The following is a 109,513-nucleotide window of genomic DNA, read 5'->3' as shown; positions in this document are numbered from 1 at the left end:
GCCCACGCGCATGCGCGGGATCACGTCGCGCCAGCCCGGGATCACCCGGTCCACGGCGAAGCTCACCGGCGCGCCGTGCGCCCAGGTGCTGTCGAACTCGGTGCCGTCCACCAGCATGCCGCGGTAGTTCACCACCACCGTGCTGGTGACCGTGGGATGGACCGCGCCATCGCCCTTCTTCATCACCGAATACTGGATGCCGGAAGGCAACTGGGTCACGCCGGGCTGCTTGGCGTTGCGCGCCATGAACGCGGCGCTCTTGCTCGCGTTCGCTTCCGCGAGCTGCTCGAACTCGGCTTGCGCGTCGGTGCGCAGTTGCTGGTTGAACGCGCTCAACTGCTGGTGCATCGCCTGCATCGACACCGTCGGCGGGCGCTTGTTGTAGGCATCCTGGATCGCCTTCTGCAGGGTGGCGATGTCGATCTCCGGAATGCCGGCCTGGTTGCGGCCGTCGACGAACTGGCTGCCGATCTGGTAGCCGATCGCGTAGGAGAGCTTGGCCTTGTCCAGCTTCACCGGAGCCGGCGGCGGACGGGTCTGCGCATGGGCCGCGCCGACCAGCAACACGCAGGGCAGCAGCCAACGCAGTCGTGTCATGCCGTTCTCCATCTCGCCTCGCCGCACGCCGCGGCCGCTCCGGGACGCCCCATCGTAAGCGTTTCGCGTACCGCGTGCAGCGTCCGTGGCATGAGAAACCCGGGGGCGGCAAAGGTTCCCGCTGCTACCATGCGCGTTTCGAGACAGTCGGAGTTTCCAGCATGGCCTATCGCAACCTCGAGATCGGCAACCGCGGCGCGGTGCGCACCATCACGGTGAACCGTCCCGACAAGCTCAACGCGCTGAACCGCGACACGCTCAACGAACTCACCATCGCGTTCGCTCAGGCCGCGCAGGACGACGCGGTGCGCGTGGTGGTGCTCACCGGCGCGGGCGAGAAGGCCTTCGTGGCCGGCGCCGACATCGCCGAGATGAACGGCTACACGCCGGTGCAGGCGCAGGGCTTCTCGCGCGCCGGCCAGCGCCTGATGACGAGCATCGAACGGCTGGGCAAGCCGGTGATCGCGCGCATCCCGGGCTTCGCGCTGGGCGGCGGCATGGAACTGGCGATGGCCTGCCACCTGCGCGTGGCCAGCGAGAAGGCGAAGTTCGGCCAGCCCGAGATCAACCTCGGCCTGATCCCCGGCTTCGGCGGCACCCAGCGCCTGCTGCGCCTCGCCGGCCGCAGCGCGGCGCTGGAACTGTGCCTCACCGGCGCGACCATCAACGCGCAGCGCGCGTATGAACTCGGTGTGGTCAACCGCGTGGTGGCGCCCGAGGCGCTGGACGAAACGGTCAACGCGCTGGCCGACCAGCTCGCCGCCGCCGCGCCACTGGCCGCCGCCGGCATCCTCGATGCGGTGCTGCAAGGTGGCGAGACTGCGCTCGACCAAGGGCTGGAATTCGAGACGCAAGGCTTTGCGCTGATGTTCTCCACCGAAGACATGCGCGAAGGCACCGGCGCGTTTCTCGAAAAGCGCAAGGCGCAGTTCAAGGGAAGTTGAAACCTCGCCTCACCGTCATTCCGGCGAAAGCCGGAGGCGCTTTTCAACAGCTGCAGGCTGGTCATCCAGTCAAAGCAAGCCGTGCAAAGCACGCGAAGCATGCTCCGTGTCGTGTGCTTCGCACGAGCACTTCACTGGATTCCGGCCTGCGCCGGAATGACGAGCTTGCGGGAACGCCGCACCCCTCAGTGGTGACCGCCGGCGTACTTCTTCTCGCCCGCGGTCACCGCGATATCCAGCCGGTTTTCCGGCGGCGCCAGCGGGCAGGTGGCGAACGGCGTGAAGGCGCAGGGCGGGTTGTAGGCCTGGTTGAAATCCAACACCAGCTTGCCCGGCTTGGCCAGGCCGCCGGCTGGCAGCGCCGCATAGAGGAAACGCGCGGCGCCGTAGGTCTGCTTGCCCGAGGTCTGGTCGGCCAGCACGAAGAACAGTTCGCCGCCCGGCTCCTCCTGGTAGGGCAGCAGCTCGAACGTGTGGCCGTCGCGCTGGAACACCGCCTTGCCGGGCACGCTCACCTTGTCGATGGTGCCGATGGCCGTGCCTATTTCGAGGTCATGCGCGGGCACGAACGGCACCCAGTCGGCCTCGATGCGCCAGGATGGATCGATGGCGAAGTAGTCGATGCCGGTGAAATCGCGGCGTGCCTCGGCATCGGCATCCTTCACGCGCAGCGCCTTGCGGTGATCGCGGTCGATCACGTAGAAGTTCGCGTGGCCGAAACGCACGGTGGTTGGCTGCGCGTCGGCACCGGCATGCATGTCGTCGACCAGCGCGGCCTCGGCGACGGGCTTGCCGTCGACGGTGGCGCCGCTGTCCTTGGCCAGCGCGATGCGCAGCGCGCCATCCGACGCCAGCGTCACCGTGCCCAGGTGCGCGGGACCGGCCTTCAGCACGATGTCGTTGTCCGCCGCGCTGCCCACCCGGTTGGCGCCTTCGTGCAGCCACTCCAGCCCGATCAGGCTGAGCCAGCCATCCGGCGCGGTGAGCTTTGCCACGCGGGCAGCGCGCCATTGCTCGATCTCGTGGGTGTAGGTCGATGGGGCTTCGGCGGCGGACACGGCGGCGACTCCGGTAATCAGGGCGAACAGGAAAGCGGCGACTCGCGACATGGGGACGATCCGCGGCGATGGAAGGTTCGAGTATGGACGGCCAAATGCGGGGTGGGCAAGCGCCTCAACGGCCACGCATGAACAGCTTGTCCAGTTCGGACAAGGACAACTGCGTCCACGTGGGCCGCCCATGATTGCACTGGCCGGAACGCTCGGTGGCTTCCATCTCGCGCAACAGCGCGTTCATCTCGGGGATCGTCAGACGGCGTCCCGCGCGCACCGAGCCATGGCAGGCCATGGTGGAGAGCAGCTCGTTCTCCAGCTCCTGCAACCGGCGCGAGCTGCCGTGCTGGGCGAGTTCCGCCAGCACGTCGCGGGTGAGCTGGGCCACGTCGGCGCCTTCGAGCAGGGCGGGAATGCGCCGCACCACCACGCCGGACGGGCCGCTGCGCGACAGCTCCAGGCCCCAGTCGGCCAGCGCCTCGGCGTGTTCCTCGGCGGCGGCGGCTTCCTTCGCGCTCACCGCGAGGTTCAGCGGCACCAGCAGCAGCTGCGAGCGCAGGTTGCTCAAGGTGCGTCCGGATTTCAGCTTCTCGTAGGTAATGCGCTCGTGCGCGGCGTGCATGTCCACGAGCACCAGGCCCTGCGCATTCTCGGCGAGGATGTAGATGCTCTTGAGCTGGGCGATCGCATAACCCAGCGGCGGCGCCTCGCCTTCTTCGGCGGCCGGCATCGGCGCGGCGACGGCGGCCATGCGCGGTGCTTCGCCCAGCAGCGCGGCGTAGTCCGCCAGCGGCTCGTCGCGCACACCCAGCGCGAGCCGGCTCTGGTCGGCACGGGCGGGCCACGCGGCGGTGCGCGCGACCGCCGGCAGGCCCGGTGCGGATGCATGCGCGACGCCCGCGGTGCCCATGTGCAGGCGGCCGCCATCGGCTTGCGCATGCGACTCCACCTGCCCCGCGCGGGTCTGCGCCAGCGCCTCGTGCAAGGTGCGGAACAGGAAGTCGTGCACCAGCCGCTGCTCGCGAAAGCGCACCTCGTGCTTGGCCGGGTGCACGTTGACGTCCACGCCGGCCGGGTCGAGTTCGAGGTACAGCGCGAAGACGGGATGGCGACCGTGGAACAGCACGTCGGCATAGGCCTGGCGCACCGCATGCGCCACTACGCGATCGCGCACCAGCCGACCGTTGACGTAGAAATATTGCTGGTCGGCCTGGCTGCGCGAGGCGGTGGGCAAGCCCACCCAGCCGGACAGCCGCATGCCCGCGGCGGCATGATCCACGCGCAGGCTCTGCGCGGGGAAATCCTCGCCGAGCACCTCGGCCACGCGCTGCAATTGTGCCTGCGCGTCGCGCGCGGCCTTCCAGATGCGCACCGGCTTGCCGTTGTGGCTGAGGCGGAATTCCACCGAGCCGCGCGCCAGCGCCAGCGATTTCAACAAGTCGTCGATGTGCGCGAACTCGGTGCGTTCGGCACGCATGAACTTCTTGCGCGCGGGCACGTTGTAGAACAGGTCGCGCACTTCCACGCTGGTGCCCGGCGGATGCTGCGCGGGGCGCGCGGCCTGCAGCTTGCCGCCGTCCACCTCGATGCGGAATGCGGCCTCGGCATCGCGCTGGCGCGAGGTGAGCGCGAAGCGCGCCACCGAGGACACCGAGGCCAGCGCCTCGCCGCGGAAGCCCATGCTGGCAACGTGTTCGAGGTCGTCGAAGCTGCCGATCTTGCTGGTGGCGTGCGAGGCCACCGCCAGCGGCAACTCGTCGGGCGCGATGCCGCCGCCGTCGTCGCGCACGCGGATCAGCCGCGCACCGCCCGCCTCGATGTCCACCTCGATGCGCGAGGCACCGGCGTCGAGGCTGTTCTCGACCAGTTCCTTGACCACGGACGAAGGGCGCTCGATCACCTCGCCGGCGGCGATCTGGTTGATGAGCTCGGGGGGCAGCGGGCGGATGACGGGCATCCGCGCACTTTAGCATTCGCGCGGGATCAGCCGGCCGGAATGGCAAGCACGGTGCCGGTGCGCACCACGTTGCCGTCGATGTGGTTGGCGCTCTTCAGCGCACCGATGCTGATGCCGTACTGGCGCGCGATGCTGCGCAGGCTCTCGCCCTCGCCGACGCGGTGCAGATCGCGCACGTTGGCGTCGGCCGTCGCCGAATCGTCGTCGGTCGGCGACTTGGTCGAGGCCAGCTCGGTGCCGTTGCGGCGCGCGGCCTGCGCCGCGAACCAGGTGCCCGGCGGCGGCGTGGATTCGAAGTAGCTCTTGACGCCGCTCATCACTGCTTCGGCCAGCGCCTTCTGGTGGCCGGGGTCACGCAGCTTGCGCTCTTCGGACGGATTGCTGATGAAGGCGGTCTCGACCAGGATCGAGGGCACGTCGGGCGAACGCAGCACCACGAAGTTCGCGCGCTCCACGTAGCCGCGGTGGGTGGGACCGAGCTGACCCAGCGCCTTCAGCACGTTGCCGGCCACGGTGTCGCTGGCTTGCACGGCCCAGCCCTGCTGCATGTCCAGCAGCACCTTGGCGAGGCCATCGCTCTTGTCGTCCAGCGACACGCCGCCGATCAGGTCGGAACTGTTTTCGCGGTCGGCCAGCATGCGCGCCGCCACCGAGCTCTTGCCGCGCGAGGACAGCACCCACACCGAGGAGCCGCGCGCGTCGCCGCTGGTGAAGGCGTCGGCGTGGATGGAGACGAACAGGTCGGCGTCGTGCTCGCGCGCGATCTGGTAGCGGCGCGCCAGCGGGATGAAGTAGTCGCCGTCGCGGGTGAGGATGGCCTGCATGCCCGGCTGCCTGTTGATCTGCGCGGCGAGGTCGCGCGCCACCGCGAGGGTGACGTTCTTCTCCAGCGTGCCGTCCGGGCCGTGCGAGCCGGGATCCTTGCCGCCGTGGCCGGCATCGATGCACACCACCACCTTGCGCTGACCGTCCAGCAGCGCGGCGGCCTGCTGGGTGATCTGGCGGCTCATGCCCACGGTCTTGCCGCCGTGGCGCCCGCTCACCGTCGCGACGGCGGGCGGCGGCGCGGCGACAATCGCGCTTGCCGGCTTCGCGACGGCGATCGGCGCCGCAACGGCCTTGTCCGCGCCGTTGCCCGGCAGCAGGTCCAGCACCAGCCGGTAGTGGTCGCCCTGGCTCGGCGGGAGCACGAAGCTGCGCACCTGGCTGCCGACGGTCATCTTCGCGGTGAGCTGCAGGCGCTCGCCCTGCTGGCCCTGGCTCATGCCGCGATACAGGCCTTGCGCGGCGGGATCGGTGTAGCCCGGCGCGAGCTTGCCGCGCGCGAAGTCCACCACCACCTGGTCGTTCTGGCGATCGACGCGGTAATCCGGCTTGCCGTCAAGGTCGAACACCAGCCGGGTATGGCTGGCATCGGCCCAGACGCGCGCCGCCGTCACGTCGGCCGCGTGCACGCCGCTTGGCGCCAGCGCAGACGCCAGCGCGACGACAAGCACCACACCCAAGCTGTTCAGGTATCCCCGCATGAGGCGCATTGAATCGCAGGCATCCGCGGATTGCAAGAAGTTTTCCCTTGAATATCCATAACCTGCAGATCATTCGTCAGCCTGCATCTAGCTATGGATCGCAAGTGGCGGTTGCTGCGCACACACGAGAGCATCGGGCCTTCGCCAGGCCACCGGCATTTTTCCAAGGGAAACCGCGACTTGCAGCGAAGGCTCAGCGCAGGCGCTGCTGCAGATCCCGCCCCCGCGCGGTATGCGCCTGCAGCCGCGCCTGCCGGCCACCGTCCGCATAAGCGAGGTGCAGGGTGAGATCGGGTGCGGGCAAGGCACCGCGACCGCGCTCGGGCCATTCCACCAGCACCAGCGCCGCCGGATCGGCCAGCGCATCCAGGCCCAGCCATTCCAGTTCGCCGGGATCGGCGATGCGGTACAGGTCCAGGTGCCAGGCCGGCCGACCTTGCGCCTCGTAGCCCTCGATCAGGCTGTAGGTGGGGCTCTTGATGCGCTCGCCCACGTCCAGCGCGCCCAGCAGCGCGCGGGCAAAGGTGGTCTTGCCCGCGCCCAGTTCGCCATGCAGGTAGACCACCATGCCGCCACCGTCCAGCGCCGTGGCGAAGCGGCGGCCCAGCGCGAGGGTGGCGGCCTCGTCGGCCAGTCGCCAAACGTGTTCAGTCATCGTCGAGCCCGTTGCCCAGTGCGCGCAGCGGCGCCAGCAGATCGCTGGCGAGCAGGCCGCGCTCACCCTGCCGCGCGGCACGATCGCCGGCACGTGCGTGCAATCCTGTGCCGAGGTAGGCCGCCTGCCACGCGTCGCAGCCCTGCGCCAGCAGCGCCGCGATGACGCCGGTGAGCAGGTCGCCCATGCCGCCCGTGGCCATGCCCGGGTTGCCCCACGGACAGACGTCCAGACGTCCATCCGGATCGGCGATCAGGCTGCCGCTCCCCTTCAGCACCACCACCGCGTCGTAGCGCCCCGCCAGCAGGCGCGCCGCCGCGCAACGGTCGGCCTCGACGTCGGCCACGGTGCCGCCGAGCAGGCGCGCCGCCTCGCCGGGATGCGGCGTCAGCACGGCCGGCTGCGTGAAGCGGCGCGGCTCGCGCGCCAGCAGGTTCAAACCGTCGGCATCGAGCACCAGCGGCTTGCCGCTGTCCAGCGCGGTGAGCCATAGCGCGTGGCTCCACGCGCTTTGCCCGAGGCCGGGACCGAGTGCGAGCACGCTGGCGCGCGCCAGCAGCGGCTCCAGCGCCTGCGGGCCGTCCACCCCGTGCGCCATCAATTCCGGCCGCGCCGCGTTCATGGCGAAGATGTGTTCGGTGCGCGTGGCCACGCTGACCAGACCCGCACCCGCACGCAACGCGGCCTCGCCGCACAGGCGGATCGCGCCGCCCATGCCATGCTCGCCGCCGATCGCCAGCACATGGCCGTTGGTGCCCTTGTGCGCGTCGCGCGCACGCGGCGGCAGCTGTGTGGCGGTCAACAACTGCGCGTCCGGCGGCTCGCCCTGCCACAACGACTCGGGCAGGCCCAGCGCGTCCAGTTCCAGCGCGCCGACGAAGGCCGCGGCGCGACCGGTGTGCAGGCCGCGCTTGGCGGCGATGAAACTCGCCGTGACAGCGGCACGGATCGCCGCACCCGGCACGTGGCCGGTGTCGGCATCCAGCCCGGAGGGCACGTCCAGCGCCAGCACCGGCACGCCGCTGGCGTTGATCGCCTCGATCAGCGCCGCCACCGGCGGCTCCGGCGCCCGGCGCAGGCCGGTGCCGTACAGCGCGTCGACATGCACGTCGGCCTCGGGCAGGGCGTCGCCGATCTGCCACAACCTCACGCTGCCGCCGGCATCCCTCCACGCTTGCCGCGCCGCGCCGGCATCGCCGGAAGACGCCTCGCCCAGCGCCAGCACGTCCACGTGCAAGCCGGCTTCGCGCGCCAGCGTCGCCAGCAGGAAACCGTCGCCGCCGTTGTTGCCCGGTCCGCAATGCACCGCGATGCGCCGCGCCTGCGGCCAGTGCCGACGCAGGCTGGACAACGCCGCCCACGCCGCACGGCGCATCAATTCGAACCCGAGCACGCCCAGCACCTCGATCGCGCGACGATCCAGCGCGCGCACCTGGGCGACGGTGTAGAGCTCGTGGCGGTGGGAGGGTGGCGGCATGCGGCGATTATAGGCAGCTGCGTCAACCCTCCGAAGGCCGCGAAGGCGCGGCCACCTTGCCGCCACGCACCGCTCAATGCCGCGGGGCATCCAGCAACGGCGTGACGACCTGGTCGAGCCGTTCGCGCGTCAAGGCCGGCTGCCGGTCTTTCCAGCCATCGTGCACGAGCAACCCGTGGCGATCCACCACGAAACTCACGGGCAGCCGCCAGATGCGCCCATAGCCGTCGACATGGGGATCGCCAAGCAGCCCTGTCGGAAAATCCAGCGTGGCCGCGACCTGGCGCACCTGTGCCAGCGTGTCCGGCGTATCGAGGCTGAACCCGAGCACGACGAGGCCGTCGCGCGCATGCTCCCGCGCGTATCGCGACAACATCGGCAGCTCTTCGCGGCAAGGGCCGCACCAGGTCGCCCAGAACGTGAGGATGACCGTCTTGCCGCGGAGGGCGTGCAGGGAGACGTGCTGGCCGTCCAGCGTGTCCAGCGTGATGTCCGGCGCAGGCTGGCCCACACGGAGTCCGTTCGCGAAGGCGGCCGGCGACATGCCGCCGGCGCACAGCAGGCATGCGAGGGCGAGGCGGCGCAGGAATGACGTGGAAAACATGAGGCGGCTACAGCTGCATGCTCAGGCCGACCGTGCCGGTCCAGCGCGGAAACAGCTGGTATCCCTGCAGATGGCTGTACACGGGCAGCTGCACGAAGGCGTAGACCTGCAGGTTCCTGCCCAGGCTGGCGCTGATGCCGGGGCTGAGATAAGCCACCGTGCCGGCCGTATCGGGCCTATCGGCGAAGGCCCCCTGGTCGGCGCTGCGGTGGAACACGTTGACTTGCAGCTGCGGCACCCAGTCCGCATGGGCTTCATAGCGCAGGCCGAAGCTGGCGGAAGCCAGGTTGCCCGGGCGGAAGTCGGCACCGGGCCGGTCCAGTCGCTCGCGCACCGCCGCCTGGAATTGCCCGCTCACGAACATGTCGAAATCCTGGCTCACGGGCTGGAAGTAGTAGGCGCCGACGATGAGGTCGGTGCTGCCGGTACCCGCCTGCAGGCTGCTGTCCAGCGACTGGCCAAGGCCCGGCCCCGAATGGAAGGTGGTGGGCCGACCGACGAGCATGCCGTCGTCGGTCTGGCCGCCGTAGTGCCCCGTCGGCAGCTTGATGCCGAACTGGACGCCGAAATTGTGCGTGGGCAGGAAGCCCTGGTAGCTGCCGATCAGCTTGACGTCACCGAGGCCGGCCACGTGGGCGCCGCTGACCTGGTCGGGCGCGGTCTCGCCCGGCGTGTACGGCGCCAGCTGCGTGCCATAGGTGTCGTGGTCGCGGATGACGTACGGCACCACGAACGACACACCCCAATCGGCGTTGAAGCGGTAGGTCGCGCCGAGGTTGATGTAGCGGTTGGTGGTTCCCTTCTCGATCTCCCCGCCGCCCAGCGGCGGATCGGACGGCTGGTCGACCACCTGCCCGGGCGAGGCCTTGCCGCTGCCGTGGCGCAGCTGGTTCTGGTCGATATACGTGTAGTCGAGATTGATCCGCCAGCCGCTGGCGGTCGAATAGCCGGTGGCGGCATCCGTGCTCAGCGTGCATCCGCACGTGGCGCAGGCGTGGGCAAGCTGCGGCATGCAGGCCGCTGCCAGCAGGAGTGCCCCGCCACGGGCCGCGATGCGCGGGGGCGAGCGGCGGGGTGCCGGCATGGAAAGCGACGATGCTGTGGGTTTCATGGCTGCGTGATCTGGCAAGAGCGGCGAACGCCAACGTGGTTCGCCTGGCAAGGATGTGATCGCGTGTCCCGACGCCGCAGCCGCATGCGATGGCATGCGAGGGCCGGTGCGCGACTCGCGGATGGGAATGAAAGCATCGGCCCGGCGCCGGGTCGGCGCAGGCGTTGGCCGGGGCTCAGGCCCGGTATGGAGGCCCGCGCGGGCGAGCCCAGAGGCGACCCCGGTGTTCGGGCGATGGAACCCGGTAGGCGACCGCCACCGCTTCGCGCGGCGCCGCGGGCAGCAGATGAGGGAGGAGACTCGCAGCCAGCAGCGACTGCTGTCCGAGCAACACGCAGTAGCCGCAGCAATCCGTCGGATCCTGCGTGCCTGCGTGCCTGCAGGGATGGCCGGCGTGCACCGTGCCATGCGCACAATCCCCGCCCACCATGGTGTGCGTCATCGGTGCTTGCGCGGGCAGGACACGCGATACCAGTGGCGCCACGACCAGAAGCGCCATGGCCAGCCATGCCAGCCACGCGATGGGTTGCCGCCTGGTCTTGTGTCGCAACACGCAATCGACCGTCGGGAAGGTGCGATACGGCAATGTAGCACGCACCACGCACCCCTCGATGGTCAATATCGTCGCATCCCGGCGGCGCGATGCCTCGCGGCGCACATCCGCGACGCGGGCGCGCGCCGCCTACAATGCCCGCATGTCCGCCAGCACCACCATCGACTACGCCGCCCTCGCCCGCGACATCAAGCAGTGGGCCCGTGAGCTGGGCTTCGCCGATGCCGGCATCAGCGGTGTGGCGCTGGGCGAGGACGAACGGCACCTGGAAGCCTACCTCGCGGCTGGCTACCACGGCGAGATGGACTACATGGCGCGCCATGGCGCCAAGCGCGCGCGCCCGGCCGAACTGGAACCGGGCACGCAACGGGTGATCTCGGTGCGCATGGACTATGTGCCGCCCGGCACACGCAACGCCTGGGAGGTGATCCGCGACGGCGAGGCCGGCTACGTATCGCGCTACGCGCTGGGCCGCGACTACCACAAGCTGATGCGCAACCGCCTGCAGAAGCTGGCCGAGCGCATCCACGGCGTGGTGGGCGATTTCGGCTACCGCGCCTACGTGGATTCCGCACCGGTGCTGGAAAAGGCGCTGGCGCGCAACGCCGGACTGGGCTGGATCGGCAAGCACACCGTGCTGATCAACCGCCACGCCGGCTCGTACTTCTTCCTCGGCGAGCTGTACACCGACCTGCCGCTGCCGGTGGACGAATCCGCCAGCGCGCACTGCGGCTCCTGCCGCCGCTGCATCGACATCTGCCCCACCCAGGCGATCCTGGCGCCGTACAAGCTCGATGCCCGCCGCTGCATCTCCTACCTCACGATCGAGCTGCGCGGATCGATTCCCGAGGAACTGCGCGCGCCGATGGGCAACCGCATCTTCGGCTGCGACGACTGCCAGCTGGTCTGTCCGTGGAACAAGTTCGCGCAGGAAGCGGAGGAACCGGATTTCGCGCCGCGCCACCGCCTCGACGGCGCGAAGCTGGTGGAACTGTTCGCGTGGAGCGAAGACGAGTTCCTCAAGCGCACCGAAGGCATGGCGATACGCCGCACCGGCTACGAAGGCTGGCTGCGCAACATCGCGGTGGCGCTGGGCAACGCGCCGAAGTCGGCGGCGGTATGCGCGGCGCTGCATGCCCGCGCCGACCACCCTTCGCCCGTGGTGCGCGAGCACGTGGCCTGGGCGCTCGCGCGGCAGGCCGGCTGAACGATCGTCAGCCCTGCGTGGCGGGGATCTGGAACACCTGCCGCAGGTAGGTCACATAGGCCGCGTCCTCGCACATGTTCTTGCCCGGCGAATCGCTGAGCTTGGCCACCGGCTGGCCGTTGCAGCGGATCATCTTGATCACGATGTTGAGCGGCTCGGGGCCGGTGTCGTTACTGAGGTTGGTGCCCACGCCGAAGGCCAGCAGGCAGCGGCCGCGGAAGTGTTCGTACAGCTGCATCACCTTGGGGATATCCAGCCCGTCGCTGAACACCAGCACCTTGCTGCGCGGATCGACGCGGTTGGCACGGTAGTGCGCCAGCATGCGCTCGCCCCAGTCGAACGGGTCGCCGGAATCGTGGCGCGCGCCGTCGAACAGCTTGCAGAAGTACATGTCGAAGTCGCGCAGGAAGGCCTCCAGGCCGTACACGTCGGAGAGCGCGATGCCGAGGTCGCCGCGGTACTCCTTGGCCCAGGCCTCCAGCGCCGCCACCTGCGAGTCGCGCAGGCGCGGCCCCAGCGCCTGGTGCGCCTGCAGGTATTCGTGCGCCAGCGTGCCCAGCGGGGTGAGGCCCAGCTTCCACGCGTACCAGACGTTGCTGGTGCCGGCGAGCTGCTTGCCGAGGCCGTCGCGCAGTGCGATCAGCACCTCCTCGTGCCAGGTGCGTGAGAAACGCCGGCGCGTGCCGTAGTCGGCGATGCGGCACTGCTCGTAGTCCGGCGTGTCGCGCAGCAGCGCGATCTTCGCCTGCAGCCGCCGCCGCCCTTCGGCGAGGTCGTGATCGGGCCGCGTGTTGCGGAAATACACCTCGTTGACGATCGCGAGCAGCGGCACCTCGAACAGGATGGTGTGCAGCCACGGCCCCTGGATGAGTATCTCGATCTCGCCGTTGCCCGCCTCCGTCGGCGCGATCGTCACGTACTTCGCGTTGAGCTGGAACAGCCCGAGGAAGTCCACGAAGTCGCTCTTGATGAAGCGCATCCGGCGGACGTAGTCCAGCTCGTCCTCGGTGAAGCGCAACGTGCACAACGCCTCCAGCTCGGCCCGGATCTCCTCGATGTGCGGCGCCAGGTCGATGCCGGGATTGCGGCACTTGAAGCGGTACTCGACCTGCGCGGCCGGGTAGTGATGCAGCACCACCTGCATCATCGAGAACTTGTAGAGGTCGGTGTCCAGCAGCGATTCGATGATCATCCGTCGTCCTGCACGGCAGCGGCGCACGCGGCGCCAAGTGGACGATTATCCATGCCGACGGCGAGTCGCGGGCATAAAAAATCCCGGTAGCCAGGGGAGTAGCTACCGGGATTCGTCAGGTCGGCGCGTCAAGAGGGGAGAGAGGGGCCGACCCCCCGACGGTGCGATGTGCTGCCCCGTCTCCTGTCGCCTCACGGCGATACGTGATGCTTAGTGTAGCCGCTGCGGCGAAAGTTCAAGGAACCCGCACGAAATGATTCAGTTTCCAGCCAGCCACGCGCCACGGATTTTCAACATATGGGGACGGCAGTGCGCGATTACAATGCCGCGTCACCGGGGGACCGTCATGAAAATCCTGCTGCGCTGCTGCCTGCTCTGCCTGTGCCTGCCGCTGCTCGCCCATGCGGCCGAATTGCGCATCGACCTCGGCCAGGGCGCGAGGGTCTGGACCACCGCGCAACTGCTCGCCCGCGCCGATGCCACCGCGGTGACGATCCCGGACGACGTGGCGTTCCGCCGCCCCATGCATTACCGCGCCGTGCCTCTGCGCGCGCTGCTGCCCGGCCTGCGCCCGGACCAGCATCTGCAGTTCGTGGCCACCGACGGCTTCGCCGCCGAGATTCCAGCCGCGGTGATCCTCAACCGCCAAGGCGCCGAGGCCTGGCTGGCGGTGGAGGATTCCGCGCATCCGTGGCCCGCGTCCGCCGACAACGGCAAGCATGCCGGCCCGTTCTACCTGGTGTGGACCGACCCGCAGGCCGCGCACGTCAGCACGGAGGAATGGCCCTACCAATTGGCCACGATCCGCGCGATCCCGGACGTCGACGCGCGCTTCCCGGCCATCGTGCCGGAGGCCCGCGCCGATGCGCAGGTGCTGCGCGGCTACGCGGTGTTCAAGCGCACCTGTTTCGCCTGCCACACCATGAATGGCGCGGGCGACGCCCGGCTGGGGCCGGATCTCAACCTCCCCTGGAACCCCACCGAATACCTGCGCCCCGACCTGCTGCGCGGCTTCATCCGCAACCCGCAGACGTTGCACCGCTGGCCCGAGGCCAAGATGCAGGGCTTCCCCACGACGAAGGAAATGTCCGACGCCGACCTCGACGCGGTGCTGGCCTACCTGCGCTACATGGCGAAGCGCAAGACATCGCCGCCGTAGGAACGGCGTAGGAGCGGCTTCAGCCGCGATTCCCCAGCCGGTCGCGGCTGAAGCCGCTCCTACGGTGGCGGCGATAAAACCTGCAACGTGGCATCGCGCCTCGCCTTGGGCTCGCGCGCCAGTGCTCGCACTCGTGCGTAGAACGCCGGCCATTGCGCGCCGCTTTCGCGGAAGATGGCGGCGAACGCCGGCGTCCACTGGTCGTACAGGCCGAACGGCAGCAGGCGCGCGTTGTTGATGGGCTTCTCCACCCAGGCGTCGTAGCGGTGATCGCCTGGCCAGTGTGCATCGCGCCACGCGGTGTAACGCGCACGGAACGCGGCGATTTCGCGCTGCTTGCCCGCCGCCATCACCTCCGCGTCCACGCCGCTGGTGTACAGCGTCTTCAGACGCTCGCGCAGGTCCAGCACCAGCTTCGTGAAACCGTCGGCCATCGCCTGCGCGTGGCCGTCGTCCGCCGGCAGCTCGCGCGCGGCGCGCCATTCGCGCAAACCCTCGGTCTGCACGAACGTGGCGAAGGACTCGTTGAACGCGGTGTCGCCCTTGGCGTAGATCAGCTGGTGCGCCAGCTCGTGGAAGATCGTGCCGGCCAGCTCGTCGTCGTCCCAGCGCAACATGCTGCTGAGGATGGGATCGGCGAACCAGCCCAGCGTGGAATACGCCGGCACGCCACCCACCCACACGTCGTCGCCGCGACGCCGCATGCGAGCCGCATCGGCCTCGGCGGCGGCCTCGCCGAACCAGCCGCGGTAGGCCACGCAGCCGGCAATCGGGAAGCAGTGCCGGATCGCCTCCACCGAGTAGCGCGGCGTGGCGAACACGTTCCACACCACGTAAGGCCGGTGCAGGTCCACGTAGCTGGTGTAGCTGCGGTTGTCGGGCAGGTCGAGGTGGCGGCTGGCGAACTCGCGCGCGGCCAGCGCCAGCGACAGCCGCGCGGCGAGTTTCGGGTCGGTGGCCGGGTCCTTGAGCAGCTTGCGCACGGGTTGCCGCTTGAACACCAGTTCGCCCTGCCCGTGCGCTGCCTGCGCGTAGTAGCGGATGCTGCCGCAGGCGCACAGAACCCAGCTCATCGCCGCGAACGCGATGAGCCTGGGCAAGTCGCGATGAAGCGTCGCCGGCAGCCGGATCATGCCGCCATGATGCCGCAGCGGCCGGCGGGACGGGACTCAGTGATGATGGTCGCCGCCACTGCCATGGCCGCTCCAGCGGCCATGGTTGCCGCCGCCACCGTGCCAATGGCCACCGCCGCTGCCATGCCAGTTGCCGCCGCGATAGTGGCGATACCCCCGGCCGCCGTACCACACGCCGCCGATCGTCACGCCCGGTGCATAGCAGCAGCCGTACCAGCCGTCATACCCGTACCCATACCACCCCGGCGCCACGTAGTAGCCGTCTCCGTAGACCACGCCGTTGCCGTAATAGGCCGGACCGGCATACGGGCTGGCCCGCACGTAGCTGTAGCCCGGATCGTAGTAGCAACCCGACAGCAGCGCGGCGAGCGCGACGAGGACGAAACCGCTGAGCAGGCGTTTCATGGCACAGCCTCCATCGGAGACGATGGCGCCAGCTTGCGCCCGCCCGCTTGAACCGGCGCTGATGCCGCCGCCGGCGCGCAGTCAGAATCGCGGCTGCAGCAGCGCATCCAGGAAATGCGGCAGCACCCGCGGGTTCACCAGCACGGTGAACAGCACGCCGTAGGCCGCGCCCCACAGGTGTGCGCTGTGGTTGATATTGTCCTGCCCGCGCCGGTCCATGTAGATCGAGTAACCGGTGTACAGCACGGCGTAGACGATCGCCGGCATCGGTATCACGAACACGATGATGCGCGACCACGGCGCCAGCAGGATGTAGCCGAACAGCACCGCCGACACCGCACCCGAGGCGCCCAGGCTGCGGTAGTTCGGGTTGCTGCGGTTCTTGAGATAGGTGGGCAGGATCGAGACCACCAGCGCGCCGAGGTAGAACAGCGCGAAGCCGAACGTACCCAGCTGGCTGGCGTAGAAGCCCTCCATCACGCGCCCGAAGAAGAACAGCGTGATCATGTTGAACAGCAGGTGGCCGAAATCCGCGTGCACCAGGCCGTAGGTCACCAGCCGGTGGTACTCGCGATGGCGGCTGATCGCCGGCGGCCACAGGATCAGGTCGTTCATCAGCCGGCTGTTGCTGAACGCGATGAACGAGACGATGCAGGTGACCGCGAGGATGATGAGGGTGATCGGCATGAACGTTTCCGCGCCCGGGCGATGAGGTGGCGGCATCTTGGCGGCAGCATGGCCGCTTGTCGAATCCGCGCCACCCCGGGCCAACGCGGCTATCATGCGCGCTCCCCCACGAATCCCGCCGTCATGCCCGCTTTGCGCTACCTGCATTTGGACGTCTTTGCCGCCACTCACGGCGGCGGCAACCACCTCGGCGTGGTGATCGGCGCGGAGCACTGGAGCGGCGAGGCGATGCAGCGTTTCGCACGCTGGACCGACCTGGTCGAAACCACGTTCCTGCTGCCGCCCGCCACCAGCGACGCCAGCTACCGCGTGCGCATCTTCACCCCGCACAAGGAAATCCCGTTCGCCGGCCATCCCAGCGTGGGCAGCGCGCACGCCGCGCTGGCATGCGGACTGGCGCAGCACGTCGACGGCTTGCTGTGGCAGGAATGCGGCGCCGGCGTCTTGCCGATCCGGGTGGAGGGTACGGGCCCGCAGCGCCGTCTGCTGCTGAAATCGCCCGGCGAACGCGTGCTGCGCACCGGCCGCGACGCGCACCCGCTGCTCGCCGCCGCGCTGGCCGGCATCGGCGCCGGCACGCTGCCGCCCGCCCTGGTCGACGGCGGGCGCCGCTGGTGGCTGGCCGAGGTGGAGAGCGAAGCCGCGCTGCGCGCCTGGCAACCCGACCACAGCGCGATCGGCGCACTGGCCCACGCCAGCGACAGCATGGGTCTGTGCGCGTTCGCACGCAGCGCACACCCCGACTACCAGTTGGTGGTGCGCGCCTTCCCTGCCGGCGTGGGCATCATCGAGGACCCAGCCTCCGGCGCCGCCAACGGCCTGATCGCCGCGTACGTCGCGCAGGCTGAACCGCACGGCCCACTGGCCGGCGGCTACGTGGTGAGCCAGGGCCGCGAGATCGGCCACGACGCCCAGCTCGTCGCCCACATTGTGGATGGCACGGTGTGGATCGGCGGCCGCAGCCACACCATCATCGACGGCGCGCTGGACTGGAACGCGGCGTGAGCGCGCAGATCCTGGTCGACGCCGACGCCTGTCCGGTGGCGATCAAGGAGATCCTGTTCCGCGCCGCCGAACGCGAGCAGGTCAGCGTGACCTTGGTCGCGAACCAGTACCTGCGCACCCCGCCCTCGCGCCATGTGCGCGCCGTGCAGGTGCCCGGCGGCTTCGACGTGGCCGACCACGAGATCGTGCGCCGCGTCGCCGTCGGCGACCTGGTGGTGACCCAGGACATTCCGCTGGCTGCGCTGGTCATCGAGAAGGGCGCGCTGGCGCTGGATCCGCGCGGTGAACTGCACACCCCCGACACCATCGCCCAGCGCCTCTCCATGCGCAATTTCATGGACGAGCTGCGCGGCGCCGGCGTCGACACCGGCGGCCACGCCGCGTTCCATGCGCGCGACAAACAAGCCTTTGCGAACCAGCTTGACCGGTGGCTGGCGCAGCGGAAACGCTGACGCGCTATTCCCGCCTGCAAGGCCCATGTGTAGGAGCGCACCCTGTGCGCGATTGCTTTTGCCTTGATCGAAACACAAAGCAATCGCGCACAGGGTGCGCCTACGGGCTCAGGCTACCTCGCCCGCCGCGTGGCCCGACGCCCAGGCCCACTGGAAGTTGTAGCCGCCCAGCCAGCCGGTGACGTCGACCACCTCGCCGATGAAGTACAGGCCGGGCACGAGTTTCGATTGCATCGTGCTGGACGAGAGCCCGTCGGTGTCCACACCGCCCAGGGTCACCTCGGCGGTGCGGTAACCCTCGGTGCCGCTGGCGATGATCGGCCAGTCGTGCAGTTGCCGACCGATCTCATGCAACTCGGCGTCGCGGTACTGGCGCATGGGGCGACTTTCAAACCACAACTCGCACAGGCGCTGTGCGAGACGCTTCGGCAGCGCGTCGGCCAGCACGTTCTTCAGCTCGGCCGCCGGACGCGCGGCGCGTTGCGCCAGCAGCCAGTCGCCCAGTTCCGCGTCCGGTGCGAGATCGAGGCGCAGCTCGTCGCCCGGCTGCCAGTACGAGGAAATCTGCAGGATCGCCGGGCCGCTCAGGCCGCGATGGGTGAACAAGAGGCCCGCGCGGAATGCGCGCTTGCCCACCCGCGCCTCGGCCAGCGGCAGGGCCACGCCGGCGAGGTCGGCGTAATGCTCCTGGTGCTTGCCGCTCAGGGTCAGCGGCACCAGCGCGGCGCGCACAGGCAGCACCGCATGGCCGAACTGGCGCGCCAGCTCGTAGCCGAAACCGCTGGCGCCCATGCTGGGGATCGACAAGCCGCCGCTGGCCACCACCAGCGACTCGGCGTGCACCTCGCCGTGCGCAGTGAGCACGCTGAAACCCTCGTCCGTCTTGCGCACGCGCTCGACGCCGCAACCGGTCTCGACGCGCACGCCCACCGCGGCGCATTCGTCCAGCAGCAGGCGCACGATCTGCTTCGAGGACTCGTCGCAGAACAGCTGGCCCAGTTCCTTCTCGTGGTACGCGATGCCGTGCTTTTCCACCAATGCGATGAAATCCCACGGCGTGTAGCGCGCCAGTGCGGACTTGGCGAAGTGCGGATTCGCGCTGAGGTAATTTGCCGGCGTAACGCCGAGATTGGTGAAATTGCAGCGCCCGCCGCCGGACATCAGGATCTTCTTGCCCGGCTTGTTCGCGTGGTCGACCACCAGCACGCGACGCCCGCGCCGGCCCGCGGCGATCGCGCACATCAGGCCCGCGGCGCCGGCGCCGACGATCAGTACATCCGTTTTCACGCCATCACCTGCCTGCCGAGCACCGCATCATTCGTCATCCCGGCGCAGGCTAATCCAGCGGCCAATGGCAAGCCAAGGCACTGGATGACTCGCTGCGCTCGCCCCTGCGGGGCCGCCCTTCGGGCGTTCTGCGCGCTTCGCGCTTGTCCGGCCTGCGCCGGAATGACGGGCTTGAGAACGCGGCATTATCGCCCAGCCGCATCGCTTACACTTTCCGCCTCATTCACCCGCGAGCCGCCGCCATGCCCTCCTTCGACGTAGTCTCCGAAGTCGACAAGCACGAACTGACCAATGCCGTGGACCAGGCCAACCGCGAGCTGGCGAACCGCTTCGACTTCAAGGGTCAGGACGCGAAATACGTGCTGGACGACTTCGTCATCACCCAGAGCGCACCCAGCGATTTCCAGCTGCAGCAGATGCTGGACATCCTGCGCGGGCGGCTGATCTCGCGGAAGATCGACGTGCGCGCGCTGGACATCGGCGAGGTGGAAACCAACCTCGCCGGCGCGCGGCAGAAGATCACCGTGAAGCAGGGCATCGAGCAGCCGGTGGCGAAGAAGCTGGTGGCCACGCTGAAGGAGGCCAAGCTCAAGGTCGAGGCGCAGATCAACGGCGACAAGCTGCGCGTGACCGGCAAGAAGCGCGACGACCTGCAGGCCGCGATGGCGGTGCTGCGCAAGGCCGAGGTGGAGCTGCCGCTGCAGTTCGACAACTTCCGCGATTGAGGGAGCTTCGGCTTCGCTCATCCCAGCCGTGGCAGCGACAGACAGGAGCATTCGAGCCGAAGCCTTGTCGAATGTCGGGAAAGTGCTTCCTGCACTTTCCCGACTCGCCGAGTCCGGCGCAGCCGGACTCGGCTCCGCCAGCCAAGCGCATGCGCTTGGCTGGCGCACGGGCCATCCGTGGCCCTACCCCATCCCCGCCACGATGTTCACCGTGATCGCGATGATGAACACGTTGAAGAAGAACGCGATCACGCTGTGCAGCAGCGCCACGCGGCGCAGGTAGCGGCTGCTGATCTGCACGTCGGAGACCTGGAAGGTCATGCCGATCACGATGGCGAAGTAGGCGAAGTCCCAGTAGTCGGGCTTCGGCGTGTCGGGAAACTCCAGCCCGGAGTGCTTCTCGCCGAAGTCGCCGTAGAAGCCGTGCGCGTAGTGCAGCGCGAACATGATGTTGAGGAACAGCCAGCTCAGCACCACGCTGAGCGCGCCCACGCCCAATGCGGGCAGGCCGCCGCCCTTGGCCGCGTGCAGTTCGGTGCCCAGCGCCACCAGCACCACGCCGGAGAGCACCACCGCGCTCCACAGCACGCCCCAGCGCCCGGTGTCCTGCGCCTTCGCCTGCCGGCGCATGTGCAAGGGCGTGGACCGGTTGAACAGCCGCGCCAGTGCCAGCAGGTAGATCACCGCGGCCAGGTCGAAGCCCAGCAGGATCGCGGTGGCCACGCGCAGGCCCAGCGCGATCAGCACGGCGCCGGCGATCACGAAGATCACGAACGAGGCGCTGAGCCGCGGCCGCGCCGTCACGTAGCGGAACGGCCGCCAGCGCGGCGGCTTCGACGCGCCGTTGGTGCCGGATGCCTCGCCGCTCATGCGCGCAGATCCGCGTAGTCGGGATGCCGCTTCATCCAGGCCTCGGCATACGAGCAGAGCGGCACCACCTTCCAGCCTTTCGCGCGGGCGAAATCCAGCGCCGTGCGCACCAGTTCGCCAGCCACGCCGCGACCGCCGGCCGGTGGCGGCACCTCGGTATGGGTAATCGCCATGCCGCCTTCCGCGAGCGTGTAGTCGAGCACGCAGTGTGCGCCTTCCACCTCCACCTCGAAACGCTGCGCAGCGCGGTTGTGCTGGATGTCGAGCTGCATGGCGATCTCCGTGGACGATGCCGCCAAGCATACCGCCGCCGTCAGGCCGCCATCTCGTCCTCCGCCAGCTCGCGGCGCCGACGCACCGCGGCAGCCAGCCGCTCCAGCACGCGCACCGAGTCGTCCCAGCCGATGCAGCCATCCGTGACGCTCTGGCCGTAGGTCAGCGGACGGCCATCCACCAGGTCCTGGCGGCCAGCGACGAGGTGGCTTTCCACCATCGCGCCCACGATGCGCGACTCGCCCGCCTCGAGCTGGGCGGCAATGTCGGCGATCACGCGCGGCTGGTTGTCCGGGTTCTTGCCGCTGTTGGCATGGCTGGCGTCGATCATCACCCGCGCCGGCAGGCCGGCCTTGGCGATCGCGCTGCAAGCGGCCTCGACGCTGGCGGCGTCGTAGTTCGGCACCTTGCCACCGCGCAGGATCACGTGGCAGTCGCGGTTGCCGCTGGTGGCGGCGATCGCGGCCTGGCCCTGCTTGGTCACCGCGAGGAAGTGGTGCGGATGCGCGGCCGCCTGCACCGCGTCCACCGCCAGCTTCACGTTGCCGTCGGTGCCGTTCTTGAAGCCCACCGGGCAAGATAACCCCGAGGCCAGCTCGCGATGCACCTGGCTTTCGGTGGTGCGCGCGCCGATCGCGCCCCAGGCCACCAGGTCGGCGAGGTATTGCGGCGAGATGATGTCGAGGAACTCGCTGCCGGCCGGCACGCCCAGCGCGTTGATGTCGCACAGCAGCTGGCGCGCCACGCGCAGACCCTTGCGGATGTGGAAGCTGCCGTCCAGGTCCGGGTCGTTGATCAGCCCCTTCCAACCCACCGTGGTGCGCGGCTTCTCGAAGTACACCCGCATCACGATCTCCAGCTCGCCGCCGAGGCGCTCGCGCTGCGCCGCCAACCGCTGCGCGTACTCCAGCGCGGCGCGCGGGTCGTGGATGGAGCACGGGCCGATCACCACCGCGAGGCGGTCGTCGCTGCCGGCGAGGATGCGGTGCAGAGCCGTGCGCGCGTTGCCCACGGTGGCGAGCGCGGCGGGCGTGGCGGGGCATTCGTCCATCACCTCGGCGGGCGTGGCGAGCGGGGTGATCGTGCGGATGCGCAGATCGTCGGTGGCGGACTGGGGCATGGCGGCGGCTTTCCTCGGGTGGGGTGCCAGCGGCGGCCATGAAAAAAGCCGCCTGGGTTGCTGGCGGCTTTCGGGATGGGATTTCAGGACTTCAGACCAAACGCACCCATGCCTCCGCCAGCGGCTTCGGATAGCCATAAAACCAAAAATACTGGCGGGCGGTGTGGGTCATGGGAAGTCAGTGATAGCACAGGCTTTCGGCGCGTGCAAAGTCCTTTTGCGCATATCCACCGGTTCCGCTAACTTCCCGCGAACCGACCAGGGGACGCCATTGGCCACGCTCATACCCACCCGCAACAGCTGCCTGCCACGGATGACCGGCGGCGAGAAGCGCGTGTCCGAACGGCTGGAACAGAAGCTCGAAGACGACTACCTGCTCTGGTACGACGTGCCGATCGGCCTCAAGCAGCGCCGCCCCGACTTCGTGGTGTTCCACCCGTGCCGCGGCCTGCTGGTGTTGGAAGTGAAGGATTGGAAGGCCGACACCATCCGCCATGCCGACACGACCCAGTTCACCCTGGTCACCGAACGCGGCTTGGCGAAGGAAACGAACCCGCTGCTGCAGGCGCGCGCCTATGCGCTGGAGATCGGCGTGGTGCTGGAACGCGATCCGGCGCTGCGCTACCCCGAAGGCCATCGCCATGCCGGCAAGCTGGTGATGCCGTGGGCCTGGGGTGCTGTGCTGGCCAACCTCACGCGCAAGCAGTTCGAGGAAGGCGGGCTGGAGGCGGTGATTCCGGCGCACCTGGCGATCTGCCGCGACGAGCTGTACGAGACGGTGGACAGCGAGGCCTTCCAGGAACGGCTGTGGGCGATGTTCCCGCAGGTGTTCCCGGTGGCGCTCACTCTGCCGCAGATCGACCGCGTGCGCTGGCACCTGTTCCCCGAGATCCGCGTGGAGCCGGGCAGCGGCCAGTTCGGCCTGTTCGCCGCCGAAGGCCATGACGCACGCGCGCTGGAGATCCCCGACCTGGTGAAGGTGATGGACGCCCAGCAGGAGCAGCTGGCGCGTTCGCTGGGCGACGAGCATCGCGTCATCCACGGCGTGGCCGGCTCGGGCAAGACCATGATCCTGGGCTTCCGCGCGATGCAGCTGGCGCAGTCGCTGAGCCGGCCGATCCTGGTGCTCTGCTACAACAAGACGCTGGCGGCGCGGCTGGAGCAGCTGATCGGCGAGCGCGGCCTGGCCGACAAGGTGCAGGTCTACAACTTCCATCGCTGGTGCCACCGCATGCTCACCAGCTACCACGTGGCGCTGCCGCCCAAGGGCGAGCACTTCTTCGAGGCGATGGTGGAGCGGGTGATGGAAGGCGTGGACAAGGAGCAGATCCCGCGCTTCCAGTACGGCGCCGTGCTGGTCGACGAGGGCCACGACTTCGAACCGGACTGGTACAAGCTGATCGTGCAGATGATCGACCCGGCCACCAACTCGCTGCTGGTGCTGTACGACGACGCGCAGAACATCTACGGCAAGGCCGGCCGCCGCAAGCTGAGCTGGAAGAGCCTGGGCGTGCAGGCGCAGGGCCGCACCACCATCCTCAAGCTCAACTACCGCAACACGCTGGAGATCCTCGCGGTGGCGCGCAACTTCGCCGGCGAACTGCTCGCCGCGCGCAGCGACGACGACGACGGCGTGCCGCTGATCGCCCCCGAAAGCGCCGGCCGGCGCGGCCCGTTGCCCGAGCTGATCCGCACCGATACCGCCGCCGCCCAGCTCGATGCGCTGATTGCCCAGCTGCGCGACGAGCACGCCCACGGCCGCCCCTGGGGCGAGATGGCAGTGATCTACCGCGCCGGCTGGGAGGGCGAGAAACTGCACGATGCGCTGGAGCGCCTCGCCATTCCCTCCAGCCTCGCCGACGAAAACGGCAAGCAGGCGCTGTTCGTGGTCAAGGACAGCGTGAAGCTGCTCACCATGCACTCCTGCAAGGGCCTGGAATTTCCGTTCGTGATCATCCCAGGCCTCGGCTCGCTGCCGCGCGAAAACCAGCGCGAGGTCGACGAGGCGCGCCTGCTCTACGTGGCAATGACCCGCGCCACCGAGCGGCTGGTGCTGATCCACCACCTCGACTCGATGTTCTCCAAGAGCATCCGCGACTCGATCAACGAGGTGCAGGCGCAGCTGGCGCGGTAAGCCCCCTCCCCGGCTCGCCTGTGGAGAGGGCTGGGGTGAACAGGAGCTTCCCCACTAGACTGCGCGCACCATTCTCGGGGAATCCATCGCATGCGCCGCCTGCTGCTCGTCGCCACGCTCGCCCTCGCCGCCTGCATCCTGCCCGCGTTCGCCGCGGACGACGTCACCCAGCTGCAGAAGATCGATCAGGTCGTCGGCAGCGGCGCGGTGGCGAACGACGGCGACGTGGTGCAGGTGAACTACACCGGCTGGCTGTACGACGCGAGCGCGACGGACCACCACGGCAAGGAATTCGACAGCACGCAGGGTGGCGAACCGATCCGCTTCACGCTGGGCGCGGGCGAAGTCATCCAGGGCTGGGACCAGGGCATCCGCGGCATGCACGTGGGCGGCAAGCGCACCCTCATCATCCCTGCGCGGCTGGCCTACGGCGGCCGCGGCGCCGGCGACGCCGTGCCGCCGAACGCCACACTCGTGTTCGACGTGGAACTGGTGAGCGTGCATTGAGGCAGGAGCGCACCCTGTGCGCGAATGCGCTGGTGCTGATCGGAGCAAAAGCATTCGCGCACAGGGTGCGCTCCTACCGCAGCACGTCAAACCGCCGCAAGGCGGTCGGCATCGCCCTCATCATCAACCATCACGCAGTTGCGCCCGCTCCGCTTGGCGCGGTACAGCGCGGCATCCGCCTGTTTGCACAGGCGCTGCAAGTCGTAGCCGGAGGTATCGGTAAAGGCCAGGCCCACGCTGGTGGATATCCCGACGGCCACGCCGTCGCTCTCCACCTTGGCCATCTCGATGGCGAGCCGGATGCGTTCGGCAATCGCCACGCCCTGCCCGCGCGAGCACTCGACCAGCAGGATGCCGAACTCCTCGCCGCCGAGGCGACCGAACAGGTCGACGGCACGCAAGTGCTTCCGGCAGACGGCGACGATGTGCCGCAAGACCTCGTCGCCCATGGCATGGCCGTGGGTATCGTTGATGTGCTTGAAGTGGTCCAGGTCGATGAAGACCATGCAGGCTGCGCCCGCGCGCCGCTCCAGCAAACGCAGCATGCGATCCACTTCGCCCATGAAATGCTGGCGGTTGAACACCGCGGTCAGGCCATCGAGGTGGGACAGCTTCTTGAAACGCAGCTGCGAGCGCTTGAGCCGGAACATCCACAACGCGGCGAAAGCCAGCGCCATCAGCAGCAGCGCCAGGTACAAATGGTTGGCTTCCGCCTTTTTGGTGTCCAGCGTCTGCCGCATGCGCAACAGCGCGTTCTGCCGCCCCAGCTTTTCCGTCTCGAGCTTCTGCGCCAGCAGGTGTTGCTGCACCGTCTGATAGGCCATCGCACGCGCACTGACGTCGTCGAGGTAGGCCTTGTCCAGCGCGGCGTACTTCTTGTAGTAATCGAGCGCGGCGGCGGCGTGGCCCTGCCGATTCTCGATGCGGTAAAGCACCTTGTAGGCATCTTTCAGCCAGTCGTCGATATCGCCCGGCTTTCCCGCGGCGACCACGGCGAGGGCCGCCTTCCGGGCACCATCGTCGTCGCCAAGAGCAACCAGCGCCTGCGCCCTGCTTATCAGGGCCGACAGCTTGTTCGGGGCATAGTCGTTGGCTTCGACGCTGGGCGCGATCCGGTCGAGCAGTGCAAGCGCCCGGTGCGACTGGCCCTCATGCACGTACCGATCGGCGAGCGTGAGCATCAGGTTGGCGTTGTAAACCGGCTCCTTGGCCGCCGGGCACGCCGCCAGCGCCTGCTGCAACTCCGGACTGCCCGACTTGAGCCGATGGCCGGTCTCGAGTGCCACGACCAGACTGGCGGCGGGATAACACGGACCATCTCCGGCCGGGATGGCACCCATCGCGATGCGCGCATAGCGGATGGCCAAATCGGTCTGCCCAGCCAGGCCCAGCGACTGCGACAGGTTCAGCGTCACCATGAAGCGGACCTTGGCATCCGTGATCTGTGGCAACCGCGCCGCAAGGCGATTGGCCAGTTCGAATGCCTCCGTATAGTGCCGGGTGATTCCGTACTGGCTCACCAACATGGCTGCCGCACGGTCGGCCATGCGCGAATCACTGGAGTGCTGGATGATGTCGCGAAACTGCACCTCCGACTTGGCGTATTGGCCTTCGTACATGGCCTCCCACGCGTCCAGATAGCGCAGTTGCCATTGTTCGTCCGGCGCCAGCCGGGAAGCCACCTGATTGAGCTGGGCCAGCTGGCGGACGAACCGCGGATGATCCGTCACCGGCAACGGCCAGGTCTGCTTGAGCAGGGCGGAAGGATCGGCGACGGCGTCGACGGCAAGCCCCACCTGCCAGAACACGCAACCCGCCAGGCCCGCCCAAGCGAGCCATGACCGCAAGCTGCCCGATCGCGAGTACATGCCGTCCGGATTAACGCCGGAGCGCCGGGGCGCCCTGACCCGGAATCCGGGGATCGCCAACCGGCTTGGCGCCGCCGTCCACGAGTCGCTGCACGAAGCCGGGCGGCACCGACACGTCCGCCATCCCGCTACCCGGAGCGCTGCACCGCAGCGCAGTGGTGCCGATCGCTTCCGGCGATTCCATCGTTTCCATGATGCCCCCCGTTTTCGCGATCATAACGCCGGCGACAGGCAAGCGTGTACGCACCCGCCGCCCCGCGACCGCGCCGCTCAGATCGCGATGGGAATGCTGTCCTCGGCGCCAGCTTCCACCCGATTGCGCCCACCGCGCTTGGCGCGGTACAGCGCGGCGTCGGCCTCCCGGCACAGGCGCCGCAGGTCGTGGCCGCAGACGCCGGTGCAGGCCAGACCCACGCTGGTGGAGATCGCGATGACGGTGCCCTCGCACTCCACCTTCGTCGCCTCGACCGCGTGGCGGATGCGGTCGGCGATGGCCATGCCCTGCCCGTGCGAGCAGCCCACCAGCAGAATGCCGAACTCCTCGCCACCCAGCCGGCCGAACAGGTCGGCCGGGCGCAATTGCTGTTTGCCCACCACCACCACCTGGCGCAGCACCTCGTCGCCCATGGCGTGGCCGTGGGTGTCGTTGATGCGCTTGAAGTGGTCCAGGTCGATGAAGACCAGGCAAGCCGTGCCGGCGCGCTTCTCCAGCAGGCGCAGCGTGCGCTCCACCTCGCCCATGAAATGCTGGCGGTTGAACACCGTGGTCAGGCCATCGAGGTGGGACAGTTTCTTGAAACGCAGCTGCGAGCGCTTGATCCGGAACATCCAGAGCGCGGCAAAGGCCAGCGCCATCAGCAGCAGGGCGAGGTACAGCCGGTTGGTCTCGGCCGTCTTGGCATCCAGCGTCTGCCGCATGCGCAGCAGCGCGTTCTGCCGGCTCAGGTTCTCCGTCTCCAGCTTCTGCGCCAGCACGTGCTGCTGTACCGTCTCGTAGGCCATCGCGCGCGCATTGACATCGTCGAGGTAGGCCTTGTCCAGCGCAGCGTATTTCTCGTAGTAGTCGAGTGCAGCGGCGGCATGACCTTGTTTCTTCTCTATACGATAAAGCACTTCGTAGGTGTCTTTCAGCCACGCATCGAAATCGCCCGATTTGTTCTGCGCAACCACGACCAAGGCCACTTTCTTGGCAACAGCATCGTCGCCCAGCGCGGCCAGCGCCTGCGCCCTGATCAACATGGCCGTCAACTTGTAGGACGCATCGCCCAGGATATCGAGGTTGGGCTCAACCCGGTCGAGCAGGGTTAGTGCCTTGCGGGGCCGCCTTTCCTGCACATACAGGTCAGCGAGCGTGAGTTGCAGGTTCGCGTTGTACACCGGCTCCTTGGCCGCGGGGCAGTCCGCCACGGCCTGCAGCAACTCCGGACTGTTGGACTTGAGCCGATGACCGTAATAGAGCGCCTCAGCCATCATGGATGCGGGATAGCACCGACTCCCACCAACAGGAACAGCGGACATCGCCATCTGGGCGTAACGGATGGCCAGATCGGTCTGGCCGGCCAGACCTAGCGATGCCGAAAGGTTCAGCAACAATTTGAGGTGAACTTTCGCATCCGTGATCTGCGGCAAGCGAGCTGCGAGGCGATTAGCCAGCTCGAATGCCTCGGTGTAATGCCGGGTAAGGCCAAACTGACTCATCAGCAACGCAGATGCGTAATCAGCCAAGTACGGATTGCCGGAATGCTGGATGACGTCCTGAAACAGCGCCCCCGATTTGGCGTAGTCACTTTCGTACATGGCCTCCCAAGCATTCATGAACCTCAGATGCCATTGCTGCTCTGGCGTCAGTTGCGAGGCTTTTCCGTTGAGTTGGGCCAGCTGCTGAAGGAATCGCGGGTGATCCGTGAGTTGCAGCGCCTCGGTTTGCGTGAGGAAGGCATCTGGGACAGCCATAGAGGTTGTGGCAAGGCTAGCCCTGCCACACAGGCAACTGATAAGGGCCGTGCATGCGGCCCATCGATACAGGTTGCTCGATCCCCGCGACATGTCGCTACGTCGGTCACTATTCTGCGCGACGAGCCCGCTTGACGCGAGAAGGTGACGGGGAAGGGGCGGGCTGCGGCTCCGGTTGCGGAACGTCAGTTTCTTCTTCGTCTTCCTGGCCCGGCACCTGTGTCTGGGGGAAGTGGGGCATACCCTGGACAGTCAGTTCCACACGCAGCGTCGCACAGTCGCCTGTCGTCACCGCCATCGTGAGCTCGACACTCGCCTGCGCGTGCTTCAGCACCCCGTTCAGCTCGTCGGCCGACGCGTAACGCAGCGACGCATCGCTGCCGATGGTCTCCAGCAACTTGATCGTATCGCTCATGTTGTTCCCCTTGTCCCCTTGTTCGGGCGGCACCAATGTACCGCACCGTCCCGCTTCAGGCCGCCGTAGCTTCCCGCCTCTTCGCATCCAGCGCTTGCAGCCGATCAAGCATGGCACGGTTCGGTTGCAAGGTCACAGCCGGCGGCAGCACCACGGTTTCCTCGGCGGTCAACGGCACATCGACCAGCTCGCGCAAGGTGATGCGCTGGATGCACGGGTGCTCGATGGGCAGGGTGGCGCCGCGATAGATGATGACCTCGTGATCCGGCGGGTAGTCCTGGCCCAGTCGCTCCACCAGCAAGGCGCGGTAGGCTGGCCCGATGTCGAAGCGTCCCACGGAACGGTTGCCGATGATCCCTACCTGCCACAGCACCAAGTAGCCCGCGGGGTCGATGCGCCGCTCCCAGTACATCAATTGGCTGGCCTCGAAGTGCTGGCAGCCGTAAGTGCCGGGATCGATGCCGAGATCGGCATACAGACAGTCCTCGGCGGAGATGCCCGGTTCCATATGCGCCTCGTAGCCTTCCGCGCGCGCCTGTTCGATCACCTTGTGCGGCGACCAGGCGAAGATGCCGGGGTGACCGTAGAACACGCCGCAGACGCGCTTGCCGGCACGCAGTTCGGCCATCATCAGTGCCACCCATTCGCGGTAGGTCTTGATGCGTGGCTTGCCCTCGGCGTAATTGGGCTGCAGGCTGCGCACGTCCGGGTGCATGCGCTTCAGCCACTCCTCCGCGATGGCGTCGGAAAGCGCGGCGAACACTACATCCGCCTGCTCGATATGGCTGCGCGCCAGCGGTGTGAGGTGGGAGCCCAGGGTCATGCCCAGGCCCACGCAGCTCAGGCTGCCGCGGCGGGTGTCGTGCAGGGATGGCAGGGCGGCTGATGGCATCGCGCGATGATAGGGCAAGTCCGGGCGGCGCCAGCGCCCGACGAACGAAATTCCCGCCCGCATCCGCAACCACCGGAAGCACGCCCCGTGCCAATCCATGCCTTCAGGCACGGTTGCGCGCTGCCCCGGCTCGCTAGGCTTGGGGCTTTGCCCCCGCGAGGAAAGACCCGTGCGCAAGCCGCTGCAGACGAGCTTGCTGGCAGCCCTGCTGCTGGCCGGATTCCACCACTCGGCGCTGGCCGCCGACAGCAAGCCGCCCGCCGCGGCGGAGGCACCGGGCGTCAGCGACGGCTTCCAACTGCCGCCCTTCCCCGCCGACGCGCATGTCTCACAGTCCACCACGGCGGACGGCCGCACCCTGAAGTACACCGCCACGGTGGGTTCGCTGCCGGTACGCGACGAGAAGGGCAAGGTGATCGCGCAGGTGATGTTCACCGCCTACACGATGCCGGGCAAGAACCGTCCGGTGACGTTCGCGCTGAACGGCGGCCCCGGCGCCTCGTCGGTGTATCTGAACCTCGGCGCGATCGGCCCGAAGAAGGTGAAGTTCGGCGTGGAAGGCGACAACCCGTCCGACCCGGCGACGCTGCACGACAACCCCGGCACCTGGCTGGGCTTCACCGACCTGGTGTTCATCGACCCGGTCGGCACCGGCTTCAGCCGCGCGCTGGTGGACGACAAGGAAGCGACCAAGCAGTTCTACAGCACCGACAGCGACATCCAGTACCTGTCGCGCATCGTCTACGACTGGCTGGTGAAGAACGGCCGCATGGAGTCGCGCAAGTACCTGGTGGGCGAGAGCTACGGCGGCTTCCGCGGCCCGCGCATCACCGACTACCTGCAGACCCGGCTCGGCGTGGCGATGAACGGCGTGGTGCTGCTGTCGCCCTACCTCGACCCGGCGGCCTCGGACGACGAGAACGTGTCGCCGCTGCCGTGGATGCTCACCCTGCCCTCGATCGCCGCCGCCCACCTGGAGCGCGAACACAAGCTCACGGCCGCGGCGATGCAGACTATCATCGACTACACCCGCTCCACCTACGCCACCACGCTGATGCAGGGTCGCGCCAACCCGGCCGCCACCGAGGCGATGATCCACAAGGTCGCCGAGCTCACCGGCCTCGACCCGCTGTTCGTGAAGCGCTCCGGCGGCCGAATCGAGACTCAGGCCTACCTGCGCGAGGTGTACCGCGCCGAGGGCAAGCTGGGCAGCCGCTACGACTCCAACGTCACCGCGTGGGACCCGTTCCCCTATGCGCCGCACCAGCGCTCGGGCGACCCCATCCTCAACGGCATCATCGCCCCCACCACCACGGCGATGGTGAACTTCGTGACCCGGACCGTGGGCTGGAAATACGACGGCCGCTACAACGCGCTGAGCTACGAGGTGGGCCGGCTGTGGCACGAGGACGACGACGCCCGGCTCGGTTCGACCAAGCAGCTGCGCGAGTCGGTGGCGAACGACCCTGGCCTGCGCGTGCTGATCGCCCACGGCTGGGACGACCTCTCCTGCCCGTTCATGGCCTCGGTGCTGATCGTCGACCAGATGCCGGCGATGGGCGACCCCACCCGTGTGCAGGTGAAGGAATACCCCGGCGGCCACATGTTCTACGCCCGCCCGGACAGCCAGGCCGACCTGCTGCGCGACGTGAAGAGCCTGTACGGCGTGCACTGAGCCTTTCTCCCCTCCCCCGCTCGCGGGGGAGAGGCCGGGGGAGAGGGCCGCTTTTCGTTCACATCCCGTGCCACCCAACCGGCCGATGATTGCGCACGGTGTCGCCATGGCGCACCACCGCGACCCGCCACATCCGCTGATGAGGTGTACCCATGAAACCCGCCTTGACCGGTCTTTTCGCGCTCTCGCTCGCGGTCGCCGCGAACGCCGCGTCCGCCCAGACGAAATCCAAAGCCCCCGCCTACACTCCGCTGCGCCCGGTCGCCGACTGCCTGCGCACCGACCGCATCAACGAATGGCACATCGTGGATCCGCGCACCGTCACCGTGCGCACCGGCCCCGACCGCTACCTGGTGAAGCTGCAGGTCGCCTGCCCGCGGCTGAGCTACGGGCCGCCCACCCTGCTGTTCCACTCCAATCCGGCGAACCAGGCGGTGATCCCGTTCAGCATTTGCGGCGAAGCCGGCGAATCGGTGCGCGCGCTGCAACAGCCGCCCTGCCCTATCCAGTCGGTGCGCAAGATCGACAAGGCCGAGTTCGACAAGCTCAGCGCGCACGCCAGCCGCAGCGGCAGCGGCGCCGACCAGCCGCTCAAGCCCTGAATCCGCTACGCCCGGTCAAACGAAAAGAGCCCGGCATTGCCGGGCTCTTTGGCTTGGGCGGTCGGCGACGATCAATCGCCGTCGTCGCCATCGTCACGCACATAGCGCGTGGGGTAGCCGTTGTCGTAGATCACGGTACGGGTCACCACGCGGCGCGTCACTACCGGCGCGTCTTCGTAAACCACCGTGGGGGGGCCGTAGACCACCGGGGCAGGGGCGTAATAAGCCGGCCGCGGCGCCAGTGCGTCGCTGACCACGCCAGCTACCACGCCGGTGACGATCGCGCCGGCGATCCAGCGGCCGCCGCTCCAGTAGCCACCGCCATGACGGTAGTAGCCGCCGTGATAGCCGCCGCGTCCCCAACCGCCGTCGTGCCAGCCGTGATGGCCCCAGCCGCCACCATGGCCCCAGCCATCGTGATCGTGCGCGGAGGCGCTCAGCGGCATCGCCACCGCGGCGGCCACGGCCAGACCGATCGCCATCCACTTGCCGACATTGCGCTTGGACATGAGATGCACCTCCGTTGATTGCGGTATGGATGCTGAGTCCGAGGCACTTAATGCCTACTGAAGCGATTCCTATAAGCAAAACCTCAGCGTTTGATCCGTGACGCATCCCATGGATTGGCCGCGGCCGGCGCCCGCTTCGGCCGCAACAGCCAGCAACCGTGGATGTCGGCGCGGCGGGCGAAATCGAACGGGATGCTGGCCGCGCTCCAGTCCTCGATATCGAAACGCTCCGCCAGCGCCGCCTCGTCCAGCTTGAAGCGCCGGAAGTTGTTGGAGAACACGATCACGCCGTCGTTCGCCAGCCGCTCGCCGCAGGCGTCCAGCAGCGCCGCGTGGTCGCGCTGCACGTCGAAATCCTCGGCGCGCTTGGAATTGGAGAAGGTCGGCGGGTCGACGTAGATCAGCCCGTAGTGCGCGCGATCCTGGCGCAGGAAAGCCATCGCGTCGGCCTGCATCAGCCGGTGCTTCGCGCCGGTGAAGCCGTTGAGTGCGAGATTGCGCGAGGCCCAGTCGAGATACGTCGCGGAGAGGTCGACGCTGGTGGTGTCCTTCGCGCCGCCCGCCGCCGCATACACGCTGGCGGTGGCCGTGTAGGCGAACAGGTTGAGGAAGCGCTTGTTCGCCGCCAGCTCGCGCAGCCTGGCGCGCACCAGGCGATGGTCGAGGAACAGGCCGGTGTCGAGGTAGTCGGTGAGGTTGACCAGGAACTTCAACCCGCCCTCGTCCACTTCGACGAACTCGCCGCGCTGGTCGAACTGGCCGTACTTGGAGCCACCCTTGCCGCGCTCGCGAGTCTTGATCGCGATGCGCTCGCGCGGCACCGCGAACACCTCGCCGGCCACGCGGGCGGTCTCGCGCAGGCGAATGCGCGCCGTCTCGGCAGGCACCTCGGCCGGCGCACGGTATTCCTGCACGTGCAGCCACGGCTCGCCACCGTCTTTCGCGTAGACGTCGATGGCGGCGGCGTACTCGGGCAGATCCTGGTCGTAGGCACGCCAGCAGGCGATGCCTTCGCGCACGAGCCGCTTGCGCAGGTGCTTGAGGTTTTTCTCCAGCCGGTTCTTCAGCATCTGCGCGCCGGCGGAGAGCGGCTTCGGCTCGCGCGGCGCTTCGTCGCGCGCGCGGATCTCGAACGTGAGCAGCTGGGTTTCCAGCGCGCCGTTGTAGAGCGCGTACTTCTTTTCCGCGTGCAGGCCCAGCGCACGGCCCAGTTCCGCGTCGCCCGCCAGCACGGCGGCGCGCCAGCCGGGGAACTGCGTGCGCAGGCGCTCGCCCAGCGCGTGGTACAGCGCGGGCATCTGCGCCCGCTCGCCCAGCCGCTCGCCGTAGGGCGGATTGGTGATGACCAGGCCGCGCTCCACACCGGCCGGCGGCTCGACATGCGCCACGTCGCGCTTCTCCAGCACGAGGAAGCCGGCCACGCCGGCCCCCTGCGCGTTGCGCTTGGCGGTCTGCACCATGCGCGGATCGGCGTCCGAACCGAAGAAGCAGGGGCGCAAGGCCTTCAGCCCCGTTTCGGCGCGCTGGCGCGCCTCGTCCAGCAGGCTGCGCCACAGCGCGAGGTCGTGCTGCTGCCAGCCGAGGAAGCCGTAATAGTCGCGGCGCCAGCCCGGCGCCACGTCGGCGGCCATCAGCGCGCCTTCGACCAGCAAGGTGCCGGAGCCGCACATCGGGTCGAGCAAGGCGCCACCTTGCACGTAGACCTCCGGCCAGCGCGCACGCAGCAGCATCGCCGCGGCGAGGTTCTCCTTCAGCGGCGCCTCGCCCTGCACCTCGCGCCAGCCGCGGCGGTGCAGCGGGCTGCCGGCGAGATCCAGCGACAGCGTGGCGCGATCGCGCTTCAGGCGCAGGTTGAGGCGCACGTCGGGTTCGTCGGTGTCCACGCCGGGACGGGTGCCGCCCTGCTGGCGGAACTGGTCGACTACGGCGTCCTTCACCCGCTGGGCGATGAACTGGCTGTGCGTGAGCTTGCTCAGCGCGGTGTGCGCATCCACCGCCAGGGTGGCATGCGCGGCGAGGTGCGTGGACCAGTCGATCGCCTGCACGCCGGCATACAGCGCCTCGTCCGTCGCCGCATCGAACTCGACCAGCGGCAGCAGGATGCGGCTGGCCAGTCGCGACCACAGGCAGGCGCGGTAGGCGGTTGCCAGCGGGCCCTCGAAATGCACGCCGGCCAGCGCCTCGCGCACCTCCGTCGCGCCGAGCTGCACGAGTTCGTCGCGCAACAGGTATTCCATGCCCTTCGGGCAGGTGGCAAACCAACGGCTCATGCCAGCGCCCCCAGCAGGATGCCGAACTGCGCGGCGATCGTGTCCATGCTGGCCAGCAGGCGATGGTCGTCGTCCAGCAGCAGCAGCGGCAGCCGGCGACGCGCGGCGAAGGCCTGCACGCCTTCCACCGGACACAGCTCGTCGCGCCAGCCGTGAACCAGCAGCGTGGGCACGTTGGCCCGAAGCTCCAGCGCCTGCGCGCAGCCGGGGATCGCCGGCGGCGTGGCGAGCAGGAACAGCGCCGCGACCGGCACTTCCAGCGAGGCCAGCGCGGAGGCGAACGCGCCCATGCTGGAACCCACCAGCACCGGCGGCGACTCGCAGGCGGCGATGACCTCGCACAGTTGCGCCACGCGCGGCGCGACCGCCGCGGCGTAACCGTGGCCGTCGTGCACGCGGAAATCCGGCCGCTGCGTGCGCCAGCCCATCGCCTCGGCCCAGTCGGCCAGCGCGCTGATCTTGGTGGCGCCCGGACCGGAATCCGAACCGTGCGAAAGAATGATCTGGCCGCGCATGGCGGTCTCCGGTACGGGCTGCAAGGCGCCCATGATAACCGGCCACCGTGCGAGACTTCGCGCATGCCGACCATCCATGACCAGCCCCTGCCCTACGCCGCGAAACTGCCCGAGCGCCCCGCTGCCGCGGTGACCCTGGTGGTGATCCACTGCACCGAGCTGCCCGACCTCGCGACGGCCCGCGAGTACGGCGAGAAGGTGCTGTACGACAGCGGCGCCGGCAACAGCGGCCACTACTACGTCGACCGCGACGGCACGACGTACCGCTACGTGCCCGGCACCCGCGTGGCGCACCACGTGCGCGGCTGGAACCCGCAGTCCATCGGCATCGAACTGGTGAACACCGGCCGCTACCCCGACTGGTTCGACTCGCGCCGTCAGACCATGACCGAGCCCTACCCTGCCGCGCAGATCGATGCCCTGCGCGCGCTGCTGGCGCAACTGCGCGAGGAATTCCCGGGCCTGCACGAGATCGCCGGCCACGAGGACCTGGACACCGCCCGGGTGGCGGCCAGTGACGACCCCGCGCGGACCGTGCCGCGCAAGCTCGATCCCGGCCCGCTGTTCCCGTGGGACGCCATCGTCCCCGCCTGCGGCCTGGAGCGGCTTCGCCAGACCGCACCGAACTCGCCCCGGCTCGCGCCGCATGCCTGAGTTCACCGTCCAGCCGCTGCTGCAGTCGGCCACTGTCTCGGCGCACGACGTGCATTGCCGTGGCGAGTGCCGCCATCGCAGTGCCGAGGAATGCGCAAGCGCCACCCAGCTCGTGTTTCCCTACCGCGGCCTGTTCCTGCGCCACGTGGGCAACACGCAGTCGGTGGCCGACGCCAACCATGTGCTGTTCTTCAATGCCGGCCAGGGCTATCAGGTCAGCCATCCCGCGACCGGCGGCGACGCCTGCCTGTCGCTGTCGATCTCGCAGCCGCTGCTGCGCGAACTGGCGCCGGCCGAGCTGCTGCAGCGGCGCGACATCCCCGTGTTCCACGGCCAGTCGCTGCGCATCGACGAGCGCGCCCAGGTGCTGGTGGCGCTGCTGCGCCACAGCCTGCACAACGGTGCCATCGAGCCACTGGAAGCCGAGAGCCTGGCCCTGACCCTGGTATGCCGCAGCCTCGGCCCACGCACCACCCGCGCGCCCGGCGCCACCCACGCACGGCAACGGCTGGTGGACCGGGCCAAGCTGCTGCTGGCCAGCGACCTCACCCGGCGCTGGACGCTGGCGGAGATCGCGGCGGAAGTCGGCGGCTCGCCGGTCTACCTCACCCAGGCCTTCCAGCAGGTCGAGGGCCTGCCGCTGTACCGCTACCACCTGCGCCTGCGCCTGGCACGCGCGCTGGACCTGGTGGCCGACTGCGAAGATGTCGCCGCGCTGGCGCTGGACCTGGGCTTCTCCAGCCACAGCCACTTCAGCGCCGCGTTCCGCCAGGCCTATGGGCGCACGCCCAGCGAGTTCCGCCAGGCGACGCTGCCCCCGGGTACCGCGAAGAGCTAAAGATCCTGACAGCCGCCGACAGCGGCCCATGGTCTCCTGTGCCTGCCCGATCACGGGCATCACCGGAGCACCACCATGCAAGCGAAAGAAGCCACCTGCGCCGCCTGCGACTACCCGCTCGACGGCAACGCCATCGAGGTAACCATCGGCGGCCGCACCGTCGAGGTCTGTTGCGAAGAATGCGCGCAGAAGCTGCGCGAGGCGGCAGCACAGTCGTGAGCGGCGAAATCCTTTCGTTCGCTGCACGGCCCGCGGCGCCGGATCCAGGCCGGCGCCGCTTCCTCGCCCTGGCCACGGCCGCCTGCGCGGCCGGCATCGCCGGCTGTGCCCGCTGGCCGCGCGCCACCGCCGCAAACGCCCCGGCGATGGATGCCGCGTCGTTCCACGCCGCACGCCGCTACACACACACCCCGTTCGGCGACATCGCCCACGTCGAGCGCGGCAGCGGGCCGGCGGCGCTGTTCCTGCACGGCTTCCCGCTCAACAGCTTCCAGTGGCGCGGTGCGCTGGGAAGGCTGGCACCGTACCGGCGTTGCATCGCGCCCGACTTCCTCGGCCTGGGCTACACCCGGGTGGCCGAGGGGCGGTCGTGTGCGCCCGCCGCGCAGGTGGCGATGCTGGTCGCCCTGCTCGACGCGCTGGGCATCGAGAGCGCCGACGTGGTCGCCAGCGACAGCGGCGGCGCGGTGGCGCAACTGCTGGTTGCCCAGCACCCGGAGCGCGTGCGCAGCCTGCTGCTGACCAACTGCGACACCGAACAGGATTGCCCGCCGCCGGCCATGCTGCCGGTGATCGAGCTGGCCAAACAGGGGCGCTTCGTCGACGACTGGCTGGGCCACTGGTATCGCGACCACGCCCTGGCGCGCTCGGCCGCCGGCATCGGCGGCATGTGCTATGCCGATCCCGCGCATCCCAGCGACGAGGCCATCGACACGTATTTCGCGCCGTTGCTGGCGTCGCAACACAGCCGCGATCTGGCGCACGCCTACGCCATCGCGCTGGAGCACAACGCGCTGGCCGGCATTGGTCCCGCGTTGGCGCGCACCCGCATGCCGGTGCGCATCGTCTGGGGCGACGCCGACACAATCTTTTCCCCCGGCGACGCCGGCTTCCTCGACCGTGCCTTCGGCCACTCGCAGGGCGTGCGCCGGCTGCCCGACAGCAAGCTGTTCTGGCCCGAGGAACGCCCGGACGTGATCGCCGAAGAAGCACTCGAACTCTGGAGGGAACACGCATGAACGCCGCCCGCCCCGATCGCATCGCGGTATACGGCGCCTACGGCCACACCGGCCGCTTCGTGCTAGCCGAACTGCGCCGCCGCGGCTTCGTGCCGGTGGCCTGCGGGCGAGACGCGGCGAAGCTGGCGGCGCTGGCCGCGGCCACCGGCGTCGAAACCCGCGTCGCCGACGTCGACGATCCCGCCGCGCTGGACGCCGCCTTCGCCGGCACCGCCGCCGTGCTGCTCTGCGCCGGACCTTCATGGACACCTCGGCACCCGTGCTCGACGCAGCGCTGCGCGCGCGCATCCACTACCTCGACGTGGCGGCCGAGCAGCGCGCGGTGGCCGACACCCTCGCGCGCGACGCCGAGGCGCGGGCCGCGGGCCTGACGGTGCTGCCCGCAATGGCCTTCTACGGCGGCCTTGCCGACCTGCTGGCCAGCGCCGCGCTCGATGGCGCCAGCGACGCGGATGCGGTGGACATCGCCGTCGCGCTCGACGGCTGGCACCCCACGCGCGGCACTCGCATCACCGGCGAGCGCAACCGGCATCCGCGCAGCTACATCGAGCACGGACGCACGCTCCACCTGCCCGACCCGGCGCCAGTACGCACCACGGACTTCCCGGTGCCGTTCGGACGGCAGGAAACCGTGCTGCTCACGCTGTCCGAGGCGGTGCTGGTGCCGCACCACATCGCCTGCCGCAACCTGCACGCATGGATGAACCTGGCCCCGTTGCGTGACCTGCACGATCCGGCCACGCCGGCGCCGGTCGCCACCGACGACAGCGGACGCTCCGCGCAGCGCTTCATGGTCGACGTGCGCGTGCGCCGTGGCGCACACCACGGCCGCGCCACGGCCAGCGGGCGCGACATCTATGCCGTCACCGCGCCGCTGCTGGCCGAGGCGCTGCAGCGCATCCTCGACGGCCGGGTCCGCGGCTGCGGGGCACTGGCCGCCGGGCAGGCGTTCGACGCGCGCGATTTCCTGGCTGCGTTGGCGCCTGCCGGCGTCGCGGTGGCGCTGGAGGCAGTGACTGTGGCGGAGGCGGCCGCGTCCGGCTCCTGACGCGGCCCCGGCGGGCGCCCCGGTATACTGGCGAATCCCCCGCCAAGGACCCGCCATGCGCGAAGCACACGTCAACGAACTGGTCGAGCTGCTGCAGCTCGAACGGCTGGAGGACAACCTGTTCCGCGGCCAGAGCCGCGACATCGGTACGCGCTTCGTGTTCGGCGGCCAGGTGCTGGGGCAGGCGCTGTCGGCGGCGCAGCGGACCGTCGACCCGTCGCGCGAGGCGCATTCGCTGCACGCCTATTTCCTGCGCGCGGGCGACATCGACGCGCCTATCGTCTACAGCGTGGAGCGCGCCCGCGACGGCGGCTCGTTCTCGTCGCGGCGGGTGCTGGCGATCCAGCACGGCCAACCCATCCTGAACGGCTCGATTTCGTTCCAGGTCCCGGAAAAGGGCTTCGAGCACCAGACCGCGATGCCGGAGGTGCCCGCGCCGGAAGACGTGGAACCGATGCGCCCGCTGCCGCCGGAGGAGCTGGCCAGGCTGCCGGTGAAGCTGCAGCGCTGGTTGGGCATCGACGGCCCGTTCGAGTTCCGCCTGGTGTGGCCGCGCGACGAGATGCACCCGGTGAAGCGGCCGCCGATCCAGCACATCTGGTTCCGGCTCACCGCGCCGGTCGCGGACTCGGCGATCCTGCATCGCGCCCTGCTCGCCTATGCCTCGGATTTCCACCTGATCGGCACCGCCACGCTGCCGCATGGAATTTCCTACATGACCCGCAACGTGCAGATGGCCAGCCTCGACCACGCGCTGTGGTTCCACCGCCCGTTCCGGGTGGACGAGTGGCTGCTGTACTCCTTCGACAGCCCCACCGCCCAGGGCGGCCGCGGCCTGGCGCGCGGGCAGATTTTCAGCCGCGACGGCCGGCTGGTCGCCTCCACCGCGCAGGAAGGCCTGATCCGCCTGCGCGGCGAATAGGAGCCAAGGAGCAGCCATGCGCCAGATCTACACCTCGCCCCGCCCCGAAAACATCGACCGCGTGGTCGCCCTGATGGCCGAACACGGCATCGAGGCCACGGTGGAGAACCGCTCCAGCTGGCGGAAACCCGGCCACCGCCGCTTCAGCTACCAGGAGCCGGATACCGACCGCAGCCACTGGGAGCAGGTGTGGATCGCCCGCGCCGACGACTACACCCGCGCCCGCGCGCTGCTGCGCGAGCTGGGCATCGAACCGGTGATCCGTCACGGCCAGGAGCTGGCCGAGGCGCGCAGCCCCACGCCCCAGGCCCGGCGCCGGCACGCGGTGGCGCGGGTGCGCCGCATCGTGCTGCTGGCCATCCTGGGCATCGTCGCGATGATGACGCTGCGCTATCTGCACGTGATCTGAGCGTTCGCAAGGGTTTGCGCCACGCGGCGTGCGCGCGCCGTGTCTTCCGGCCTAGAATCGGGCATGCGCTCCGAACACGTCCGCCTGTTCCAGACCCTGCCGCACGCCTGCGGCTACTACGCCGAGCGCACGGCGCAGAACCTGGTGATCGATCCGGCCGCGCCGCAGCTGGACCGGCTGTACGGCCCGGCGCTGGAACGCGGCTTCCGCCGCGCCGGCGGGCACCTGTACTTCCCGCACTGCCCGGAATGCCGCGCCTGCACGCCCTGCCGCATCGACGCGCTGCACTTCGAGGCCGACCGTTCGCAGCGACGCTGCCTGAAGCGCAACGCCGACCTGGCGGTGACCGAATGCCAGGCCGGCTACAACGCCGAGCGCCATGCGCTGTACGAGAACTACCTGCGCAGGCGCCACCCCGGCGGCGGCATGGACGAGGCCGACGCCAGCGACTTCCGTCGCTTCCTCACCGCGCCGTGGAGCCCCACCGTGTTCCTGGAATTCCGCCTGCGCGAGCGCCTGCTCGGCGTGGCGGTCACCGACGTCTGCCGCAGCGGCCTGTCGGCGGTCTACACCTTCTACGATCCCGACGAGGAAGCCCGCGGCCTCGGCACCTTCGCCATCCTCAAGCAGGTGGAACTGGCCCGCCACCGCAACCTGCCCTGGGTGTACCTGGGCTTCTGGATCGAAGGCCATCCGAAGATGGACTACAAGCGACGCTTCCGGCCGTTGCAGCTGCGCACGGCCGAGGGCTGGCAGGCGATGCCCTGAGCCTGCGGGTCTCTCCCCCGAGCCCACTCGAAAAAGAGCGGCTCACACTGCTGCCACGCCGACAACGTGCATTGCATCTGTCTCCGATGCTGCGTTCCACTCAGTGACCGGCATCGGGAAAAGGCGGCGCCTTATCCACGACGGCGCGAAAAACCAGCATATGCCAGCCGCCGCGCGCAGCCGGCTTGAATCGGTATGCTTCAAGCGCTCGCCGAGCTGCCACGATCATCAGGTAATCGCGAGACGATTCTTCTTCCGTGATGTTCTTGGCATGTCCGTCAGCGTCGATACTGAATGCGAATCTGACGCACGCGGGGCGACCTGATTTGGTCGGCATTTCACCCACCAGATCATCCTTCAAGGCAACTCGCTGCACTATCAATGCTTCCGTGTCGCGCAGCTTCTGCATGTACTTCGCAGCGCCACAGTCGTAAGGCGCAGCTTGAGTTGCAAGCGCCAAGGCCAGCATAAGCATCATGACCTTCCCTCATTTCAATCCGATTGCGGCACCACCGGATACGGAAACAGCTTCACCAGCGGCACCGAGATGCCGTCGTCGCCGACCACGCGGCAGTGCGTGCGGTCGAGCTGGCGCGGGTCGTCGACGCCGCAACTGTGGGCGATGATGCCCACCTCGTGCATCACGTTGCGCGCGTAGTTCGCCACCTTCTCGCTCTTGTCGGTCACCACCAGGCCGCGCTGCAGTTTCGGGTCCTGCGTGGTGATGCCGGTGGGGCAGGTGTTGCGGTTGCACTGCAGCGACTGGATGCAGCCCAGCGCCAGCATGAAGCCGCGCGCAGAGTTGACGAAGTCCGCGCCCACCGAGAGCGCCCAGGCTACGTCGTAGGCGGTGATGCGCTTGCCCGAGCAGATCACCTTGATGCGCTCGCGCAAGCCCTTGACGATCAGCGTGTCGAGCAGCGCGGGCAGCGCCTCGTGCAGCGGCAGGCCCACGCCTTCCATCAGGGTCTGCGGCGCGGCGCCGGTGCCGCCTTCGGAGCCGTCCACGATGATGAAGTCCGGCGCGCTCTCGATGCCGCGCTTGTGCACCTCGTCGCACAGCTCCTCGATCATGCGCATGTCGCCGAACACCGCCTTGAAGCCGGTGGGCTTGCCGGTGAGTTCGCGGATGTGGCGGATGGCGTCCATCAGTTGCGCCACGTTCGCGATGTCGAGATGTCGGTTCGGGCTCTGCGAATCCTGCCCCACCGGGATGCCGCGAATCTCGGCGATCTCCGGCGTCACCTTGGCCGCCGGCAGCAAGCCGCCCATGCCGGGCTTCGCGCCCTGGCCGAGCTTGATGCTGACCATCTTCACCTGCGGGTGCGCGCAGATCGCCGCGAGCTTGCCGTCATCGAGCTGGCCGTCGCTCGTGCGCACGCCGTACTTCGCGGTGCCGATCTCGAAGATGATGTCGCAGCCGCCTTCGAGGTGGTACGGCGCGAGGCCGCCCTCGCCGGTGTCCATCCAGATGCCGGCCTTGGCCGCGCCGTGCGACAGCGCGCGCACCGCCGGCGCACCGAGCGCGCCGAAGCTCATCGCCGAGATGTTGAAGAACGCGGCGTGGTCGTAGGGCTCGCGCGCATACGGGCCGATGCGCACCGGCTTCGGTTCCACGTGGTGGTCGCCCAGCGACGGGAACGCCGCATTGACGAAGAACGGCACGCCCTCGCCGCGCAGGTCGCGGGTGGAGCCGAACGCGTTGGTGTTCTCCGCGTTCTTCGCCGCGCGGTACACCCACACGCGCTGGGCGCGGTTGAACGGCAGCTCCTCGCGGTCGCTGGAGAACAGGTACTGGCGGAAGAACTCGCCCAGGCGCAGGAAGCCGTAGCGGAAGTGGCCGATCACCGGGAAGTTGCGCAGCACCGCGTTGGCGGTCTGGTTGCGGTCCACTACCCACACCGCCGCGATCACCACCACGGCCACCACCAGCAGCAACACGAACAGCGCCGCGAACGTTTCCACCAGCACCACCAGCCAGTGCGCGAAACCCGTCGATTCCATGTGCGACTCCCGTGTGTTGCGTGGAAATGCTGATCGCGTCGAGCGTAGCTCGCGTGGTGGACGAACGCGAGGAGCAGCCATGCATGGCTGCTCCCTGGTGCGCGAGGAAGTCGAAACGCGCGGTTCTTCCTCTCCCTGGCGGGAGAGGGAAAGATCGTTACAGCTCCACGCGCAGCTGCGCCGCCGCACGCACGGCCTTCGCACGCGCCGCCTCGATGTCGGCGTCGCGCGCCAGCGTCACCGCCATGCGCCGGCGGCCCTTCACCTCGGGCTTGCCGAACAGGCGCAGCTGGGTGTCCGGCTCGGCCAGCGCGGTCGCCACGCCGTGGTAGCGCGGCGCGCGGCCCTCGCCTTCCACCAGCACCGCGCACGAGGCCGAGGGGCCGAGCTGGCGGATCACGGGAATCGGCAGGCCGAGGATCGCCCGCGCATGCAGCGCGAACTCCGACAGGTCCTGCGAGATCTGCGTGACCAGGCCGGTGTCGTGCGGGCGCGGGCTGACCTCGGAGAAGATCACGTTGTCGCCCTTGACGAAGAACTCCATGCCGAACACGCCCCAGCCGCCCAGCGCGTTCGACACCGCCGCGGCCTGGCGCTGCGCCTCGGCCAGCGCCTTGCCGCTCATCGGTTGCGGCTGCCACGACTCGCGGTAGTCGCCGTCCTCCTGGCGATGGCCGATCGGCGCACAGAAGCTGGTACCGCCCTGGTGGCGCACGGTGAGCAGGGTGATCTCGTAGTCGAAGTCGACGAAGCCTTCCACGATCACCCGGCCCTGCCCCGCGCGGCCGCCGGACTGCGCGTAGTCCCACGCAGGCTGCAGTTCGGACTCGTTGCGCACGATGCTCTGGCCCTTGCCCGAGGAGCTCATCACCGGCTTGATCACGAACGGGTAGCCGATGTCGGCCACGGCGCGGCGGTAATCAGCCTCGTTGTCGCAGAAGCGGTAGGCCGAGGTGGGCAGCTCCAGTTCCTGCGCGGCCAGCCGGCGGATGCCCTCGCGATCCATCGTCAGCCATGCGGCGCGCGCGGTGGGGATCACGTGCAGGCCTCCGCGCTCCATTTCCACCAGGGTGGGCGTGTGGATCGCCTCGATCTCCGGCACCACCAGATCGGGATGCTCGGCCTCGATCACGCGGCGCAGCGCGGCGCCGTCGAGCATGTCGATCACGTGGCTGCGGTGCGCCACCTGCATCGCCGGCGCGTCGGCGTAGCGGTCCACCGCGATCACCTCCACCGCGTAGCGCTGCAGCTCGATCGTCAGCTCCTTGCCCAGCTCGCCGGAACCCAGCAGCAGCACGCGCACGGCATGGTCGGAATGGGGCGTGCCGAAGGGTTTCATGGACGTGCTCCGTCGTTGGGCGGGAGCGCATTGTAGGCGTAGCGCCGTGGCTGTCGCGTCGGCGCAAGATTTTGCTGCGCCGCGCATTGACCGCGCCCGCGCCGCGGCTTCCACTGGCCGCACCCGTCCCCGCGGAGCCATCCCATGGGTCGTCCGAACGCCTTGTTCCGGCTGGCGCTGTGCCTGGCCTGCACGTTCGTCGCGACGACTCGCGCGCAGGCTCCCGCCGCCAGCGCGGCAAGCAGCCCGACAACCAACCCGCCAACCAGCGAAGACACCTGGATGAGCGTGCTGCTCGGCGGCCGCAAGATCGGCAGCCTGCACGTCGAGCGCCAGCGCGAAGGGCAGACGGTGACGACCACCCAGACGCTGTCCATCCTGCTGACCCGCAACGGCAAGAGCATCCCGCTGGGCAACACCAGCCGCAGCGTGGAAACGCCGGACGGTCGGCCGCTGGGCTTCGGCGCGCGTACCACGATGTCGGCGATGGACAGCGTGGTCGAAGGCACGCGCCTGCCCGACGGCCGCTTCCGCGTCGACATCACCGTGGGCGGCGCCACGCGGCAGGAAACCATGGACTGGGCCGCCGGCGCCCTGCTCGCCGAGGGTCAGCGCCTCGCCATGCTGGACGCCGGCCGGCAGCCCGGCCGGCACTACCGGCTGACCATGTTCGACCCGGCCAGCCGGCAGGTGCTGGACGTCGACACCGAGGTGCTCGGCGAGGAGACGGTGCAGCTGCCGGGCGGCGCGGAACGCCTGAGCCACCAGCGCCAGATCCTGCACCAGGCGCGCGGCGAGCAGGTGCTGGACCTGTGGCTGGATGCGCAGGGCCGGGTGCGCAAGGGGCTGCTCGGCATGCTGGGCAGCCGCATGGAAATGCTGGCTTGCGACCGCGCCTGCGCGCAGGCGCCGGCACAGGGCGTGGACATGTTCCGCGCCGCGATGGTGGACTCGCCGCGCGCGCTGACGCCGAACCTGCGCACCACCTCGCTGCGCTACCGGGTACACGTGGACGGCGACGCGACGCAGCCGTTCATCGACACCGACGAGCAGCGCGTCATCCCACTCGGCCATGGCGACTGGCAGATCGACACCGGCGGCCCCCACGTGCACGGGCAGCCGCCGCCGCAACCGGGCGACCTCGCGGCCAACGCCTGGCTGCAATCCGATGCCCCGATCATCCGCGAGCTGACCGCCAAAGCGATCGGCAACGCCGGCACGCCCGTGCTGAAGATGCGCCGGCTGCGCAACTTCGTCAGCGGCTACATCACCCAGCACGGACTGGACGTGGGTTACGCCTCAGCGCTGGAAGTGGCGAACCACCGCCAGGGCGATTGCACCGAATTCGCCGTGCTGCTGGCGGCGATGGCGCGCGCCGCAGGCGTGCCCGCGCGCGTGGTCACCGGCATGGTCTACACCGACCGCTACGGCAACGCCGCGCGCGTGTTCGTGCCGCACGCCTGGGTGCAGGCATGGACGGGCCAGCGCTGGCAAAGCTACGACGCCGCGCTGCGGCACTTCGACAGCACCCACCTCGCACTGGACAGCGGCGATGGCGACCCCTGGCACTTCTACGGCGTCACCGATCTGTTCGGCCGCCTGCGCATCGACAGCGTCAAGTCGGTCACCGAACTCTTCGACGCGCCGATCGACAGCGCGCCCGCCTCGCCCGCGGGCACCGCCGGCAACGGCGTCGGTTCCGGCGGCGGCAACGGCTGATGCGGCGGCATGCCCGGCACGCCCGCTCAACGCGTGCCGGACATCGCCACCGTCAGTTGCGGCAAGCGGAGTTCGCTGCGCGTCCCGTCGTCGCCCACCACGTACAGGCGCCCGTCGCGCCTGGCCAGGGTGGCGATGTCACCCACCGTGCGGGCGTCGAGCCGGTGCAGCAGGCGGCCGTCGGCCGCGTCGTACACGCTCAGCTGGTCGGCTTCGTCGTCGGCGGCCAGCAGCCAGTCGTGGCCGGCATCGTGCCAGCGCATCAACTGCCCCGAGCCCGACGGCGGATGCGCCAGGCCGAAGCCGCCCGACACGATCGCCAGCAGGCCCGCCCACAGGCCGAGGGCAGGCCACCAGGAGCGCGGGGACGAGGGCGCGACGGCATGCATGCAGACATGCTCGCGCCCCGGCATGACACGCGCGTGACGCCGTGCTCGCGTCAGTCCTTGCCCCGACGCAGCGCCATACCCAGCGCGATCCAGCCGACCACGAACGCCACGCCGCCGAACGGCGTGACGATGCCGGTCCAGCGCGGCGCGCCCAGGGCCAGCGCGTACAGGCTGCCGCAGAACAGCACGATGCCGCAGGCGAACGCGATCACTGCACAACGGCCGGCGCGCCCCGCGCCGAGCCCCACCGCGAGCACCAGCGCCAGCGCATGCCACGCGTGGTATTCCACCGCGGTGTGCCACAGCTCGCGATGGGCGGGATCGAGTACGCCGCGCAAGGCGTGCGCGCCGAACGCACCGAGCAGCACCGCGCTGGCGCCGGCGAGGCCGACGAGCAGGCCAGAGGAGGATCGGACAGTTTGTCGCAGCATGGCCGGACTCCGGAAACAGGTGGTCGCGCAGCGTATGCTTGGACGCTTGCAGTCCACGGATTCTCGCATGAAGTTCCCGCGCCTCCTGCGTCTCGCCCTGCTCCTGCTGCCGCTGACCGGCGCCCTGCTGCTGGCCGGCTGCCATCGCGACGCGCTGCCGTTCAAGCTGACCAACATCAGCGGGCACATGCCGGATCTGCAATTCCAGCTCACCGACGACAACGGCAAGGCGGTGAGCGCCGCGGATTACCGCGGCAAGGTGCTGCTGCTGTACTTCGGCTACACGCACTGCCCCGACGTGTGCCCGCTGACCCTGGCCCAGCTGCACGTGGCGCTGCAGAAGCTGGGCAAGCCGGGCGACGGGGTGCGTATCTTGTTCGTCAGCGTCGACCCCGCGCGTGACACGCCGGCGGTGCTGCACGCCTACGTCAACGCCTTCGACAAGCGCGCAGTGGGTCTCACCGGCAGCCCGCGCGCGATCGAGGCGCTGAGCAAGCGCTACCGCTCGGCGTTCACCCGCGAACCTTCCGGCAAGGACGGCAACTACGAGGTCACCCACAGCTCGGCGATCTACGTGTTCGACCGCGACGGCCGCGCCCGCGTGCTCTCCACACCCGGCACGCCGCAGGACGACCTGGTGCACGACCTGCAGCTGCTGCTGGGCACGGGGACTTCCGCATGAAGCACATCGTCCTGCCGCTGCTGCTCGCCGGCCTGCTCGTCGCCGGCCTCGCGCATGCCGCCACCGGGCACGTGACCGCGAGCCACGCCTGGATCCGCGTGCTGCCCGGCACGCTGCCGGCCGGCGCCTACGTCGTGCTGCGCAACGACGGCGACATGCCGGTCGCGCTGACCGCTGCCGGCAGCCCCGCCTACGGCGAGGCGATGCTGCATGAAAGTTCGCGCGCGGGCGGCGTGAGCCGCATGACGATGGTCGACGCGCTGGCGATCCCCGCCCACGGCACACAGGTACTCGCACCCGGCGGCTACCACCTGATGCTGATGGACGCGAAACAGCCGGTGCGGCCCGGCGACACCGTGCGCATCACGCTGAAGTTCGACGACGGCTCCACGCTGCCGGTGGATTTCATCGCCCGTCCGGCGAACGCGCTGGACGACCGGGGCTAGCCATGGCGGGAGCGCGCCGGGAAGAAGGGAGTGAGTGAACAGGAGTGAGAAGTGAGTGAGGAGCAGAGTCCGCTGTTTCTCAAGCTTGCCCTATCTCGTCGCTCCTCTTCACTCACCACTCGCTGTCGCGCGCAGGGTGCGCGCCTGCGATGCCGCTGCACGTTCCTGCCAGGTCTTGCGCGGCAGGCGTCCGCTGCGCGACAGCCGCAGCCACTGGCGCAGCGCCAGCAGACCGCCGATCGATTCCAGCAACGCCGCCGGCACCCAGGTGATCACCCCGCCGATCATCTGGCCGGTGAGCACGTTGAAGGTGAACGCGCGCCCGCAGATCTCGAAGATCGGGTAGAGGTCGCTGCGCGAGAACGTGACGATCGCGCCGGCGAGGATCTGCGGCGCCATCGTGATGCCGGGCGACAGCACGCGCATGCCCGCGCCCATGCGCCCCGGCGGGTGCGGCCGGTGGTCGAGGATCAGCGACCAGTAGACGAAGCCCGAGAGCAGCATCGTCCAGTTCATGAAGCGGTAGACGCGCCAGTCCAGCATGGCCAGCGTCTGCATGGCCGGCACCAGCCAGATCAGCACGAAGAACACGAACAGCACCGAGGCCAGCAGCGGCTGGAACAGCACGCCGCTGACGGCGCGCCACGGCCACGAGCGCCGCAGCGGTTTCAACCAGCGCACGCGCCAGCGCCGCGGCAGGCCCGCGCGCAGCACGCTGGCGGGGAACGAGGCGCAGATCAGCAGCGGCGTGAGGTGGTGCAGCAGCAGCTGCTGCAGCCGGTGCACGAAGAACTCGTGCTCGGCATAGAAATCCAGGTAGGTCTGCAGCGTGAGCCAGATGATCGCCATGCCGACCCAGAACGCCGCGCGACGGGCGCGACTCACGCGCAGGCGCCGGCTGCCGCGCCAGTACAGCACGCCGGCCACGAGGAAGCTCGCGAGGAACACCCACGAGAACTCCCAAGGCACGATCCATTTCAGCAACGTCGCCATCAGTCCAGCATAGCGCCGGCAGTGGCGCGCCCATTGCGGCGGATTGCCGCCCGCGGCGCCGGCATGTTCACGGCCGCCGCCGGTTGCGGCGGGTGCGACGCCAGCCGTACAGCAGGCCCAGCAGCGCCACCAGCGCGGGCACCACCACGATGTTGATCACCTTCAGGCGCAGGCCCAGCGCGTCGATCTCGGCGTTGAGCTGGTGCTGCACGTCGCGCAGCTCCTTGTTGATCGCCAGCTGGCGCTGGCGGAACTGCTCGATCTCGCGCCGCTGCTCGGTGCTGACGTTGCCGCCGTGGCCGCCCTTGCCCGGCTGCAGCTCCTCCAGCCGCTGCCGCGTTTCGGCCAGCTCGCGTTCCAGCTCCTGTTCCTTCTGCAGGAATTTCTGGTCGGCCACGTTGCGCAGCGCCTCCACACGGGTGAACGGCCGCTGCGAGGTGGAACGGCCGCGGACCGACAGCAGCGCCGAGGAACCGCTGAGGTTGTCCACCAGGTTGCTGACGAACTCGCCGTTGTTGGCGAACGGCCGCATCATGACCTGGCCCAGGATGGTCTGCGGCTCCACCCACAGCCGGTCGCTGAGCAGGTCGGTGTCGGCGACCAGGATCACCTCGTCGCCGGCGGCCGAGCGCGCCAGGTGGCCGGGCTGTTTCGCGCGCTCGGGAAACGCGCTGGCGAAGCTGCCGCGCAAACGCGCGGCGAACACGTAGTTGGTGTTGTCCGGCTTGTAGTCCTGCAGCAGCAGGGCCGGGTTGTCGCTGGCCTGCAGCACCCGCACCGCCGGCACCGCCTCGGCATCGGCGCTGCTCTGCAGCAACGGGATCAACCGCGCGCTCGCGTTCGGGGCGAGGTCGAAGTGGCCGGCGGTGGACAGGTCGATGCGCTGCAGGCTCGCGGTGACCACGTCGCCGTGGTTGAGCTGCTGCGCGTCCAGCCCCAGCATCGCCGGATGGCTGACGTTGGTGCCGTTGAGCTCGATGGTCAATGCGTGCGCGCGGTCCAGCACCACCTCGTGCGGGTCGTAGCGCACGCCCCAGGCCGCGAACAGCCGCGGCAGGTTCGAGCTGTGGTCGGGCAGCGTGCCGCTGGCGGGATCGCCCGGCGTGTCGTCCAGTTCCGCATCCGGGTCGACGAACACCACCAGGCGGCCACCGCGCAGCACGTACTGGTCGATCGCGTACAGCGCGTCCGTCGGCAGGTTCTTGGGATGGATCAGCAGCAGCACGCGGATGTCCGCGCCGACCTGCTTGAGCCGGTCCGGATTGATCGTCTTCACCTCGAACAGCTGGGCCAACTGCTGCATCGCCACCCATGGCTGTTGGCCCAGCACCGGGTTGCCCTCCACCGGCAGGGAACTGATCACGCCGATGTGCGGCTTGTTGACCTGGTTGAGCTCGTACAGCAGCTTTGCGATGTCGTATTCGAGGAAGGATTCGCGCGCCGGATCGAAGAACGGGATCGCCAGCGCGCGCTCCGGTGCGGCCTCGGCCGTCTCGCCGTCAGCGCCGCCGGCCAGCACGCTGCCGGCCAGGCCGAAGAACACCCGCTCGCCGTTGCTGCCGCCGCTGGCCGGGGTGAGCCCCGCGCCTTCGGCGCTGGCCTCGTCGTCGGAGTACGGCACCGGGTCGACCACCGCGAGCTGCACGCGCCCGTGCGAGCGGGCCGCGATCTCCTGCAGCATGTCGCGCACGCGCTGCTCGTAGCTGCGCAGCTTGGGCAGGTCGCGGGTGGCGTGCTCGGAGAAGTACAGCGTGAGGCGCAGCGGCCGCTGCAGGCGGTCGACGATTTGCACCGTGCCGGACGAGAGCGTGTACAGCCGGTCGGCGGTGAGGTCGATGCGCCGCGTGCGCAACCAGTGTCCGCTGGACACGATCAGCGACACGGTGACCAGGGTCAGCAGTACCAGCGCCGTGTACAGCGTGGCGCGCCGGTTCCAGCGCAGCGGCGTGGTGAATACGGGAGGAAGACGCAGGCGGCCCATCGTCAGCGCACCCGCTTCAGTTCGAGCAGCAGTACGCCGGCGATCAGCCAGCCGACGATGCTGAGCACGAAGTAGGCCAGGTCGCGCAGGTCGAGCACACCGCGCGCGATCGCCTCGAAGTGCCGCAGCATGCTGAGGTAGGCCAGCGCATTGATCAGCCGGCGCGGCAGCGCGCCGGAGAAGAAGTCCAGCACCTGCGGCTGGCCGGCCAGGATCAGCAGCACGCACACCGTGGCGGTGAGCACGAAGGCCACCACCTGGCTGCGCGTCAGCGCGGACAGGCAGGCGCCGATCGCCACGAAGCTGCCGGCCATCAGCCAGCTGCCCAGGTAGCCCGCGAAGACCACCCCGTTGTCGGGCGCGCCGAGGTAGTTCACGGTGAGCCAGATCGGGAAGGTCAGCGCCAGCGCCAGCCCGATGAACAGCCAGGCGGCGAGGAACTTCCCGAGCATCGCCTGCCACAGCGTCAGCGGCAGGGTCAGCAGAAGCTCCAGCGTGCCGCCCTTGGCCTCCTCCGCCCACATGCGCATGGTCACCGCGGGCACCAGGATCAGGTACAGCCAGGGATGCACCACGAAGAACGGCTGCAGGTCGGCCTGGCCACGTTCGTAGAAGTCGCCCGTGTAGAACGTGAGGATGCCCGCCAGCACCAGGAAGATGACCAGGAACACGTAGGCCATCGGCGTCACGAAGAAGCTGCGCAGCTCGCGCCGCAACACCGCGTTGACCGGGCTCATGCGCTCGCCCCCACCCCGTCCTGCGCGGTGGTGATCTGGCGGAACACCTCGTCCAGCCGCCCGCGTTCGAGCTGGATCTCGGAAACTTCCAGCCCCTGCTCGCGCAGCAGCTGCTCCACCGGCTCCAGGATGCGGGCGCCCGACTTCGGAAACACGGTGATGCGCCCATCCAGCGGATCCACCTCGATCGAAGCCACCTGCGGCAGCCGGCCCAGCATCTCCTGCGAGACCCCGCTGCCCGGCGCGCTGAACGACACCGCGCCGTGGTAGCGCGAACGCGCCTCCAGTTCGGCCGGCGTGGCGTCGGCGAGCAGCTTCCCGCGCGCGACGATCACCACGCGGTTGCACAGCGCATGCACCTCTTCCAGCAGGTGCGTGGAGATCAGGATCGTGCGCTCGCGCGCCATCGCGTCGATCAGCTGGCGCACGGTGTGTTTCTGGTTGGGATCGAGGCCGTCGGTGGGCTCGTCCAGCATCAGCACCGGCGGATCGTGCAGGATCGCCTGGGCCAGCCCCACGCGCCGGCGCAGCCCCTTGGACAGCGTGTCGATGCCGGCCTCCAGCACGTCCTCCAGCTGCAGCCAGCCCACCACCTCGTCGAAGCGGCGGTGCCCCACCTCGGCGGTGAGCTTGCGCATGCGCGCGATGAACACCAGGAACTCGCGCACCGTCATCTCGCCGTAGCTGGGCGCGCCCTCGGGCAGGTAGCCCAGCGCGCGGCGCGCGGCCAGCGGCGCGCGCTGCACGTCGTGCCCGCAGACCCGCGCGGTGCCGCTGGTGGGTGCGAGGAAACCCGCGATCATGCGCATCGCGGTGGACTTGCCGGCGCCGTTCGGCCCGAGCAGGCCCAGCACCTGGCCGGGTTCGGCGCGGATGCTCAGCGCGTCCACCGCGGTGAGCTGGCCGTAGCGGCGGGTGAGTCGTTCGGTCTCGATCATGGATGGGCGGGCGGCGGGATCACCTGCAATGTACCGCAAGCGTGCGGGAAGGTTCCGGCGCATCGGCAGCGGTCCAAGCACAAAACGGCAGGACTGCCGTTTTGCACGTCCGCAGGACGCTCGCAAAGGTGGCGCACACGGATGTGCGCCATAAAAACGAAAGGCCCTTCCGGAGAAGGGCCTTTCGATGAAACGAGAAGCGGGGCTCAGTGGCTGCTGGCGGGGGCCGGGGCGGTGCTCGCCGGGGCCGGCGCACTGCCGGCAGCGGCCGGGCCTTGCACTTCCAGCGTCGGCTGCTTGATGCCGGCGGCCTGCTCCGGAGTCTGGTCCGGCGCGTTGGTGATCGGCAGGTACACGTCGAATTCGGCGTAGCTGGTGATGTTGCCCTGCGCGTCCTTCAGTTCCGGCTTGGCCAGGATGTCGTACATGCGGTTCACCACGTCGTCGAACTTGTAGCCGTGGGTCAGCGCATAGGCCTTCAGCATGTCGCGGGTCTGCGGCACGCCGGCGGCGGTACCGTTCCACACGCCTTCCAGCGCGGCGCCGCCGAACGCCAGGGTGGCGCGCACGTCGCCGTCGACGATCAGGCGGCCGAACTTGTCGTGGTCGCCGGGGTTCAGCGCGGCCGGGGCGGCCGGGGTCGCGGCGGTGCCGGCGTCGGCCGGGGCGCTGCTGTCCAGCGCGGGCGGTGTCGGCGCGGTGAGCTGCTGGGTCTGGCCGTTGACGTTGACGGTGCTGGAATCGATCGGCATCGCCACGTCGAAGGTGTAGGTGGTGTCGCCGTAGTTGGTGGTGAAGATGATGCGCGGGCCGGTGACGTTCACGCCCAGCTTCTTCGCCGTGGCCTGGATCTGCGCCACCGCCTTGTTGACGGTGTCGGCCAGGCCCTCGATGCCGTCCTTGCGCTGGATCGAGGCCGGCACCAGCAGCACCGGGGTCTGCTCGGTCTGGCGGATGTACGGGATCAGGTCGCCGTAGCTGACGTTCGGCACCGAGGCCAGCACGTTCTGCAGGCTGTTCAGGCCGAACTCGATGAACGAGTCGGGATCGCCGTGGATGTACAGGTTGGCGAAGCGGTTCACCAGGTTCCAGCCGTACTTCACGTCATACGACCAGGTGATGTTGGTGAGCTGGTTGCGGCTACCCTGGCGCTCCAGGTCGAGGGTGAAGGCCTTGTCGTAGCCCTTCCAGCCGTTGTCCAGGTCCCACACGATCTTCGCGCTCTTGGCGGTGCCGTCGACCTTGTTGAAATCCGGGGTGGCGCTGTCGATGGTCAGCGAGCCGCTGCCCACGCGGGGATCGCTGCTGGTCCAGCTCACCTCGGCACCGGGGCCGAAGGCCTTGCCAGACCAGTTGTACTTGACGTGCGCATCGTACGAGTTCAGCACCGAGAACTCGGGCAGGCGGCGGAAATTCGCGAGCACGTCGTAGACCTGGCGCATGTCCTTGCCGACCACCAGCGAACGCTCGATGTGGCCGCTGCCGGGCATGATCACCGCGGCCAGCACGCCGATGCCGATGACGATGGCGCAGGCCATCAGAAATTCAAGAACACGAACACGCATCATTCCAGGGTCTCCGAGCGTCTGTACGCGGTACTCAGGTGTTGCCCCAGCCGTCGCGCGGGCCTTGCTGCGGCTCGATCGCGGGGAGATGACCGGGGGTCGGCAAACGCCGAAGGACTGGATGTTACTTGCTCATGCGCCGGAACGCCATCGGGTTCCGGCATGCCGTATGGACGGCTGCAAGGCCTTGTTGCGGCAGGCTTGCCGGACCGCGCCGGACGCTGCGCCGCAGCATCCGCGGGCGCATGGAAGCGCCGGCGCGCGGTGGCTCAGACGATGCCCAGCTCCAGCGCCTTCAGCACGGCGCGGGTGCGGTCGCGCACGCCCAGCTTGGAGAGGATGTTGGAGACGTGGTTCTTCACCGTGCCCTCGGCCACCTTCAGCGAGTTGGCGATTTCCTTGTTGGAGTAGCCGCCGGAAAGCAGGCGCAGGATCTCGGTCTCGCGTTCGGTCAGCGGATCGGGCTGCTCCAGGCTGGTGAACTGGTTCTGCATGCGCCCCACCCCGGCCAGCAGGCGCTGGGTGACCATCGGCGCCACCAGCGAGCCGCCCGCGGCCACGGTGCGCACCGCCTCCACCAGCTGCTCCAGCGAGACATCCTTCAGGAGATAGCCGCGCGCGCCGGCCTTCAGCCCCTGCAGCACCAGCTGGTCGTCGTCGAAGGTGGTGAGGATGATGGTGGGCGGCAACTCGTTGCGCGCGGCGAGCGCCTGCAGCACTTCCAGCCCGCTCATGTTCGGCATGCGCAGATCCAGCAGCACCACGTCGGGCTTGACGCGGGGGATCTCCTGCACCGCCTGCGCGCCGTCGGCGCACTCGGCCACCACGCGGATGTCCTGGGCCAGATCGAGCAGCGAGCGCACACCCTGGCGCACCAGGTTCTGGTCGTCGACGAGACAGACGGAAATCATCGCGGATCCTCGAAGCGGTCGTCGTTCCGGTGCGGCATCGAACGACAGGGGAAACAATGCGGTGTCCGAACCGACGCATTCTGGCATGCGAAAAGCGCGTGGCGCGAACTCATAGTGAGCATCACGGCACACTCAGCGCCGGCGGTTCGAGCCGCGAAGGCGCATGCGCCAATTCCGGCTGCTCGCCCAGCGGCAGGCGCACGGTGAGCGCGAAGCCCTCGCCCGGCGCGGTTTCCAGCACCAGGCTGCCGCCGAACTCGGCCAGCCGCTCGCGCATGCCGGACAGGCCGTTGCCCGCCTCCGGCTGGATGGCGCCGCGACCGTCGTCGCGCGCATGCAGGCCCAGCAGGCTCGGCCCGGCGTAGGCGAAGGTCAGCCACAGGTTGCGTGCGCCGGCGTGCCGCGCGGTATTGGTGATGATCTCCTGGGCGCAGCGCAGCAGCACCTGGGCCCGGCGCGGATCCTCCACGCTGAAACGCGGCGGCATGCTCACCTGCACCTTGAGCCCCGGCACGCCTTCGGTGAGGCTGCGCAGCGCCTGGGTGAGGTCGATCGCGTCGTCCTGGCGCAGCTCGCTCACCGCCTCGCGCACGTCGGTCAGCAGGTGCTTGGCGGTGGCCTGCGCCTTGCGCACATGCGCGACGGCGTCCTCGTTGCAGACGTGGCTGGCCACTTCCAGGTTCAGGCTCAGCGCGGTGAGGTGGTGGCCGATCAGGTCGTGCAGCTCGCGCGCAATGCGCATGCGCTCGGCCAGCCGGCTGGACTCGGCCAGCAGCGCGCGGGTGGCGCGCAACTCGGAGTTGAGCCGACGCAGCGCCTCGCGCTCGTCGGTCTGCCGGCTCGCCACCATCGAGGCGACGAACGCCAGCGCGCAGATGCCGAGATAGATGATGGTCTGCAGGAAAGCCAGCGCCAGCGAGGGGTATTCCGGGAAGCGGGTGAACACCGCCACCAGGCAGGCGTTCTGCAGCACGATGCACAGCACGCCCAGCCAGAATGGCAGCAGCCACGGCAGCACCATCGCCATCACCGCCAGGAACATCGCGGTGAGGCCGCTGTGGCTGTACCAGCCGACGGCCAGCGACGCGAGCGTCATCACCATTAGGCCGAGCAGGCGCAGCCCGAGATGGCGCCGCGAGCCGAGGTCGTAAGTCACCGCCCAGTACAGCACGCCAAATACCAAGTAGCAGACCGTCCACAGCAGCAGCGCGAAATCCGATCGGTGCAGCAGGCTCAGGCGATCGGTCGCCCAATGCGTGAGCAACGGCGTGCCTACGCACAGATAGGTGAACAATCCGGCGAAGCGCAGCAGCCGGATATGGCTGAAATTGACCTGGGACATGCCGCACATCATTGGACACGCGCCCGGCCCGCGCAATGCGCGGGAAGTCATCCCTGCCGAAAGGCATGCGATTGCTTTACGACGTCTTTACATGTGGCGGCGCGAGGTGTGCGGGTGGCGGGTGCATGCCATAATGCGCCATTGCCGCGAGGCCATGCCGGCCTCGGCCCACCTCATTCCTGCGGAGCAACGAATGGCCCTTGCCATCCGCGACGTCAGCGAGCACGACCTGGACGCCGTGCTGGCCCTCAACAACGCTGCCGGTCAATCCATCATCGCCCTCGACGCCGCGCAGCTGCGCTACTTCTTCGAGCGCGCGGACTACTTCCGCGTGGCCGAGATCGACGGCCATATCGCCGGCTTCCTGATCGCGCTGCGCGAAGGCGGCGACTACCACAGCCCGAACTACGTGTGGTTCAGCGAACACTACCCCGCGTTCGTGTACATCGATCGCATCGTGATCGCGAATGCCTACCGCCGCCACGGCCTCGGCCGCATCTTCTACTGCGACGTCACCAGCTACGCCGAGGTGCGCGTGCCGCTGCTCACCTGCGAGGTGTTCCTGGAGCCGCGCGACGACGTGATCGTGCTGTTCCACGGCACCTACGGCTTCCAGGAAGTGGGCCAGCAGCGCATGGGGTCGAGGAAGGGGCGCCAGGTGAGCCTGCTCGCCAAGGACCTGCCCAGCTACGCCTACGTGCGCGAAACCTGGCTCGAACACGGCGGCCTGCCCGACCTGCCCTGGCTGGCCGAGCGCCGGCGCCCGGCACCGGCCTCCAGCCCGCTTCGGCAGGCCGGGGAGCGCCACGCATGACCGCCACCGTTGATACGGCGGACGCCTGCGACCTGCGCTTCGGCCAGGTGGGCATCGCCAACGTGCGCATCAAGCGCGTGGACGCCGCCGCGCTGTGCGAGGAACTGGAACGCCGCGTGCGCTCCGCGCCGCAGCTGTTCGCCCGCGCCGCCGTGGTGCTGGATCTCAGCCACCTGCTGAACCTGCCCGACGACGGCGCCGTCGACGCGCTGCTGGAAGCCGTGCGCAGCGCCGGCATGCTGCCGGTGGGGCTGGCCTACGGCACCAGCGAGACCGAGGCGCTGGCCCGCCGCATGGGCCTGCCGTTGATCGCCAAGTTCCGCGCCGCCTACGAGCCGGCGAGCGGCGCCATCGCGCCACCGGTCGCTCCCGCACCGGCGGCCGTACCGGCATCGACACCGGCGCGCGAGACGCCGGCCGCCGAATCCGCGCCCGAACGGACGCAAGGCTCGCTGCACCACGACGGCACCGTGCGCTCCGGCCAGCAGATCTACGCGCGCGACCGCGACCTGGTGATCACCGGCACCGTCGCCAACGGCGCCGAGGTGATCGCCGACGGCGACATCCACGTCTACGGCGGCCTGCGTGGCCGCGCCATGGCGGGCGCCCAGGGCAGCGCCGACGCACGCATCTTCGTGCACGACTTCCGCGCCGAGCTGGTGGCGATCGCCGGTCACTACCGCGTGTTCGAACAGATACCGAAAGACCTCGAAGGCCAATCCGTGCGATGCTGGCTCGAAGGCGAAAAACTGCTGCTGGCCCGGCTGTGACCGGGCGCTTCAACCACAACGACAAGAACGTTCCCGGGAGATGGTTACTTGACTGCTGAAATCATTGTTGTCACCTCGGGCAAGGGCGGCGTCGGCAAGACCACGACCAGCGCCTCGCTCGCCACCGGCCTCGCGATGGCCGGCAAGAAGGTCGCGGTGATCGACTTCGACGTCGGCCTGCGCAACCTCGATCTGATCATGGGCTGCGAACGTCGCGTGGTGTACGACTTCGTCAACGTCGTGCACGGCGAGGCCACGCTGAAGCAGTCGCTGATCAAGGACAAGCGCCACGACAACCTCTACGTGCTGGCCGCCAGCCAGACCCGGGACAAGGACGCGCTGACCCAGGAGGGCGTGGAAAAGGTGCTCGACGGCCTGTCCGAGGACGGCTTCGACTACGTGGTGTGCGATTCGCCCGCCGGCATCGAGAAGGGCGCGCACCTGGCGATGTACTTCGCCGACCACGCGGTCGTCGTGGTGAATCCGGAAGTGTCCTCGGTGCGCGACTCCGACCGCATCCTCGGCCTGCTCGCCAGCAAGACCCGGCACGCCGAGCGCGCCAACGGCACCACCGTCAAGCAGCATCTGCTGCTGACGCGCTACAGCCCGACGCGCGTCGCCAACGGCGACATGCTCAGCGTGAAGGACGTCGAGGACATCCTCGGCATCAACGTGGTGGGCGTGATCCCCGAATCGGAACAGGTGCTGGCCGCGTCGAACTCCGGTGTGCCGGTGATCCTGGACGAGAACTCGCATGCCGGTCAGGCCTACAGCGACACCGTGGCGCGCATCCTCGGCGAGGAACGTCCGCTGCGCTTCGTCGACGTGCCCAAGAAGGGCTTTCTCCAGCGTGTATTCGGAGGCTGATCACGATGGGCATACTCGATTTCCTGAAGCGCAAGCCGGAAGCTACTGCCAGCGTGGCCAGGGAGCGCCTGCGCATCATCGTGGCGCAGGAGCGCTCCACCCGCGGCGCGCCGGACTACCTGCCGATGATGCGCAACGAGCTGCTCGAAGTGATCAAGAAATACGTCCACGTCGACCTTGAGGCGATCAACATCAGCTTCGAGCGCGACAGCGGGCACGAAGTGCTGGAGCTGTCGGTGGCCCTCCCCGACGGCAAGACCGCGACCACGCCGGCCACCTGATCGCACCGTCGCCCCCGATCCATGCCGGGGCGACGTCATCCCATGCCGGATACCGCTCCCGCTCCCGGCGTGCTGCGCCTCACCGACATCGGCGAGGCCGCGCCGACCGCCCTGCTCGCCCGCCACGGCCTCGCGCTGCAGCGCGTGGCCGACGGTGCGCCCATTCCCGGCAGCTACTGGGGCGACGAGGAGGCCGGCGTCATCGGCCACACGGTGTACGCGCGCGGCGACACGCCGGTGCATTCACTGTTGCACGAAGCCTGCCACCTGATCGTGCTGCCGTCCGAACGACGCGCCGCCGTGCACACCGACGCCACCGACTCGATCGAGGAGGAGGACGCGACCTGCTACCTGCAGATCGTGCTGGCCGACGAACTCCCCGGCGTGGGCCGCGCGCGGTTGATGGCGGACATGGACGCCTGGGGCTACAGCTTCCGGCTCGGCTCCACCCGCGCCTGGTTCGAGCAGGACGCCGAGAATGCGCGGCGCTGGCTGGTCGAACGCGGCCTGCTCGCGCCCGACGGCGCGCTTCCCGCTTCGGCTGACGCTACGATGCGCGCTGCTGGCTGACTCCATCACCTCCACCTACAGGTCCATCGTGGCGCGATCCCCGCACGAAGCTTTCGACCTCGACCACCTGCGCCGCCGCGTGGCGCGCGGCCTGATGCGCCTGCTGTTCGGCAAGGCCGCCGAGCCCAGCGGCGAACCGCTGCCGCGCCGGGGCATCCATCGCATCCTGGTCTGCCACATCAGCCACACACTGGGCAATGCGCTGCTGCTGACGCCGCTGATCCGGGAACTGGAAGCCACGTATCCCGGCGCCCAGATCGACATCGTCACGCGCAGCCAGGTCGGGCGCGAGCTGTATGGCCACTACGACCGCATCAGCGAAGTGTTCCGGATGCCCGCGCACGGCTTCGGCCACCCGCGCCAGTGGCTGCGTGCCCTGCGCAGCATGCGCAAGGCGCATTACGACCTCGCGATCGACGTCGATCCGCAATCGCAGACCGGCCGCCTGCTGCTGCTGAAGGCGCGCGCCACCTGGACGCTGGGCTTCAGCGGACCGAAAAAGAGCGGCAGCGTGACCCACGCGGTCGTGGTGCCCGAGCACGTGCAGAACAAGGGTCAGCGCCCGGTGTATCTGTTGCGCCAGGCGCTGGGCGATCACGCCAAAGCTGACTACCCGGTGCCGGATATCCGCCTCGACGAGACCGAGCTTGCGCGCGGCCGGCGCGTGCTGGACCGCGTGCTGGCCACGGCCCCGGCCGACGCTCGGCACCGCAAGACCATCGGCGTGTTCGCCAACGCCACCGGCCCCAAGCTGCTAGGCACCGGCTGGTGGAACCCGCTGCTGGCGACGCTGGAACAGCTGCGTCCGGACTGTCAGCTGGTGGAAATCGTGCCGATGAATGGCCGCTCCATGCTGGACTCGCGTTATCCCAGCTATTTCTCCACCGACCTGCGCCAGCTCGGCGCCGTGCTCGCCAACCTCGACGGCTACCTCAGCCTCGACTGCGGCATCATGCACTTGGCCTGCGCCTCGCGCGTGCCCACGCTGGGCATCTTCACCACCACGCGCGCCGACGAATGGGGCCCCTACGGCCCCGGCAACCACGTGATCCACGCCTACGAGCTCGCACCCGAGGCCGTGGCGCGCGAGCTCGCCGCACGGCTGTAGGAGCGCACCCTGTGCGCGAATGCTCTGATGCTTCGATCAGGGCCAAAAGCATTCGCGCACAGGGTGCGCTCCTACACTGCCCCATGCTGCGCTAGTCTTCCCGTGTCGCCGCGCCGCCACCTGCGGATGCGGCCCATCGCGCCACAGGAAAACCTCGATGAAGCCGCTCACACGGATCGCCTGTGCCTTCGCCCTCGCTCTGCCGCTGGGCAGCGGCACCCTCGCCGCGCAGATCGCGCCCGCCACCACGACCACGAGCGCCGACCAGGCCTTCACGCAGCTGGCCGACCAGTACTTCGACGACTACTACTTCCCCGCCAACCCCAGCGTGGCCACCGCCGACGGCCTGCACGCGTGGGACGGCAAGCTGGAGGACTACTCGCGCGCCGGCGTCGACGCCAACGTCAAGGCGCTCAAGCAGTGGGAAGCGCGCATCGCCGCGACAGACCCGAAGGCGCTCGGCGAGTTCGTGCAAGGCGACCGCGAACTGGTGCTCAACAACATCCGCAGCACCCTGCTCACGCTGGAAACGATACGACCGTGGCAGAAGAACCCGGACAGCTATTCCAGCGGCATCACCAGCAGCGCGTTCACCTTGATGGAGCGCAAGTTCGCATCGCCGGAAACGCGGCTGCGCGCGCTGATCGCCCGCGAAAAGCTGATGCCGGCGGTGCTGGCCGAGGCGCGCAAGAACCTCGACAACCCGCCGAAGATCTACATCGAGATCGCGCTGGAACAGCTGCCCGGCCTGGTGAGTTTCTTCCAGCACGACGTGCCATCCGCCTTCGCCGAGGTCACCGACGCGGACCTGAAGCAGCAGTTCGCCGCCAGCAACGGCGCAGTGATCAAGGCGCTGCAGGATTACCAGGCCTGGCTGAAGACCGACCTGCTGCCGCGCTCGCACGGCGACTTCCGCATCGGCGCGCAAGCCTTCCGCGACAAGCTGAAGTACGACGAGATGGTGACCCTGCCGCTGGACCGGCTGGTCGCGATCGACATGGCGAACATGCGGGCCAACCAGGCCGAGTTCGCCAAGGTGGCGCACGAGCTCGACCCGACGAAGACGCCGCAGCAGGTGCTGGCCGAGCTGGCCGCCGACCACCCGCCGCGCGACAAGCTGCTCGACACCTTCCGCGGCAGTTTCGGCCAGCTGGTCGCCTTCATCCGCGCGAAGCACATCATCACGATCCCCTCCGACGTGCGGCCGATCGTGGAGGAGACGCCGCCGTTCATGCGCGCCACCACGTTCGCCTCGATGGACACGCCGGGGCCTTACGAGACAGTGGCGAAGGAGGCCTACTTCAACGTCACCCTGCCCGATCCCGGCTGGAACAAGCAGCGCACGCAGGCGTTCATGGCGCAGTTCAGCTACCCGGTGATCAACAGCGTGGCCACGCACGAGGCCTATCCCGGCCACTACATCCAGTTCCTGTGGATGCACGACCTGCATGACCGCGTGCGCAAGCTCCTGGGCGCGAACACCAACGTGGAAGGCTGGGCGCACTACTGCGAGCAGATGATGCTGGACGAGGGCCTGGCACAGTTCCTCTACCCGCACGACCGCCGCCAGCAACTGCTGCTGCGCCTCGGCCAATTGCAGGACGCGCTGTTGCGCAACGCGCGCTTCATCGTCGGCATCAAGCTGCACACCGGCCAGATGACGATGGCGCAGGCGGTGGACTTCTTCGTCAAGGAAGGCTACCAGTCGCGCGCCGTGGGCGAGGTGGAAACCAAGCGCGGCACCGCCGACCCAACCTACCTCTACTACACGCTGGGCAAGCTGGAGATCCAGAAGCTGCGCGCCGACCTCGAAAAGAAGCAGGGCAAGGACTTCAACCTCGAACGCTTCCACGACGCCTTCATGCAGCAGGGCTTCGCGCCGATCGCGATCGTGCGCAAGGCGATGCTGGGCGACGACTCGCCGGTGCTGTGACGGAATCCATTGTCACCGCCCGGCCAGGCGCGGACGATCAAGAATGGTTCGAACAACAGGCTTTTTGTTCGTCATTCCTGCGAGGCGCTTTTCAACAGCCGAAGGCTGGTCAAGCAGGAAGCGCTTCACAACAGCGAAGCTGGTCATCCAGTGCCTTTGGTGTTCAATGACCTCAAGGCACTGGATCCCGGCTTCCGCCGGGATGACGAGCAAAATCAAAGCTTCCTCAAGGTGACCTGACGTTTCGATGGACGCGGCTGCATGCCGCCACGGGGACGACATGAGCAAGCGCAGATCGGTCGTGCTGTTCGACGGCACCTGGAACAAGCCCGAGTCGAACACCAACGTGGAACGCCTGCGCCGGCTGATCGCGCCGCGCGATGCGGTCGGCGTCGAGCAGCTCGTCGAGTACATCCCCGGCGTGGGCGTGGAGCCGGGCGTGGCCCGCCTGCTCGGTGGCGCATTCGGCTACGGCCTGTCCGGCAACGTGAAGGACGGTTACCGCTGGCTGTGCGGGCAGTGGCAGCCCGGCGACGAGATCTGGCTGTTCGGCTTCAGCCGCGGCGCCTACACCGCGCGCAGCCTCGGCGGCATGATCCGCAAGTGCGGCCTGCTGCGCCGCGACGCCGGCGGCGGCGTCAGCGACGAGGCGGTCACGAGCGCCTATGCGTTCTACCGCGACACCGCGATCAAGCCGGGCGACCCCGATGCCGTGCGTTGGCGCGCTGCGCGCTCGACCGAAACGGACATCCATTTCATCGGCGTGTGGGACACCGTGGGCTCGCTGGGCATCCCGGACACCGCCTCGTGGTTTCCGTTCGCCCGTTCGCGCTACCAGTTCCACGACACCGACCTCAGCTGCATCGTCAAGCACGCCTACCAGGCGCTGGCGCTGGACGAGCACCGCGCTGATTTCGCGCCGACCAAGTGGACGCGCAACCCCGACATGCTCGCCCCCGGCGAATCGCCCACCGCGAAGAAGGCCGAGCAGGTCGAGGTGGAGCAGCGCTGGTTCATCGGCGCGCACGCCGACGTGGGCGGCGGCAACGACCACGACGGCGCCGGCCGCGTGCCCGACCCATTGCCGGAGCTCGCATTGGCCTGGCTGCAGCGCAAGGCGATGGCGGCCGGGCTGGCCTGCAGCGAACTCTGCGTGCCGGCGCCCGATGCCGCCGCAGGCGTGCCTCGCGACTCCTACGGCGAATTCATGTACGGCATCTACAAGACGTTCAAGCCGCCGTTCGACCGGGTGATCGGCAACGGCGTCAACGAGACCGTGGACGAGTCGGTGTGGCGGCACAGCCGGCTCGCCGCCGACTACCGCTCGCCCACGCTGGAGCAGGCCTTGCGCGACGACGTGGTGGGTGCGCCACCCGGCGTCGCCTGACATGCCATTGCGCATCGGCTAGCATGCCGGCTCATGTGGGAGATGGCATGCCTCCTGCTCCAGCCATGGAGCGAACCGCCGAAGTGCAGCCGCACCGAAGCTGATGATGCCTGCACCACCGGATTCCGGCGGCGCAGGCGTGCCTGTCGTCGCGGATGCCTCGATTCGCGGACAGGAGACATGACACGTGAACCTCAACGGATTCATCGCGGTGGGCCTGGGCGGCGCGCTGGGCTGCTGGCTGCGCTGGCTGCTCGGCATCGCGCTCAACCCGATCTTCCCCACCGTGCCGCTGGGCACGCTGGCGGCGAACCTGCTGGGCGGCCTGATCATGGGCTGCATGATGGGCATCTTCGAGCACTTCCAGACCCTGCCGCCGGAACTGCGGCTGTTCGTGCTGACCGGTTTTCTCGGCGGCCTCACGACCTTTTCCACATTCTCCGCCGAGGCCGACACCTTGCTGCTGCGCCAGCAATACCTGTGGTTCGGCGGCCACGTGGCGATGCACCTGGTCGGCACGCTGGGCATGACCATCGTGGGCATCGCGCTCACCCGCGGCCTGCTGCGGCATTGAGGAGCAAGCATCCATGAGCACGGAAACCTCGATCGACGGCGTGCAGCTGCGCTTCTACGTGCACATGCACGCGCGCCACGACGGCCTGCTGGTGTCCCAGTGGCTGCTGGAGCTGGCGAAGCGGCACAAGCTCGGCGGCGGCTCGGTGTTCCGCGCGATCGCCGGCTTCGGCCGCCACGGCGTGCTGCACCAGGAGGCGTTCTTCGAGCTCGCCGACGACCTCCCGGTGGCGGTGGAATTCCTACTGCGCGAGAGCGAGGCGGAGACCCTGCTGCAACTGGTACGCGCGGCCGGCGTGGAGCTGGTGTACTCACGCATCCCCGCGCGCTTCGGCGTGCTCGGCAACGAGGAAACCCGATGAGCCAGGATTCATTGAAGCAGCGCGCCGAAGACCTGCTGCTACACGCCGGCATCCGCATTGACGGCAACGCACCCACCGACGTGCGCGTGCACGACGAGGACCTCTACGCCCGCGTGTTCGCGCATGGCTCGCTGGGCCTCGGCGAGGCCTACATGGACGGCTGGTGGGACGTGGACGACCTGCCCGGCTTCATGACGAAGCTGCTGTCCTCGCACCTGGACGAGCACCTCAAGACCCTGGACACCTTGATCGCCCACCTCAAGGCACGCTTCATCAACCTGCAGCGCGGCGAGCACGCGTTCGAGATCGGCAAGGCGCACTACGATCTCGGCAACGACCTGTTCCACGCCATGCTGGGCAAGCGCCTGGTGTACTCCTGCGGCTACTGGGCCGAGGCGGGCAACCTCGACGACGCGCAGGCCGCCAAGCTCGACCTGGTCTGCCGCAAGCTGCGGCTGCAACCCGGCCAGCGCGTGCTCGACATCGGCTGCGGCTGGGGCGAGGCGCTGAAGTACGCGGCCGAGCATTACGGCGTCAGCGGCGTGGGCATCACCGTCTCCGAGCAGCAGGCCGAGTTCGCCCGCGAGCTGTGCAAGGAGTTGCCGATCGAGATCCGCCTGCAGGACTACCACGAGATCGACGAGCCGTTCGACGCGGTGTATTCCATCGGCATGTTCGAGCATGTGGGCGGCAAGAACTACCGCGCCTACTTCGAGACCGTGCGGCGCTGCCTGAAGGAGGACGGCCTCTCGCTGCTGCACTGCATCGGCAGCAACGGCACGCCGGCCCAACCCGATCCATGGATCGAGAAATACATCTTCCCCAACTCGATGATCCCGGCCGCCAGCCAGGTCGCCGCCGCGCTGGAAGGCCTGTTCGTGGTCGAGGACTGGCACAACTTCGGCACCGACTACGACCGCACGCTCACCGCCTGGCGCGCGAACTTCGACGCCGCCTGGCCGGAACTGTCGAAAAACTACGACGAGCGCTTCCGCCGCATGTGGCGCTACTACCTCGGCGCTTCCGCCGCGGTGTTCCGCAGCCGCCGCGACCAGCTGTGGCAGCTCACCCTGAGCCCGGACGGCGTGCCGGGCGGCTATCGCGTGCCGCGCTGATACCGCGGGCGCTCGTCCAGGACACCCCGTCAAGCTGTTGCGTCCGGCCGCGTTCTGGCACCATCGCCCGGTTATCCGCGCGAATCGCGCGCCTGTCGACGCATCTGCATGAACCTGCAAGCCAACTACGAACAGATCCCGCTCAAGGAATACGCCGAGCGGGCGTATCTCGACTATTCGATGTACGTGGTGCTGGACCGCGCCCTGCCCTTCGTGGGCGACGGCCTGAAGCCGGTGCAGCGGCGCATCGTCTACGCGATGAGCGAGCTGGGCCTGGCCGCCAGCGCGAAGCCGAAGAAATCCGCGCGCACCATCGGCGACGTGATCGGCAAGTTCCATCCGCATGGCGATTCGTCGTGCTACGAAGCGATGGTGCTGATGGCGCAGCCGTTCTCCTACCGCTATCCGCTGGTGGACGGCCAGGGCAACTTCGGCTCGCCGGACGATCCGAAGAGCTTCGCGGCGATGCGCTACACCGAGAGCAAGCTCAGCCCGATCGCCGAGGCGCTGCTGGGCGAACTGGGCCAGGGCACGGTGGACTGGGTGCCGAACTTCGACGGCACGCTGGAGGAACCCAGCTGGCTGCCCGCGCGCGTGCCGCACGTGCTGCTCAACGGCTCGATGGGCATCGCGGTGGGCATGGCCACCGACATCCCGCCGCACAACCTGCGCGAACTGGTGACCGCCTGCATCCGCCTGCTGGACGAGCCGGACGCCACGGTGACCGAGCTTTGCGAGCACGTGCGCGGCCCGGACTACCCCACCGAGGCGGAAATCATCACTCCGCGCGCGGAACTCTTGGCGATGTACCAGAACGGCATCGGCTCGGTGCGCGCCCGCGCGGTGTTCCAGCGCGAGGAAGGCAACATCGTCATCACCGCGCTGCCGCACCAGGTGAGCCCGTCCAAGATCCTCGAGCAGATCGCCGCGCAGATGCGCGCGAAGAAGCTGCCGATGATCGAGGACCTGCGCGACGAGTCCGACCACGAGAACCCGATCCGCCTGGTGCTGGTGCCGCGCTCCAGCCGCGTCGACGCCGACGAGCTGATGCCGCACCTGTTCGCCACCACGGACCTGGAGAAGAGTTTCCGCGTCAACCTCAACATGATCGGCCTGGACGGCCGCCCGCAGGTGAAGGATCTCAAGAAGATCCTCGGCGAATGGCTGACGTTCCGCACCTCGACGGTGACGCGCCGCCTCAACCATCGCCTCGCCAAGGTCGAGCGCCGCCTGCACCTGCTGGAAGGCCTGCGCATCGCCTACCTCAACCTCGACGAGGTGATCCACATCATCCGCACCGAGGAGGAGCCGAAGGCCAAGCTGATGGCGCGCTTCGGCCTCAGCGAGGAACAGACCGACTACATCCTCGAAACCCGCCTGCGCCAGCTGGCGCGGCTGGAGGAGATGAAGATCAACGCCGAGCGCGACCAGCTCGAAGAGGAGCGCGCACGCATCAACGTGCTGCTGAAGTCGCCGGCCAAGTTGAAGAGCCTCATCAAGGACGAGCTGCGCGCCGACGCGGAAAAATACGGCGACGCCCGCCGCTCGCCGCTGGTCGAGCGCGAAGCCGCGCAGGCACTGGACGAAAGCGCGCTGGTGGCCAGCGAGCCGGTCACCGTGGTGCTCAGCCAGAAGGGCTGGATCCGCGCGGCCAAGGGCCACGACATCGACGCCGAAGGCCTGAGCTACCGCGAAGGCGACGGCCTGCTCGCCACGATGAAGGCGCGCACCACGCAGCAGATCGCGGTGATCGACGCCACCGGCCGCAGCTATTCCACGCCCGCGCACACCCTGCCCTCCGCGCGCGGCAATGGCGAACCGCTCACCGGGCGCTTCACGCCGCCGGCCGGCGCCAGCTTCGACGCGCTGACCGCCGGCGACAACGACACCCGGCTGATCCTCGCCACCGACTTCGGCTACGGCTTCGTCACCCGCTTCGAGGCGCTCACCGGCCGCAACAAGGCCGGCAAGCAGATCATCAGCCTCAGCGACGGCGCCAAGGTGCTGGCGCCGCAGGCCAGCGCCGACCCCGCGCGCGACCGCATCGTGGTGGTCACCACGGAAGGCCATCTCCTGATGTTCTCGGTGGCCGAGTTGCCGGAACTCGACAAGGGCAAGGGCAACAAGCTGATCGAGATTCCGAAGAAGCAGCTGATGGAGGGCGAGCGCGTGGCTGGCGTCGCCGTGGTCGCCGAAGGCAAGGGTGAAGTCACCATGTACGCCGGCGCGCGCAAGCTCACCCTGCGCTGGGCCGACCTGGTGGAATACGGCGGCAACCGCGCCACCCGCGGCGGCCTGCTGCCGCGCGGCCTGCGCCGCGTCGAACGCATCGAGACGACGGCGTAGGCCGGGGTTCATCCCGACATGGATGTCACGGCCAGCTGATGTCGGGATGAATCCCGACCCACAAGGGCTACGGGGAACCTCGCGCCGCCGGAGCCGTCAAACGTCGGTACACGCCGTCGCCACTCATGCGTTGAAGACGGCATTCCCCGGAGCAAGTCCATGAAGCCGCTCGTCCTCATCGTTGCCTGCCTGCTCGCCGCGCCCGCCTGGGCGCAAAGCGCCAGCCAGCCGCTCAACCTCAAGCTGCCGCCGCAGAGCGACATGCCGCCGACCGACCTGCCCGCCCGCAGCGCCAGCACGGCCAAGCCCGCCAGCAGCACGCCCGGCATGTACTACGGCGACACCAGCGGCAGCACCAGCCATGCGGACGAGCGCAGCGCCAGCCTGCAACGCTGCGACGACTCCACCTACAACCAGCCTCAGGTGCACGGCAGCGTGGGCATGGGCGTCGTCGCCGGCAACCACGCCAGCGGCAACTACCAGACCGGCACGGTCAGCGTCAGCAAGCAGCTCGGCGACTGCGACCACCCCAGCGGTTCCGTCAACTTCTCGATCGGCGTGGGCCAGGGCCACTTCCACGGCCGCGGCTGGTAAGCCCGTGCGCCTGCGCCGCAGGGCCGCTCCCGCGCCGTCGCGCTAGACTCGTCGCTTCCGTTCCGGCATGGCCGGACGCCACGGATGCGCGCAAGCGATGCACGGCGAATACAAGATGCCCGGCGGCAAGCTGGTGGTGGTCGACCTCACTCTGCACGACGGCCGCTTCGCCGGCGTGCGGCTGAGCGGAGACTTCTTCCTCGAACCCGACGCGGCGCTGCCGGCGATCAATGCCGCACTCGAAGGCCAGCCCATAGCCATTGACGACGCCACGCTGGGCACCGCCATCGACGCCGCCCTGCCCGCGGGCACCACGATGTACGGCATCTCCAGCGCAGCCATCGTCGTCGCGCTGCGCCGCGCCCTGCACGAAGGAGCGCCCGCATGAGCCGCAGCGACTGGCGCGACCACGACTGGCAGCTGATCCACGCGGCACCGCAGTCGCCGCTGCTGCACATGGCGCTGGACGAGGCTTTGCTTGACGCGGTCGGCGCGGGCCGTCGCCAGCCCACGCTGCGCCTGTGGGAATGGGCGTCCCCCGCGGTGGTGATCGGCCGCTTCCAGTCGCTGCGCAACGAGGTGGACGGCGACGCCGCGCAACGCCACGGCATCGAGGTGGTGCGGCGCATCTCCGGCGGCGGCGCGATGTTCATCGAGCCGGGCAACACCATCACCTATTCGATCTACGCGCCGCTGTCGATGGTCGAGGGCCTGAGCTTCCAGGAATCCTATGCGCTGATGGACTCGTGGGTGCTCGAAGCGCTGCGCGAGCTTGGCATCGAGGCCTGGTACCAGCCGCTCAACGACCTCGCCTCCGCCGCGGGCAAGATCGGCGGCGCCGCGCAGACCCGCCGCGGCGGCGCGCTGCTGCACCACGTCACCATGGCCTACGACATCGACGCGGCGAAGATGCTGGATGTGCTGCGCATCGGCCGCGAGAAGCTCTCCGACAAGGGCACCGCCAGCGCCGCCAAGCGCGTGGACCCGCTGCGCAGCCAGACCGGCCTGCCGCGCGCCGCCGTGGTGGAGCGCATGCTGGCCACGTTCCGACGGCTGCACGGCCTCGCCGACGACCACCTGCGCGACGACGAACTGGCGCAGGCGCAGGCTCTCGTGGAGGACAAGTTCGGCACGTACGCCTGGATCGCCGACGTGCCCTGACGCCACGCTTTTCTCCCCTCCGTCCCGGTCTGCGGGAAGAGCAGCAAGACACTCACAGCCGCGTGTACGACCACGACTGCATGCGCCCGTCCCGGTACGGCATCACGCCGTGGAACGGGCGCGGATCGGCATCGAACACCAGCGGCAGGAAGTGGCGGTCGCCTTCCCACATCGGCAGCTCCATCAACCGGTCGCGCGCCACCCATTCCAGCGTGCCTTCGGGGTTGCGTTCGAGCGGCGTGCCTTCGTAGCGGTCGATCAGGAAGATGAAGCCCAGCCAGTCCTCGCCCTGCTTGCCGAAGCCGGGCCAGTTCAACGTGCCGCGCAGTTGCATCGACAGGCACTCGATGCCGGCCTCCTCGCGGATCTCGCGGCGCATGCAGGCGGCGATGTCCTCGCCCGGCTCCATCTTGCCGCCGAGGCCGTTGTACTTGCCCAGGTGCTGGTCGTCCGGCCGCGCGTTGCGGTGGATCATCAGCACCTGCGTGCGGTCGGGCGAAAGCACGTAGCCGAGCGTGGCGACAATGGGGGTGTAAGGCATGGCGAAACGACCGCGGAAAGCGTCGATTGTAGCGGCGCCGGCCACGCCCCTTGGCGCGGACTTGCATCGACCCGCACCGGGCGGCGACCATCGGCGAATGCGCATGATGCTTCGCCCATCCTCCGAGCCTTGCACTCGCCGCTGGCGCTGGCTGCCGCTGCTGGCGCTGCTCGCGGGCGCGGCCGGCTGCGGCGCCTCGGCGCGCGCGCCGCACAGCCGCGAGCTGAGCTTCGACGGCCAGACCTACCGCGTGGTGACGCTCGACCTGAAACACGACCCGCTCAGCCTGCACTGGCGCGACCCGGCCAGCGGCGAGGCCTACGGCGACATCGAGACCCTGCAGCAATGGGGCGAGGCGCACGGCCGGCGCCTGCTGTTCGCCACCAACGCCGGCATCTACGACCGCAAGGCCGCACCGCTGGGCCTGTACGTGGAGAACGGCAAGACGCTGGTGCCGCTGAACATGGCGCACGGCAACCCCGCCTCCGGCAACTTCTCGCTGCTGCCGAACGGCGTGTTCGCGATCTACCCCGACGGCCACGCCGCCGTGCACACCAGCGCCGCATTCAAGGCCGACGGCAAGCCGGTGCGCTGGGCCACCCAGTCCGGCCCGATGCTGGTCATCGACGGGCAGCTCAACCCCAGTTTCGTGGACGATTCCGGCAGCCTGAAATGGCGCAGCGGCGTCTGCGCGAAGACGCCGCATGAAGTGGTGTTCGCGGTCAGCGAGGTGCCGGTGAACTTCCACGGCTTCGCGCGGCTGTTCCGCGACAAGCTGGGCTGCCGCGACGCGCTGTACCTGGACGGCAGCATCTCGCAGGTCTTCGTCGACGGCGAAGGCTACGCCGGCGCGCCGGCGTTCCTGGTCAAGCCCTACGCGGGCATCTTCGCGGTGTTCGTGCCGCAATGACCCGGCGCCGTTTCCGCTGGCTGCGCGGCCTGCTGCTCGCGGTGCCGGTCTTGCTGCTGGCCGCGCTCGGCACCGGCGGGTACCTGCTCGCCGGCAGCCGCGCGCAGCTGGACGGCCGCGTCCGCACCGGCAGCGTGCAGGCGCCGGTGGAGATCCAGCGCGACGCGCTGGGCACGGTCACGCTCAGGGGCCAGAGCCGCGGCGACCTCGACTACGCGCTGGGCTACGTGCACGCGCAGGAGCGCTACTTCGAGATGGACCTGACGCGCCGCACCGCCGCGGGCGAGCTGGCCGAACTGGTCGGTCCGGCGGCGCTGGCTGCCGACCTCGGTCATCGCCGCCATCGCCTGCGCGCGGTGGCGGAAGCGGCCTATGCGCAACTGCCGCCCACGCAGCGGCAGGAACTCGACCGCTACCGCGACGGCGTCAACGCCGGACTCGCCGCGCTGCGCGTGCGGCCGTGGACCTACCTGTTGCTGGGTGCGAAACCGAAGCCGTGGCGCTCCGAGGACACGTTGCTGGTGATCGCCGCGATGTACCTCGACCTCAACCACGACGGCCGCAACACGCGCGAGCTGCGCGTGGCCGAAATGCATGCGACGCTGCCCGCCCCGCTGGTGGATTTCCTGCTCGCACCCGATCCCACCTGGGAAGCGCCGCTCGAAGGCCCGCTGTCGCCGGAGCCGGTACCGCCCGACGCCAGCGTGTTCGACCTGCGCAGTCTGCCCGCGACCAGGCCAGTCGCCGACCTCGCCGCCGTGCTCGCGCCCACCCACGACGCGCGCCGCCCCGGCAGCAACAGCTTCGCGGTGGCCGGCACGCTCACCGGCACCGGCGCGGCGATGCTGGCGAACGACATGCACTTGGCGCTGCGCGTGCCGGACATCTGGTTCCGCACTAGGTTGCGCTACCCCGATCCCGGCGCGCCGCACGGCAAGCGCGACGTGGTCGGGGTGAGCCTGCCCGGTACGCCGGCGATGATCGTGGGTTCCAACGGCCAGATCGCCTGGGGCTTCACCAACAGCTACGGCGACTGGATGGACTGGGTGCGCGTGCTGCGCGATCCGCACGATCCCTCGCGCTACAAGGTGCCCGAAGGCTGGGCAGCGTTGCAGACGCACGAGGAGATCATCCGCGTGAAAGGCGGGGCGCCGCACACGCTGAAGGTGGAGGACACGCGCTGGGGCCCGATCATGGCCAAGGACGCCGACGGCACGCCGCTGGCGCTGGCCTGGATCGCCCAGCAACCGCGCAGCTACAACCTCGGCCTGATGCAGCTGGAACGCACCGCCAGCGCCGCGGCCGCGCTTGAGCTCGCGCCCACGTTCGGCATGCCGCCGCAGAACATGCTGGTGGCCGACGACGCCGGCCATATCGGCTGGACCATCGCCGGCAACGGCGTCCCGCTGCGCAGCGACGCCGATGCCCGGCGGCCCTCCGACTGGTCGCAGCCCGGCACGGGCTGGACCGGCTGGGCCACGCCCGCGCAGTACCCGCGCGTGCTCGACCCCGCCGACGGCCGGCTGTGGACCGCGAACAACCGCGTGGTGGGCGGCGCCGCGCTGGCCCTGCTCGGCCACGGCGGCCACGACCTCGGCGCCCGTGCGCAACAGATCCGTGACGACCTGTTCGCGCATGCGGATTTCACCCCCGGCAACCTGCTCGACATCCAGCTCGACGACCGCGCCGTCTTCCTCAGCCGCTGGCAGCAGTTGCTGCAGCAGACCCTGGCCGGCACGCAGGAACCGGCGCTGCGCCAGTTGCGCGAGCTCACCGCCGTCTGGCGCAACCGTGCCGACCCGGACAGCGTGGACTACCGGCTGGTGCGCGCGTTCCGCGACGCGGTGCACGACGCCGTGCTCGCACCGTTCGCCGCACGCGTCATGGCGAAGTATCCCGACTTCGCCTGGCCCGGCCTCGGCGACCCGGAGGCCGCGGTGTGGATGCTGGTGCAGCGCCAGCCGCCGAACCTGCTGGCCCCGGCCTACCCGGACTGGCATGCGCTGCTGCTGGCCGCCGCGCGCCATGTGGCCGACACCCTGGGCAAGCAGCCCGGCGGCCTCGCCGCGCGCCGCTGGGGTGAGATCAACCACGCCGGCATCGATCACCCGCTGTCGCGCGCCCTGCCCGGCTTCGTGGCGCACTTCCTCGACATGCCCGACGACGAACTGCCCGGCGATGACGACATGCCACGCGTGGCGCGCCCCGGCTTCGGCGTCTCCGAGCGCCTGGACGTGTCGCCCGGCCACGAGGCGCAAGGCGTGCTGGAAATGCCCGGCGGCCAGAGCGGTCACCCGCTGTCGCCGTACTACGGCGCCGGCCACGAGGACTGGGTGCACGGCCGCCCCACCCCGCTGCAACCCGGCCCCGCGCAGCACACGCTGACGCTCGAGCCGAGGACCATGGACACCAAATAATGTGATGTGCATCACATTTTTGCGTGCTATTGTCCCGCTGCGAGGGTCGTGACACGCCGTACCACCGCGATTGTTCGGCGCCCGATTCCCGGTCGGCGGTTGTGAATTTCCCGGCAAGGGAATGCATCACCTCGTGCGGGAGCGCGGTGCGCCATGACACCAGCCTCCGCGATGCCGGATTTCCGGTACCGCGCCTTCATCAGCTACAGCCACCAGGACAAGTCCTGGGCGGACTGGCTGCACAAGGCGCTGGAAACCTACGCGATCCCGCGGCGGCTGGTTGGCAAGACCACGGCGGCCGGCGTGATTCCGAAACGCCTCGCGCCGATCTTCCGCGATCGCGAGGAACTGGCCAGCGCCACCGACCTCGGCCGCAAGGTCAGCGAGGCGCTGGCGCAATCGGCGAACCTGATCGTGATCTGCTCGCCGCGCTCGGCCACCTCGCACTGGGTCAACGAAGAGGTGCTGGCGTTCAAGCGGCTGGGCCGCGACGAGCGCATCTTCTGCCTGATCGTGGAAGGCGAGCCGAACGCCGGCGACGCAGCCGGACCGGATGCCCGGGAGTGTTTCGCGCCGGCGCTGCGCCACACGCTGGGCGCCGACGGCCAATCGGGCGCGCAGCGCCGCGAACCGGTCGCCGCCGACGCTCGCACCGGCAGGGACGGCAAGGGCAACGCGAAACTGAAGCTGATCGCCGGGCTGCTCGACCTCGACTACGACCGGCTCAAGCAGCGCGAGTTGAAGCGGCGGCACCGGCGCATGGCGGCGATCACCACACTGGCGCTGGTGGTGATGGCGCTGACCACCATGCTCGCGGTCGCCGCGCTGTTCGCCCGCCATGCCGCCGTGGTCGCCCGCAACGACGCCGAGCGCCGGCAGAAGCAGGCGGAAAACCTGGTCGGCTTCATGCTCGGCGACCTCAACGACAAGCTGGCGCAGGTGAAGCGCCTCGACATCCTCGAAGCCGTCGACGACAAGGCGATGGCGTACTTCGCTTCCCTGCCGACCGGCGACGTGACCGACCAGGCGCTGGGCCAGCGCGCCAAGGCGCTGGAAAAGATCGGCAACGTGCGCCAGGAACAGGGCCACCTGCCGGCCGCGCTGCAGTCGTACCAGGCCGCCGCGAAGCTGGCCGGGGCGCTGGCCCATGCCGCGCCCCGGGACGCCGCCCGGCAGGTCGCCTACTCCCGCACGCTGGCCTACGTCGGCATGACCTACTGGTACCAGGGCCGGCTCGACGATGCGCAGCATGCCTTCGAGGCCGCCCAGCGCGCCCTGCAGGGCGCCCGCGCGCAGGCTGGCCAGGACCCGGCCCTGCTCTCCCAGCTCAGCAGCATCGACAACAACATCGGCCACGTGCTGGAGGCGCGCAGCGAACTGGATCAGGCCGCGACCCAGTACCGGCAGATGCTCGCGCTGGCGCAGCAACTGGTGGCGCTGCAACCCGACCGCGCCGAGTGGGCCGTGCAGCTCGGCAGCGCGCACAACAACCTCGGCAAGCTCGCGCTGCTGCATGGCGACCTCGCCACGGCCGTCGCCCAGTACGGCGCCGACGACGCGATCGAGTCGCGGCTGGCGGCGGGCGATCCACGCAACAACAGCCAGCACGAGAACATGCTGATCGTGCGCGCGATCCTCGGACGCACGCTGGCCATGACCGGCAACGATGCAGCCGGCATGCGCGACCTGCAGCAGGCGGTCGACCTGGCGACCGAACTGGCACGCGTCGATCCCCGCAACGGCGGCATCCAGGAAGACCTGGCGCGCTACGCCACGCAGCTGGCGCGGCTGCGACGCCTCAACGGCGATCCTGCCGCCGCCACGACGCTGAACACACGCGCGTTGTCGATCCTGGCCAGGCTGGCCCGGCAGGATTCCACCGATGCCGAGCTGCAACGCGAGCTCGCCGAAGCGCAGGCGGAGCAGGCGGCGCAATCCCTGGCCGGCGGACAGCTCGCCGCGGCCCGTGCACAGGCCAGGACAGCACTCGATGGGCTCGCCCCCCTGCTCGCCCGGCAGCCGCACAATCGCACGACCCTGCTGGCCACGCTGGACGCCCAGTTGCTGCTGGCCAGGCTCACGGCCGATCCGGGTGCGGCCATGCAGCTGCGCCGCGAGGTGGCGGACCGGGCGCGGGACCAGCCCGGCGGGCGCGGCGATCCGCGCCTGCAGTCCCTGCGGGTGCAGGCGCTGCTCGCGCTGGGCAACCGCGCCGAAGCGCAGGCCCTGACCCGGCAACTGTGGAACAGCGGCTATCGCGATGCGCAGTTGCTGGCCGCCCTGCCGCACGCAGGCGCGGCCTATCCGCCCAATGCCGCCTTCCGGAAACAGCTGGCGGCAGCCAGCGCAGGCACCGCTGCAGCATCGCGCTGAACGAGGAGCCCACGAACGAGAAAACCTCGGCAGCAAGCGTCACGAACACCCGTCTCTCACCCGCAGGAGTCCGCCATGAACAAAGATCTCGAACTGAGCGTCACGCTGAACACGGATCTGCCCGGCCACGCGTATCTCGTGGTCAACGGCGGCAAGCACGTGCACGAATTCAACGAGCACCCCGAGGGCCAGGGCATCTGCTGGACGCTCACCGGCAACGCCAGCCACGGCGAGTTCTGCGAGCTCGACAGCGACACGCCCTGCCTGCAGTGGCCGCACCGGAAACCGCCCGAAGGCATCTTCCGTTCGCACGCGAAACCCGCACCCAACAAGTTCCACATGCTCAACCACCACACCGGCCAGGACAGCCGGGGCCAGTGGCACTACCAGCTGTTCGCGCGCTTCGGCGACCGGATCTGCCAGACGCCATGGACCAGCACCAACGGCGCGTCCGACACGTCCAACCCCACGATCAAGAACACCTGATGACCGCCGCCGGATCGGACGCCACGGCCGCGCCAGCTGGCGGCGAAAGCCCGGCGCCGGTCGCGGTGCCGCTGGTGATCGGCGTCACCAGCCACCGCAACATACCCGCACGCGAGCTCGAGCCGATCCGCCAGTGCGTGCGGGATTTCCTGGCCCGGCTGCAACGCGAGCTTCCCGGGCTGCCGCTGGTGCTGCTGTCGGCACTGGCCGAAGGCGGCGACCAGCTGGTGGCCGAGGAGGCACTGGCCGCCGGCGCCCACCTGCTGGCCCCGCTGCCCTTGCCGCGGGAACTGTACGTGGAGGACTTCACCGATCCGGCCTCGCACGCCCGTTTCGACGCCTTGTGCGCCCGCGCCGAAGTCATGCAGCTGCCGCTGCAGGCGGAACCGTCGCCCCGCGAGACCGGCTCGCCGGGCGCGGCGCGCGACGGCCAGTACGCGCGGGTCGGCGTCTACATCGCCAGCCATTGCCACATCCTGCTGGCGATCTGGGACGGCAAGCCTTCGCACCGGATCGGCGGTACCGCGCAGATCGTGAGGTACCACCTGAGCGGCGTCATGCCCGGCCCGCATCACCGGCATCGTGGCGCACGCCACGTGCTGGGCGCCGGCGACGAGCGCCTGCTGTACCACATCGTCTGTTCGCGCGATGCCCCCGACGGCGCCCCCGCGGACGGCCTGCTGCCGATGCAGACCCGCTGGCGCAGCACCGACACGGCCGCGACGCCCGAGGCCGAGTTCCGCCGCATGTTCGCGCACATGGCCGAGTTCAATGCCGACTGCGCCAGGTACGCCGTGGCCATCGATGCCGCGGCAAGCCCGCCCGATGCGTCGGCGGCCGCCGCGACGAACGTCGACCGCCTGTTCCATGCGGCCGACCGCCTGGCACTGCATTTCCAGGGGCGCGTGCTGCTGGCGTTGCGCTCGACCTACACGCTGGCCGCGCTGATGGGCATCGCCTTCACCTGCTATGCGCACCTGCCGGGACAGAACGTCCTGATCTACCTGTTCCTGCTGCTGTTCGCGCTCGGCGCGCTGGTGGCCGTGCTCGCCCGTCGCCGCGACTGGCACCGCAAGTACCTGGACTACCGCGCGCTGGCGGAAGGCCTGCGCATCCAGTCGTACTGGCGGCGCGCCGGCATCGCGGTGAACAGCGAGCACGAATTCGTCCACGACAACTTCCTGCAGAAGCAGAACGTCGAACTCGGCTGGATCCGCAACGTGATGCGCGTCTCCGCCCTGGCCTCGCCCGCCGGCACGGAGGAACCCGCGCCGGCCGAACTGGCGCGCGTCATCGCGGAATGGGTCGGCGAATCGGGCAAGTCGGGGCAGCTCCACTACTACGAACGCAAGACCGCCGAGCGCAGCGGCCTGCACCATGTCACCGAGACGATAGGCTCGATCAGCCTGTGGGGCGGCGTCACCATCAGCGTGTTCCTCGCGCTGTTCGTGTTCCGGCTGTCGGAAGGGTCGAAGACCGTGCTGGTGACGGCGATGGCCGTGCTGTCGATCATCGCCGCGGTGCGCGAGGCCTATGCGTACCGCAAGGCCGACAAGGAGCTGATCAAGCAGTACCGCTTCATGCAGCGCATCTTCGCCGGCGCGCGCACGGCGCTCGACCGCACCCGCGATCCGGTGGAGCAGCGCGCGATCCTGCTCGCGCTGGGCGACGCCGCGCTGACCGAGCACGCGGAGTGGACGCTGATGCAGCGCGAGCGCCAGGTGGAGCAGGGCAAGCTCTGAACCTGCCCGCCGGCCACGCCGCGATCCGGATCAGCCGCTGCCCGTGAGCCCGGCGCTGCGCCCATGCGCCAGCACCGTCGCCACGATGCGGTCGCAACGCGCACCGTCAAACGCAAAGGCATCGGCCACCGCGAGGTCGACCTCACTGGCAAGGCCTTCGCGCAACAGGCTGCGTGCACGGAAAAAGCGGCTGCGCACCGTGGCCTCGGGTATGTCCAGTGCCTGCGCCACCTCCTCCACGCTCAATTCCTCCACCGCACGCAGCATGAATACGGTGCGGAACGCCTCGGGCAACAGGTCGATGCGGGTTTCCATCAGTCGGCGCAATTCGGCGCGCATGGCGAATTTCTCCGGTAGCCGGGCGGGATCGTCGGCAAATGCCGACCGGGTGGCCGCGTCGCTCGCATACAGCGCGGCGTCCAGCGGCACCACGGGCGCGGCCTTGCGCCGCCGGCGCGCCAGCGCCTGGTTGACCACGATGCGCACCAACCAGGTGGAGAGCCTTGCTTCCGCACGGAAACTGCCCAACGCGCGCCAAATCTGCAGGTAGGCATCCTGCAGTGCATCCTCGGCCTCCTCGTCCACGCCCAGGATGCTGCGCGCGGTGCGGAACAGCAGCCGGTTGTGGCGCCGCATGATGGCCTCGAACGCACTGCTGTCGCCCGTCGCCGCCCGCTGCACCAATTCGGCATCCGGCGTGTCTTTGCCAATCGGTGCCATCGTCGTGTGACTGTATTGCATGGACTTCGTCTCCACCGGGTTCAACCGCCGTCGCGGCTTACCGTATCGAGGAACACGCGCCGCAACTCGGCATCGTGCACATAGCTGCCGCGCACCACCACGTTGCGCATCGACGCACCATCCTGTTCCACTCCGCGCCAGTGCATGCAGAAATGCTCGGCCTTCATCGCCACCGCAAGACCCGCGGGCTGCACGCAGCGTTCCAGCTCATCGGCCAGCATCACCACCGCCTCCTCCTGGATCTGCGGGCGGCGCATCACCCATTCGGCGAGACGGGCATACTTGGACAGCCCGATCAGCGCCGAGTCCGGGTTCGGCTGGACGCCGATCCACAGCCTGCCCATGATCGGACACAGATGGTGCGAGCAGGCACTGCGCACGCGGATCGGCCCTACCAGCATCGGCTCCGCCAAACGCTCCACGTTGGGAAAAGCCGTGGTCGCAGGCGCACTCCGGTATCGGCCACCGAACACCTCGTCGACGAACATCCTTGCCACGCGCTGCGCCGTACCACGGGTGTTGTGATCGCCGACCACATCGATCACCAGCGCATGCAGCACCTCCTGCAGCCGGCCCGCCACTTCCTCGCGCAGCTCGGCCAGCTCGCCACCCCGGATGAAGCCCGCAATGTTGTCGTTGGCGTGATAGCGCCAACCCGCTTCAATCAGACGGGCACGGATGCGTCCGGACACCGGCAAGCATGCGGTACCGGCATCGGGTTGCAGTACAGCCACGGCAGACGGGGCGGGCATGCGTCACTCCTTCGGCGAACAAGATCAGTCGCGGCCCACGCCGTGACCATAGACCAACCGGCCGCCCAGCCAACCACCCACCGCGAGGGCGAGGAAGCCGCCCGCATCGAGCAGCAGCGAGAGCGTGTCCGGCACCAGCGGCTGCAGGTGATCCAGCCGCAGCAGCAGGCGGGTGGCGAACAGCGCCAGCGCCAGCAGCATCACGCCCATGTGCCAATAGGCGTCGCGCATCGCCGGCCCCTCCGGCACGCGGGCAAGTTCCACCAGCCCGGCCAGCATCGCCAGCAGCGCCATGCCGCAACCCACGGCCAGCAGGCCGGCCGACCACGACCAGGCCGCCGCGCCGAAATGCAGGCTGGCGAAATCGACCGCCACCGCGAGCGACCAGCAGGCCACCGGGAAATGCACCAACGCCGGATGCAGGGGATGACGCATGACGGTCACACCAGCAGGCTGAGCAGGGTCAGGAAGCCGACCACCGCGACGCTCGCATGCACCAGCACCACCGCCTTGGGCGGCAGTTTCCGGCGCAAGTGGAACGAGGCCAGGAAGAAGCCGCCCAGCGCCGCGATCAGCAGCAGCACGAAACCGGCCAGCACCCGCTGCGGCACCGAACCCTGCACCAGCATCACGATCAGCAGTACCAGGCCAGTGGCACCCAGCAGCGCATGCAGCACGGACAAGGCCCAGGGGGCGAACTTGCCGCGCAGCACATGGGCCGCGAGTATCAGGCCGCCCACGGCAGCGATCGCGAAGGCAAGCAAAGCGTAGTTGAGCATGTCGATAGTCCTCGGTTGGGTGGTTGGGAAGTCGGGTCAGTGCACGGCATGAAGCCGATCCTGGTGGGCCAGCGGCACGTGCAGCGGGCCGCTGCGGCGCAACCCGCCACTCGCAAGCCAGTCGCGGGTCTGCGCGGCGGCGCGCTCGATCAGCGCCACGGTCTGCGAAAAATCGAAGGCCGACACCGCCAGCGGGCACAGCGGCGGCACGATGACGATCTCGGCCAGCGCGGTGCAGTGCTGGACGTCGCGATCGAGCTGGCGCATCGACAGCAGGCTCATCACCTGCAGGGCCCGCGCCGCCATGTCACGCGGCGGTTCCTGCAAGGCGCAACTGGTGCCGGTGGGCAGCACCAGGATGCGCTGCGCGCCCAGCGCCAAGGCGCCGATAATCGGCGTGTTGCTGCCCACGCCGCCGTCGATCAGGCGCCGCCCGGCCACGACCACCGGTGGGAACACCACCGGAATTGCCGTGCTGGCCAGCAGTGCCACGTCGATGGCGCCGGAGGAAAGCAGCACTTCGGCGCCAGTCATCGCATCGGTGGCCACCACGTGCAGCGGCACACGCGTCTCTTCGATGCGCCGCACATCGAGCGCTGCCGCAATGATGACCCGCAGCGCATCGGGCTCGACCAGATGGTCGCGTCGCAACAGCAAGGCCTTCAGCCCCGCCAGCAAGGTCAACGGGAACACGTCCTTGCGACGCAGGCGGCGCCACAACCCGGCCAGCCGCGCCACACCCTCGACCGTGGGCGCCTGTGCGTAAAACGCGGCGTTGAGCGCGCCCACCGAGGCACCGATCAGGAAGTCTGCCTGCACGCCCGCCTCGGCCAGCGCCTGCAGCATGCCCACCTGCACCGCGCCCAGGCTGCCGCCACCGCTGAATACCCAGGCCGTCTTGGGCCTCGCCATCACGCTCTCCACGAATCGCCCGCACGGGGCGTTCCTGTCCATTGGATGCAGGCAGGCGCCGCGGCGTTCCCGGGAACGCCCGTGCCACCCTGTACATCTGATGTGCAGACCCGCGGTTCCACCACACCTGGCCAAGCCCATGCGACTGACCGCACCGACCTCCGCTCCGCAGCTCGAACTGCCCGACACCCAGGGGCAGACCATCACGCTCGGCGACGGCGGGCGACCCACCCTGCTCTGTTTTTTCCGCGACGCCGCCTGCCCGTTCTGCAACCTGCGCGTGTACGAGCTCACCGAGCGCCATCCGTCGTTGCACGCGCGCGGGCTCGCCATTACCGCGGTGTTCGTGGCCACCACGGACGACGTGCGCCGCTTCGTGGCATGCAGACCACGTCCGTTCCCGGTGATCGCCGATCCCGACGGCGCGGCGCACGCCGCCTACGGCATCGAGCGCTCGTTCTGGCGCAAGTTGAAGGCCATCGTCACCCGCATGCCCGCCTTGATCCGTGGCTTGCGCATCGTGGGCCTGGCGGGCTTGAACACCAGCAACCTGATGCCGGCGGATTTCCTGATCGACGCCAGGGGCCGCATCGTGGAGGCCTATTACGGCAAGGATGCCGGCGACCGCATTCCATTCGAGCGGGTGGAGCGCTTCCTCGCCGGTCAGCCGCGCGCGCGCCGGGACAGATCGGTACCAGACGCTGATGCGGCGGCTCAGGGCAGGCGATAGTCGAACGTGTACGAATGGCCGCCCTGGACGTCGATGTGGATCGCCAGCGAACCGGTCAGCCCGGCGAGTTCCTCGCTGCCCGAATCCGGCACCACGCTCACCACCAGCGTGGATGCGCCGCGATCCATCGTGCCGGAGTGCTGCAGCACGAAGGCGCCATGGCGGCCGTGCAACGTGCCGGTGACCCGCTCCATCGCCACGTAGCCGGCCGAACCGTCCACCGTGCTGCGGTACGCCAGCATCTCGCCGAGGCTGTGCGCCACGAGGTCGCCGCTGAATTGCTTGTCGATGCCCATGCGGCCCAACCCGCTGTCGGCGTGGGTGGACGATTGCGGTTCAAGTTTTACCGTGAAGGTGCCGGTGGCTTGCATGAGTACGCCTCCTGGTGAATGCCGCCTGCGTCAAACGTCGAGCCGCATGCCCGGTTGCGACAGCGTCACCGTGACGCCGTAGCGTCGCTTCAGTTCCACCGCCAGCGCCTCGCGCGCCGGGTTCTCGCCATGCGCCAGCGCCACCGGCGGATGGTTGGGGCTGGCGCCGTACCAGTCCAGCAGGCCCTGCTGGTCGGCATGCGCGGACAGGCCGCCCACGGTGTGGATCTGCGCGCGCACCGGAATCTCCTCGCCGAACAGGCGCACGCGCGGCACGCCGTTCACCAGCAGCCGGCCCAGCGTGCCGGTGGCCTGGTAGCCCACGAAGACCACGTGGTTGCGCGCGAACGCGAGGTTGTTCGCCAGGTGGTGGCGCACGCGCCCGCCGTTGGCCATGCCGGAGCCGGCGATGACGATCGCGCCACCGTGGATGCGGTTGATCGCCTTGCTCTCGTCCACGCTCTCGCTGACGCGCAGGTTCGGCAGCTTGAACGGCTTGATGCGCCCGGCCCAGACCTTCACGGCATCGGTGTCGAACAGCTCCTCGTGACTGTCGTAGACCGCCATCACCTTCGCCGCCATCGGGCTGTCGAGGAAGATCGTCCACGGCGCGAGGTTCCAGTCCCCGAAGTGCTCCGCGAACCAGTACAGCAGTTCCTGGCTGCGCCCCACCGCGAACGCGGGGATCACCACGTTGCCGCCGTCGGCGCGCGCCGCGGCGAGGATCTGCCCCAGCTCGGCCACCGTGGCGGCGCGATCCTTGTGGTTGCGGTCGCCGTAGGTCGATTCCATCAGGATCAGGTCGGCGCGCGGCGGCGGCGCGGGATCGCGCAGGATCGGCGTGCCGCGCATGCCGACGTCGCCGGTGAACAGCAGACTTCGGCCGTCGGCACGCAATTCGATCATCGCCGAACCGAGGATGTGCCCCGCCTCGTGCAGGCGCACCGTCACGCCCGGCAGGATGGTCGTGTCGGTTTCGTAGGCGAGCGGATGCAGCTGCTTCTGCGCGACGACGACGTCTGCCGCCGTGTAGGGCGGCACGGCTTCCGGTTCGCCCGGCGCCCGATCGCGGTTGTCGAATTCCGCACTGCGCTCGGCCAGCGAGGCGGCGTCGAGCAGCATGATGGGAAACAGGTCGCAGGTGGCGGCCTGCGCCCAGATCGGCCCCCTGAAACCGCGCTTGACCAGCAGCGGCACGCGGCCAATGTGGTCGATGTGCGCGTGGCTGAGCACCAGTGCGTCGATGGAGGCGGGATCGAACGCGAACGGCTCGGCGTTGCGCGCCTCCGCGTCGCGGCTGCCCTGCACCATGCCGCAGTCGAAGAGGATGCGCCGGCCGGCGACCTCGATCAGATGGCAGGAACCGGTGACTTCGCCGCCTGCCGCACCGTGGAATTCGATTCGCATGCCTGCCTCCGATGAATACGGTTGTCAGCCCGCCAGCATCCGCTCGCAGATCGCCTGGTACAAATCCGGCAAGCGCTCCAGCTCGGCCACGTCCACGCATTCGTCCACCTTGTGGATGGTGGCGTTGACCGGCCCCAGTTCCACCACCTCGACGCCCAGCGGCGCGATGAAACGGCCGTCCGACGTGCCGCCGCCGGTGCTCTGCTCGGGATCGATGCCGCACAGCTCGCGGCACACGGCCACCACCGTCTCGCGCAGCTTGCCGCTGGGCGGGGTGAGGAAGGGCTCGCCGGAGAGGTTCCACTCCAGCGCGAAATCCAGCCCGTGCTTGTGCAGGATCGCCTCGGTACGCGCGCGCAGATCCTCCGCGCGGCTCGCGGTGCAGTAGCGGAAGTTGATGAGGGCGACGAGCTCGCCGGGAATCACGTTGTTCGCGCCGGTGCCCGCGTTGAGGTTGGAGACCTGGAACGAGGTGGGCGGGAAATCCGCGTTGCCTTCGTCCCAGCGCTCTGCGGCGAGTTCCGCCAGCGCGGGTGCGAAGGCGTGGATCGGATTCAACGCCTTCTCGGGATAGGCCACGTGGCCTTGCACGCCGCGCACCGTGAGCGTGCCCGAGAGCGAGCCGCGCCGGCCCACACGGATCAGGTCGCCCAGCCTCGCCTTCGCCGAGGGTTCGCCCACCACGCACCAGTTGATGCGCTCGCCGCGGGCGCGGAAATCCGCGGCCACCTTGCGCACGCCGTCGAGGTTGGTCGGGCCTTCCTCGTCGCTGGTGAGCAGCAGCGCCACGCGGCCGGGATGATCGGGGTGCGCCGCCACGAAACGTTCCAGCGCCACCGCCATCGCCGCCACCGAACCCTTCATGTCGGCGGCGCCGCGGCCAAACAATCTCCCGTCGCGAACCACCGGCTCGAACGGCGGGCTCTGCCAGCGATCCTCGGGACCGCTGGGCACCACGTCGGTATGGCCGAGGAAGGCCAGCGTGGGGTCCGGCTCCGATGAAGCATGGCCTCCATGCACCGCCCACAGATTGTCCACCTCGCCGTGGCGCTGGTGCTCGATGCGGAACCCGGCGCGCTGCAACCGTTCCGCCAAGAGCGCCTGGCAACCAGCGTCGTCGGGCGTCACCGAGCGGCGGCGGATCAGTTCGCAGGCAAGGTCGAGCACGTCGGACATGGCGCAGGCGGTCGCGTGGGGTGAAGCACGCAGCATAGCAAGCAGAAGGCGCGTGCTCAGCCGGCGACCACCGTGCCCAGCAGGTGCCCCACGCCGTAGGTGATCGCTGCCGCGGCCAGGGTGATCACGAACTGCCGTGCGATCGAGAACAGCACGCTGCGGCCGGTGAACAGCGAGGTGCCGGTACCGATCAGCGCCAGCCCCACGACGGTAGCGGCCATGCTGCCCAGCATCGCGGCGTGGCCGTGCAGGAACTGGTAGGGCACCACCGCGAACGCCGCGCCGAACGCGAACAGGCAGAACGAGGACAACGCCGCGCTCCATGCCGAACCGCCCAGTTCGGCGGGATCGATGCCCAGGTCCTCGCGCACCACGGTGTCCAGCGCGGTGCGCGGCGTCTCGGCCAGATGCTCGGCCAGGTGTTCGGCCTCGGCGCGACCCAGGCCCTTGTCGCGGTAGATGCCGGCGATGTGGCGCACGCCGTCCTCCGGCGCCACCGCGAGGCGCTCGGCGCGCTCGGTGATCTGCGCCTGGTAGAACTCGCGCGAGCTGTTCACGCTGAGCCACTCGCCCAGCGCCATCGAGCAGGCACCGGCGACCAGGCCGGCGAGGCCGGCGAGCAGCACGGCGCGATCGCTGGCGGCGGCACCCGCCATGCCCATCACCAACGAGGCGTTGGAGACCAGGCCGTCGTTCGCGCCCAGCACGGCGGCGCGCAGCGTGTTGCCGCTCTGCGCACGGTGGCTGTGGCCGCGTGCGGCGCGCAGCTGCGGCGGCACGAAGTGGTCGCGGTGGCCGCTGCGGTCCACCGGCGTGGCGCCGTGGTCGGCATGTTCCAGCCGCACCACGGTGGGCATCACGAACTCGGTGCCGAAGGCTTGCGCGAACCAGCCCAGCACGCGCACGCGCAGTCCCGTCCGCGGCGGCGGCACCACGGCGCCCGCCTCGCGCAGATGCGACTCCCAGAACGCCGCGTTCGCCTGCTCGCCCTCGGCGATGCGCCGGTAGGCGCGCGCCAGCCGCGCATCGGCAGTCAGCTCGGCGAGCCGCGCGTACAGCGCGGCGTTGTCGCGCTCGATGCGCAGGTTGATGCGGTAACGGCGGACGTTGCTGGTCGTCATGCAGGTGTGGCGGGCAGGCGGAGGCGCGCAGCCTAGCAACGAAGCCCCGATGCGGGTGAGGACGGATCGCGTTCCGTCGATGCGGTGGGGCTCAGCGCGGAAACAGTTTCTTGAAACCGTTGTCGCTGAAGCCCGTGCTGACGCTGCCGTCCTCCTTGAGCACCACCGGGCGGCGGATCAGCGCGGGATATTCCTTCAGCAGCAGGGTCCACTCCGGATCGCTGCCGGGGTTCTTGCGCTGCGGCAGCAGGTTGCGCCAGGTGGTCGAGGACTTGTTGACCAGCGCCTCCCAGCCGCCGAGCTGCGCCGCCCAGGCCTTCAGCGTGGCCGCCGGCACCGGGTTCGCGCGGTAATCGACGAACGTGTAAGGCACCGCGAAGCGGTCCAGCCAGTTGCGCGCCTTGCGGCAGGTGTCGCAGGTGGGCAGGCCGTAGAGGGTTGGCTGGATCATGCGGATTTCCTGTAGGGGCCCACCCTGTGGGCGATCGATCTCGCTGCAAATCCCATCGCGCACAGAGCCTGCCCCGGACTTGATCCGGGGGTGCGCTCCTACAAGGCTCGCAGCAGTTCGTTGATGCTGGTCTTGCCGCGCGTCTTCTCGTCCACCTGCTTCACGATCACCGCCGCGTACAGGCTGTGCGAGCCGTCCTTCGCGGGCAGGCTGCCGGCGACCACCACGCTGCCGGCCGGCACGCGGCCATAGCTGACCTCACCGGTGGCGCGGTTGTAGATACGGGTGGACTGGCCGAGGAACACGCCCATGCCGATCACGCTGCCGCGCTCCACCACCACGCCCTCGACCACTTCCGAGCGCGCACCGATGAAGCAGCCGTCCTCGATGATGGTGGGATTGGCCTGCAGCGGCTCCAGCACGCCGCCGATGCCCACGCCGCCGGAGAGGTGCACGCCGGCGCCGATCTGCGCGCAGGAACCCACTGTGGCCCAGGTGTCGACCATCGTGCCGGCGCCCACGTGCGCGCCGATGTTGACGTAGCTGGGCATCAGCACCGCGTCCCTGGCGATGTGCGCGCCGCGGCGCACCAGCGCGCCGGGCACCACGCGTGCGCCGAGGCCCTGCAGTTCCGCGTCGTCGCCGTGGGCGAAGCGCAGCGGCACCTTGTCGAAAGCCAGCGCCGGACCGCCGTCCACCACGCGGTTGCCGTTGATGCGGAAGTACAGCAGCACCGCCTTCTTCAGCCACTGGTTGACCTTCCAGCCGCCCTGCCCGTCCGGCTCGGCCACGCGGCGCTCGCCGGATTCGAGCAGGTCGAGCACCTGCCCCAGCGCGGGGCGCAGGTGGGTCTCGACCTCGGCCTGGGTCAGTTCGTTGCGACGCTCGAACGCGTCGTCGATCAGGGATTCGATGCTTTGCATGGGGAATGGACGTCCAAATCAGCCGGAAGATAGCCCCGCCATTGTGCCCGCCCGCGCCGCAGGGGGAAACCGCCGGTGCCCGGAAGCCCGCGCTCACACGAAGGACGACCGGCGGGCACCCATGCTCGCGCCACGATTCGCCCGCGGATCGGGAGGGCCGGCACGCGCTTGTCCGGTACGCGCTAAACCAGCGCGAGCAGGATCGGCACCGCGATGCCGGCAAGGAAGATCGCGAGGATGCGCCCCGCACGCCGCGTGTATTTCCAGGAGAGATACAGACCGGTCAGGGTCGACACGGCCAGTGCGAATGCGACCAGCGCGACGAAGATCTTCAGCGGCAGCGGGTTCTTCGCCCGCGGCGCGGTCGTCCCGGCCTCTGCACGGATGGCCGGGGCCGGCATCGCGGCCGCCGGCTTCTCCGTCGCCGGCGCGGCCGGCGGACGCAGCTTGGCCGGCGGCACGGCCATGTCCTGTTTCTTGTGCAGTTGCCCCGCCACCGCGAGCCACTTCGGCGGCGCGTAGCTGCTGCCACGCTTGGCCTCGTGCAGGCCGAAAGTCTGCAGGCCGCCGGTGATCGCGAAGAACAGCAGGGCCGGCGCGGTGAACACGCCGAGGTAGAGGTGTACCAGGCGGCAGCCTTTGAGGAAGCGATGGGTCAATGACATGCGGCAATTTCGCAAATGAGAATCGATAGCATTTAACCAGATCGTGGCGGCGAGGTGAAGCCTCCGGCTGGTCCCGCATCGGACAAAACCGGGCGGCGGCGGCGTCTGTTCCCCCCGGCACGGTGGTCACCTTGCCGTCCCGTTCCTGCCCGCTCAAGTTCGGCGGCCGATGGCCGATACCGAACTCGGCAAGACTCTTGCTTGCCGGTCTGTACCGGGCCTGCCGCAACGGCCGGCCACGCTGAGAACGTGATGGATGAGAGGGGCGCCGCCGTAGACAAGCCGATGAAACGCCGCCCGCGCCTGGTCCGGGTGCTGGCGCTCGTCGCGTGCGGCCTGCTGGCCGGCCTCGCGCTGGCCGCGCCCGCATGGGCCGCGTCCGCGCCGGCGGCATCGATCGAGGCGGGCCTGCCGTTCATCCGCAATTTCGATCCCCGCAGCTACGGCGCCGCGGCGCAGAACTGGTCGCTGGCGCAGGATCGGCAGGGCGTGATCTACGTGGGCAACGTCGACGGCGCCGTGCTGGCCTTCGACGGCGCGCGCTGGCAGCGCATCCCGGTGCCCAACCGCGCCGCGGTGCGTTCGCTGGCACTGGGCGCGGACGGCCGCATCTACGTGGGCACGGTGGGCGACCTGGGCTACCTGGAGCCGGACGCCACCGGCCAGCTGGGCTTCGTCTCGCTGCGGGACAAGATCCCGCCCAGCGAGCGCGATTTCGCCGACGTGTGGTCGATCCACCCCACCGCCGACGGCGTGTTCTTCGCCACCACGACCCAGCTGTTCCGCTACCGCCACGGCGCGATGGAGGTCTGGAGACCGAAGACCTCGTTCCACCTCAGCTTCCTGGTCGACGGCAAGCTGTACATCCGCGAGGTCGGCCTGGGCCTGCTGCAACTGGACGGCGAGCGGCTGGAACTGTCGCCCGGCGGCAGCCGCTTCGCCGACGAGAAGATCTACGCGCTGCTGCCCTGGCGCGGACCGGACGCGCAGCCCGGCGACCTGCTGGCGGGCACGCGCACGCAGGGCTGGTTCATCCGCCACGGCGACAGCTGGCGGCCCTGGATCACCGAAGCCGACGCGGCGATCCGCAAAGGCCAGCTGTACAACGCGAGCTGGCTGGCCGACGGCCGGCTCGCCGCGGGCACGCTGCGCGGCGGCTTGTTCCTGCTCGATGCGCAGGGCCACCTGCTGCGCACGCTGACGCGCGGCAGCGGCCTGAGCACCAACATGATGCTGGCGCAGTTCCAGGATCGCGAGGGCGGCCTGTGGATCGCCGCCGGCAACGGCATCAGCCGCATCGGCCTCGGTTCGCCGCTGACCTACTACGGCGAGCGCGGCGGCCTGCCGGACGGCGTGCAGGCACTGCAGCGCCACGCGGGCACGCTCTACGCGGGCACCACCGACGGGCTGTACCGCCTGGTGGATGGCGCCGACGCGCATTTCGAACGGCTGCCCCGGGTGACGGGACAGATCTGGGGCTTGGCCGAGGTCGACGACGATTTGCTGGTCGCCAGCAGCGACGGCGTGTTCGCGCTCGCCGACGGCACGTCCAGGCAGTTGCTCGACACCCGCCAGGGCGCGCTCTCGACCGCAGCGCTCAGCCTGCGCCGCTCCACGCGCAATCCCGCGCGCGTGTTCGTGGGCTACCCGGACGGCATCGGCACGCTGCGCCACGAGGGTGGCCGCTGGATCGACGGAGGCCGCATCGCCGGCGTGCGCCAGGAAGTACGCACGATCCGGCAGGACGCCGACGGCCATGTGTGGCTGAGCCTGTGGGTCGGCGGCGCGATTCGCCTGAGCCTGCCGCCGGACTGGCAGGGGCCGCGCGACGGGCGCGCCGTCAGGGTCGAGCGCTTCGGCACCGCGGAGGGCCTGCCACCGGAACAGAACGACCTGGTGATGATCGACGGCCGGCTGCGCTTCACCACCCCGCATGGCATCTATCGCTTCGACGAGGCCAGCGGCCGCTTCTCGCTCGACCCGGCGTTCACGGGGTTGTTCCCCAATGGCCCGCAGCCGGTCGACGTACTGCACCAGGATCGTCGTGGCGGCCTGTGGGTGTATGCCGTCGCCGATGCCGACGGCGGCAAGCAGACCGGCCACGCCGTGCACGCCGGCCAGGGCTGGCGCTGGGCGGACACGCCATTGCAGCCGCTGGCGGGCATCGACATGTCGGTGTTCCTGGACGACGCCGACGGCACCCTGTGGCTGGGCGGCGACAAGGGCCTGTACCGCTACCGGCCCGCGCTCACCGCATCGGCGGACCCGCCGCCGCGGACGCTGCTGCGCATGGCGGCCGAGCAGGGCGGCCGGGTGCTGTTCGCCGACCACCTCGCCACTGCGCAGCCGCCGGAAATCCCCTACGCGCAGAACTCGATCCGCTTCGAGTTCGCGCTGCCCAGCTACGAGCACTCGGACGCCAATCGCTACCAGGTATGGCTGCAGGGTCTGGACCGCGACTGGTCGCCGTGGAGCGACGACGCCTACCGCGACTACACCAACCTCCCGGACGGCCGTTACCGCTTCCACGTGCGCGCGCGCAATGTGCACGGCCGGCAGGGCCGGGAGGCCACGTTCGATTTCCGCATCCTGCCGCCGTGGTACCGCACCGCCTGGGCCTGGCTGCTGTGGATCGCCGCCGGCATGCTGGCGCTGAGCCTGCTGGTGCGCTGGCGCTCCGCCGCGCTGCGCCGGCGCAACCGCGCGCTGGCCGGCCTGGTGGCACGGCGCACCGGCGAACTGGCGCAGGCCAACCGCGCGCTGCGCGAGGCCAACGAGGCGCTGGCCCAGCAGATCGTCACCGACCCGCTCACCGGCCTGAAGAACCGCCGCTACCTCAGCGAGCACATCGAGCACGACCTCGCCGCCGCGCGTCGGCACTGCCGCGACCACGGCCCCGGCGCGCAGTTGCTGTTCCTGATGGTGGACATCGACCACTTCAAGCAGATCAACGACAGCTACGGCCACGCCACCGGCGACCGCGTGCTGCTGCAGTTCCGCGACGTGCTGCTCTCGGTCACCCGCGAATCCGACACGCCGGTGCGCCGCGGCGGCGAGGAGTTCCTGATCGTGGCCCGCTTCGCCCCGCCCGGAGCCGGCCCGCAGTTCGCCGAGCGCATCCGCGCGGCGGTGGCCGCACAACACTTCGAACTGGGCAACGGCCGGCACGTGCACCTCAGCTGCTCGATCGGCTTCGCCAGCTACCCGTTCTACGCCAGCGAACCGGAGCGGCTGAACTGGGAGCAGGTGGTGAACATCGCCGACGAATGCCTGTACGCGGCCAAGCGCCAGGGCCGCAACGCCTGGGCCGGCGTGGCGCCGGTGGCGACGCCGCCGGCGGGCAGCGCGATCGATGCGCTGCACGCGACATTCGCCCGCCTGCCCGAACCCGGACCGCTGCCGGTGCTGGCCTCGTGGACCTGCGCGGAACCACTGGAAGCCTGACATGCCCTGCCGCACTGACCGCACATCCGGACGAAAGGAGGAGCCGTGCCGCGGCGCCCGCTCGACGCGACCGAACTGACCGTGGGCCTGCCCATGCGCTTCAATGCCTACGACGGTCGAGGCAACCTGTTGCTGTGCGTGGGCCAGGTGATCGGCAGCACGGCGCAGCGCGAGATGCTGCTGCAGCACGGGCTGTTCTACGGTTCCGAGGAGGAATGCCGCGGCCCGCTGCCGCCGTCGCCGGAACCGGCGCGCTCGCCGCTGGCGCGGCTGCTGGACGCGCGCCAGCGCCTGCAGGCCCTGCTGGCCGATCCGGAGCCGGCGGATTTCCCGGCGGCGCTGGCCGACATCGCCGCGCAGGTGCGCGAGGCCTGCCGGATCAATCCCGACGTGGCGCTGGCCAGCATCCTGCTGCACACCGACGGCCCGTACAGCAGCCGCCATGCGGTGAACGCGGCGGTCGCCTGCCAGCTCACCGGCATGGCGCTGGCGCTCGATGCCGGCGAACTGGCGGCCATCGTCGCGGCCGCGCTGACGATGAACATCGGCATGTTCACCCTGCACGATACGCTGGTCGCATGCGAGGGGCCGCTGTCCGACGTGCAGCATGCGATGGTGCGCGCGCATTGCCGGCTCGGCGTGGCGATGCTGCGCGAGCGCGGGATCACCAGCACCACCTGGCTCGACGCCGTGCGCGACCACCACGAGCGCAGCGACGGCAGCGGCTATCCCGACGGCAAGCGCGGCGCGCAGATCGGTCGGGCGGCATGCCTGGTGGCCCTGGCGGACATCTATTGCGCGCGCGTCGCCGGTCGCGAGTACCGGCCGCCGCTGCAGCCGACGCAGGCGCTGCGCTGGCTGTTCCTCAACGAAGGAGCGGCGCTGGACGAACACCTGGCCCGGGTGTTCATCAAGACGCTCGGCGTTTATCCGCCCGGCACCGGCGTGCGCCTGCGCAACGGTGCACTCGCGGTGGTGCTCCACCGCCAGTCGGCCGGCCACCAGCCCGTGGTGGCCTCGCTCACCACGCACGACGGCCTGCGCCTGCACTCGCCGATCCGGCGGCGCGGCGACATCGAGGCGCATGCGGTCACCGAAGTGGTGGACCTGGCGGCGCTGGGCATCCGGGTCGGCATGGAAGCGCTGTGGGGCGCCGACGCGGCGGAGTGAGTCCGGCGAAGCGACGCCTGGTCAGGCGCCCTGCCCCAGCCTTGCCAGCAGCGACTGGCGCAAGCGTTCCTGCTGGGTCTCGTCCAGCGGCGCATCGGCGCGGTCGCTGAGCTGGAAGAAATCCTCCACCCGCTCGCCGAAGGTGGCGATGCGCGCGTCGTGCACGCGCACCGCGCAGGCCACCAGCACCTGCGCCACCGCGGCCAGCAGGCCGGGGCGGTCGCTGCACACCAGGGCCATGCGGGTACGCCCGTCGGCCTGGCGGAAATCGATGCGCGGTGGCATCTGGAAGTGCTTCAGCTGGCGCGACATGCTGCGCCGTGGCGGCAGGATCTGGCCGCTTTGCGCGAGCGCGCGCTGCATGCGCGAACGCAGTTCCTCGGCGCGATCCGCGCTGGCCGGCTGCTGGCCGTCCGCTTCCAGCAGCAGGAAGGTGTCCATCGCCATGCCGGCGCTGGAATTGAGGATGCGCGCCTCCACCACCGAGAAGTGCAACCGGTCCAGCATCGCGGTGACGCTGGCGAACAGGCCGTCGCGGTCGGGCGTGCAGACGAACAGCTCGGTGCTGCCGCGCACCGAGAGCGGATGCACGGCGACCAGCGGCCAGGCGCCGTCCGCGCGCACGATCGCCGCGGTCTGCCAGGCGATCTGCTCGGGGCGGTGGCGCAGGAAGCTGGAGTCGGGGAACGCGCTCCACGCGCGCTCGGCCGCCGCGGCATCGGTGCCCTCGGCCTGCAGCAGGATCAGCGCCTGCGCCCGGCAGGCGTCGATGCGCGCCGCGGCGTCGTGCCCGGGCCGCATGTCGCGGCGCAGCGCCTGCCGCGCCGCCGCGAACAGGTCGGCCAGCAGGCGATCCTTCCAGCCGTTCCACAGCTTCGGGCTGGTGCCGATGATGTCGGCCACGGTGAGCAGGTAGAGCCGGCCCAGCCGCTCGCGGTCGCCCACCGTGTCGGCGAAGCGGCGCACCACGTCGGGGTCGGTGATGTCCTGCCGCTGCGCGGTGGTGCTCATCAGGAGATGCCAGCGCACCAGCCACGCCACGCGCTCGCCGTCGGCCGCGGGCAAACCCAGCTTCGCGCAGAACGCGCGCGCGTCGCCTTCGCCCAGCACGGAATGGTCGCCGCCGCGGCCCTTGGCGATGTCATGGAACAGGCCGGCCAGCAGCATCAGTTCGGGCTGGCCCAGGCTGGCCCAGACGTCGCAGGCGACGGGGAATTCGGCACGCGCCTCGGGATCGGCAAAGCGCGCCATCTGGCGCAGCACGCGCAACGTGTGTTCGTCCACGGTGTAGACGTGGAACAGGTCGTACTGCATGCGCCCGACCACCTTGCCGAACGCGGGCAGGATCGCGGCCAGCAGGCCGTGCCGGTTCATCCGCCACAGCGCATCCACCGCGGGTGCGCCCCGCCGCAGCAGGCGCAGGAAGGCGGCCAGCACGTCGGGATCGTCGGCCAGCGCGCCATCGTGCTGCGCAGTGGCCTGGTGGATGCGCCGCATGGTCTCGGCGGAAAAGCCGATCAGGCCCGGCTCGTCCAGCCGCGCGATGAAGGCCTCGACCAGCGCCGCCGGCCGCCGCGCGAACAACTCCGGATCGCGCGCCGACAGCCGCGTGCCGTGGCGCACGAAATCCTCGCCCACCGGCTTCGCCTCGCCCGGCGGTTCCAGCAGTTCGACGAAGCGCTCGGCGATCTGCACGCCCAGCCGCTCGACCTGGCTGGCCGCGCGGTAATAGCCCTGCATGAACTGTTCGACGCCGAGGTTCTTCTCGTGCTCGTCCTCGAAGCCGAGCCGCCCGGCGAGCGCGCGCTGATAGTCGAATAGCAGGCGTTCTTCCGGCCGTCCCGCCTCCAGGTGCAGCGCGAAACGGTAGCGTCGCAGCGTGGCTTCGGCCTCGCACAGGCTGGCGCGCTCGGCCGGATCGAGCAGGCCGGCATCCTGCATCGCCTCGAAGCCGCCGGCATGCGCCAGCCGGCGGCCCAGCCAGCGCAGCGAATCGAGCGTGCGCAGGCCGCCCGGGCCGTCCTTGAGGTTGGGTTCGAGGTTGCTCGCGGTGTCGTTGTGCCGCGCGTGGCGGGCGTCGCGCTCGGCCAGCCGCGCGGCGAGGTAGTCGCGCGGCGGCCACAGCGCCGGATCGTCCACGATGGCGCGCAAGGCGTCGTCCATGGCCGGATCGCCGGCCAGCCGGCGCGCGTCCAGCAGGCTGGTGAACACGCTGGCGTCCGCGGCGGCCAGTGCGCGGCACTGCGCCGGTTCGCGCACCGCGTGGCCCACCTTGAGGCCCACGTCCCACAACGTGGCGAAGCACTGCTCCAGCGCGCGCAGGCGCGCCGGCTCGGGCCGCTCGGCCAGCACCAGCAGGTCCACGTCGGAGTGCGGGAACAGCAAGCCGCGGCCGAAGCCGCCCACCGCGAACAGCGCCGCGCCCGTCACTTCGCCCAGGCAGGCCATCCACACGTGCGCCACGATGCGCGCCACCGCCTCGCCGCGCCGCCGCGCCAGCGCGCTGGCGTCGGCACCGTCGCGGAACGCGGTGGCCAGCGCGCGATCCACGTCGCCCAGCAACTGCCGCAACGCACGTCGCGCATCGGCCGACACGCCCGAGCGCGGCACGGCCGACGGCAGGCGGGGCAGCGGGGGAAGCACGATGCTCATCGGTGGAGTTCGGGGCAGCGGTTGGGAACTGTCAGTCTGCCACGCCGCCCGGCATTACCTGTAGGAGCGCACCCTGTGCGCGAATGCTTTTGCTGCGGTCAGGACGCAGAGCCATCGCGCACAGAGCCTGCCCCGGACTTGATCCGGGGGTGCGCTCCTACGCATCCGGCCAGGGCGTGAGGATCTCGAAACCGTCGGCGGTCACCGCGATGGTGTGCTCCCACTGCGCGGAGAGCGAGTGGTCCTTGGTGACCACGGTCCAGCCGTCCGGCAGCTGCTTGGTGTGCGGCTTGCCGGCGTTGATCATCGGCTCGACGGTGAAGGTCATGCCTTCCTTGAGTTCCACGCCGGTGCCGGGCTTGCCGTAGTGCAGCACCTGCGGCTCGTCGTGGTAGACCTTGCCGATGCCGTGGCCGCAGTACTCGCGCACCACGCTGAAGCCCGCCGCCTCGGCGTGCTGCTGGATCGCGTGACCCACGTCGCCCAGGGTGGCGCCGGGGCGCACCGCGCGGATGCCGCGCATCATCGCCTCATGGGTGGTCTCCACCAGCCTCTTCGCCAGCACCGATGGCGTGCCCACGAAGTACATGCGGCTGGTGTCGCCGTGCCAGCCGTCCTTGATGACGGTGACGTCGAGGTTGACGATGTCGCCGTCCTTGAGCACCTTGCCGGGGCTGGGGATGCCGTGGCAGATCACGTGGTTGACCGAGGTGCACAGCGTCTTCGGGAAGCCGTGATAGCCCACGTTGGCCGGCACCGCCTTCTGCACGTTGACGATGTGCTCGTACGCCAGCCGGTCCAGTTCCTCGGTGGTGACGCCGGGCCTGACGTGCTCCTTGAGCATGGCCAGCACCTCGGCGGCCAGCTGGCCGGCCACGCGCATGCCTTCGAGGTCCTTGGGGGATTTCAGGGTAATCGCCATGGTTTTGCCTATATGGCGGCACAAACGCTGGAAATCCAGCGACTTGCCGCATCGCCGGCGCACCGGCTACAATTGCGCGGTTTTGCAGGCTGCACCCGGCGTCATCGACGCCCGCACAACGCAAAACGAGACGGGATTGTAACCGCCCCGCGGTACAAGCCCAAACCAACGCCACACACGCATCGGCACCGTTCTTCGGGGTGCCGCGCGCAGCATTCGCTGCCGCGGTCGAAGCCGGGGATGCGTGGAGGTCCCAACCCCCCGGGCCACCTGAAAAGGCCCACTGCAAGGAGTTACACCATGGCTCAAGTCACCATGCGCGAAATGCTCGAGGCCGGCGTCCATTTCGGTCACCAGACCCGTTACTGGAACCCCAAGATGGCGCCGTACATCTTCGGCGCCCGCGGCAAGATCCACATCATCAACCTCGAGAAGACCCTGCCGCTGTTCACCGACGCGATGAACTTCCTGTCGGGCCTGGCGCAGAAGCGCGGCACCATCCTGTTCGTGGGCACCAAGCGCTCCGCCCGCGAGGCGCTGGCCGAGGAGGCCGCCCGCGCCGGCATGCCCTTCGTCACCGCGCGCTGGCTGGGCGGCATGCTCACCAACTTCCGCACCGTGAAGCAGTCGGTGGCCAAGCTCAAGGAGCTGGAAGCGGCCGAGACCGACGGCAGCTTCGAGAAGCTGGTCAAGCACGAAGTGCTGGCCCGTCGCCGCGAGCGCGACAAGCTGCAGGCCTCGCTGGGCGGCATCAAGGACATGAACCGCCTGCCCGACGCGCTGTTCGTGATCGACATCGGCCACGAGGACATCGCGGTGCAGGAAGCCAAGAAGCTCGGCATCCCGGTGATCGCGGTGGTCGACACCAACTACAACCCGGAGCTGGTGGACTACGCGATCCCCGGCAACGACGACGCGATCCGCGCGATCCAGCTGTACGCCCGCGCCGCCGCCGACTCGATCCTGGAAGGCAAGGCTGCCGCGCCGGCCGCCGCCCAGGGCGACGCCAACGAGTTCGTCGAGCTGGACGAGGAAGGCAACCCGGTCGCCAAGGCCGAGCGCAAGCCGGCCGCACCGCGCCGCGACGCCGCTCCCCGCAAGGGCGCCGGTGCGCCGCGCCGCGACGGCGGCCGCGATGGCCGCGCCCCGCGCGACGCCAAGTAAGGCGAGATGACGGCGGGCAACCGCCGTCGCTGCGACAAGACAAAGCCCGTCCGGCGTCGTGGCGCGATCCGCCACGACGCCTCAAGCATTCGAGGAATACCGATGAGCAATATCTCCGCCCAACTGGTCAAGGAGCTGCGTGAGCGTTCCGGCGCCGGCATGATGGAATGCAAGAAGGCGCTGGTCGAGAACCACGGCGACATCGAGATCGCGATGGAGTGGCTGCGCAAGTCCGGCCTCGCCAAGGCCGACAAGAAGGCCGGCCGCGTGGCCGCCGAAGGCCGCATCGTGGCCGCCCAGGCCGGCGGCAAAGCCGTGCTGGTCGAGGTCAACTGCGAAACCGACTTCGTCACCAAGAACCCCGACTTCGTGAAGTTCAGCGACACCGTCGCCGACGTGGCGCTGAAGTCCGGCGCCGCCGACATCGACGCGCTGAAGGCTGCCGCCTACCCGGGTGCCAGCAATGTCGAGGAAGCCGCCAAGGCGCTGATCGCCACCATCGGCGAGAAGATCGACGTGCGTCGCGTGGCCCGCGTGGAAAGCGACGGCACCATCGGCAGCTACATCCACGGCGGCCGCATCGGCGTGCTGGTGGCGCTCAAGGGCGGCTCCGAGGAGCTGGCCAAGGGCATCGCGATGCACGTGGCGGCGATGAACCCGCCCTACGTGAAGGCCGAGGACGTTCCCGCCGACTTCATCGCCAAGGAAAAGGAAATCGCGCTGGCCGCGATGTCGGACAAGGAAAAGGCCAAGCCGGCCGAGATCCTGGAGAAGATCGTCGCGGGCAAGATCAACAAGATCGTCTCCGAGGTCACCCTGGTCGGACAGCCCTACGTGCTGGACACCAACGTCACCGTGGGCGACGCGCTGAAGAAGGAAGGCGCCGACGTCGCCGCCGTGGTGCGCCTGGCCGTGGGCGAAGGCATCGAGAAGGTGCAGGAAGACTACCTGGCCGAAGTCGCCAAGGCGATGCAAGTCTAAGGAGCGCGCTCGCGCGCTCCGCGCCCTGCGCCCATGGATGGGCGCACGCGCAGCGGAGCCTGATTCGCCCTGCGAATCAGGCGAGTCAAAAACGGGCAGGAGCCCGTTTTTGACCATCAGGCACGAACGCTCTTGCTTTGTTCCGCCAAACACACGGATACGAAAAAGCCGCGGGCATCCGCGGCTTTTTCGTATCCGTACGTCGAGGGCGAAGAGCCAGAGCACCGTGCCTGATTGCCAGAAAAGGGCTCCTGCCCTTTTCTGGCTCGCCTGACTCGCCAAGCGAGTCAGGCTCCGTCTGGCAGGCCAACGGCCTGCCAGAACGTGCGCCCATCCATGGGCGTATCACCCCCGCAACATCCCCAGCGCCCCCGCCACCTGCGCCTCGCGCCCCAGCGCCTTGCCCAGCGCTTCCAGCCGCGTGGCCAGCATCGCCGCATCCGGTGCACACACCGTGGCATGCCCCACCTTGCGCCCCGGTCGCGCCTGCTTGCCGTAGTCGTGCCAGTGCGCGTCGACGGTGCGCAGCACCGATGCGGCATCGGGCAGCTCGCCGATCCAGTTGAACATCGCCGACAGGCCGCGCGCGCCGGTGTCGCCCAGCGGCAGGCCGAGCACGGCGCGCACGTGGTTCTCGAACTGGCTGGTGTGCGCACCCTCGATCGTCCAGTGACCGGAGTTGTGCACGCGCGGCGCCATCTCGTTGCCGAGCAGCTCGCCGTCCTTGACGAACAGCTCCAGCGCGAACACGCCCACGTAGTCCAGCCGTTCGGCCAAGGTGCGCGCCAGCGCGGTGGCGCGCGGCTGCAGCGCGGCGATGTCCTGTGCAGGCGCGAGGCTGAGGCTGAGCACGCCGTCCACGTGCCAGTTGCGGGTCAGCGGCCAGGTGCGGAAATCGCCGTCGCGGCCGCGCACGGCCAGCACCGACAGCTCGCGCTGGAACGGCACGAAGGCTTCGAGGATCAGCCCGTGCTTCGCCGCCTGCGCGCCCAGCGCGGTCCAGGCCGCGTCGGCGTCGGCCAGCGACTTCAGCCGGAACTGGCCCTTGCCGTCGTAGCCCAGCCGGCGGGTCTTGAGGATGGCCGGGGCACCCACCGCGGCCAGCGCACGATCGAGATCCGCGCGGATATCCACCGCCATGAACCCGGGCGTGGCCAGCCCGCACTCGCGGAACAGGGTCTTCTCGGCGAGGCGGTCCTGCGCCACCGCCAGCGCGCGCGGGTTCGGGAACACCGCCACCCGCTCGGCCAGCCACTGTGCAGTTTCGGCCGGCACGTTCTCGAAATCGAAGGTGACCACGTCGACCTGGCGCGCGAATTCTTCCAGCGCGGCGTAGTCAGTCCAGTCGGCCCGGACCAGTGGCGCCACCTGGCCGGCGCAGGCGTCGGCGGCGCTGTCCACCACCAGGGTGTTCACGCCCAGCGGCGCGGCCGCCAGCGCCAGCATGCGCGCCAGCTGGCCGCCGCCGAGGATGCCGAGCACGGGCTGCCGCGATGCACTCATGCGCGCGGGTCCGGCTGGTCGAGCACCGCCTGCGTCTGCCGGCTGCGCCAGCTCTCCAGCGCCTGCGCGAGGCGCGGATCGTGCAACGCCAGCACCGCGGCAGCGAGCAGGCCCGCGTTCACCGCACCGGCGCGGCCGATCGCCAGCGTGCCCACCGGGATGCCGGCCGGCATCTGCGCGATCGACAGCAGGGAGTCCATGCCGCTCAGCGCCTTGGACTGCACCGGCACGCCCAGCACCGGCAGCCGGGTCTTGGCCGCCAGCATGCCCGGCAGGTGGGCGGCTCCGCCGGCGCCGGCGACGATCACCTGGATGCCGCGCCCGGCCGCCTGTTCGGCATAGCGGAACAGCAGGTCCGGCGTGCGGTGGGCGGACACCACCTGCACCTCGTGCGCCACGCCCAGCTCGGTCAGCACGCCGGAGGCGTGCTCCATGGTCTCCCAGTCCGAACGCGAGCCCATCACCACGCCTACCCTTGGCGTTTCCGTCGTCGCTGTCATGGTCCAGCCGTCCAAAAATGGTTATTGTACGGCTTTCCGGTTCCGCAACGATTCCGCCACATGGACAAGCGCCTGCTCGACATCCTGTGCTGCCCGGTCAGCAAGACGCCGGTGCGCCTGCTCGGCCGTGCCGAACTGGACGCGCTGAACGGCGCCATCGTGGCCGGCGGTGTGGTCACGACGGCCGGCAGCCCGGTGCGCGAGCGCGTCGACGAAGGCCTGATCACCATCGACCGCAAGCTGATTTACCGTGTCGACGACGGCATCCCCGTGATGCTGCCCGAAGATGGCATCGGCACCACCCAGTTGAACGATTTCCCGGCCCCCTGAAGCAGCGTCCCCACGCCCCGAACCCTCGCCGACGGATCGACGACTCGCCCGCAAGCGCCAACGACAAACTTCCGGTGTGGCCATGAACGAAGCCTACGAACCGCCCAAGATCGTGCCCCTGGCGCCGCGCCTCGACGCCAGCGCCGGCGAGCGCGTGGGCGAGCTGCTGAACGCCGTGCGCGGGGTCGCCGGCAAGCGCCTGCAGCAATGCCTGGGCAACCTGTTCGAGCACGTCGACGACGCGCTGTTCGACCTCGCCGAGAAGGCCGAGAACAACGCCACCCAGACCCATTACTTCGATGGCATGCGCGAGGTGCGCAAGCGCCGTCCGGCGATCGAGCGCAACTTCCTCGCCACGGTCAACCGCGAGCTGGGCAACCTGGCCGGGCGCGCCGCACCCGGCACCTCGGCGCCCGCGCCGGCGATGTCCGAACTGTCGCTGGTGGCCGACGCCGAGCTCGAGGAATCGCTGGCGATCACCAGCATGAGCAGCAAGCACGAGAGCCGGCTGGCGCGCGACCTGTTCGCGATCAACCAGCGCCTCTCGGTGATCTGCGGCGGCCGCAAGGTCGACGATGCCGGCAATCCGATCGCCCCGGCGGCGCTGTCGCAGGCCTTCCGCCAGGCGCTGAAGGAACTGGGCGCGGACATGCGCGTCAAGCTGCTCATCTACAAGCTGTTCGACCGCTACGTGCTGTCCACGCTGGAAGAGCTGTACGCCGAGGCGAACGCCGACCTGGCCCGCGCCGGCGTGCTGCCGCAGCTGCGCCCGGTCGCGTCGCGCGGAGCCGGCACGCCCCGCGGCGGCGCCCAGGCGGCGCATGCCGGCGGTGCCGCGATGGCCGGCGCGGGCACGGACGAGGTCGCCGATCCCGGCGGCCGCCGAACTGCTGCAGACCCTGCACGGCCTGTTCGTCGCGCGACGCGGCGCCGTCGCGCCGTCGTCCGCCCAGGCCGGCGACGCCGGCAGCCCGCCGCCCTCCGTCGGCGAGCTGCTGGGCGCGCTCAGCGTGCTGCAGACCCAGCTGGCGTCCGGCGGCCTCGCCGCGCCGTCCATGGTGAGCGGCGGCAGCTTCGATCGCGAGGCCGTGGCGCAGCTCAAGGAACAGCTGCTGGGCCAGCTCGGCGCGCTGCGCGGCGCGCGGCCCAGCCATGTCGCCAGCATCGACGAGGACACCATCGACTTGGTCGGCATGCTGTTCGAGTTCATCCTCGAGGACGACACCCTGCCGGCCGAGATGCAGGTGATGCTGGCGCGGCTGCAGATTCCCTACCTCAAGGCGGCGATCCTCGACCGCAAGCTGTTCGCGCACCGCCAGCACCCGGCGCGCCGCCTGCTCGACGCCCTGGCCGAACAGGCCAAGGGCTGGTCGCCGGAATCCGACCGCGACGGCCGCCTGCACGACAAGGTCAAGGCCATCGTCGACCAGTTGCTGCACGAGTTCGACGACGACCTTGGGATCTTCGAACGCCTGTTGTTTGACCTGCAGCAGTTCCACGAGACCAACCGCCGGCGCTCCGAACTGGCCGAGCAGCGCGTGGCCGAATCCACCCGTGGCCGCGAGAAGCTGGAGCAGGCGCGCCGCCGTGCCGCCCGCGAGATCGTCGAACGCATCGACGGCCGCAAGCTGCCGCCGCTGGTGCACGAGGTGCTGGCGCGCGCCTGGGCCAACCACCTGGTGCTGGTGCTGCTGCGCCAGGGCGAGGATTCCGGCGAGTTCCGCGACGCCTTGCGCTTCGTGGACGACTTCATCGCCAGCACGCGGCCGGCGCAGGACGCCACCACGCGCCAGCAGCTGCGCCAGCTGCTGCCCGGCATCGAACGCGCGCTGCGCCAGGGCCTGGTCAACGTGGCCTTCCAGCCGCAGGACATCGAGCGCCTGCTGGCGCAGCTGCGCGACTGGTACGGCCAGCAGTTGGGTGAACCCTCGCGCGGTGCCGTGCCGGCCGCCGAGGTCGCCGCCGCTGCCGTTGCCGCGATCCCGGAAAGCATCCAGCCCCTCGTCGAGCCGCAGGCCGAGCAGGACGAACTGCCCGAGGAAAGCGTGCCGGTCGCCATCGACAGCCCCGAATGGCGGCAGGTGGAAGCGCTGCAGCCCGGCGTCTGGCTGGAGTTCCAGTTGCCCGACGAACCGATGGTGCGCGCCAAGCTGTCGTGGATCAGCCCGATGAGCGGCCGCTACCTGTTCGTCAACCGGCGCGGCCTGAAGGTGGCCGATTACGCGCCGCAGGAACTGGCCGTGCTGCTGGCCGGCGGTCATGCCCAGGTGCTGGCCACCAATGCGCTGTTCGACCGCGCGATGAGCGCCATCGTCAGCCGCCTGCGCCAGCCCGGCACGCCCCAGCCCGGCACGGACACCGAATGAATTCCAGCCTCCCGTTCGCTCCGCCCTCCGCCGAACTGATTGCCGCCGATGTGGAACGCGCCTTTGCCGAGGATCTCGGCAAGGGCGACGCCACCGCCGAACTGCTGCCCGCCGACGCCGTGGCCGAGGCCGCGCTCACCTGCCGCGACGAGGCGGTGATCGCCGGCGCGCCCTGGTTCGATGCCTGCTTCCGGCGCATGGATCCGGCGGTGCGCATCGAGTGGCAGGCGCGCGACGGCGAACGCGTGGCGCCCGGCACGGTGATCTGCCGGCTTTCCGGCCACGCCCGCTCACTGGTCAGCGCCGAGCGCTCGGCGCTGAACTTCCTGCAGTTGCTGTCCGGCGCCGCCACCGCCACCGCCGCCTACGTGGCCGCGGTGGCGGGCACCGGCGCGCGCGTGCTCGACACCCGCAAGACCGTGCCCGGCCTGCGCCTGGCGCAGAAGTACGCAGTGCGTTGCGGCGGCGGCCACAACCATCGCATCGGCCTGTACGACGCGATCCTGGTCAAGGAAAACCACATCATCGCCGCCGGCGGCATCGCCAACGCGGTGGCGGCGGCGCGACGCCTGCATCCCGGCCTGCTGCTCGAGGTCGAGGTGGAGAACCTGGACGAGCTGCAGCAGGCGCTGGCCGCCGGCGTGGACCGAATCATGCTCGACAACTTCAGCGTGCCGCAGATGCGCGAGGCCGTGCAGATCGCCGCCGGGCGCGTGCCGCTGGAGGTCTCCGGCAACGTCGACCTCACCACCATCGGCGAGTACGCCCGCACCGGCGTCGACTACGTCTCGGTGGGCGCGCTGACCAAGCACGTCCGCGCGATCGATCTCTCGCTGCGGCTGCGCCTGGGCTGATAATCCCCTGCAGGATCACATCCTGCGCGCGCAGGCGAGATGAGTGAAGAGCAGTGAGTAGATAGAGAAAGCCAAGAACATGAGAAGCGGCGTGGCCATGCTCTTCTCCCACTTCTCACTCCTCTTCACTCACTCCATGGGTTTTCGCGCACATGCTGCGCTCCGCGGACGGCCCCCGGCTTGCGCGCCGCCCTGCCCGCCCACACACTGCAGGCATGGGCAACGTCAACGATCTGCTGGTACTGCTGGCGCTGATCGCCGTGATCGGGCTGTGGCTGAAGCTGAGCGCGGCGCGCGAGCGCGCGACCGCCGAGGCGCGCTCGCAGTGCGAACGCTACGGCGTGCAACTGCTGGACGAAACCGTAGGCCTGCGCGCGCTGCGCCTGCGTCGCGTGGCCGGCCAGCGCCGGCTGGAGCGCTGCTACGGCTTCGAGGTGAGCATCGACGGCGCGGATCGCGAGCAAGGTTCGCTGTGGATGCTGGGCGGCACGATGAGCGAACTGCGGCTGCCCACGGTGGTGCTCATGCCGGCGGTGCCGACGACAGCGGCGGAGATTCCGTCCATCGGCTCGGAACCACGTCACCCGACCGCCGCACTGTCCGCGCCGACGGCCGATCACCCGGACGAACCCGCATCGGGCAGCAACGTGGTGCCGCTGCGACCGCGCCGGCATTCCGGTGGTGGCGACACGTTGCACTGACGGCAGGTATCGCGGCTGCAGCCGCTCCTACTTGATGACCCGCAGGAATGGCGCGCCGCGCTTGGGCTTGTCGTCGCCGTTGCCGCCCTGGCCGGACGGCGGCTCGTCGGGTGCCGGCGCGGGCGGCGGTGTGTCGCCACCTTCCTCTTCGGCCGGGAACATCATGCCCTGCCCGTTTTCCTGGGCGTACAGCGCCAGCACCGAGCCGACCGGGATGCGCACCGCCTGGCTGACGCCGGAGAAGCGCGCGGAGAAACCGATCCAGTCGTTGCCCAGTTCCAGGTTCGCCACCGCGCGCATCGCGATGTTCAGCACCACCTGGCCGTTCTTCACCACCTGCGGCGGCACGCGAACGCCTTCGCCGGCGGCATCGATCAGCAGGTACGGGGTCAGGCCGTTGTCGCTGATCCAGTCGTAGATCGCCCGCAGCAGGTACGGACGATTGGAACTCATCGGATGGGTTACATCAGTCATCAGGGTCGCATGGCCTTTTCTTGCTCGGTCATGCTGCGCGCAAAACCCTGACTGTGGAACAGGCGCTCGCCGTAGTCGACGATAGCCTTGCCCTCGCGACCCAGGTCCACGCCCAGCCAGGGCAGCCGCCATATCACCGGCGCCACCAGGCAATCGGCCAGGCTCATCTCGGGATTGAGGAAGAACTTCGCCGCCTTGAACAGCGGCAGCGCGGCCAGCAGGTGCGCGCGCAGGCGCTTGCGCGCGGGCTCGGCGGAACGGCCGCCGGCGCGGATGGTGTCGACTTCGGTCAGCCAGTCCTTCTCGATGCGCACCGCGGCGACGCGCAGGCGCGCGCGGGACAGCGGGTCGATCGGCATCAGCGGCGGGTGCGGGTAGCGCTCGTCGAGGTATTCGCACACCACGCTGGCGTCGTACAGGGTCAGGTCGCGATCGACCAAGGTCGGCGTGCTGCCGTAGGGGTTGAGGTCGAGCAGGTCTTCCGGCGGCTTGCCCGGATCGACCAGCACGCGCTCGTAGCTGACGCCCTTGGCGGCCAGCACCAGACGGGCACGGTGACACTGGATGTCGTCGGCCGTGGTGTAGAGGGTGAGTGCGGTACGCGAGCGGGCGCTTGGAACCATGCGCGATATTCCCTGTTGCGGTTGCACGAATGCGGCAGCCAGGGGCTGCCGCATTCGATGGGTGTTCCCCGGAAATCAGTGCACGTCTTTCCAGTATTCCTTCTTGAGAAAGTAAGCCAGCAGGGTGAACAGCGCCAGGAACAGCACTACCCAGACGCCGTAGTCGTGCCGCTGCAGGGCCGCCGGCTCCGAAACGTACTCCAGGAAGTTCACCAGGTCACGCGATGCCTGCTGGTACTGCGCCGGGGTCAGCTTGCCGGGGTGGGCCAGGTCGAGCTTTTCGACCTCGTCGGTACCGGGCTTCATCACCGCGGTCTGCTGGCCCTGCAGCTCCCACAGCGGGAACGGCATCGCCGCGTTCGGCAGCGTGGTGTTGTTCCAGCCGATCGGGCTCTTCGGGTCGAGGTAGAAGGTGTTGAGGTAGGTGTAGACCCAGTCGGCGGTCTTCGCGCTCACTTCCAGCGACAGGTCCGGCGGATCCTTGCCGAACCACTTCGTCGCGTCCTCAGCCGGCATGTGCGAGATCACCGGATCGTCGAACTTCGCGCCGGTGAAGTTGAGGTTCTGCATCACCTGCTGTTCGGTCAGCCCGAGGTCGTCGGCAATGCGCGAGTAGCGCATGTACTTCAGCGAGTGGCAGCCCACGCAGTAGTTGAAGAACAGCTTGGCGCCGCGCTGCAGCGAGGCCTGGTCGCGCACGTTGGAGCCCGACGCCATCAGCTGCTCGCCGCCCTCGGCCCGTGCCGCCGGCTGGCCGGCGACCAGCAGGCCCAGGGTCAGCGCGACCGCGGGAAGGAGTTGCTTCATCAGGAGCCTGGGTTTCATCAAGAGCGTCGGCTTAGTCATGCATCGTCACCCGATCCGGAACCGGCTTGGTCTTCTCCCAGCCGAAATAGGTATAGGCCCACAGGAACGCGAAGAAGCCGAAGTAGATCAGCGTCATCGTGCGACCGAACGCGTTTTCCCACGTGGTCACGTCGACGTTGCCGAACCAGGCCGGGATCACTTCCGCGGTGATGCCGGCGCCCACCGCGCCGAGGCCGAAGAACGCGATCACGAACAGCGTCAGCGCCACCTTGTAGCCGGTGCCGCGGTAGCGGATCGACTTGACCTTGCCGCGGTCGAGCCATGGCAGCAGGAACAGCACCGCGATTGCACCGAACATCGCCAGCACACCCCACACGGCGGTACCCACGAACGACGGGATCATGCGCACGATCGCGTAGAACGGGGTGAAGTACCACACCGGCTTGATCTCCGCCGGGGTGACCAGGTTGTTGGCCATGATCGAGTTGTCGTGCTCGAGGAACCAACCGCCAAAAGTCGGCGCGAAGAAGATGATGAAAGCCGCCACGATCAGGAAGAAGCCCACCCCGACCAGGTCCTTCACCGTGTAGTACGGATGGAACGGGATGCCGTCCATCGGCGCACTCGGGCTCCAGCGGTTGCCCTTCGGGCCGTGCTTGACGTCCACGCCGTCGGGGTTGTTCGAGCCCACCTCGTGCAGCGCGGCCAGGTGCAGCACCACCAGCAGCAGCAGCACGATCGGCAGCGCGATCACGTGCAACGCGAAGAAGCGGTTCAGCGTGGAGTCCGCCGGCAGGAAGTCGCCCATGATCCACTCGACCAGGTGGCTGCCGATCACCGGGATGGTGCCGAACAGCGACACGATCACCTTGGCGCCCCAGAACGACATGTTGCCCCACGGCAGCACGTAGCCCATGAAGGCCTCGGCCATCAGCACCAGGAAGATCAGCATGCCGAGCAGCCACACCAGTTCGCGCGGCTTCTTGAACGAACCGTAGATGATGCCGCGGAACATGTGCAGGAACACCACCACGAAGAACAGCGAGGCGCCGGTGGAGTGCATGTAGCGGATCAGCCAGCCCCACTCCACGTCGCGCATGATGTACTGCACCGAGTCGAACGCGCCCGCCGCGCTCGGGTTGTAGTTCATCGTGAGGAAGATGCCGGTGACGATCTGGTTGACCAGCACCAGCAGCGCCAGCGAACCGAAGTAGTACCAGAGGTTGAAGTTCTTCGGCGCGTAGTACTCGGTCATGTGCTTGCGGTACACGGGCGCGAGGCCCGGTGCGCGCTCGCTGACCCAGTCGCCGATGCTCGCGAATACGTTCGCCATCACGCGGTCTCCTTCGGACCCACGCCGATCTGCACGGTCGTGTCGTCAATGAAGTGATACGGCGGGATCTCCATGTTCTTCGGCGCCGGTACACCCTGGTACACGCGGCCGGCCATGTCGTAGCGCGAGTGGTGGCAGGGGCAGTAGTAGCCGCCCTGCCAGTTCGGATCGAACGGCTCGGGCTTGATCTCGCCCACGTAGTTCGGCACGCAGCCGAGGTGGGTGCAGATGCCGACCATCACCAGCCACTCGGGCTTGATCGAGCGCGTCTCGTTCTGCGCGTACTTCGGCTGCTGCGCGGCGGAGGCGCCGTCGGACTTCGGGTCGACGAGGCGCGGATCCTGCTTCGGCAGCGTCGCCAGCTGCGCCGGCGTGCGGTTGACGATGAACACCGGCAGGCTGCGCCAGCCGACGATCAGCTGCTGGCCGGGTTCGATCTTCTTGAGGGATTGGGTGACCGGTGCTCCGGCGGCCTTGGCGCGCGCGCTGGGTTCCCACGACTTGATGAAGGGCACGGCTGCCGAGACGATTCCCACACCGCCCACCACCGAAGTGGCGGCTGTGAGAAACCGGCGGCGGCCATGATCGACGACTTCGTTCGCCATCAGGCTCTCCGGTACATGATG

110 protein-coding genes, 1 pseudogene and 1 riboswitch (1 of these 112 only partly in view) are annotated in these 109,513 nt (G+C 69.2%); of the genes and pseudogenes, 52 read left to right on the top strand and 59 right to left on the bottom strand.

Annotated elements, in window-relative coordinates; genetic code table 11:
• Nucleotides 1–597: the 5' portion of a BamJ family beta-barrel-assembly machinery protein gene (gene bamJ / locus AB7878_RS14415; RefSeq protein WP_369495020.1), read on the bottom strand. The gene continues 144 nt to the left of window position 1, outside the view; 597 of the gene's 741 nt are visible here — the first part of the coding sequence; it begins with the start codon at nt 595–597; its stop codon lies beyond the left edge, outside the window.
• A gap of 161 nt (nt 598–758) precedes the next feature.
• Here bamJ and AB7878_RS14410 point away from each other — a divergent pair, with 161 nt between their 5' ends.
• Entirely contained in the window at nt 759–1,541 is a 783-nt protein-coding gene (locus tag AB7878_RS14410; protein WP_369495019.1) for an enoyl-CoA hydratase-related protein, read from the top strand.
• 185 nt (nt 1,542–1,726) lie between these two features.
• On the opposite strand, the gene AB7878_RS14405 is transcribed toward AB7878_RS14410, so the two are convergent.
• The 8 genes from AB7878_RS14405 to AB7878_RS14370 all read right to left on the bottom strand — a co-directional run bounded on the left by AB7878_RS14405 (nt 1,727) and on the right by AB7878_RS14370 (nt 10,476).
• Nucleotides 1,727–2,650, bottom strand: coding sequence for a DUF1684 domain-containing protein (locus tag AB7878_RS14405; protein WP_369495018.1), 924 nt, complete (start codon nt 2,648–2,650; stop codon nt 1,727–1,729).
• Between the two features lie 64 nt (nt 2,651–2,714).
• A complete protein-coding gene (gene mutL / locus AB7878_RS14400; protein ID WP_369495017.1) occupies nt 2,715–4,550 on the bottom strand; it encodes a DNA mismatch repair endonuclease MutL in 1,836 nt (611 codons plus the stop codon).
• 26 nt (nt 4,551–4,576) lie between these two features.
• Nucleotides 4,577–6,076: an N-acetylmuramoyl-L-alanine amidase gene (locus AB7878_RS14395; protein WP_369495016.1), complete on the bottom strand. Its 1,500-nt coding sequence runs from the start codon at nt 6,074–6,076 to the stop codon at nt 4,577–4,579.
• A gap of 193 nt (nt 6,077–6,269) precedes the next feature.
• Entirely contained in the window at nt 6,270–6,731 is a 462-nt protein-coding gene (tsaE, locus tag AB7878_RS14390; protein WP_369495015.1) for a tRNA (adenosine(37)-N6)-threonylcarbamoyltransferase complex ATPase subunit type 1 TsaE, read from the bottom strand.
• Complete coding sequence (locus tag AB7878_RS14385) at nt 6,724–8,208, bottom strand: NAD(P)H-hydrate dehydratase (protein WP_369495014.1); 1,485 nt, start codon at nt 8,206–8,208, stop codon at nt 6,724–6,726. The genes tsaE and AB7878_RS14385 overlap by 8 nt, the downstream gene beginning before the upstream one ends.
• A gap of 73 nt (nt 8,209–8,281) precedes the next feature.
• A complete protein-coding gene (locus AB7878_RS14380) occupies nt 8,282–8,752 on the bottom strand; it encodes a peroxiredoxin family protein (protein ID WP_369495013.1) in 471 nt (156 codons plus the stop codon).
• 67 nt (nt 8,753–8,819) lie between these two features.
• Nucleotides 8,820–9,824: a transporter gene (locus AB7878_RS14375; RefSeq protein WP_369495012.1), complete on the bottom strand. Its 1,005-nt coding sequence runs from the start codon at nt 9,822–9,824 to the stop codon at nt 8,820–8,822.
• A 274-nt stretch (nt 9,825–10,098) separates the two neighbouring features.
• Nucleotides 10,099–10,476, bottom strand: a complete 378-nt coding sequence (locus AB7878_RS14370) for a DUF2946 domain-containing protein (protein WP_369495780.1) — start codon at nt 10,474–10,476, stop codon at nt 10,099–10,101.
• Nucleotides 10,477–10,618: 142 nt separating this feature from the next.
• Here AB7878_RS14370 and queG point away from each other — a divergent pair, with 142 nt between their 5' ends.
• Nucleotides 10,619–11,683, top strand: a complete 1,065-nt coding sequence (queG, locus tag AB7878_RS14365) for a tRNA epoxyqueuosine(34) reductase QueG (RefSeq protein WP_369495011.1) — start codon at nt 10,619–10,621, stop codon at nt 11,681–11,683.
• Nucleotides 11,684–11,690: 7 nt separating this feature from the next.
• Here queG and pncB read toward each other — a convergent pair whose 3' ends face one another.
• Complete coding sequence (pncB, locus tag AB7878_RS14360) at nt 11,691–12,875, bottom strand: nicotinate phosphoribosyltransferase (protein WP_369495010.1); 1,185 nt, start codon at nt 12,873–12,875, stop codon at nt 11,691–11,693.
• A 346-nt stretch (nt 12,876–13,221) separates the two neighbouring features.
• Between pncB and AB7878_RS14355 the strand changes: the two genes are divergently transcribed.
• Nucleotides 13,222–14,034, top strand: a complete 813-nt coding sequence (locus tag AB7878_RS14355) for a c-type cytochrome (protein ID WP_369495009.1) — start codon at nt 13,222–13,224, stop codon at nt 14,032–14,034.
• 59 nt (nt 14,035–14,093) lie between these two features.
• Here the strand turns inward: AB7878_RS14355 and AB7878_RS14350 are convergent, their stop codons facing one another.
• The 3 genes from AB7878_RS14350 to AB7878_RS14340 all read right to left on the bottom strand — a co-directional run bounded on the left by AB7878_RS14350 (nt 14,094) and on the right by AB7878_RS14340 (nt 16,259).
• Entirely contained in the window at nt 14,094–15,107 is a 1,014-nt protein-coding gene (locus AB7878_RS14350; RefSeq protein WP_369495008.1) for an aminopeptidase, read from the bottom strand.
• A 96-nt stretch (nt 15,108–15,203) separates the two neighbouring features.
• Nucleotides 15,204–15,572, bottom strand: a complete 369-nt coding sequence (locus AB7878_RS14345) for a hypothetical protein (protein ID WP_369495007.1) — start codon at nt 15,570–15,572, stop codon at nt 15,204–15,206.
• A gap of 81 nt (nt 15,573–15,653) precedes the next feature.
• Entirely contained in the window at nt 15,654–16,259 is a 606-nt protein-coding gene (locus AB7878_RS14340; RefSeq protein ID WP_369495006.1) for a rhomboid family intramembrane serine protease, read from the bottom strand.
• Between the two features lie 123 nt (nt 16,260–16,382).
• On the opposite strand from AB7878_RS14340, the gene AB7878_RS14335 reads away from it, so the two are divergent.
• Both AB7878_RS14335 and AB7878_RS14330 read left to right on the top strand, forming a co-directional pair.
• Nucleotides 16,383–17,264 carry a PhzF family phenazine biosynthesis protein gene (locus AB7878_RS14335; RefSeq protein ID WP_369495005.1) on the top strand — a complete coding sequence of 294 codons (882 nt, stop codon included), beginning with the start codon at nt 16,383–16,385 and terminating at the stop codon, nt 17,262–17,264.
• On the top strand, nt 17,261–17,716 hold the full coding sequence (locus tag AB7878_RS14330) for a YaiI/YqxD family protein (RefSeq protein WP_369495004.1): 456 nt from the start codon (nt 17,261–17,263) through the stop codon (nt 17,714–17,716). Before AB7878_RS14335 ends, AB7878_RS14330 begins: the two co-directional genes overlap by 4 nt.
• A 108-nt stretch (nt 17,717–17,824) precedes the next feature.
• Here AB7878_RS14330 and AB7878_RS14325 read toward each other — a convergent pair whose 3' ends face one another.
• A complete protein-coding gene (locus tag AB7878_RS14325; RefSeq protein WP_369495003.1) occupies nt 17,825–19,003 on the bottom strand; it encodes a BaiN/RdsA family NAD(P)/FAD-dependent oxidoreductase in 1,179 nt (392 codons plus the stop codon).
• Between the two features lie 242 nt (nt 19,004–19,245).
• Here AB7878_RS14325 and AB7878_RS14320 point away from each other — a divergent pair, with 242 nt between their 5' ends.
• Entirely contained in the window at nt 19,246–19,728 is a 483-nt protein-coding gene (locus AB7878_RS14320) for a YajQ family cyclic di-GMP-binding protein (protein ID WP_369495002.1), read from the top strand.
• A 183-nt stretch (nt 19,729–19,911) separates the two neighbouring features.
• On the opposite strand, the gene AB7878_RS14315 is transcribed toward AB7878_RS14320, so the two are convergent.
• From AB7878_RS14315 to AB7878_RS14305, 3 genes are read right to left on the bottom strand one after another with little or no spacing between them, the layout of a single operon-like run.
• The gene (locus tag AB7878_RS14315; protein ID WP_369495001.1) at nt 19,912–20,598 is read right to left on the bottom strand and encodes a DUF1345 domain-containing protein; all 687 of its coding nucleotides are present in this window, start codon (nt 20,596–20,598) and stop codon (nt 19,912–19,914) included.
• Nucleotides 20,595–20,870, bottom strand: a complete 276-nt coding sequence (locus tag AB7878_RS14310; RefSeq protein WP_369495000.1) for a GNAT family N-acetyltransferase — start codon at nt 20,868–20,870, stop codon at nt 20,595–20,597. Before AB7878_RS14310 ends, AB7878_RS14315 begins: the two co-directional genes overlap by 4 nt.
• A 41-nt stretch (nt 20,871–20,911) precedes the next feature.
• A complete protein-coding gene (locus AB7878_RS14305) occupies nt 20,912–21,991 on the bottom strand; it encodes a 3-deoxy-7-phosphoheptulonate synthase (protein ID WP_369494999.1) in 1,080 nt (359 codons plus the stop codon).
• A gap of 271 nt (nt 21,992–22,262) precedes the next feature.
• Here AB7878_RS14305 and AB7878_RS14300 point away from each other — a divergent pair, with 271 nt between their 5' ends.
• Nucleotides 22,263–24,125: a 3'-5' exonuclease gene (locus AB7878_RS14300; RefSeq protein ID WP_369494998.1), complete on the top strand. Its 1,863-nt coding sequence runs from the start codon at nt 22,263–22,265 to the stop codon at nt 24,123–24,125.
• A 90-nt stretch (nt 24,126–24,215) separates the two neighbouring features.
• Entirely contained in the window at nt 24,216–24,632 is a 417-nt protein-coding gene (locus AB7878_RS14295) for an FKBP-type peptidyl-prolyl cis-trans isomerase (RefSeq protein WP_369494997.1), read from the top strand.
• Nucleotides 24,633–24,718: 86 nt separating this feature from the next.
• Here the strand turns inward: AB7878_RS14295 and AB7878_RS14290 are convergent, their stop codons facing one another.
• From AB7878_RS14290 to AB7878_RS14270, 5 genes are all read right to left on the bottom strand, one after another.
• The gene (locus AB7878_RS14290) at nt 24,719–26,440 is read right to left on the bottom strand and encodes a tetratricopeptide repeat-containing diguanylate cyclase (RefSeq protein WP_369494996.1); all 1,722 of its coding nucleotides are present in this window, start codon (nt 26,438–26,440) and stop codon (nt 24,719–24,721) included.
• Between the two features lie 70 nt (nt 26,441–26,510).
• Nucleotides 26,511–26,693, bottom strand: a complete 183-nt coding sequence (locus tag AB7878_RS14285; RefSeq protein ID WP_369494995.1) for a hypothetical protein — start codon at nt 26,691–26,693, stop codon at nt 26,511–26,513.
• 77 nt (nt 26,694–26,770) lie between these two features.
• Nucleotides 26,771–28,453, bottom strand: a complete 1,683-nt coding sequence (locus AB7878_RS14280) for a GGDEF domain-containing protein (RefSeq protein WP_369494994.1) — start codon at nt 28,451–28,453, stop codon at nt 26,771–26,773.
• A gap of 109 nt (nt 28,454–28,562) precedes the next feature.
• Nucleotides 28,563–28,868, bottom strand: a complete 306-nt coding sequence (locus tag AB7878_RS14275) for a hypothetical protein (RefSeq protein WP_369494993.1) — start codon at nt 28,866–28,868, stop codon at nt 28,563–28,565.
• Nucleotides 28,869–28,923: 55 nt separating this feature from the next.
• Entirely contained in the window at nt 28,924–29,760 is an 837-nt protein-coding gene (locus tag AB7878_RS14270; protein WP_369494992.1) for an SAM-dependent methyltransferase, read from the bottom strand.
• Between the two features lie 181 nt (nt 29,761–29,941).
• Between AB7878_RS14270 and AB7878_RS14265 the strand changes: the two genes are divergently transcribed.
• Both AB7878_RS14265 and AB7878_RS14260 read left to right on the top strand, forming a co-directional pair.
• A complete protein-coding gene (locus AB7878_RS14265; RefSeq protein ID WP_439653829.1) occupies nt 29,942–31,435 on the top strand; it encodes a S10 family peptidase in 1,494 nt (497 codons plus the stop codon).
• A gap of 152 nt (nt 31,436–31,587) precedes the next feature.
• Nucleotides 31,588–32,037, top strand: a complete 450-nt coding sequence (locus AB7878_RS14260; RefSeq protein ID WP_369494990.1) for a DUF6491 family protein — start codon at nt 31,588–31,590, stop codon at nt 32,035–32,037.
• Between the two features lie 71 nt (nt 32,038–32,108).
• On the opposite strand, the gene AB7878_RS14255 is transcribed toward AB7878_RS14260, so the two are convergent.
• The 3 genes from AB7878_RS14255 to AB7878_RS14245 form a co-directional block, all read right to left on the bottom strand.
• The gene (locus tag AB7878_RS14255) at nt 32,109–32,546 is read right to left on the bottom strand and encodes a hypothetical protein (protein ID WP_369494989.1); all 438 of its coding nucleotides are present in this window, start codon (nt 32,544–32,546) and stop codon (nt 32,109–32,111) included.
• 83 nt (nt 32,547–32,629) lie between these two features.
• Nucleotides 32,630–34,816 (bottom strand): bifunctional 23S rRNA (guanine(2069)-N(7))-methyltransferase RlmK/23S rRNA (guanine(2445)-N(2))-methyltransferase RlmL, encoded by a 2,187-nt coding sequence (gene rlmKL / locus AB7878_RS14250; RefSeq protein WP_369494988.1) that lies wholly within the window; start codon nt 34,814–34,816, stop codon nt 32,630–32,632.
• Nucleotides 34,813–35,331, bottom strand: coding sequence for an alpha/beta hydrolase (locus tag AB7878_RS14245; RefSeq protein WP_369494987.1), 519 nt, complete (start codon nt 35,329–35,331; stop codon nt 34,813–34,815). Before AB7878_RS14245 ends, rlmKL begins: the two co-directional genes overlap by 4 nt.
• A gap of 63 nt (nt 35,332–35,394) precedes the next feature.
• Here AB7878_RS14245 and AB7878_RS14240 point away from each other — a divergent pair, with 63 nt between their 5' ends.
• From AB7878_RS14240 to AB7878_RS14205, 8 genes are all read left to right on the top strand, one after another.
• A complete protein-coding gene (locus tag AB7878_RS14240) occupies nt 35,395–35,985 on the top strand; it encodes an N-acetylmuramoyl-L-alanine amidase (protein WP_369494986.1) in 591 nt (196 codons plus the stop codon).
• Nucleotides 35,978–36,823: a helix-turn-helix transcriptional regulator gene (locus tag AB7878_RS14235; protein WP_369494985.1), complete on the top strand. Its 846-nt coding sequence runs from the start codon at nt 35,978–35,980 to the stop codon at nt 36,821–36,823. Before AB7878_RS14240 ends, AB7878_RS14235 begins: the two co-directional genes overlap by 8 nt.
• A gap of 75 nt (nt 36,824–36,898) precedes the next feature.
• Complete coding sequence (locus tag AB7878_RS14230) at nt 36,899–37,042, top strand: hypothetical protein (RefSeq protein WP_369494984.1); 144 nt, start codon at nt 36,899–36,901, stop codon at nt 37,040–37,042.
• Nucleotides 37,039–38,061, top strand: a complete 1,023-nt coding sequence (locus tag AB7878_RS14225) for an alpha/beta fold hydrolase (RefSeq protein WP_369494983.1) — start codon at nt 37,039–37,041, stop codon at nt 38,059–38,061. Before AB7878_RS14230 ends, AB7878_RS14225 begins: the two co-directional genes overlap by 4 nt.
• Nucleotides 38,058–38,432 (top strand): NAD(P)H-binding protein, encoded by a 375-nt coding sequence (locus AB7878_RS14220; protein ID WP_369494982.1) that lies wholly within the window; start codon nt 38,058–38,060, stop codon nt 38,430–38,432. Before AB7878_RS14225 ends, AB7878_RS14220 begins: the two co-directional genes overlap by 4 nt.
• A 732-nt stretch (nt 38,433–39,164) precedes the next feature.
• Complete coding sequence (locus AB7878_RS14215) at nt 39,165–40,031, top strand: acyl-CoA thioesterase (RefSeq protein WP_369494981.1); 867 nt, start codon at nt 39,165–39,167, stop codon at nt 40,029–40,031.
• A gap of 16 nt (nt 40,032–40,047) precedes the next feature.
• A complete protein-coding gene (locus AB7878_RS14210) occupies nt 40,048–40,440 on the top strand; it encodes a hypothetical protein (protein WP_369494980.1) in 393 nt (130 codons plus the stop codon).
• A gap of 63 nt (nt 40,441–40,503) precedes the next feature.
• A complete protein-coding gene (locus AB7878_RS14205; protein ID WP_369494979.1) occupies nt 40,504–41,208 on the top strand; it encodes an arginyltransferase in 705 nt (234 codons plus the stop codon).
• A gap of 100 nt (nt 41,209–41,308) precedes the next feature.
• Here the strand turns inward: AB7878_RS14205 and AB7878_RS14200 are convergent, their stop codons facing one another.
• The 3 genes from AB7878_RS14200 to purT form a co-directional block, all read right to left on the bottom strand.
• The gene (locus tag AB7878_RS14200; RefSeq protein ID WP_369494978.1) at nt 41,309–41,686 is read right to left on the bottom strand and encodes an energy transducer TonB; all 378 of its coding nucleotides are present in this window, start codon (nt 41,684–41,686) and stop codon (nt 41,309–41,311) included.
• A gap of 14 nt (nt 41,687–41,700) precedes the next feature.
• Entirely contained in the window at nt 41,701–43,212 is a 1,512-nt protein-coding gene (locus AB7878_RS14195; protein ID WP_369494977.1) for an FMN-binding glutamate synthase family protein, read from the bottom strand.
• A 157-nt stretch (nt 43,213–43,369) separates the two neighbouring features.
• Nucleotides 43,370–44,551 (bottom strand): formate-dependent phosphoribosylglycinamide formyltransferase, encoded by a 1,182-nt coding sequence (gene purT / locus AB7878_RS14190; protein WP_369494976.1) that lies wholly within the window; start codon nt 44,549–44,551, stop codon nt 43,370–43,372.
• Nucleotides 44,552–44,695: 144 nt separating this feature from the next.
• Between purT and AB7878_RS14185 the strand changes: the two genes are divergently transcribed.
• Nucleotides 44,696–46,270: a transglutaminase domain-containing protein gene (locus AB7878_RS14185; RefSeq protein ID WP_369494975.1), complete on the top strand. Its 1,575-nt coding sequence runs from the start codon at nt 44,696–44,698 to the stop codon at nt 46,268–46,270.
• 26 nt (nt 46,271–46,296) lie between these two features.
• Here AB7878_RS14185 and AB7878_RS14180 read toward each other — a convergent pair whose 3' ends face one another.
• Entirely contained in the window at nt 46,297–46,659 is a 363-nt protein-coding gene (locus tag AB7878_RS14180) for a hypothetical protein (protein WP_369494974.1), read from the bottom strand.
• A gap of 50 nt (nt 46,660–46,709) precedes the next feature.
• The gene (locus tag AB7878_RS14175) at nt 46,710–47,090 is read right to left on the bottom strand and encodes a DUF423 domain-containing protein (RefSeq protein WP_369494973.1); all 381 of its coding nucleotides are present in this window, start codon (nt 47,088–47,090) and stop codon (nt 46,710–46,712) included.
• A gap of 67 nt (nt 47,091–47,157) precedes the next feature.
• Here AB7878_RS14175 and AB7878_RS14170 point away from each other — a divergent pair, with 67 nt between their 5' ends.
• On the top strand, nt 47,158–47,772 hold the full coding sequence (locus AB7878_RS14170; RefSeq protein ID WP_369494972.1) for an SCO family protein: 615 nt from the start codon (nt 47,158–47,160) through the stop codon (nt 47,770–47,772).
• Complete coding sequence (locus AB7878_RS14165; protein WP_369494971.1) at nt 47,769–48,218, top strand: copper chaperone PCu(A)C; 450 nt, start codon at nt 47,769–47,771, stop codon at nt 48,216–48,218. The genes AB7878_RS14170 and AB7878_RS14165 overlap by 4 nt, the downstream gene beginning before the upstream one ends.
• Before the next feature lie 108 nt (nt 48,219–48,326).
• On the opposite strand, the gene AB7878_RS14160 is transcribed toward AB7878_RS14165, so the two are convergent.
• The 7 genes from AB7878_RS14160 to AB7878_RS14130 form a co-directional block, all read right to left on the bottom strand.
• The gene (locus tag AB7878_RS14160) at nt 48,327–49,214 is read right to left on the bottom strand and encodes a cytochrome c oxidase assembly protein (RefSeq protein ID WP_369495779.1); all 888 of its coding nucleotides are present in this window, start codon (nt 49,212–49,214) and stop codon (nt 48,327–48,329) included.
• Nucleotides 49,215–49,278: 64 nt separating this feature from the next.
• Nucleotides 49,279–51,192 carry a GldG family protein gene (locus tag AB7878_RS14155; protein ID WP_369494970.1) on the bottom strand — a complete coding sequence of 638 codons (1,914 nt, stop codon included), beginning with the start codon at nt 51,190–51,192 and terminating at the stop codon, nt 49,279–49,281.
• A 2-nt stretch (nt 51,193–51,194) separates the two neighbouring features.
• Nucleotides 51,195–51,929, bottom strand: coding sequence for an ABC transporter permease subunit (locus AB7878_RS14150; protein WP_369494969.1), 735 nt, complete (start codon nt 51,927–51,929; stop codon nt 51,195–51,197).
• A complete protein-coding gene (locus AB7878_RS14145) occupies nt 51,926–52,867 on the bottom strand; it encodes an ABC transporter ATP-binding protein (protein WP_369494968.1) in 942 nt (313 codons plus the stop codon). Before AB7878_RS14145 ends, AB7878_RS14150 begins: the two co-directional genes overlap by 4 nt.
• A 206-nt stretch (nt 52,868–53,073) precedes the next feature.
• On the bottom strand, nt 53,074–54,405 hold the full coding sequence (locus tag AB7878_RS14140) for an SRPBCC family protein (protein WP_369494967.1): 1,332 nt from the start codon (nt 54,403–54,405) through the stop codon (nt 53,074–53,076).
• A 296-nt stretch (nt 54,406–54,701) separates the two neighbouring features.
• Nucleotides 54,702–55,343, bottom strand: a complete 642-nt coding sequence (locus tag AB7878_RS14135) for a response regulator (RefSeq protein WP_077482853.1) — start codon at nt 55,341–55,343, stop codon at nt 54,702–54,704.
• Between the two features lie 121 nt (nt 55,344–55,464).
• Nucleotides 55,465–56,685, bottom strand: a complete 1,221-nt coding sequence (locus AB7878_RS14130; RefSeq protein ID WP_369494966.1) for a sensor histidine kinase — start codon at nt 56,683–56,685, stop codon at nt 55,465–55,467.
• 193 nt (nt 56,686–56,878) lie between these two features.
• Between AB7878_RS14130 and AB7878_RS14125 the strand changes: the two genes are divergently transcribed.
• The 16 genes from AB7878_RS14125 to AB7878_RS14050 all read left to right on the top strand — a co-directional run bounded on the left by AB7878_RS14125 (nt 56,879) and on the right by AB7878_RS14050 (nt 70,566).
• Nucleotides 56,879–57,499, top strand: coding sequence for a GNAT family N-acetyltransferase (locus tag AB7878_RS14125; RefSeq protein WP_369494965.1), 621 nt, complete (start codon nt 56,879–56,881; stop codon nt 57,497–57,499).
• Nucleotides 57,496–58,269 (top strand): septum site-determining protein MinC, encoded by a 774-nt coding sequence (minC, locus tag AB7878_RS14120; RefSeq protein WP_369494964.1) that lies wholly within the window; start codon nt 57,496–57,498, stop codon nt 58,267–58,269. The genes AB7878_RS14125 and minC overlap by 4 nt, the downstream gene beginning before the upstream one ends.
• A gap of 48 nt (nt 58,270–58,317) precedes the next feature.
• Nucleotides 58,318–59,136 (top strand): septum site-determining protein MinD, encoded by an 819-nt coding sequence (gene minD, locus AB7878_RS14115; RefSeq protein ID WP_369494963.1) that lies wholly within the window; start codon nt 58,318–58,320, stop codon nt 59,134–59,136.
• 5 nt (nt 59,137–59,141) lie between these two features.
• Nucleotides 59,142–59,417, top strand: coding sequence for a cell division topological specificity factor MinE (gene minE, locus AB7878_RS14110; protein ID WP_369494962.1), 276 nt, complete (start codon nt 59,142–59,144; stop codon nt 59,415–59,417).
• Nucleotides 59,418–59,459: 42 nt separating this feature from the next.
• Nucleotides 59,460–59,987 (top strand): hypothetical protein, encoded by a 528-nt coding sequence (locus AB7878_RS14105; protein ID WP_369494961.1) that lies wholly within the window; start codon nt 59,460–59,462, stop codon nt 59,985–59,987.
• A gap of 28 nt (nt 59,988–60,015) precedes the next feature.
• Complete coding sequence (locus AB7878_RS14100; protein ID WP_369494960.1) at nt 60,016–61,095, top strand: glycosyltransferase family 9 protein; 1,080 nt, start codon at nt 60,016–60,018, stop codon at nt 61,093–61,095.
• Between the two features lie 157 nt (nt 61,096–61,252).
• The gene (locus AB7878_RS14095) at nt 61,253–63,028 is read left to right on the top strand and encodes a DUF885 domain-containing protein (RefSeq protein WP_369494959.1); all 1,776 of its coding nucleotides are present in this window, start codon (nt 61,253–61,255) and stop codon (nt 63,026–63,028) included.
• A gap of 9 nt (nt 63,029–63,037) precedes the next feature.
• Nucleotides 63,038–63,268, top strand: coding sequence for a hypothetical protein (locus AB7878_RS14090; protein WP_369494958.1), 231 nt, complete (start codon nt 63,038–63,040; stop codon nt 63,266–63,268).
• Between the two features lie 40 nt (nt 63,269–63,308).
• Nucleotides 63,309–64,415, top strand: a complete 1,107-nt coding sequence (locus tag AB7878_RS14085; RefSeq protein ID WP_369494957.1) for a T6SS phospholipase effector Tle1-like catalytic domain-containing protein — start codon at nt 63,309–63,311, stop codon at nt 64,413–64,415.
• Nucleotides 64,416–64,444: 29 nt separating this feature from the next.
• Nucleotides 64,445–64,535: riboswitch (Fluoride riboswitch) on the top strand.
• A gap of 67 nt (nt 64,536–64,602) precedes the next feature.
• Nucleotides 64,603–64,989, top strand: coding sequence for a fluoride efflux transporter CrcB (gene crcB, locus AB7878_RS14080; protein WP_369494956.1), 387 nt, complete (start codon nt 64,603–64,605; stop codon nt 64,987–64,989).
• 13 nt (nt 64,990–65,002) lie between these two features.
• Entirely contained in the window at nt 65,003–65,350 is a 348-nt protein-coding gene (locus tag AB7878_RS14075) for a DUF190 domain-containing protein (protein WP_369494955.1), read from the top strand.
• Nucleotides 65,347–66,465, top strand: a complete 1,119-nt coding sequence (gene cfa / locus AB7878_RS14070; RefSeq protein ID WP_369494954.1) for a cyclopropane fatty acyl phospholipid synthase — start codon at nt 65,347–65,349, stop codon at nt 66,463–66,465. The genes AB7878_RS14075 and cfa overlap by 4 nt, the downstream gene beginning before the upstream one ends.
• Before the next feature lie 108 nt (nt 66,466–66,573).
• Complete coding sequence (gene parC / locus AB7878_RS14065; RefSeq protein WP_369494953.1) at nt 66,574–68,811, top strand: DNA topoisomerase IV subunit A; 2,238 nt, start codon at nt 66,574–66,576, stop codon at nt 68,809–68,811.
• 159 nt (nt 68,812–68,970) lie between these two features.
• A complete protein-coding gene (locus AB7878_RS14060) occupies nt 68,971–69,405 on the top strand; it encodes a hypothetical protein (protein ID WP_369494952.1) in 435 nt (144 codons plus the stop codon).
• A gap of 97 nt (nt 69,406–69,502) precedes the next feature.
• Nucleotides 69,503–69,793: a lipoate-protein ligase small subunit gene (gene lplB / locus AB7878_RS14055; RefSeq protein ID WP_369494951.1), complete on the top strand. Its 291-nt coding sequence runs from the start codon at nt 69,503–69,505 to the stop codon at nt 69,791–69,793.
• Nucleotides 69,790–70,566 carry a lipoate--protein ligase family protein gene (locus AB7878_RS14050; RefSeq protein WP_369494950.1) on the top strand — a complete coding sequence of 259 codons (777 nt, stop codon included), beginning with the start codon at nt 69,790–69,792 and terminating at the stop codon, nt 70,564–70,566. Before lplB ends, AB7878_RS14050 begins: the two co-directional genes overlap by 4 nt.
• 52 nt (nt 70,567–70,618) lie before the next feature.
• Here AB7878_RS14050 and AB7878_RS14045 read toward each other — a convergent pair whose 3' ends face one another.
• Nucleotides 70,619–71,107 (bottom strand): NUDIX hydrolase, encoded by a 489-nt coding sequence (locus tag AB7878_RS14045; protein WP_369494949.1) that lies wholly within the window; start codon nt 71,105–71,107, stop codon nt 70,619–70,621.
• A 103-nt stretch (nt 71,108–71,210) separates the two neighbouring features.
• Between AB7878_RS14045 and AB7878_RS14040 the strand changes: the two genes are divergently transcribed.
• The 5 genes from AB7878_RS14040 (at nt 71,211) to AB7878_RS14020 (ending at nt 79,035) form a co-directional block, all read left to right on the top strand.
• Nucleotides 71,211–72,017, top strand: a complete 807-nt coding sequence (locus tag AB7878_RS14040; protein WP_439653800.1) for a phosphodiester glycosidase family protein — start codon at nt 71,211–71,213, stop codon at nt 72,015–72,017.
• Nucleotides 72,014–74,434 carry a penicillin acylase family protein gene (locus AB7878_RS14035; RefSeq protein ID WP_369494948.1) on the top strand — a complete coding sequence of 807 codons (2,421 nt, stop codon included), beginning with the start codon at nt 72,014–72,016 and terminating at the stop codon, nt 74,432–74,434. Before AB7878_RS14040 ends, AB7878_RS14035 begins: the two co-directional genes overlap by 4 nt.
• A 153-nt stretch (nt 74,435–74,587) precedes the next feature.
• Nucleotides 74,588–76,807 (top strand): TIR domain-containing protein, encoded by a 2,220-nt coding sequence (locus AB7878_RS14030; protein ID WP_369494947.1) that lies wholly within the window; start codon nt 74,588–74,590, stop codon nt 76,805–76,807.
• Between the two features lie 75 nt (nt 76,808–76,882).
• Nucleotides 76,883–77,293 (top strand): hypothetical protein, encoded by a 411-nt coding sequence (locus AB7878_RS14025; RefSeq protein ID WP_369494946.1) that lies wholly within the window; start codon nt 76,883–76,885, stop codon nt 77,291–77,293.
• A complete protein-coding gene (locus AB7878_RS14020; protein WP_369494945.1) occupies nt 77,293–79,035 on the top strand; it encodes a hypothetical protein in 1,743 nt (580 codons plus the stop codon). The genes AB7878_RS14025 and AB7878_RS14020 overlap by 1 nt, the downstream gene beginning before the upstream one ends.
• 30 nt (nt 79,036–79,065) lie before the next feature.
• On the opposite strand, the gene AB7878_RS14015 is transcribed toward AB7878_RS14020, so the two are convergent.
• The 5 genes from AB7878_RS14015 to AB7878_RS13995 are packed head-to-tail and all read right to left on the bottom strand — an operon-like array spanning nt 79,066 to nt 82,219.
• Nucleotides 79,066–79,776, bottom strand: a complete 711-nt coding sequence (locus AB7878_RS14015; protein WP_369494944.1) for an RNA polymerase sigma factor — start codon at nt 79,774–79,776, stop codon at nt 79,066–79,068.
• A gap of 20 nt (nt 79,777–79,796) precedes the next feature.
• Complete coding sequence (gene folE, locus AB7878_RS14010) at nt 79,797–80,528, bottom strand: GTP cyclohydrolase I (protein WP_369494943.1); 732 nt, start codon at nt 80,526–80,528, stop codon at nt 79,797–79,799.
• A 24-nt stretch (nt 80,529–80,552) separates the two neighbouring features.
• Entirely contained in the window at nt 80,553–80,963 is a 411-nt protein-coding gene (locus AB7878_RS14005) for a DUF2231 domain-containing protein (RefSeq protein WP_369494942.1), read from the bottom strand.
• Between the two features lie 5 nt (nt 80,964–80,968).
• Nucleotides 80,969–81,307, bottom strand: coding sequence for a hypothetical protein (locus tag AB7878_RS14000; protein ID WP_369494941.1), 339 nt, complete (start codon nt 81,305–81,307; stop codon nt 80,969–80,971).
• Nucleotides 81,308–81,343: 36 nt separating this feature from the next.
• Nucleotides 81,344–82,219 (bottom strand): patatin-like phospholipase family protein, encoded by an 876-nt coding sequence (locus tag AB7878_RS13995; RefSeq protein ID WP_369494940.1) that lies wholly within the window; start codon nt 82,217–82,219, stop codon nt 81,344–81,346.
• A 139-nt stretch (nt 82,220–82,358) separates the two neighbouring features.
• On the opposite strand from AB7878_RS13995, the gene AB7878_RS13990 reads away from it, so the two are divergent.
• A complete protein-coding gene (locus tag AB7878_RS13990) occupies nt 82,359–82,949 on the top strand; it encodes a peroxiredoxin-like family protein (RefSeq protein WP_369494939.1) in 591 nt (196 codons plus the stop codon).
• Here AB7878_RS13990 and AB7878_RS13985 read toward each other — a convergent pair.
• The 7 genes from AB7878_RS13985 to AB7878_RS13955 form a co-directional block, all read right to left on the bottom strand.
• Nucleotides 82,934–83,320 (bottom strand): DUF3224 domain-containing protein, encoded by a 387-nt coding sequence (locus AB7878_RS13985; protein WP_369494938.1) that lies wholly within the window; start codon nt 83,318–83,320, stop codon nt 82,934–82,936. The genes AB7878_RS13990 and AB7878_RS13985 overlap by 16 nt on opposite strands.
• 30 nt (nt 83,321–83,350) lie before the next feature.
• On the bottom strand, nt 83,351–84,727 hold the full coding sequence (locus AB7878_RS13980; protein ID WP_369494937.1) for an MBL fold metallo-hydrolase: 1,377 nt from the start codon (nt 84,725–84,727) through the stop codon (nt 83,351–83,353).
• A 24-nt stretch (nt 84,728–84,751) separates the two neighbouring features.
• Nucleotides 84,752–85,903, bottom strand: coding sequence for a succinyl-diaminopimelate desuccinylase (dapE, locus tag AB7878_RS13975; RefSeq protein ID WP_369494936.1), 1,152 nt, complete (start codon nt 85,901–85,903; stop codon nt 84,752–84,754).
• Nucleotides 85,904–85,959: 56 nt separating this feature from the next.
• Entirely contained in the window at nt 85,960–87,024 is a 1,065-nt protein-coding gene (locus tag AB7878_RS13970; RefSeq protein ID WP_369494935.1) for a VIT1/CCC1 transporter family protein, read from the bottom strand.
• Nucleotides 87,025–87,115: 91 nt separating this feature from the next.
• Nucleotides 87,116–87,475, bottom strand: coding sequence for a Spx/MgsR family RNA polymerase-binding regulatory protein (locus AB7878_RS13965; RefSeq protein WP_439653799.1), 360 nt, complete (start codon nt 87,473–87,475; stop codon nt 87,116–87,118).
• A 98-nt stretch (nt 87,476–87,573) separates the two neighbouring features.
• Nucleotides 87,574–88,398, bottom strand: coding sequence for a 2,3,4,5-tetrahydropyridine-2,6-dicarboxylate N-succinyltransferase (dapD, locus tag AB7878_RS13960; protein WP_369494934.1), 825 nt, complete (start codon nt 88,396–88,398; stop codon nt 87,574–87,576).
• A 182-nt stretch (nt 88,399–88,580) separates the two neighbouring features.
• Nucleotides 88,581–89,063 (bottom strand): PepSY domain-containing protein, encoded by a 483-nt coding sequence (locus tag AB7878_RS13955; protein WP_369494933.1) that lies wholly within the window; start codon nt 89,061–89,063, stop codon nt 88,581–88,583.
• Nucleotides 89,064–89,348: 285 nt separating this feature from the next.
• Between AB7878_RS13955 and AB7878_RS13950 the strand changes: the two genes are divergently transcribed.
• Together AB7878_RS13950 and AB7878_RS13945 are read left to right on the top strand one after the other, a co-directional pair.
• The gene (locus AB7878_RS13950) at nt 89,349–92,507 is read left to right on the top strand and encodes a ligand-binding sensor domain-containing diguanylate cyclase (RefSeq protein ID WP_369494932.1); all 3,159 of its coding nucleotides are present in this window, start codon (nt 89,349–89,351) and stop codon (nt 92,505–92,507) included.
• Between the two features lie 45 nt (nt 92,508–92,552).
• Entirely contained in the window at nt 92,553–93,677 is a 1,125-nt protein-coding gene (locus AB7878_RS13945; protein WP_369494931.1) for an HD-GYP domain-containing protein, read from the top strand.
• A gap of 21 nt (nt 93,678–93,698) precedes the next feature.
• Here the strand turns inward: AB7878_RS13945 and glnD are convergent, their stop codons facing one another.
• Together glnD and map are read right to left on the bottom strand one after the other, a co-directional pair.
• On the bottom strand, nt 93,699–96,329 hold the full coding sequence (gene glnD, locus AB7878_RS13940; protein ID WP_369494930.1) for a [protein-PII] uridylyltransferase: 2,631 nt from the start codon (nt 96,327–96,329) through the stop codon (nt 93,699–93,701).
• A gap of 157 nt (nt 96,330–96,486) precedes the next feature.
• The gene (map, locus tag AB7878_RS13935) at nt 96,487–97,251 is read right to left on the bottom strand and encodes a type I methionyl aminopeptidase (RefSeq protein WP_369494929.1); all 765 of its coding nucleotides are present in this window, start codon (nt 97,249–97,251) and stop codon (nt 96,487–96,489) included.
• A 300-nt stretch (nt 97,252–97,551) separates the two neighbouring features.
• Between map and rpsB the strand changes: the two genes are divergently transcribed.
• Nucleotides 97,552–98,415: a 30S ribosomal protein S2 gene (rpsB, locus tag AB7878_RS13930; RefSeq protein WP_369494928.1), complete on the top strand. Its 864-nt coding sequence runs from the start codon at nt 97,552–97,554 to the stop codon at nt 98,413–98,415.
• A gap of 102 nt (nt 98,416–98,517) precedes the next feature.
• Nucleotides 98,518–99,396, top strand: a complete 879-nt coding sequence (gene tsf, locus AB7878_RS13925; protein WP_369494927.1) for a translation elongation factor Ts — start codon at nt 98,518–98,520, stop codon at nt 99,394–99,396.
• A 345-nt stretch (nt 99,397–99,741) separates the two neighbouring features.
• Here tsf and AB7878_RS13920 read toward each other — a convergent pair whose 3' ends face one another.
• Nucleotides 99,742–100,899 (bottom strand): 5-(carboxyamino)imidazole ribonucleotide synthase, encoded by a 1,158-nt coding sequence (locus AB7878_RS13920; protein ID WP_369494926.1) that lies wholly within the window; start codon nt 100,897–100,899, stop codon nt 99,742–99,744.
• Entirely contained in the window at nt 100,896–101,399 is a 504-nt protein-coding gene (gene purE / locus AB7878_RS13915; RefSeq protein ID WP_369494925.1) for a 5-(carboxyamino)imidazole ribonucleotide mutase, read from the bottom strand. Before purE ends, AB7878_RS13920 begins: the two co-directional genes overlap by 4 nt.
• A 60-nt stretch (nt 101,400–101,459) precedes the next feature.
• Between purE and AB7878_RS13910 the strand changes: the two genes are divergently transcribed.
• From AB7878_RS13910 to AB7878_RS13895, 5 genes and pseudogenes are all read left to right on the top strand, one after another.
• Nucleotides 101,460–101,729 carry a Trm112 family protein gene (locus AB7878_RS13910; RefSeq protein ID WP_369494924.1) on the top strand — a complete coding sequence of 90 codons (270 nt, stop codon included), beginning with the start codon at nt 101,460–101,462 and terminating at the stop codon, nt 101,727–101,729.
• 82 nt (nt 101,730–101,811) lie between these two features.
• Nucleotides 101,812–102,420 (top strand): annotated as a pseudogene (locus AB7878_RS18550) (DUF1631 family protein); the annotation flags it as partial.
• A gap of 139 nt (nt 102,421–102,559) precedes the next feature.
• The gene (locus AB7878_RS18520) at nt 102,560–104,095 is read left to right on the top strand and encodes a hypothetical protein (RefSeq protein WP_500809106.1); all 1,536 of its coding nucleotides are present in this window, start codon (nt 102,560–102,562) and stop codon (nt 104,093–104,095) included.
• Nucleotides 104,092–104,949 carry a carboxylating nicotinate-nucleotide diphosphorylase gene (gene nadC / locus AB7878_RS13900; RefSeq protein ID WP_369494923.1) on the top strand — a complete coding sequence of 286 codons (858 nt, stop codon included), beginning with the start codon at nt 104,092–104,094 and terminating at the stop codon, nt 104,947–104,949. Before AB7878_RS18520 ends, nadC begins: the two co-directional genes overlap by 4 nt.
• A 215-nt stretch (nt 104,950–105,164) precedes the next feature.
• Nucleotides 105,165–105,650, top strand: a complete 486-nt coding sequence (locus tag AB7878_RS13895) for a DUF3301 domain-containing protein (protein ID WP_369494922.1) — start codon at nt 105,165–105,167, stop codon at nt 105,648–105,650.
• Nucleotides 105,651–105,677: 27 nt separating this feature from the next.
• Here the strand turns inward: AB7878_RS13895 and AB7878_RS13890 are convergent, their stop codons facing one another.
• From AB7878_RS13890 to petA, 5 genes are all read right to left on the bottom strand, one after another.
• Nucleotides 105,678–106,124 carry a ClpXP protease specificity-enhancing factor gene (locus tag AB7878_RS13890; protein ID WP_369494921.1) on the bottom strand — a complete coding sequence of 149 codons (447 nt, stop codon included), beginning with the start codon at nt 106,122–106,124 and terminating at the stop codon, nt 105,678–105,680.
• Nucleotides 106,124–106,747, bottom strand: a complete 624-nt coding sequence (locus AB7878_RS13885; RefSeq protein WP_369494920.1) for a glutathione S-transferase N-terminal domain-containing protein — start codon at nt 106,745–106,747, stop codon at nt 106,124–106,126. The genes AB7878_RS13890 and AB7878_RS13885 overlap by 1 nt, the downstream gene beginning before the upstream one ends.
• Before the next feature lie 75 nt (nt 106,748–106,822).
• Nucleotides 106,823–107,554, bottom strand: a complete 732-nt coding sequence (locus tag AB7878_RS13880) for a cytochrome c1 (RefSeq protein ID WP_369494919.1) — start codon at nt 107,552–107,554, stop codon at nt 106,823–106,825.
• A 31-nt stretch (nt 107,555–107,585) separates the two neighbouring features.
• Nucleotides 107,586–108,887, bottom strand: coding sequence for a cytochrome b (locus tag AB7878_RS13875; protein WP_369494918.1), 1,302 nt, complete (start codon nt 108,885–108,887; stop codon nt 107,586–107,588).
• A complete protein-coding gene (gene petA, locus AB7878_RS13870; RefSeq protein WP_369494917.1) occupies nt 108,887–109,492 on the bottom strand; it encodes a ubiquinol-cytochrome c reductase iron-sulfur subunit in 606 nt (201 codons plus the stop codon). Before petA ends, AB7878_RS13875 begins: the two co-directional genes overlap by 1 nt.
• Nucleotides 109,493–109,513 lie beyond the last annotated feature (21 nt).

This window comes from Rhodanobacter humi, assembly GCF_041107455.1.
In the GTDB taxonomy this organism is placed as follows: domain Bacteria; phylum Pseudomonadota; class Gammaproteobacteria; order Xanthomonadales; family Rhodanobacteraceae; genus Rhodanobacter_A.
This window is presented reverse-complemented; position numbering and strand designations above follow the sequence as displayed.

What these genes read in the sequence shown, in the direction of transcription:
- cfa (WP_369494954.1), top strand. Translation starts at nt 65,347, where the DNA reads ATGAGCCAGGATTCATTGAAGCAGCGCGCCGAAGACCTGCTGCTACAC.
- AB7878_RS14155 (WP_369494970.1), bottom strand. Translation starts at nt 51,192, where the DNA reads ATGGGCCGCCTGCGTCTTCCTCCCGTATTCACCACGCCGCTGCGCTGG.
- AB7878_RS14335 (WP_369495005.1), top strand. Translation starts at nt 16,383, where the DNA reads ATGCCCGCTTTGCGCTACCTGCATTTGGACGTCTTTGCCGCCACTCAC.
- AB7878_RS14095 (WP_369494959.1), top strand. Translation starts at nt 61,253, where the DNA reads ATGAAGCCGCTCACACGGATCGCCTGTGCCTTCGCCCTCGCTCTGCCG.
- AB7878_RS14135 (WP_077482853.1), bottom strand. Translation starts at nt 55,343, where the DNA reads ATGATTTCCGTCTGTCTCGTCGACGACCAGAACCTGGTGCGCCAGGGT.
- AB7878_RS14235 (WP_369494985.1), top strand. Translation starts at nt 35,978, where the DNA reads ATGCCTGAGTTCACCGTCCAGCCGCTGCTGCAGTCGGCCACTGTCTCG.
- AB7878_RS14050 (WP_369494950.1), top strand. Translation starts at nt 69,790, where the DNA reads ATGAGCCGCAGCGACTGGCGCGACCACGACTGGCAGCTGATCCACGCG.
- AB7878_RS14130 (WP_369494966.1), bottom strand. Translation starts at nt 56,685, where the DNA reads ATGTCCCAGGTCAATTTCAGCCATATCCGGCTGCTGCGCTTCGCCGGA.
- AB7878_RS14165 (WP_369494971.1), top strand. Translation starts at nt 47,769, where the DNA reads ATGAAGCACATCGTCCTGCCGCTGCTGCTCGCCGGCCTGCTCGTCGCC.
- AB7878_RS14175 (WP_369494973.1), bottom strand. Translation starts at nt 47,090, where the DNA reads ATGCTGCGACAAACTGTCCGATCCTCCTCTGGCCTGCTCGTCGGCCTC.
- AB7878_RS14210 (WP_369494980.1), top strand. Translation starts at nt 40,048, where the DNA reads ATGCGCCAGATCTACACCTCGCCCCGCCCCGAAAACATCGACCGCGTG.
- AB7878_RS13995 (WP_369494940.1), bottom strand. Translation starts at nt 82,219, where the DNA reads ATGGCGAGGCCCAAGACGGCCTGGGTATTCAGCGGTGGCGGCAGCCTG.
- AB7878_RS13920 (WP_369494926.1), bottom strand. Translation starts at nt 100,899, where the DNA reads ATGAGTGCATCGCGGCAGCCCGTGCTCGGCATCCTCGGCGGCGGCCAG.
- AB7878_RS14040 (WP_439653800.1), top strand. Translation starts at nt 71,211, where the DNA reads ATGATGCTTCGCCCATCCTCCGAGCCTTGCACTCGCCGCTGGCGCTGG.
- AB7878_RS14410 (WP_369495019.1), top strand. Translation starts at nt 759, where the DNA reads ATGGCCTATCGCAACCTCGAGATCGGCAACCGCGGCGCGGTGCGCACC.
- AB7878_RS14205 (WP_369494979.1), top strand. Translation starts at nt 40,504, where the DNA reads ATGCGCTCCGAACACGTCCGCCTGTTCCAGACCCTGCCGCACGCCTGC.
- AB7878_RS14140 (WP_369494967.1), bottom strand. Translation starts at nt 54,405, where the DNA reads ATGGCCTGCGCCATCGTCATCGGCATCGGCGTGCTGGCCGCGGTGATC.
- AB7878_RS14185 (WP_369494975.1), top strand. Translation starts at nt 44,696, where the DNA reads ATGGGTCGTCCGAACGCCTTGTTCCGGCTGGCGCTGTGCCTGGCCTGC.
- AB7878_RS14200 (WP_369494978.1), bottom strand. Translation starts at nt 41,686, where the DNA reads ATGATGCTTATGCTGGCCTTGGCGCTTGCAACTCAAGCTGCGCCTTAC.
- dapE (WP_369494936.1), bottom strand. Translation starts at nt 85,903, where the DNA reads ATGTCCGACGTGCTCGACCTTGCCTGCGAACTGATCCGCCGCCGCTCG.
- AB7878_RS13990 (WP_369494939.1), top strand. Translation starts at nt 82,359, where the DNA reads ATGCGACTGACCGCACCGACCTCCGCTCCGCAGCTCGAACTGCCCGAC.
- AB7878_RS13965 (WP_439653799.1), bottom strand. Translation starts at nt 87,475, where the DNA reads ATGATCCAGCCAACCCTCTACGGCCTGCCCACCTGCGACACCTGCCGC.
- pncB (WP_369495010.1), bottom strand. Translation starts at nt 12,875, where the DNA reads ATGATCATCGAATCGCTGCTGGACACCGACCTCTACAAGTTCTCGATG.
- glnD (WP_369494930.1), bottom strand. Translation starts at nt 96,329, where the DNA reads ATGAGCATCGTGCTTCCCCCGCTGCCCCGCCTGCCGTCGGCCGTGCCG.
- queG (WP_369495011.1), top strand. Translation starts at nt 10,619, where the DNA reads ATGTCCGCCAGCACCACCATCGACTACGCCGCCCTCGCCCGCGACATC.
- AB7878_RS14000 (WP_369494941.1), bottom strand. Translation starts at nt 81,307, where the DNA reads ATGCTCAACTACGCTTTGCTTGCCTTCGCGATCGCTGCCGTGGGCGGC.
- AB7878_RS14385 (WP_369495014.1), bottom strand. Translation starts at nt 8,208, where the DNA reads ATGCCGCCACCCTCCCACCGCCACGAGCTCTACACCGTCGCCCAGGTG.
- AB7878_RS14230 (WP_369494984.1), top strand. Translation starts at nt 36,899, where the DNA reads ATGCAAGCGAAAGAAGCCACCTGCGCCGCCTGCGACTACCCGCTCGAC.
- parC (WP_369494953.1), top strand. Translation starts at nt 66,574, where the DNA reads ATGAACCTGCAAGCCAACTACGAACAGATCCCGCTCAAGGAATACGCC.
- AB7878_RS14405 (WP_369495018.1), bottom strand. Translation starts at nt 2,650, where the DNA reads ATGTCGCGAGTCGCCGCTTTCCTGTTCGCCCTGATTACCGGAGTCGCC.
- AB7878_RS14315 (WP_369495001.1), bottom strand. Translation starts at nt 20,598, where the DNA reads ATGAGCGGCGAGGCATCCGGCACCAACGGCGCGTCGAAGCCGCCGCGC.
- rpsB (WP_369494928.1), top strand. Translation starts at nt 97,552, where the DNA reads ATGGCTCAAGTCACCATGCGCGAAATGCTCGAGGCCGGCGTCCATTTC.
- AB7878_RS14075 (WP_369494955.1), top strand. Translation starts at nt 65,003, where the DNA reads ATGAGCACGGAAACCTCGATCGACGGCGTGCAGCTGCGCTTCTACGTG.
- AB7878_RS14240 (WP_369494986.1), top strand. Translation starts at nt 35,395, where the DNA reads ATGCCGACCATCCATGACCAGCCCCTGCCCTACGCCGCGAAACTGCCC.
- AB7878_RS14170 (WP_369494972.1), top strand. Translation starts at nt 47,158, where the DNA reads ATGAAGTTCCCGCGCCTCCTGCGTCTCGCCCTGCTCCTGCTGCCGCTG.
- AB7878_RS14035 (WP_369494948.1), top strand. Translation starts at nt 72,014, where the DNA reads ATGACCCGGCGCCGTTTCCGCTGGCTGCGCGGCCTGCTGCTCGCGGTG.
- map (WP_369494929.1), bottom strand. Translation starts at nt 97,251, where the DNA reads ATGGCGATTACCCTGAAATCCCCCAAGGACCTCGAAGGCATGCGCGTG.
- tsf (WP_369494927.1), top strand. Translation starts at nt 98,518, where the DNA reads ATGAGCAATATCTCCGCCCAACTGGTCAAGGAGCTGCGTGAGCGTTCC.
- AB7878_RS14255 (WP_369494989.1), bottom strand. Translation starts at nt 32,546, where the DNA reads ATGTCCAAGCGCAATGTCGGCAAGTGGATGGCGATCGGTCTGGCCGTG.
- AB7878_RS14275 (WP_369494993.1), bottom strand. Translation starts at nt 28,868, where the DNA reads ATGAGCGATACGATCAAGTTGCTGGAGACCATCGGCAGCGATGCGTCG.
- AB7878_RS14150 (WP_369494969.1), bottom strand. Translation starts at nt 51,929, where the DNA reads ATGAGCCCGGTCAACGCGGTGTTGCGGCGCGAGCTGCGCAGCTTCTTC.
- AB7878_RS14310 (WP_369495000.1), bottom strand. Translation starts at nt 20,870, where the DNA reads ATGCAGCTCGACATCCAGCACAACCGCGCTGCGCAGCGTTTCGAGGTG.
- AB7878_RS14060 (WP_369494952.1), top strand. Translation starts at nt 68,971, where the DNA reads ATGAAGCCGCTCGTCCTCATCGTTGCCTGCCTGCTCGCCGCGCCCGCC.
- AB7878_RS14280 (WP_369494994.1), bottom strand. Translation starts at nt 28,453, where the DNA reads ATGGCTGTCCCAGATGCCTTCCTCACGCAAACCGAGGCGCTGCAACTC.
- AB7878_RS14355 (WP_369495009.1), top strand. Translation starts at nt 13,222, where the DNA reads ATGAAAATCCTGCTGCGCTGCTGCCTGCTCTGCCTGTGCCTGCCGCTG.
- tsaE (WP_369495015.1), bottom strand. Translation starts at nt 6,731, where the DNA reads ATGACTGAACACGTTTGGCGACTGGCCGACGAGGCCGCCACCCTCGCG.
- AB7878_RS13875 (WP_369494918.1), bottom strand. Translation starts at nt 108,887, where the DNA reads ATGGCGAACGTATTCGCGAGCATCGGCGACTGGGTCAGCGAGCGCGCA.
- dapD (WP_369494934.1), bottom strand. Translation starts at nt 88,398, where the DNA reads ATGCAAAGCATCGAATCCCTGATCGACGACGCGTTCGAGCGTCGCAAC.
- AB7878_RS14350 (WP_369495008.1), bottom strand. Translation starts at nt 15,107, where the DNA reads ATGAGCTGGGTTCTGTGCGCCTGCGGCAGCATCCGCTACTACGCGCAG.
- folE (WP_369494943.1), bottom strand. Translation starts at nt 80,528, where the DNA reads ATGCCCGCCCCGTCTGCCGTGGCTGTACTGCAACCCGATGCCGGTACC.
- purE (WP_369494925.1), bottom strand. Translation starts at nt 101,399, where the DNA reads ATGACAGCGACGACGGAAACGCCAAGGGTAGGCGTGGTGATGGGCTCG.
- AB7878_RS14105 (WP_369494961.1), top strand. Translation starts at nt 59,460, where the DNA reads ATGCCGGATACCGCTCCCGCTCCCGGCGTGCTGCGCCTCACCGACATC.
- AB7878_RS14045 (WP_369494949.1), bottom strand. Translation starts at nt 71,107, where the DNA reads ATGCCTTACACCCCCATTGTCGCCACGCTCGGCTACGTGCTTTCGCCC.
- AB7878_RS14020 (WP_369494945.1), top strand. Translation starts at nt 77,293, where the DNA reads ATGACCGCCGCCGGATCGGACGCCACGGCCGCGCCAGCTGGCGGCGAA.
- lplB (WP_369494951.1), top strand. Translation starts at nt 69,503, where the DNA reads ATGCACGGCGAATACAAGATGCCCGGCGGCAAGCTGGTGGTGGTCGAC.
- AB7878_RS14145 (WP_369494968.1), bottom strand. Translation starts at nt 52,867, where the DNA reads ATGATCGAGACCGAACGACTCACCCGCCGCTACGGCCAGCTCACCGCG.
- AB7878_RS13885 (WP_369494920.1), bottom strand. Translation starts at nt 106,747, where the DNA reads ATGGTTCCAAGCGCCCGCTCGCGTACCGCACTCACCCTCTACACCACG.
- AB7878_RS14340 (WP_369495006.1), bottom strand. Translation starts at nt 16,259, where the DNA reads ATGCCGATCACCCTCATCATCCTCGCGGTCACCTGCATCGTCTCGTTC.
- AB7878_RS14180 (WP_369494974.1), bottom strand. Translation starts at nt 46,659, where the DNA reads ATGCATGCCGTCGCGCCCTCGTCCCCGCGCTCCTGGTGGCCTGCCCTC.
- AB7878_RS14220 (WP_369494982.1), top strand. Translation starts at nt 38,058, where the DNA reads ATGAACGCCGCCCGCCCCGATCGCATCGCGGTATACGGCGCCTACGGC.
- rlmKL (WP_369494988.1), bottom strand. Translation starts at nt 34,816, where the DNA reads ATGAGCCGTTGGTTTGCCACCTGCCCGAAGGGCATGGAATACCTGTTG.
- AB7878_RS14015 (WP_369494944.1), bottom strand. Translation starts at nt 79,776, where the DNA reads ATGCAATACAGTCACACGACGATGGCACCGATTGGCAAAGACACGCCG.
- minC (WP_369494964.1), top strand. Translation starts at nt 57,496, where the DNA reads ATGACCGCCACCGTTGATACGGCGGACGCCTGCGACCTGCGCTTCGGC.
- purT (WP_369494976.1), bottom strand. Translation starts at nt 44,551, where the DNA reads ATGAAACCCTTCGGCACGCCCCATTCCGACCATGCCGTGCGCGTGCTG.
- AB7878_RS14375 (WP_369495012.1), bottom strand. Translation starts at nt 9,824, where the DNA reads ATGCCGCAGCTTGCCCACGCCTGCGCCACGTGCGGATGCACGCTGAGC.
- AB7878_RS13890 (WP_369494921.1), bottom strand. Translation starts at nt 106,124, where the DNA reads ATGACTGATGTAACCCATCCGATGAGTTCCAATCGTCCGTACCTGCTG.
- AB7878_RS14245 (WP_369494987.1), bottom strand. Translation starts at nt 35,331, where the DNA reads ATGCGCGGCCAGATCATTCTTTCGCACGGTTCGGATTCCGGTCCGGGC.
- AB7878_RS14025 (WP_369494946.1), top strand. Translation starts at nt 76,883, where the DNA reads ATGAACAAAGATCTCGAACTGAGCGTCACGCTGAACACGGATCTGCCC.
- AB7878_RS13955 (WP_369494933.1), bottom strand. Translation starts at nt 89,063, where the DNA reads ATGTCATTGACCCATCGCTTCCTCAAAGGCTGCCGCCTGGTACACCTC.
- AB7878_RS14285 (WP_369494995.1), bottom strand. Translation starts at nt 26,693, where the DNA reads ATGGAAACGATGGAATCGCCGGAAGCGATCGGCACCACTGCGCTGCGG.
- AB7878_RS14345 (WP_369495007.1), bottom strand. Translation starts at nt 15,572, where the DNA reads ATGAAACGCCTGCTCAGCGGTTTCGTCCTCGTCGCGCTCGCCGCGCTG.
- AB7878_RS13950 (WP_369494932.1), top strand. Translation starts at nt 89,349, where the DNA reads ATGAAACGCCGCCCGCGCCTGGTCCGGGTGCTGGCGCTCGTCGCGTGC.
- AB7878_RS14295 (WP_369494997.1), top strand. Translation starts at nt 24,216, where the DNA reads ATGCGCCGCCTGCTGCTCGTCGCCACGCTCGCCCTCGCCGCCTGCATC.
- AB7878_RS14030 (WP_369494947.1), top strand. Translation starts at nt 74,588, where the DNA reads ATGACACCAGCCTCCGCGATGCCGGATTTCCGGTACCGCGCCTTCATC.
- AB7878_RS14305 (WP_369494999.1), bottom strand. Translation starts at nt 21,991, where the DNA reads ATGCCCCAGTCCGCCACCGACGATCTGCGCATCCGCACGATCACCCCG.
- AB7878_RS14395 (WP_369495016.1), bottom strand. Translation starts at nt 6,076, where the DNA reads ATGCGGGGATACCTGAACAGCTTGGGTGTGGTGCTTGTCGTCGCGCTG.
- AB7878_RS13910 (WP_369494924.1), top strand. Translation starts at nt 101,460, where the DNA reads ATGGACAAGCGCCTGCTCGACATCCTGTGCTGCCCGGTCAGCAAGACG.
- AB7878_RS14215 (WP_369494981.1), top strand. Translation starts at nt 39,165, where the DNA reads ATGCGCGAAGCACACGTCAACGAACTGGTCGAGCTGCTGCAGCTCGAA.
- petA (WP_369494917.1), bottom strand. Translation starts at nt 109,492, where the DNA reads ATGGCGAACGAAGTCGTCGATCATGGCCGCCGCCGGTTTCTCACAGCC.
- AB7878_RS14085 (WP_369494957.1), top strand. Translation starts at nt 63,309, where the DNA reads ATGAGCAAGCGCAGATCGGTCGTGCTGTTCGACGGCACCTGGAACAAG.
- AB7878_RS14195 (WP_369494977.1), bottom strand. Translation starts at nt 43,212, where the DNA reads ATGGAATCGACGGGTTTCGCGCACTGGCTGGTGGTGCTGGTGGAAACG.
- AB7878_RS13970 (WP_369494935.1), bottom strand. Translation starts at nt 87,024, where the DNA reads ATGACGACCAGCAACGTCCGCCGTTACCGCATCAACCTGCGCATCGAG.
- AB7878_RS14005 (WP_369494942.1), bottom strand. Translation starts at nt 80,963, where the DNA reads ATGCGTCATCCCCTGCATCCGGCGTTGGTGCATTTCCCGGTGGCCTGC.
- AB7878_RS14380 (WP_369495013.1), bottom strand. Translation starts at nt 8,752, where the DNA reads ATGTCGCCGGCCGCCTTCGCGAACGGACTCCGTGTGGGCCAGCCTGCG.
- AB7878_RS13985 (WP_369494938.1), bottom strand. Translation starts at nt 83,320, where the DNA reads ATGCAAGCCACCGGCACCTTCACGGTAAAACTTGAACCGCAATCGTCC.
- AB7878_RS14260 (WP_369494990.1), top strand. Translation starts at nt 31,588, where the DNA reads ATGAAACCCGCCTTGACCGGTCTTTTCGCGCTCTCGCTCGCGGTCGCC.
- nadC (WP_369494923.1), top strand. Translation starts at nt 104,092, where the DNA reads ATGAATTCCAGCCTCCCGTTCGCTCCGCCCTCCGCCGAACTGATTGCC.
- AB7878_RS14125 (WP_369494965.1), top strand. Translation starts at nt 56,879, where the DNA reads ATGGCCCTTGCCATCCGCGACGTCAGCGAGCACGACCTGGACGCCGTG.
- minE (WP_369494962.1), top strand. Translation starts at nt 59,142, where the DNA reads ATGGGCATACTCGATTTCCTGAAGCGCAAGCCGGAAGCTACTGCCAGC.
- AB7878_RS13880 (WP_369494919.1), bottom strand. Translation starts at nt 107,554, where the DNA reads ATGAAGCAACTCCTTCCCGCGGTCGCGCTGACCCTGGGCCTGCTGGTC.
- mutL (WP_369495017.1), bottom strand. Translation starts at nt 4,550, where the DNA reads ATGCCCGTCATCCGCCCGCTGCCCCCCGAGCTCATCAACCAGATCGCC.
- AB7878_RS14320 (WP_369495002.1), top strand. Translation starts at nt 19,246, where the DNA reads ATGCCCTCCTTCGACGTAGTCTCCGAAGTCGACAAGCACGAACTGACC.
- AB7878_RS13895 (WP_369494922.1), top strand. Translation starts at nt 105,165, where the DNA reads ATGGGCAACGTCAACGATCTGCTGGTACTGCTGGCGCTGATCGCCGTG.
- AB7878_RS13980 (WP_369494937.1), bottom strand. Translation starts at nt 84,727, where the DNA reads ATGCGAATCGAATTCCACGGTGCGGCAGGCGGCGAAGTCACCGGTTCC.
- AB7878_RS14270 (WP_369494992.1), bottom strand. Translation starts at nt 29,760, where the DNA reads ATGCCATCAGCCGCCCTGCCATCCCTGCACGACACCCGCCGCGGCAGC.